At 66.1% G+C, this 110,580-nt stretch carries 114 protein-coding genes and 1 tRNA gene (1 of these 115 only partly in view); 65 read left to right on the top strand and 50 right to left on the bottom strand.

What is annotated here, in order from left to right:
* The 7 genes from HB681_RS28700 to HB681_RS28670 form a co-directional block, all read left to right on the top strand.
* Positions 1–886, top strand: the 3' portion of a protein-coding gene (locus tag HB681_RS28700) for a cystathionine gamma-synthase family protein (RefSeq protein ID WP_213958281.1). Its footprint begins 362 nt before the window's first position; 886 of the gene's 1,248 nt are visible here — the last part of the coding sequence; the start codon falls outside the window, past its left edge; its stop codon occupies positions 884–886.
* Positions 883–1,875 (top strand): TraB/GumN family protein, encoded by a 993-nt coding sequence (locus HB681_RS28695; RefSeq protein WP_213958280.1) that lies wholly within the window; start codon positions 883–885, stop codon positions 1,873–1,875. The genes HB681_RS28700 and HB681_RS28695 overlap by 4 nt, the downstream gene beginning before the upstream one ends.
* A gap of 10 nt (positions 1,876–1,885) precedes the next feature.
* Complete coding sequence (locus HB681_RS28690) at positions 1,886–2,257, top strand: DUF2946 family protein (RefSeq protein ID WP_213958279.1); 372 nt, start codon at positions 1,886–1,888, stop codon at positions 2,255–2,257.
* Positions 2,258–2,337: 80 nt separating this feature from the next.
* A complete protein-coding gene (locus tag HB681_RS28685) occupies positions 2,338–4,689 on the top strand; it encodes a TonB-dependent receptor (RefSeq protein WP_213958278.1) in 2,352 nt (783 codons plus the stop codon).
* Between the two features lie 20 nt (positions 4,690–4,709).
* Complete coding sequence (locus HB681_RS28680; RefSeq protein ID WP_213958277.1) at positions 4,710–5,612, top strand: copper chaperone PCu(A)C; 903 nt, start codon at positions 4,710–4,712, stop codon at positions 5,610–5,612.
* A gap of 71 nt (positions 5,613–5,683) precedes the next feature.
* The gene (locus HB681_RS28675; protein ID WP_213958276.1) at positions 5,684–6,469 is read left to right on the top strand and encodes a PhaM family polyhydroxyalkanoate granule multifunctional regulatory protein; all 786 of its coding nucleotides are present in this window, start codon (positions 5,684–5,686) and stop codon (positions 6,467–6,469) included.
* A gap of 174 nt (positions 6,470–6,643) precedes the next feature.
* Positions 6,644–7,924 carry an FIST C-terminal domain-containing protein gene (locus HB681_RS28670; protein WP_213958275.1) on the top strand — a complete coding sequence of 427 codons (1,281 nt, stop codon included), beginning with the start codon at positions 6,644–6,646 and terminating at the stop codon, positions 7,922–7,924.
* Positions 7,925–7,961: 37 nt separating this feature from the next.
* On the opposite strand, the gene HB681_RS28665 is transcribed toward HB681_RS28670, so the two are convergent.
* On the bottom strand, positions 7,962–8,693 hold the full coding sequence (locus tag HB681_RS28665) for a helix-turn-helix transcriptional regulator (protein WP_213958274.1): 732 nt from the start codon (positions 8,691–8,693) through the stop codon (positions 7,962–7,964).
* A gap of 132 nt (positions 8,694–8,825) precedes the next feature.
* Between HB681_RS28665 and HB681_RS28660 the strand changes: the two genes are divergently transcribed.
* From HB681_RS28660 to HB681_RS28630, 7 genes are all read left to right on the top strand, one after another.
* The gene (locus HB681_RS28660) at positions 8,826–9,650 is read left to right on the top strand and encodes a hypothetical protein (RefSeq protein WP_213958273.1); all 825 of its coding nucleotides are present in this window, start codon (positions 8,826–8,828) and stop codon (positions 9,648–9,650) included.
* A gap of 22 nt (positions 9,651–9,672) precedes the next feature.
* Positions 9,673–11,628 carry an MFS transporter gene (locus tag HB681_RS28655; protein ID WP_213958272.1) on the top strand — a complete coding sequence of 652 codons (1,956 nt, stop codon included), beginning with the start codon at positions 9,673–9,675 and terminating at the stop codon, positions 11,626–11,628.
* Positions 11,628–12,296: a phosphatase PAP2 family protein gene (locus HB681_RS28650; RefSeq protein WP_213958271.1), complete on the top strand. Its 669-nt coding sequence runs from the start codon at positions 11,628–11,630 to the stop codon at positions 12,294–12,296. Before HB681_RS28655 ends, HB681_RS28650 begins: the two co-directional genes overlap by 1 nt.
* Positions 12,297–12,607: 311 nt before the next feature.
* Positions 12,608–13,090, top strand: coding sequence for a hypothetical protein (locus HB681_RS28645; RefSeq protein ID WP_213958270.1), 483 nt, complete (start codon positions 12,608–12,610; stop codon positions 13,088–13,090).
* Positions 13,091–13,157: 67 nt separating this feature from the next.
* Complete coding sequence (locus HB681_RS28640; RefSeq protein ID WP_213958304.1) at positions 13,158–13,937, top strand: DUF2145 domain-containing protein; 780 nt, start codon at positions 13,158–13,160, stop codon at positions 13,935–13,937.
* Between the two features lie 7 nt (positions 13,938–13,944).
* Positions 13,945–15,030, top strand: coding sequence for a zinc ribbon domain-containing protein (locus HB681_RS28635; RefSeq protein ID WP_213958269.1), 1,086 nt, complete (start codon positions 13,945–13,947; stop codon positions 15,028–15,030).
* 99 nt (positions 15,031–15,129) lie between these two features.
* A complete protein-coding gene (locus HB681_RS28630; RefSeq protein ID WP_213958268.1) occupies positions 15,130–15,528 on the top strand; it encodes a DUF3597 domain-containing protein in 399 nt (132 codons plus the stop codon).
* Between the two features lie 152 nt (positions 15,529–15,680).
* Here HB681_RS28630 and tgt read toward each other — a convergent pair whose 3' ends face one another.
* The 3 genes from tgt to queA form a co-directional block, all read right to left on the bottom strand.
* Positions 15,681–16,877, bottom strand: a complete 1,197-nt coding sequence (gene tgt, locus HB681_RS28625; RefSeq protein WP_213958267.1) for a tRNA guanosine(34) transglycosylase Tgt — start codon at positions 16,875–16,877, stop codon at positions 15,681–15,683.
* The gene (locus HB681_RS28620; protein ID WP_345944772.1) at positions 16,874–18,184 is read right to left on the bottom strand and encodes a hypothetical protein; all 1,311 of its coding nucleotides are present in this window, start codon (positions 18,182–18,184) and stop codon (positions 16,874–16,876) included. The genes tgt and HB681_RS28620 overlap by 4 nt, the downstream gene beginning before the upstream one ends.
* Positions 18,185–18,261: 77 nt before the next feature.
* A complete protein-coding gene (gene queA / locus HB681_RS28615) occupies positions 18,262–19,302 on the bottom strand; it encodes a tRNA preQ1(34) S-adenosylmethionine ribosyltransferase-isomerase QueA (protein ID WP_213958302.1) in 1,041 nt (346 codons plus the stop codon).
* Between the two features lie 105 nt (positions 19,303–19,407).
* Between queA and recG the strand changes: the two genes are divergently transcribed.
* The 3 genes from recG (at position 19,408) to ubiA (ending at position 23,601) form a co-directional block, all read left to right on the top strand.
* Entirely contained in the window at positions 19,408–21,513 is a 2,106-nt protein-coding gene (gene recG, locus HB681_RS28610; RefSeq protein ID WP_213958266.1) for an ATP-dependent DNA helicase RecG, read from the top strand.
* Positions 21,514–21,669: 156 nt separating this feature from the next.
* Complete coding sequence (locus tag HB681_RS28605) at positions 21,670–22,638, top strand: LysR substrate-binding domain-containing protein (RefSeq protein WP_213958265.1); 969 nt, start codon at positions 21,670–21,672, stop codon at positions 22,636–22,638.
* Positions 22,639–22,725: 87 nt separating this feature from the next.
* Positions 22,726–23,601, top strand: coding sequence for a 4-hydroxybenzoate octaprenyltransferase (gene ubiA, locus HB681_RS28600; RefSeq protein ID WP_213958264.1), 876 nt, complete (start codon positions 22,726–22,728; stop codon positions 23,599–23,601).
* A gap of 48 nt (positions 23,602–23,649) precedes the next feature.
* On the opposite strand, the gene proC is transcribed toward ubiA, so the two are convergent.
* Together proC and HB681_RS28590 are read right to left on the bottom strand one after the other, a co-directional pair.
* Entirely contained in the window at positions 23,650–24,501 is an 852-nt protein-coding gene (proC, locus tag HB681_RS28595) for a pyrroline-5-carboxylate reductase (RefSeq protein WP_213958263.1), read from the bottom strand.
* A complete protein-coding gene (locus tag HB681_RS28590; protein ID WP_256354536.1) occupies positions 24,498–25,544 on the bottom strand; it encodes an esterase-like activity of phytase family protein in 1,047 nt (348 codons plus the stop codon). Before HB681_RS28590 ends, proC begins: the two co-directional genes overlap by 4 nt.
* Positions 25,545–25,888: 344 nt before the next feature.
* Here HB681_RS28590 and rplN point away from each other — a divergent pair, with 344 nt between their 5' ends.
* The 18 genes from rplN to HB681_RS28500 all read left to right on the top strand — a co-directional run bounded on the left by rplN (position 25,889) and on the right by HB681_RS28500 (position 34,705).
* Entirely contained in the window at positions 25,889–26,257 is a 369-nt protein-coding gene (gene rplN / locus HB681_RS28585) for a 50S ribosomal protein L14 (protein ID WP_009124801.1), read from the top strand.
* Between the two features lie 11 nt (positions 26,258–26,268).
* Entirely contained in the window at positions 26,269–26,586 is a 318-nt protein-coding gene (gene rplX, locus HB681_RS28580) for a 50S ribosomal protein L24 (protein ID WP_213958262.1), read from the top strand.
* An 11-nt stretch (positions 26,587–26,597) separates the two neighbouring features.
* A complete protein-coding gene (gene rplE / locus HB681_RS28575) occupies positions 26,598–27,137 on the top strand; it encodes a 50S ribosomal protein L5 (RefSeq protein WP_213958261.1) in 540 nt (179 codons plus the stop codon).
* A gap of 7 nt (positions 27,138–27,144) precedes the next feature.
* Positions 27,145–27,450: a 30S ribosomal protein S14 gene (gene rpsN / locus HB681_RS28570; protein WP_213958260.1), complete on the top strand. Its 306-nt coding sequence runs from the start codon at positions 27,145–27,147 to the stop codon at positions 27,448–27,450.
* Positions 27,451–27,470: 20 nt separating this feature from the next.
* Positions 27,471–27,866, top strand: coding sequence for a 30S ribosomal protein S8 (gene rpsH, locus HB681_RS28565; RefSeq protein WP_213958259.1), 396 nt, complete (start codon positions 27,471–27,473; stop codon positions 27,864–27,866).
* A gap of 16 nt (positions 27,867–27,882) precedes the next feature.
* Entirely contained in the window at positions 27,883–28,416 is a 534-nt protein-coding gene (gene rplF, locus HB681_RS28560; protein WP_213958258.1) for a 50S ribosomal protein L6, read from the top strand.
* A gap of 14 nt (positions 28,417–28,430) precedes the next feature.
* On the top strand, positions 28,431–28,796 hold the full coding sequence (gene rplR, locus HB681_RS28555) for a 50S ribosomal protein L18 (protein WP_213958300.1): 366 nt from the start codon (positions 28,431–28,433) through the stop codon (positions 28,794–28,796).
* An 11-nt stretch (positions 28,797–28,807) separates the two neighbouring features.
* Complete coding sequence (rpsE, locus tag HB681_RS28550) at positions 28,808–29,326, top strand: 30S ribosomal protein S5 (RefSeq protein ID WP_140840889.1); 519 nt, start codon at positions 28,808–28,810, stop codon at positions 29,324–29,326.
* Positions 29,327–29,337: 11 nt separating this feature from the next.
* On the top strand, positions 29,338–29,520 hold the full coding sequence (rpmD, locus tag HB681_RS28545) for a 50S ribosomal protein L30 (protein WP_213958257.1): 183 nt from the start codon (positions 29,338–29,340) through the stop codon (positions 29,518–29,520).
* Between the two features lie 11 nt (positions 29,521–29,531).
* A complete protein-coding gene (rplO, locus tag HB681_RS28540) occupies positions 29,532–29,963 on the top strand; it encodes a 50S ribosomal protein L15 (RefSeq protein WP_213958256.1) in 432 nt (143 codons plus the stop codon).
* Positions 29,964–29,987: 24 nt separating this feature from the next.
* Positions 29,988–31,301: a preprotein translocase subunit SecY gene (gene secY / locus HB681_RS28535; protein ID WP_213958255.1), complete on the top strand. Its 1,314-nt coding sequence runs from the start codon at positions 29,988–29,990 to the stop codon at positions 31,299–31,301.
* Positions 31,302–31,334: 33 nt separating this feature from the next.
* The gene (gene rpmJ / locus HB681_RS28530) at positions 31,335–31,448 is read left to right on the top strand and encodes a 50S ribosomal protein L36 (protein ID WP_038201958.1); all 114 of its coding nucleotides are present in this window, start codon (positions 31,335–31,337) and stop codon (positions 31,446–31,448) included.
* 24 nt (positions 31,449–31,472) lie between these two features.
* Complete coding sequence (gene rpsM / locus HB681_RS28525) at positions 31,473–31,838, top strand: 30S ribosomal protein S13 (protein ID WP_213958254.1); 366 nt, start codon at positions 31,473–31,475, stop codon at positions 31,836–31,838.
* A gap of 12 nt (positions 31,839–31,850) precedes the next feature.
* The gene (gene rpsK, locus HB681_RS28520; RefSeq protein WP_009124825.1) at positions 31,851–32,255 is read left to right on the top strand and encodes a 30S ribosomal protein S11; all 405 of its coding nucleotides are present in this window, start codon (positions 31,851–31,853) and stop codon (positions 32,253–32,255) included.
* A 131-nt stretch (positions 32,256–32,386) separates the two neighbouring features.
* The gene (rpsD, locus tag HB681_RS28515; protein ID WP_213958253.1) at positions 32,387–33,010 is read left to right on the top strand and encodes a 30S ribosomal protein S4; all 624 of its coding nucleotides are present in this window, start codon (positions 32,387–32,389) and stop codon (positions 33,008–33,010) included.
* Between the two features lie 133 nt (positions 33,011–33,143).
* Positions 33,144–34,133 (top strand): DNA-directed RNA polymerase subunit alpha, encoded by a 990-nt coding sequence (gene rpoA / locus HB681_RS28510; protein WP_093059385.1) that lies wholly within the window; start codon positions 33,144–33,146, stop codon positions 34,131–34,133.
* A 74-nt stretch (positions 34,134–34,207) separates the two neighbouring features.
* On the top strand, positions 34,208–34,606 hold the full coding sequence (gene rplQ, locus HB681_RS28505) for a 50S ribosomal protein L17 (protein ID WP_213958252.1): 399 nt from the start codon (positions 34,208–34,210) through the stop codon (positions 34,604–34,606).
* Positions 34,607–34,628: 22 nt separating this feature from the next.
* Positions 34,629–34,705, top strand: a tRNA-Met gene (locus tag HB681_RS28500).
* Positions 34,706–34,922: 217 nt separating this feature from the next.
* Here the strand turns inward: HB681_RS28500 and HB681_RS28495 are convergent.
* From HB681_RS28495 to HB681_RS28470, 6 genes are all read right to left on the bottom strand, one after another.
* Positions 34,923–35,318 carry a RidA family protein gene (locus HB681_RS28495; protein ID WP_213958251.1) on the bottom strand — a complete coding sequence of 132 codons (396 nt, stop codon included), beginning with the start codon at positions 35,316–35,318 and terminating at the stop codon, positions 34,923–34,925.
* 2 nt (positions 35,319–35,320) lie between these two features.
* Positions 35,321–36,931: an AMP-binding protein gene (locus HB681_RS28490; RefSeq protein ID WP_213958250.1), complete on the bottom strand. Its 1,611-nt coding sequence runs from the start codon at positions 36,929–36,931 to the stop codon at positions 35,321–35,323.
* A 153-nt stretch (positions 36,932–37,084) separates the two neighbouring features.
* Positions 37,085–38,278, bottom strand: a complete 1,194-nt coding sequence (locus HB681_RS28485; protein ID WP_213958249.1) for an acyl-CoA dehydrogenase family protein — start codon at positions 38,276–38,278, stop codon at positions 37,085–37,087.
* A 224-nt stretch (positions 38,279–38,502) separates the two neighbouring features.
* Positions 38,503–39,357, bottom strand: a complete 855-nt coding sequence (locus HB681_RS28480) for an enoyl-CoA hydratase family protein (RefSeq protein ID WP_213958248.1) — start codon at positions 39,355–39,357, stop codon at positions 38,503–38,505.
* Entirely contained in the window at positions 39,354–39,836 is a 483-nt protein-coding gene (locus tag HB681_RS28475; RefSeq protein WP_213958247.1) for a MarR family transcriptional regulator, read from the bottom strand. The genes HB681_RS28480 and HB681_RS28475 overlap by 4 nt, the downstream gene beginning before the upstream one ends.
* A gap of 1 nt (position 39,837) precedes the next feature.
* On the bottom strand, positions 39,838–42,216 hold the full coding sequence (locus HB681_RS28470) for a bifunctional salicylyl-CoA 5-hydroxylase/oxidoreductase (RefSeq protein ID WP_213958246.1): 2,379 nt from the start codon (positions 42,214–42,216) through the stop codon (positions 39,838–39,840).
* A gap of 101 nt (positions 42,217–42,317) precedes the next feature.
* On the opposite strand from HB681_RS28470, the gene HB681_RS28465 reads away from it, so the two are divergent.
* Together HB681_RS28465 and HB681_RS28460 are read left to right on the top strand one after the other, a co-directional pair.
* Positions 42,318–43,583, top strand: a complete 1,266-nt coding sequence (locus tag HB681_RS28465; protein WP_213958245.1) for a cyclopropane-fatty-acyl-phospholipid synthase family protein — start codon at positions 42,318–42,320, stop codon at positions 43,581–43,583.
* A gap of 7 nt (positions 43,584–43,590) precedes the next feature.
* Positions 43,591–43,917 carry a DUF1840 domain-containing protein gene (locus tag HB681_RS28460; RefSeq protein ID WP_213958244.1) on the top strand — a complete coding sequence of 109 codons (327 nt, stop codon included), beginning with the start codon at positions 43,591–43,593 and terminating at the stop codon, positions 43,915–43,917.
* 18 nt (positions 43,918–43,935) lie between these two features.
* Here HB681_RS28460 and HB681_RS28455 read toward each other — a convergent pair whose 3' ends face one another.
* The 3 genes from HB681_RS28455 to HB681_RS28445 all read right to left on the bottom strand — a co-directional run bounded on the left by HB681_RS28455 (position 43,936) and on the right by HB681_RS28445 (position 47,217).
* Entirely contained in the window at positions 43,936–44,859 is a 924-nt protein-coding gene (locus HB681_RS28455; RefSeq protein ID WP_213958243.1) for a hypothetical protein, read from the bottom strand.
* A 296-nt stretch (positions 44,860–45,155) separates the two neighbouring features.
* Entirely contained in the window at positions 45,156–46,172 is a 1,017-nt protein-coding gene (locus tag HB681_RS28450; RefSeq protein ID WP_213958242.1) for a tripartite tricarboxylate transporter substrate binding protein, read from the bottom strand.
* Positions 46,173–46,293: 121 nt separating this feature from the next.
* Positions 46,294–47,217, bottom strand: coding sequence for a LysR family transcriptional regulator (locus tag HB681_RS28445; protein WP_213958241.1), 924 nt, complete (start codon positions 47,215–47,217; stop codon positions 46,294–46,296).
* A 114-nt stretch (positions 47,218–47,331) separates the two neighbouring features.
* On the opposite strand from HB681_RS28445, the gene HB681_RS28440 reads away from it, so the two are divergent.
* On the top strand, positions 47,332–48,090 hold the full coding sequence (locus HB681_RS28440) for an SDR family oxidoreductase (protein WP_213958240.1): 759 nt from the start codon (positions 47,332–47,334) through the stop codon (positions 48,088–48,090).
* A gap of 12 nt (positions 48,091–48,102) precedes the next feature.
* Here the strand turns inward: HB681_RS28440 and HB681_RS28435 are convergent, their stop codons facing one another.
* Entirely contained in the window at positions 48,103–48,882 is a 780-nt protein-coding gene (locus HB681_RS28435) for a crotonase/enoyl-CoA hydratase family protein (RefSeq protein WP_213958239.1), read from the bottom strand.
* Between the two features lie 224 nt (positions 48,883–49,106).
* Here HB681_RS28435 and HB681_RS28430 point away from each other — a divergent pair, with 224 nt between their 5' ends.
* The 7 genes from HB681_RS28430 to HB681_RS28400 all read left to right on the top strand — a co-directional run bounded on the left by HB681_RS28430 (position 49,107) and on the right by HB681_RS28400 (position 55,415).
* Positions 49,107–49,547, top strand: coding sequence for an ester cyclase (locus HB681_RS28430; RefSeq protein WP_213958238.1), 441 nt, complete (start codon positions 49,107–49,109; stop codon positions 49,545–49,547).
* Positions 49,544–50,167, top strand: coding sequence for a TetR/AcrR family transcriptional regulator (locus tag HB681_RS28425; protein ID WP_213958237.1), 624 nt, complete (start codon positions 49,544–49,546; stop codon positions 50,165–50,167). The genes HB681_RS28430 and HB681_RS28425 overlap by 4 nt, the downstream gene beginning before the upstream one ends.
* A complete protein-coding gene (locus HB681_RS28420) occupies positions 50,164–50,652 on the top strand; it encodes a c-type cytochrome (protein WP_213958236.1) in 489 nt (162 codons plus the stop codon). Before HB681_RS28425 ends, HB681_RS28420 begins: the two co-directional genes overlap by 4 nt.
* 174 nt (positions 50,653–50,826) lie before the next feature.
* The gene (gene xylF, locus HB681_RS28415; RefSeq protein ID WP_213958235.1) at positions 50,827–51,849 is read left to right on the top strand and encodes a D-xylose ABC transporter substrate-binding protein; all 1,023 of its coding nucleotides are present in this window, start codon (positions 50,827–50,829) and stop codon (positions 51,847–51,849) included.
* 307 nt (positions 51,850–52,156) lie between these two features.
* A complete protein-coding gene (locus tag HB681_RS28410) occupies positions 52,157–53,344 on the top strand; it encodes an ABC transporter permease (RefSeq protein WP_213958234.1) in 1,188 nt (395 codons plus the stop codon).
* 1 nt (position 53,345) lies between these two features.
* The gene (locus HB681_RS28405) at positions 53,346–54,125 is read left to right on the top strand and encodes an ATP-binding cassette domain-containing protein (protein WP_213958233.1); all 780 of its coding nucleotides are present in this window, start codon (positions 53,346–53,348) and stop codon (positions 54,123–54,125) included.
* A gap of 132 nt (positions 54,126–54,257) precedes the next feature.
* Positions 54,258–55,415, top strand: a complete 1,158-nt coding sequence (locus HB681_RS28400) for an ROK family transcriptional regulator (RefSeq protein ID WP_213958232.1) — start codon at positions 54,258–54,260, stop codon at positions 55,413–55,415.
* Positions 55,416–55,496: 81 nt separating this feature from the next.
* On the opposite strand, the gene HB681_RS28395 is transcribed toward HB681_RS28400, so the two are convergent.
* Positions 55,497–55,928, bottom strand: coding sequence for a DUF1801 domain-containing protein (locus HB681_RS28395; RefSeq protein ID WP_213958231.1), 432 nt, complete (start codon positions 55,926–55,928; stop codon positions 55,497–55,499).
* Between the two features lie 138 nt (positions 55,929–56,066).
* On the opposite strand from HB681_RS28395, the gene HB681_RS28390 reads away from it, so the two are divergent.
* Positions 56,067–57,188, top strand: coding sequence for an MBL fold metallo-hydrolase (locus tag HB681_RS28390; protein ID WP_213958230.1), 1,122 nt, complete (start codon positions 56,067–56,069; stop codon positions 57,186–57,188).
* Positions 57,189–57,221: 33 nt separating this feature from the next.
* Here the strand turns inward: HB681_RS28390 and HB681_RS28385 are convergent, their stop codons facing one another.
* The 5 genes from HB681_RS28385 to HB681_RS28365 form a co-directional block, all read right to left on the bottom strand.
* Entirely contained in the window at positions 57,222–57,572 is a 351-nt protein-coding gene (locus HB681_RS28385) for a DUF2200 domain-containing protein (protein ID WP_213958229.1), read from the bottom strand.
* A 434-nt stretch (positions 57,573–58,006) separates the two neighbouring features.
* Positions 58,007–59,151 (bottom strand): IS3 family transposase gene (locus tag HB681_RS28380; RefSeq protein WP_213958228.1). Its coding sequence is split into 2 segments (ribosomal slippage): positions 58,007–58,878 and positions 58,878–59,151, totalling 1,146 coding nucleotides; the frame shifts between segments, so codons are not numbered across the junction.
* A 36-nt stretch (positions 59,152–59,187) separates the two neighbouring features.
* A complete protein-coding gene (locus HB681_RS28375) occupies positions 59,188–59,649 on the bottom strand; it encodes an HNH endonuclease (protein ID WP_213958227.1) in 462 nt (153 codons plus the stop codon).
* Between the two features lie 181 nt (positions 59,650–59,830).
* Positions 59,831–60,091, bottom strand: a complete 261-nt coding sequence (locus tag HB681_RS28370) for a toll/interleukin-1 receptor domain-containing protein (RefSeq protein WP_213958226.1) — start codon at positions 60,089–60,091, stop codon at positions 59,831–59,833.
* Positions 60,092–60,238: 147 nt separating this feature from the next.
* Positions 60,239–61,228, bottom strand: a complete 990-nt coding sequence (locus HB681_RS28365) for a tripartite tricarboxylate transporter substrate-binding protein (RefSeq protein ID WP_213958225.1) — start codon at positions 61,226–61,228, stop codon at positions 60,239–60,241.
* A 190-nt stretch (positions 61,229–61,418) separates the two neighbouring features.
* Here HB681_RS28365 and HB681_RS28360 point away from each other — a divergent pair, with 190 nt between their 5' ends.
* Positions 61,419–62,414, top strand: coding sequence for an SDR family oxidoreductase (locus HB681_RS28360; RefSeq protein ID WP_213958224.1), 996 nt, complete (start codon positions 61,419–61,421; stop codon positions 62,412–62,414).
* A gap of 37 nt (positions 62,415–62,451) precedes the next feature.
* Positions 62,452–63,330 (top strand): alpha/beta fold hydrolase, encoded by an 879-nt coding sequence (locus HB681_RS28355; protein WP_213958223.1) that lies wholly within the window; start codon positions 62,452–62,454, stop codon positions 63,328–63,330.
* A gap of 10 nt (positions 63,331–63,340) precedes the next feature.
* On the opposite strand, the gene HB681_RS28350 is transcribed toward HB681_RS28355, so the two are convergent.
* From HB681_RS28350 to HB681_RS28310, 9 genes are all read right to left on the bottom strand, one after another.
* On the bottom strand, positions 63,341–64,687 hold the full coding sequence (locus tag HB681_RS28350; protein ID WP_213958222.1) for a lipase family protein: 1,347 nt from the start codon (positions 64,685–64,687) through the stop codon (positions 63,341–63,343).
* 161 nt (positions 64,688–64,848) lie between these two features.
* Positions 64,849–65,799 carry an acetamidase/formamidase family protein gene (locus tag HB681_RS28345; RefSeq protein WP_213958221.1) on the bottom strand — a complete coding sequence of 317 codons (951 nt, stop codon included), beginning with the start codon at positions 65,797–65,799 and terminating at the stop codon, positions 64,849–64,851.
* A gap of 13 nt (positions 65,800–65,812) precedes the next feature.
* Positions 65,813–66,568: an SDR family oxidoreductase gene (locus HB681_RS28340; RefSeq protein ID WP_213958220.1), complete on the bottom strand. Its 756-nt coding sequence runs from the start codon at positions 66,566–66,568 to the stop codon at positions 65,813–65,815.
* 292 nt (positions 66,569–66,860) lie between these two features.
* The gene (locus HB681_RS28335) at positions 66,861–67,652 is read right to left on the bottom strand and encodes an enoyl-CoA hydratase-related protein (protein WP_213958219.1); all 792 of its coding nucleotides are present in this window, start codon (positions 67,650–67,652) and stop codon (positions 66,861–66,863) included.
* A gap of 4 nt (positions 67,653–67,656) precedes the next feature.
* On the bottom strand, positions 67,657–68,490 hold the full coding sequence (locus tag HB681_RS28330; protein WP_213958218.1) for an SDR family NAD(P)-dependent oxidoreductase: 834 nt from the start codon (positions 68,488–68,490) through the stop codon (positions 67,657–67,659).
* Positions 68,491–68,512: 22 nt separating this feature from the next.
* Positions 68,513–68,935 (bottom strand): MaoC family dehydratase, encoded by a 423-nt coding sequence (locus HB681_RS28325; RefSeq protein ID WP_213958217.1) that lies wholly within the window; start codon positions 68,933–68,935, stop codon positions 68,513–68,515.
* Between the two features lie 147 nt (positions 68,936–69,082).
* Complete coding sequence (locus HB681_RS28320; protein WP_213958216.1) at positions 69,083–69,523, bottom strand: MaoC family dehydratase N-terminal domain-containing protein; 441 nt, start codon at positions 69,521–69,523, stop codon at positions 69,083–69,085.
* A 162-nt stretch (positions 69,524–69,685) separates the two neighbouring features.
* Positions 69,686–70,870 (bottom strand): lipid-transfer protein, encoded by a 1,185-nt coding sequence (locus HB681_RS28315; protein ID WP_213958215.1) that lies wholly within the window; start codon positions 70,868–70,870, stop codon positions 69,686–69,688.
* 22 nt (positions 70,871–70,892) lie between these two features.
* Positions 70,893–72,452 carry a long-chain-fatty-acid--CoA ligase gene (locus tag HB681_RS28310; protein WP_213958214.1) on the bottom strand — a complete coding sequence of 520 codons (1,560 nt, stop codon included), beginning with the start codon at positions 72,450–72,452 and terminating at the stop codon, positions 70,893–70,895.
* A gap of 135 nt (positions 72,453–72,587) precedes the next feature.
* Here HB681_RS28310 and HB681_RS28305 point away from each other — a divergent pair, with 135 nt between their 5' ends.
* The 3 genes from HB681_RS28305 (at position 72,588) to HB681_RS28295 (ending at position 74,997) form a co-directional block, all read left to right on the top strand.
* Positions 72,588–73,595: an AraC family transcriptional regulator gene (locus tag HB681_RS28305; protein WP_213958213.1), complete on the top strand. Its 1,008-nt coding sequence runs from the start codon at positions 72,588–72,590 to the stop codon at positions 73,593–73,595.
* Between the two features lie 19 nt (positions 73,596–73,614).
* Positions 73,615–74,235 (top strand): HAD family phosphatase, encoded by a 621-nt coding sequence (locus tag HB681_RS28300; RefSeq protein ID WP_213958212.1) that lies wholly within the window; start codon positions 73,615–73,617, stop codon positions 74,233–74,235.
* Between the two features lie 213 nt (positions 74,236–74,448).
* Positions 74,449–74,997, top strand: a complete 549-nt coding sequence (locus HB681_RS28295) for a GNAT family protein (protein ID WP_213958211.1) — start codon at positions 74,449–74,451, stop codon at positions 74,995–74,997.
* 110 nt (positions 74,998–75,107) lie between these two features.
* Here the strand turns inward: HB681_RS28295 and HB681_RS28290 are convergent, their stop codons facing one another.
* The 8 genes from HB681_RS28290 to HB681_RS28255 all read right to left on the bottom strand — a co-directional run bounded on the left by HB681_RS28290 (position 75,108) and on the right by HB681_RS28255 (position 84,496).
* Positions 75,108–75,536 carry a VOC family protein gene (locus tag HB681_RS28290; RefSeq protein ID WP_213958210.1) on the bottom strand — a complete coding sequence of 143 codons (429 nt, stop codon included), beginning with the start codon at positions 75,534–75,536 and terminating at the stop codon, positions 75,108–75,110.
* A 147-nt stretch (positions 75,537–75,683) separates the two neighbouring features.
* Positions 75,684–76,928, bottom strand: coding sequence for an AMP-binding protein (locus tag HB681_RS28285; protein WP_213958209.1), 1,245 nt, complete (start codon positions 76,926–76,928; stop codon positions 75,684–75,686).
* The gene (locus HB681_RS28280) at positions 76,925–77,737 is read right to left on the bottom strand and encodes an ABC transporter ATP-binding protein (protein WP_213958208.1); all 813 of its coding nucleotides are present in this window, start codon (positions 77,735–77,737) and stop codon (positions 76,925–76,927) included. Before HB681_RS28280 ends, HB681_RS28285 begins: the two co-directional genes overlap by 4 nt.
* An 8-nt stretch (positions 77,738–77,745) precedes the next feature.
* Entirely contained in the window at positions 77,746–79,011 is a 1,266-nt protein-coding gene (locus HB681_RS28275; RefSeq protein WP_256354547.1) for an ABC transporter substrate-binding protein, read from the bottom strand.
* A 100-nt stretch (positions 79,012–79,111) separates the two neighbouring features.
* Complete coding sequence (locus HB681_RS28270) at positions 79,112–80,176, bottom strand: branched-chain amino acid ABC transporter permease (RefSeq protein ID WP_213958206.1); 1,065 nt, start codon at positions 80,174–80,176, stop codon at positions 79,112–79,114.
* 13 nt (positions 80,177–80,189) lie between these two features.
* Complete coding sequence (locus HB681_RS28265; RefSeq protein ID WP_213958205.1) at positions 80,190–81,119, bottom strand: branched-chain amino acid ABC transporter permease; 930 nt, start codon at positions 81,117–81,119, stop codon at positions 80,190–80,192.
* A 353-nt stretch (positions 81,120–81,472) separates the two neighbouring features.
* Entirely contained in the window at positions 81,473–82,255 is a 783-nt protein-coding gene (locus HB681_RS28260) for an ABC transporter ATP-binding protein (RefSeq protein WP_213958204.1), read from the bottom strand.
* A 159-nt stretch (positions 82,256–82,414) separates the two neighbouring features.
* Complete coding sequence (locus tag HB681_RS28255; protein ID WP_213958203.1) at positions 82,415–84,496, bottom strand: AMP-binding protein; 2,082 nt, start codon at positions 84,494–84,496, stop codon at positions 82,415–82,417.
* Between HB681_RS28255 and HB681_RS28250 the strand changes: the two genes are divergently transcribed.
* The 8 genes from HB681_RS28250 (at position 84,468) to HB681_RS28215 (ending at position 89,943) form a co-directional block, all read left to right on the top strand.
* Positions 84,468–85,220, top strand: a complete 753-nt coding sequence (locus HB681_RS28250; RefSeq protein ID WP_213958202.1) for a Crp/Fnr family transcriptional regulator — start codon at positions 84,468–84,470, stop codon at positions 85,218–85,220. The genes HB681_RS28255 and HB681_RS28250 overlap by 29 nt on opposite strands.
* Before the next feature lie 28 nt (positions 85,221–85,248).
* Positions 85,249–86,451: a PDDEXK nuclease domain-containing protein gene (locus HB681_RS28245; RefSeq protein WP_218628326.1), complete on the top strand. Its 1,203-nt coding sequence runs from the start codon at positions 85,249–85,251 to the stop codon at positions 86,449–86,451.
* A 2-nt stretch (positions 86,452–86,453) separates the two neighbouring features.
* A complete protein-coding gene (locus HB681_RS28240; RefSeq protein WP_213958201.1) occupies positions 86,454–87,071 on the top strand; it encodes a hypothetical protein in 618 nt (205 codons plus the stop codon).
* Between the two features lie 57 nt (positions 87,072–87,128).
* Entirely contained in the window at positions 87,129–87,341 is a 213-nt protein-coding gene (locus HB681_RS28235) for a hypothetical protein (protein ID WP_213958200.1), read from the top strand.
* A gap of 87 nt (positions 87,342–87,428) precedes the next feature.
* Positions 87,429–87,851: a hypothetical protein gene (locus HB681_RS28230; RefSeq protein ID WP_213958199.1), complete on the top strand. Its 423-nt coding sequence runs from the start codon at positions 87,429–87,431 to the stop codon at positions 87,849–87,851.
* 36 nt (positions 87,852–87,887) lie between these two features.
* The gene (locus HB681_RS28225) at positions 87,888–88,145 is read left to right on the top strand and encodes a hypothetical protein (protein WP_213958198.1); all 258 of its coding nucleotides are present in this window, start codon (positions 87,888–87,890) and stop codon (positions 88,143–88,145) included.
* Between the two features lie 228 nt (positions 88,146–88,373).
* The gene (locus HB681_RS28220; RefSeq protein WP_213958197.1) at positions 88,374–89,276 is read left to right on the top strand and encodes an SDR family oxidoreductase; all 903 of its coding nucleotides are present in this window, start codon (positions 88,374–88,376) and stop codon (positions 89,274–89,276) included.
* A 106-nt stretch (positions 89,277–89,382) separates the two neighbouring features.
* A complete protein-coding gene (locus HB681_RS28215; protein WP_213958196.1) occupies positions 89,383–89,943 on the top strand; it encodes a dihydrofolate reductase family protein in 561 nt (186 codons plus the stop codon).
* A 77-nt stretch (positions 89,944–90,020) separates the two neighbouring features.
* On the opposite strand, the gene HB681_RS28210 is transcribed toward HB681_RS28215, so the two are convergent.
* From HB681_RS28210 to HB681_RS28190, 5 genes are read right to left on the bottom strand one after another with little or no spacing between them, the layout of a single operon-like run.
* Entirely contained in the window at positions 90,021–91,235 is a 1,215-nt protein-coding gene (locus HB681_RS28210; RefSeq protein WP_213958195.1) for an ABC transporter substrate-binding protein, read from the bottom strand.
* A complete protein-coding gene (locus HB681_RS28205) occupies positions 91,232–92,263 on the bottom strand; it encodes a branched-chain amino acid ABC transporter permease (RefSeq protein WP_213958194.1) in 1,032 nt (343 codons plus the stop codon). The genes HB681_RS28210 and HB681_RS28205 overlap by 4 nt, the downstream gene beginning before the upstream one ends.
* Positions 92,260–93,132 (bottom strand): branched-chain amino acid ABC transporter permease, encoded by an 873-nt coding sequence (locus HB681_RS28200; protein WP_213958193.1) that lies wholly within the window; start codon positions 93,130–93,132, stop codon positions 92,260–92,262. The genes HB681_RS28205 and HB681_RS28200 overlap by 4 nt, the downstream gene beginning before the upstream one ends.
* Positions 93,132–93,848, bottom strand: a complete 717-nt coding sequence (locus HB681_RS28195) for an ABC transporter ATP-binding protein (protein WP_213958192.1) — start codon at positions 93,846–93,848, stop codon at positions 93,132–93,134. The genes HB681_RS28200 and HB681_RS28195 overlap by 1 nt, the downstream gene beginning before the upstream one ends.
* Complete coding sequence (locus HB681_RS28190; RefSeq protein ID WP_213958191.1) at positions 93,832–94,650, bottom strand: ABC transporter ATP-binding protein; 819 nt, start codon at positions 94,648–94,650, stop codon at positions 93,832–93,834. Before HB681_RS28190 ends, HB681_RS28195 begins: the two co-directional genes overlap by 17 nt.
* A 263-nt stretch (positions 94,651–94,913) precedes the next feature.
* Here HB681_RS28190 and HB681_RS28185 point away from each other — a divergent pair, with 263 nt between their 5' ends.
* The 5 genes from HB681_RS28185 (at position 94,914) to HB681_RS28165 (ending at position 99,873) form a co-directional block, all read left to right on the top strand.
* On the top strand, positions 94,914–95,627 hold the full coding sequence (locus tag HB681_RS28185) for a Crp/Fnr family transcriptional regulator (RefSeq protein ID WP_213958190.1): 714 nt from the start codon (positions 94,914–94,916) through the stop codon (positions 95,625–95,627).
* A 177-nt stretch (positions 95,628–95,804) separates the two neighbouring features.
* Complete coding sequence (locus HB681_RS28180; RefSeq protein ID WP_213958189.1) at positions 95,805–96,689, top strand: bile acid:sodium symporter family protein; 885 nt, start codon at positions 95,805–95,807, stop codon at positions 96,687–96,689.
* Positions 96,690–96,719: 30 nt separating this feature from the next.
* Positions 96,720–97,829, top strand: a complete 1,110-nt coding sequence (locus HB681_RS28175) for an enolase C-terminal domain-like protein (RefSeq protein WP_213958188.1) — start codon at positions 96,720–96,722, stop codon at positions 97,827–97,829.
* A 34-nt stretch (positions 97,830–97,863) separates the two neighbouring features.
* Positions 97,864–99,411, top strand: a complete 1,548-nt coding sequence (locus HB681_RS28170; RefSeq protein WP_213958298.1) for an acetolactate synthase large subunit — start codon at positions 97,864–97,866, stop codon at positions 99,409–99,411.
* Positions 99,412–99,501: 90 nt separating this feature from the next.
* Entirely contained in the window at positions 99,502–99,873 is a 372-nt protein-coding gene (locus tag HB681_RS28165; protein ID WP_213958187.1) for a hypothetical protein, read from the top strand.
* Positions 99,874–99,975: 102 nt separating this feature from the next.
* Here HB681_RS28165 and HB681_RS28160 read toward each other — a convergent pair whose 3' ends face one another.
* The 6 genes from HB681_RS28160 to HB681_RS28135 all read right to left on the bottom strand — a co-directional run bounded on the left by HB681_RS28160 (position 99,976) and on the right by HB681_RS28135 (position 109,607).
* A complete protein-coding gene (locus HB681_RS28160; protein ID WP_213958186.1) occupies positions 99,976–101,487 on the bottom strand; it encodes an arylsulfatase in 1,512 nt (503 codons plus the stop codon).
* Between the two features lie 253 nt (positions 101,488–101,740).
* Entirely contained in the window at positions 101,741–103,399 is a 1,659-nt protein-coding gene (locus HB681_RS28155; RefSeq protein ID WP_213958185.1) for an AMP-binding protein, read from the bottom strand.
* A 12-nt stretch (positions 103,400–103,411) separates the two neighbouring features.
* The gene (locus HB681_RS28150; RefSeq protein ID WP_213958184.1) at positions 103,412–104,920 is read right to left on the bottom strand and encodes a coniferyl aldehyde dehydrogenase; all 1,509 of its coding nucleotides are present in this window, start codon (positions 104,918–104,920) and stop codon (positions 103,412–103,414) included.
* 250 nt (positions 104,921–105,170) lie between these two features.
* Positions 105,171–106,889, bottom strand: a complete 1,719-nt coding sequence (locus HB681_RS28145; RefSeq protein ID WP_213958183.1) for an alkyl sulfatase dimerization domain-containing protein — start codon at positions 106,887–106,889, stop codon at positions 105,171–105,173.
* 32 nt (positions 106,890–106,921) lie between these two features.
* Positions 106,922–108,214, bottom strand: a complete 1,293-nt coding sequence (locus tag HB681_RS28140) for an MFS transporter (protein WP_345944771.1) — start codon at positions 108,212–108,214, stop codon at positions 106,922–106,924.
* Positions 108,215–108,263: 49 nt separating this feature from the next.
* Positions 108,264–109,607 (bottom strand): DUF1214 domain-containing protein, encoded by a 1,344-nt coding sequence (locus tag HB681_RS28135; RefSeq protein ID WP_213958182.1) that lies wholly within the window; start codon positions 109,605–109,607, stop codon positions 108,264–108,266.
* Between the two features lie 181 nt (positions 109,608–109,788).
* Between HB681_RS28135 and HB681_RS28130 the strand changes: the two genes are divergently transcribed.
* On the top strand, positions 109,789–110,529 hold the full coding sequence (locus HB681_RS28130) for a Crp/Fnr family transcriptional regulator (RefSeq protein ID WP_213958181.1): 741 nt from the start codon (positions 109,789–109,791) through the stop codon (positions 110,527–110,529).
* Positions 110,530–110,580: the final 51 nt, after the last annotated feature.

Below are 110,580 nucleotides of genomic sequence, written 5' to 3'. Positions count from 1 at the left end.
CCTGCTGGCCACGCTGCAGGGCCTGGGCGTCGGCGTGACGCTGGTCGACCCGACCTCGACGCAGGCGGTGGCCGACGCGGTCACGCCGGCCACGCGCATGGTGTTCGTCGAGACCATCGCCAACCCCGGCACGCAGATCCCCGACCTCGCCGGCATCGGCAAGTTGTGCAAGGAGCGCGGCCTGGTCTACGTGGTGGACAACACGATCAGCTCGCCCGCGCTGTTCCTGCCCAGGCGCGTGGACGCGAGCCTGTCGATCAACTCGCTGACCAAGACCATCGCCGGCCACGGCAACACGCTGGGCGGCGCGGTCACCGACACCGGGCTGTTCGACTGGACGCGCTACGACAACATCTTCGCCGGCTATCGTCAGGGCGACGTGAAGCAGTGGGGCCTGACGCAACTGCGCAAGAAGGCGCTGCGCGACATGGGCGGCACGCTGAGTTCGGACGCGGCGCATCGCATCTCGGTCGGCGCCGAAACGCTGTCGCTGCGCATCGCGCAGACCAGCGCGACGGCGCTGGCGCTGGCGAGCTTCCTCGAAAGCCATCCGGCCGTGGCCCGCGTCTACTACCCGATGCTGCCCTCGCATCCGCAGCATGCCTTCGCCAAGGCGTATTTCAGCGCCGGTTCCTGGCTGTTCTCCTTCGAGTTGCGTGATGCGGATGCCCTCGTTCCGGTGCTGAACAAGCTGCGATTGCCGATCAAGGCGACCGGGCTGGGCGACACGCGCACGCTGATCATTCCCGTCGCGCCGACGATCTTCTGGGAAATCGGTGCGGCCAAGCGTGCCGAAGTGGGCGTGGCCGAAGGCCTGATCCGCGTGTCGGTCGGGCTGGAGCGCGCCAGCGACCTCATCGCCGACTTCAAGGCGGCGCTGGCGTGATCCGGCAGTTCTTGCTGGTCGCGGCCTGCGCATTGTTCGCTTCGGCGCCCGCGGGGGCGGTGACGCCGGCGAAAGCACCGCCGCTCAAGGAGGCGCCCATCGTCTGCCCGCCGCCCGCGCAGGTGCCGACCTTCGTGCCCGGCGGCGCCGAACGCGCGGTGAAGCGTGCGCCCGACCGCGGCGTGCTGTGGCGCATCGAGCGCGATGGGCGCGTCTCCTGGCTCTACGGCACCTTGCACCTTGGCAAGGCTCCCTGGCTGTTCCCCGGCCCCAAGGTGACACAGGCCCTCGAGCAGAGCGACACCGTCGCGCTGGAGTTGGACCTGGGCGACCCGGAGACCTTGCGCACCTTGCTCTCTCCGCCCGATCCGGGTGCTGCCGCCCGCGTGCTAACGCCCGAACGCGTCCGCCGCATCGAGCGCCAGCGCGCCCTGGCCTGCGTGCCCAGCGAGCCGCAGCGCAAGCTGCGCCCGGTGATCCAGGTGGCGGCGCTGGGCTCGCTGTCGATGCGCGCGGATGGCCTGTACCCCGAGTTCGGCATCGAAGGGGTGCTGTCCGGCATCGCGCGCGGCGCCGGCAAGCCGGTGATCGCGCTCGAAACCGCGGGCGGCCAACTGCGGATGCTCGAAGGCGACTCCGAAGCGGAGCAGGCCGCGGACATCGACGATTCGCTGGAGGATCTGGAACGCGGCGAGGCGCGCGCCAGCACCATCGCGCTGGCCGACGCCTGGGCGCGCAGCGATGCCGCCCGGCTGGAGACCTACTTCCAGTGGTGCAAATGCGTGGACCGTCCCGACGACAAGCGCCGGATGCGGCGCTATCTCGACGACCGCAACCCCGCCCTGGCCGACGGCATCGCCACGCTGCACAAGCTCGGCCAGCGCGTGTTCGGGGCCGTTGGCGCCTTGCACATGGTCGGTCCCAATGGCCTGCCCGCCTTGATGGCGGCGCGCGGCTTCACCGTCACGCGGGTGGTGCCCGAGCCATAATCCTGCTCCCATGTTCCGCCTGCTCCGCCACACCCGCTCCCTCGCCCTTGTCGGTCGTGGCGTGCTGCTGTGGTTCATGCTGTCGATGGGCGCGGCGATCGCCTCGCCCATCGTGCATCCGCAGGCGGTGGAGCTGGTGTGTTCCAGCGCCGGCGCGATCAAGGCCGTGGTGCAGACCGACGACGGCGCGCAGGAACTCGGCGCCAGCCACATGGACTGCCCGCTGTGTGTGCTGACCGGCGCGCCGCCGCCCGCCGCGTCGCTGGCCAAGCTCCCCGTCATCCAGCCGCTGGGCCATGCAGCCCAGCCCATCCCCGCCGCGCGCCTTGCCGCGGCCACCCGTGCGCCGCTGCCGGCGCGCGGCCCTCCAGCTTCCTCCTGACTTGATCCAAGTCGCAGCCGCCCGTGCCACTGGTGCGGGCGCTGCCGGCCGTCCTGGCCATGAAGTTTCGGAGGAACACGATGAAAAGAACACGCACCGCCGTCGCAGTCGCCATGGCGTTTTCCGCGCCCGCCTGGGCGGACCACCAACTCGGAGAGGACAACACCGCCCGCATGCTCGGCACCATCACCGTGCCGGGCGGCCGGCCGACCTCGCTGCCGACGCAGATACCGACCGTCATCGAAGGTACCACGCGTGAGCAGATCGAGGCCGCGGTCAACGCCACCGACGCCGAGGACGCGCTCAAGTACCTGCCCAGCCTGGTGGTGCGCAAGCGCTACATCGGCGACTTCAACCATGCCGTGCTGGCCACGCGCGCGTCCGGCACCGGCAACAGCGCGCGCTCGATGGTCTACGCCGACGGCATCCCGCTGTCCAACCTGCTGGGAAATGGCGCCACCTTCGCGCCGCGCTGGGGCATGGTGTCGCCGGAGGAGATCGACCGCGTCGACGTGCTCTACGGACCGTTCTCGGCGGCCTATCCGGGCAACTCCGTCGGTGCGGTGGTCGACTACGTGACGCGGATGCCGACCGAGTTCGAGGCGCACATCAAGCTGGGCGGCGCCTACAGCCAATTCGACCAGTACGACAGCCACTCGTCGCCCGCGGCCGACCAGCTGGACATGTCGCTCGGCGGGCGCAATGGCGATTGGTCCTGGTGGCTCAGCGCCAGCCGCACGCACAGCAAGGGCCAGGCGCTGACCTTCGGCAACCGGCTGCTGAGCGCAGGCACCGTCGGCAACGCGGGCGTGCCCGTCACCGGCGCCGTGCTCGACCTGAACCCGAGCAACCAGCCCTGGTGGCTGGTCGGCGGCGCCACGATCTACGACACCACGCAGGAGCAGGCCAAGCTCAAGCTGGCCTATGACTTCACACCCACCGTGCGCGCCACCTACGTGCTGGGCGCCTGGAACAACAGCACCTACGGGGCGGTCGACAGCTACCTGCGCGACCGCAACGGCCTTCCGGTGTATGGGGGCAGGGTGAACATCGGCGGCCGAGTCTACAACCTCGATTCGCCGAGCCCCGCGCTGGCGCCGACGCAGAACGACCTCACGCACACGATGCAGGGGCTGTCGGTCAAGAGCCACACCGGCGGTGTGTTCGACTGGGAGGTGTCCGGCAGCCTTTACGACTATGCCAAGGACACGTTGCGGACGCCGATCGTGCCGACCAGCCCGGGTGCGGCGCAGTCGACGCCGTACTGGCTCCCGCTTGGAACACCGACCACGCTCCTGGGCGCCCCCGGCCGCACCACCGACATGGACGGCACCGGCTGGAACACCCTCAAGCTCGCCGGCACCTGGCGGCCCACCGGCAGCGCCGAAGGCGTGGGCGCGCACGTGGTCGACTTCGGCGTGCAACAGGACACGGCGAAGCTGCGCACGCAGGTGAGCAACACCGGCGACTGGTTCTCCGGCCCCGCGCTCACGCCCTTCTCGCAGTTCAACGGCAACACGCGGCTGCAGTCGCTTTACGCACAGGACACCTGGCGCTTCGCCCCCGACTGGAAAACAACGCTCGGCCTGCGCTTCGAAGACTGGAAGGCCTACGGCGGCCAGCTGGGCAATGCCACCACGCTGCTCGACTTCCGCGAGCGCAAGGACAGCGACATCTCCCCCAAGGCCGCCATCGCATGGCAAGCCACCGGCGACTGGCTGCTCAAGGCCTCCGTCGGCCGCGCCGTCCGCTACCCGACCGTGAGCGAGCTCTACCAGGGCCAGATCCTCGGCAACACCATCGTCAACACCAATCCGCTGCTGAAGCCGGAGAAGTCGTGGACCACCGAGCTGACCGCCGAGCGCGATACCCGCAACTGGGGCGTCGACGGCCTCGTGCGCGCCACGCTGTTCTTCGAGCGCACCCAGGACGCGCTCTACAGCCAGACCTCGGCCAACAACATCACCACCATCCAGAACGTCGATGCCATCCACACCAAGGGCCTGGAACTGGCGGCCAACGGCTACGACGTCGGGATCAAGGGCCTGGACCTGGGCGGCAGCCTCACGCTGGCCGATTCGGAGATCACCGCCAACACCGGCTTCCCGGCCAGCGTCGGCAAGCAGCAACCCCGGGTGCCGCGCGTACGCGCCGCGCTGCTGGCCACCTACCGGCCCGATGCCCGCTGGTCCTACAGCCTCGGCGCGCGCTACAGCGGCAAGCAATACGGCACGCTGGACAACAGCGACCCCAACGGCGCAACCTACACCGGCTTCAGCAAGTACTTCGTCGCGGACATCCGCGTGCGCTACCAAATCGACCGCCAGTGGAGCGCGGCCGTCGGCATCGACAACCTCAACGACAACAAGTACTGGGCCTTCCACCCGTACCCGCAACGCACCTTCGTGGCCGAACTGAAGTTCGACCTCTGACATTTCTCGCAAAGGCCATCATGAACACCGCTTTCACACTCAAGACATTCGCTGCCGTCGCCGTGCTCGCAGGCGCCTCGGCGTCCTTCGCGCACATCACCCTGCCGCCGGGGGGCGCCACGGCGGGCAGCGACTACGATGCCGCTTTCCGCGTCGGCCATGCCTGCGCCGGCGCCAAGGCCACGACCGGCGTGGCCGTGCGCCTGCCCAAGGGCTTCACGCTCTCCGACGCTCAGGCCCGCAAGGGCTGGAAGCTCGAGGTGCAGAAGTCGGGCGACGGCGAAGTGCGCTGGACGGCCGACAGCGCCGACACCGCGTTGCCGACCGCGGAGCGCGCCGAGTTCATCGTGCGCGGCAAGCTCGCTGCTGCGCCCGGGCCGTTGTACTTCAAGGTGCTGCAGAGCTGCGACAACGGCAGCGCCGACTGGGCCCAGTTGCCCACGGGCGCTGCTGGCGAGAAGCTCGAATACCCTGCAGCACGGCTCGACGTGCTCGCGCCCGGCGTGGCCGCCGTCGACGTCAAGGACGCGTGGGTGCGCCCGGCAGTACCCGGCCAGAGCGGCACCGGCGCCTTCATGAAGCTCAGCGCACCGTCCGGCGCGCGCCTGGTCGGCGCGCAGACACCCGTGGCCGGCGTCGCCGAAGTGCACGAGATGAAGATGGAAGGCGACACCATGAAGATGCGCGCCGTGCAGGGCGGGCTCGACCTGCCCGCACGCCAGACCGTCGAACTCAAGCCCGGCGGCTACCACCTCATGATGATGGACCTGAAGCAACCGGTGACCGCTGGCGGCGTCGTGCCGATCACGCTGCAGTTCGAGGATGCCAAGGGCGCGAAGAGCAGTCTCACGCTGCAGGTCCCGGTTGGCATGCCGCCCGGAGGCGCCGACGCGGAGTCGGGAGCGCACAACCATATGCGTTGACCCGAAGTCAATTCGTGCTTTGCTTGGAGTAAGCTGCCAGCACACAAAAACCACCCTCAGGAGACCGTCCCATGAGCGACGCAGGCAAGCCCTTCAACTTCGGCAGCTTTGTTCCCGGCTTCGACTTCCTCAAGAACCTCGCGGCCGGCAGCGCAAGCAGCGCATCCAGCGCCGTGCCGGGATTGCAGGGCCTTGCCAGTTGGGTCGCGCCCACGCTGAGCGTCGAGGAAGTCGACAAGCGCATCCGGGAACTGAAGACGGTGCAGTTCTGGCTCGAGCAGAACCTCACGGCGCTCAAGGCCACGATCCAGGCGCTGGAAGTCCAGAAGATGACGCTGTCGACTTTGCGCGGGATGAATGTGCGCATGGAGGACCTGGCCAGTTCCTTCACGCGCGCCGCGACCATGACCCCCTCGATGACGCCGGTCCCCGCGCCGCCGCCACCCGCGGCCCCCAAGGCGGCGCCGGAACCTGAACCCGAAGAGGAAGAAGAGGAAGAGGTCGAGGAGGATGTGGAGGAAGAGGCGGCAGACGCGGTGCCCGCCAAGAAGGCAAAGGCCAAGCCATCGCCTGCCGGCGTCGTCGATCCGCTGCAGTGGTGGGGCGCGCTCACGCAGCAGTTCGAGCAGATCGCCAGCAGCGCGTTGCGCGAGGCTTCCAGCATGAAGATGCCCGGCTCGCTTCAGTCGACCGTCGACCTGGCCACTGGCGCGGCGAAGAAGGCGGCCTCGGGTGTCGGCAAGACCGTCGCATCGAAGAAGGCTGCCACCAGGACGAAGGCTGCGGGCGCCAAGGCCCCGGCCTCCACCAAGCGCGCTTCGGCAAGTGCCAAGCGCGCCGCACCCAAGAGACGCTGAGGCCGCGCGCGTCGAGGATGACCCACCCCCGAATGCGCCTGCGGCGCTCCCCCTCAAGGGGGCGCACCCGGCGGGCCGGCAAAGCCGGTTCCGCGGGTGCCTGCGAATGGGGTTCATCTCACCCGCACGGGTTTCATGCGTTGCAGAAGACGCTCTGCGTCATGGAGCACTGACATGAAACTCTTTCCATCCGGTCACGCGACCCATCCCCAATGGCGCATGGCGGCCGGCCTCGTGCTGGCCCAGTTGCGCGCACAGATGGCCCTTGGCGACTATGCGCAGTCGCCCACGCTGGGCCTGCTCTACATCACCGACCACTACAGCGGCGAGGCGCAGGACATCCTCGACCACCTCGGCGCCGAACTGCCCGAGGTCACCGACTGGGCCGGCACCGTCGGGGTCGGCATCTCGGCCAACAACGCCGAATACTTCGACGAGCCCGCCCTGAGCGTCATGCTGTGCGAGTTGCCCAGCGACCAGTACCGAGTGTTCTCCGGCGTCGCGCCGCTGGCCGGCTCCGAGATGGCCGGCTTCGAGGCGCATACCGCGCTGGTGCACGCGGACCCCGAGACACCCGACCTGCCCGACCTTATCGGCGACCTTGCCGTTCGCACCGACACGGGCTACCTGTTCGGCGGCCTGTCCTCCGGGCGCGCCGGCTCGCTCCAGTTCGCCATCAGCGGCAACGGCAACATCAAGGGCCATGGCGCGGCCGGCGGCGTGTTCAGCGGCGGACTGTCCGGCGTGGTGTTCGGCGAGCGCGTGCGCGTGGTGTCGCGCGTGACCCAGGGTTGCCAGCCGCTGGGAGGCGGGGCAGGGCGCGAGCGCGAGATCACCAAGGCCGACGGCAACGTGATCTTCATGCTCGACGGCGAACCGGCGCTCGACGTGCTCCTGGCGGAACTCGCCGTCTCGCTGGACCAGCCGCAGGAGGCCATCGACGCGGTGCGCCAGACGCTGGTCGGCCTGGTGGACGCGGGCAGCGATGGCGTGCGCCGCACCGGCGACCTCGGCGCCGACGTGGTGGTGCGCCACATCATCGGCCTCGACCCGACGCGCCGCGGCATCGCCGTGGCCGACCAGGTCGAGACAGGCATGCGCATGAGCTTCTGCCGCCGCAGCGCCCAGGCCGCCCGGGCCGACCTGATGCGCATCTGCGCGGAAATCCGCGAGGAACTCGAGCCGGAGGAACGAACGCTCGAGACCGCCACCGCCATCGCCGCCGGCGAGGCGGATGCCGCACCGCATCCGGCGCGCGGCATCGCGGGCGCGATCTACGTCAGTTGCTCAGGCCGCGGCGGCCCTCACTTCGGCGCGCCCGGGGCGGAATTGCAGATCGTGCGGCATGCCCTCGGCGACGTGCCGCTGGTCGGATTCTTCGCCGCCGGTGAAATCGCGCGGCATCACCTGTATGGCTACACCGGCGTGCTGACCGTGTTCACCACGGAGTCATAGACCCACCCCCGAATGCGGCTGCGGTGGTTGCCCGGGTTCAGCGGCGTAGCCGCGTGAACCCCTCGAACTCCCAGTTGCGCATGCCCAGCACCAGGGTATAGCCCTCGAGGTCCTTTGCGGCCAGCTTCTGGTCCGTCTGGTGCTGTTGGGCAAAATCCTGCGCCACGCGCTGCAAGCGCTCGCGGAACGAGGGCGCCAGCGCACGGCTCACGGTGCCGTGCACCAGCATCAAGCCCTCGGCCGGGCCGTTGAAGCCGCCACGGAAGTAGTCGAGCACCACATGGTCGCGGAAGAACTCCATGAACGGCCCGTTCGGCCGCCAGCGGAAGGTCTTCGCGAGCTTGAGACGGTAGCGGTTCATCGACTTCAACTCGATGATGCCGATGCGGTCCAGTTGCGCAAAGCAACTGATGCATTCGGCCTCCGAGATGCGGTAGGCGGCGGTGATCTGCTCCAGCGTCCACTGGCTCAGGACGTTGATGGCCACCAGCAGCAACTTCTTGTCCCTGACCACGGCCTTTTCCTGCTCGTGCGTCAGCTCCTTGATGAGCGGCTGTGCATCGGCCACGGTGCGGGCCAGTTCGGCGAAGTCGAGTTTCAATGCGCGGCAGATCGCGTCGACCCGCGAGAGCGGCATGTCGCCCTTGGCCAGCATGCGCTTGACGCTGGATTCCGCCATGTCCAGTGACCGCGCGAGGTCGGCGTAGGTCATCTTGGCGTTCTTGAGTTCGGCCTTCAGGGCGAGGACCAGGTCGACTGTCGTGCTCATGCTGGGTTGAATGTTGGTATAGGAATCAGGTACCGAAGGGCGTGCGAAAATGCTCCGTATCAATTTTCGATGCCCCGGGGGCGGTTGCCAACCTAAATTGCGCGCCTCAGCCCACCAGCCCCGGAGCTTGCCATGCACCTGCCTACCCTCAACCGACGCGAACGCGGACTTTTTTCGGTTTTCCTGTTGCTCCTGCTGGTGGCGCTTGTCGCGCCCGCATTGACGGGCGCCGAAGCAGGCGCATCGGTGTTCGCCGACGACCGCGTCTGGCACCAGTTGCCCAATGCCATGGACGTGCTGAGCAACCTGCCCTTCCTGGCCATCGGCCTGTGGGGCCTGCGCCGCCTGCACTGGCTCGATCGCTCGCATGATCCTGCTGCTTCCGTCGCACAGGAGCCGCATGCCAACGCGCTGGATTGCGCCTGGATCTTCTTTGCCGGCCTGGTCGCCTGTGCCGCGGGCTCGACCTTCTATCACCTGCAACCCGATGTGCTTCGCCTGGCCGCCGACCGGGCTGGCATGGCGATCGCGTTCGCCGGCCTGATCGGCCTGGCCGCCTGCGAAAAGGTGAGCCCGCGCGCCGGCTGGGTGGCTGCGTGGGCGACGCTGGCATCAGGCTTGCTGGCGGTGGCGACATGGCACGAAACCGGCAACGTCACACCCTGGGCAGTGGTCCAGTTCGGCGGCATGGGCCTGGTGCTCACACTGGCGCTGGCCAAGCCGATGCCCCATGCCGTTGGCCTCAAGCTCGGCTGGGTCATCTTCTTCTATGCGCTGGCCAAGCTGTTCGAACTCGGCGACCACGTGGTCTACGAGGCCACGCACCACCTGATTTCCGGGCACACGCTGAAACATTTCACGGCGGCGCTGGCCGGCGTGCCGGTCCTGATCGCGTTGCAAACGGTGGGAATGCAAACCGTGCGGCACAATCCGGGCGCCGCCGTGTCGACGGCCTGAAGAGCCCGCAAGGGACATTCGCATGACCACATCCGTCGCCACCCCCGCCTCCCCCGGGCCTGCCGAGGCAGAACCTCACGCCAACCAGTTCGCGCTGCTGGGCCAGCGCCGCTTTGCCCCGTTCTTCTGGACGCAGTTCTCGGGCGCCGCGAACGACAACCTGTTCAAGTTCGCCTTCACGGTGATGGTGACCTACCAACTGCAACTGAGCTGGATGCCACCCGCGATGGCCGGCCTCGTCATCGGTGCGCTCTTCATCCTGCCCTTCCTGCTGTTCTCGGCCACGGCCGGGCAACTCACCGACAAGTTCGACAAGACCAGGATCATCCGCTTCGTCAAGAACCTGGAGATCGTGATCATGCTGATCGCGGCCTGGGGCTTCGTGCAGGCCGATGCGATCGTGCTGCTGGGATGCGTGTTCCTCATGGGCCTCCATTCCACGCTGTTCGGCCCGGTCAAGTTCGCCTTGCTGCCGCAGGTGCTCGATGCGCGCGAATTGACCGGCGGCAACGGCATGGTGGAGATGGGGACCTTCGTGGCCATCCTGCTCGGCCAAGTCGCGGGCGGCCTGCTGGTCGCGATACCGGGCATCGGCCACACGACGGTGGCGGTGGGTTGCGTACTGCTGGCGCTGGTCGGCCGGGGCGTCGCGCAGGCCATTCCGAGGGCGCCGGCCACCGACCCCAAACTGGTCATCAACTGGAATCCGGTCAGCGAAACCTTGCGCAACCTGAAGCTGGCCCACGGCAACGTGGTGGTGTTCCGCTCGCTGCTCGGCATTAGCTGGATGTGGTTCTTCGGAGCGGTGTTCCTGAGCCAGTTCCCGAGCTTCGCCAAGGAAGTGCTGCATGGCGACGAGCAGGTGGCGTCGCTCCTGCTGGTGGTGTTCTCGGTGGGCATCGGTGCGGGTTCGCTGTTGTGCGAGACGCTGTCGCGCCGGCAGGTGGAGATCGGCTTGGTGCCGCTGGGCGCGATCGGCATGAGCGTCTTCGCGATCGACCTGTACTTCGCCTCGCGCGCGCTGCCTCTGGTCGCCGAGATGGGGCTCGGCGCTTTCGTGCACACGCATGCGCACTGGCGCGTGATGGCCGACCTGGGGCTGCTGTCCTTGTTCGCGGGCCTGTACAGCGTGCCGATGTATGCGCTGATCCAGTTGCGCAGCCAGCCGACGCACCGGGCCCGCATCATTGCGGCCAACAACATCCTGAACGCGCTGTTCATGATCGGCAGTTCGGTCATCGCCGGTGCGCTGCTGAAGGCCGGCTTCACCATTCCGCAGATCTTCCTGTTCACGGGCATTGCCAATGCGCTGGTGGCCGGCTACATCTTCCTGCTGGTGCCGGAGTACCTGCTGCGCTTCGTGTCGTGGGTGCTGTCGCACTTCATCTACCGCTTCAAGGTGCGCGGCGATCAACACATTCCCGGCGAAGGCGCCGCGGTGCTGGTCTGCAATCACGTCAGCATGGTCGATGCGGTGCTGCTGATGGCCGCCAGCCCGCGACCCATCCGTTTCATCATGGACCACCAGATCTTCAAGGTGCCGGTGCTCGGCTGGCTGTTCAAGCTGGCCAAGGCGATTCCGATCGCGTCGCAAAAGGAGGATCCGGCCGCCTACGACAGAGCCTTCGAGCAGGCTGCGCAGGTGCTGCGCGAGGGCGACCTGCTGGCCATCTTCCCCGAGGGTGCGCTCACGCGCGACGGTGAGATGGCACCCTTCAAGGGTGGCGTCGTGAAGATCGTCGAGCGCGCGCGCTCGGAGGGCATCGAGGCGCCGGTGATCCCGATGGCGCTCAGCAATCTCTGGGGTTCCTACTTCAGCCGCGTCGAGCAGCGCGGCGGCAAGCCCATCGTGATGGCCAAGCCGTTTCGGCGTGGATTCTTCAGCAGCGTGGGCCTGCATGTTGGCCCCGCGGTGGCGGCGGCGGACGTGCAGCCCGACGTACTTCAGCAACGCGTTCGCGCGCTGCTCGCCAGCTGATGGGTTTCCTGCGCGACCTGCTCTGGGCCTTCATCGAGCGGATTCCGCAAACATACTGGCTCGCGCTGACCTGGCTGGGTGACAGCGGCTTGCTGCTGCCTGCGGCCGCTTCGATCACCCTCTGGCTGTCGCTGTCGCGCCGCACCTGGCCCACGGCACGCCTGTGGGTGCTGCTGTTCGGCACGACGGGCTTCATCGTGATGTGTACCAAGCTCGCCTTCCTGGGGTGGGGCATCGGCAGCGCGCGTTTCAACTTCACCGGCTTCAGCGGCCACACGGCGCTGTCGGGCAGCGTCTGGCCGGTGGTGTTCTGGTTGATGGCGGCGCGACGCAGCCACCGGGTGCGGGTCGCGGCGGCGTTTGCGGGCTGGGCCCTGGCGTTGGCCATCGGCGTGTCGCGCCTCGCGCTGTTCGCGCACTCGACCTCCGAGGTGGTGACAGGGTTGGTGCTGGGCATCGCGACCAGCGCGGCCTTCCTGCTGCTGCAGGAAGGCCGGCCGCACTCGCGCATACCGGCGGCCTTGGTCGCGCTGGGCTTGCTCCTGCCGCTGACGATGCTGTCGCCTGGCACGCCGGCCCCCACGCAAGACCTTCTGGAAGTCGTTGCCATGTGGATGGCCAACACCGACCAGGTGTATACGCGGGAGCATCTGCTGCAGGGACGTTGAGCCGCGTGATATGCCTGGTGCTGCCGCCCCTGTGGGCAGTCACTGCCTCACCGATCTTGCTGCTGTTCATCTTGATCGCCCGCATCATGCGCCGCCGGGCGGTATTGTTCCGCCTGGGCGGGTTCAGCGTTTGCATTGGCTTATTCGCTTCTCGTTGCGCCGGTTCCGACAGACAGGTAGACGGTCCTGGCAAATAGGTATCGAAGCGCGATACCGGCAGCGCACCGCATCGCCACCGGTGCAGTAATTCGCGGCTTCTGAAGACCATGCGGAACACCATCCGCGCACCTTCACTACGCCGCGAGGCTCTCATGACCTTTCTCCCATTCCACCGGCTCCACAGGTCCGTCGCGACCCTCGCCGCTGCTGCTTGCGTCTCCTTCGCGGCCTTGGCCGCACCGCTGCAGGCCCAGGCCCAGAGCGAGGCCTCCCTGGCGCTGTCGATGCTGCCGATTGCCTCGGTGGTCGGCACTGCTTCCGTGGCCAGCACGGCCGCCGCGGCAGTGGTCGCAGTGCCGGCAGCGCTGTCGGTCGGCGGGGCCGTGCTCACGGTCGTGGCCATGGAGGCCTCGGTGGACGGGACCGTCTACCTGCTCGAGCGCGCCGCCGATGGTGCGCGGGCCAGCGTCAAGGTGGCCAGCCGGGTGGCGGGCGGCGCGTCGCTGGTGGTGGGCAGCACGGTCGTCGTCAGCGTCATTGCCAGTGGCGTGGTGCTGTCGGCCGCGGGCGAAGTGCTTTGCTTCGTGCCCAATGCAGTCGGGCGGGCCCTGCTCTACAACGAGAGGATGAGCTGAAGTGAAGGCCATTGCCGACTTGCCCGTGCGTTCCTTTTTTGCGCGCCTCGTTCACGCGGTCGCCCTGGTGGCGATCACTATCGTCGTTGCGTTGCTGTTGTTTCCGCTGCATGCCCATGCCGGCCGCTCGTGCGAAACACGCAAGCCGACCCCGGACGTGATCACGAAGGGCATGCAACTGGCCGAGCGGACGTCCGCCGCGTTGGACGCAAGCGGCGCACGCGTGGTTTTTCTGGCCCGGGCGGGGCAGGACCTGCAAAGGTATGGCTTGCAGTATTCGCACCTCGGCCTGGCCTACAAGACGAACGACGGCGCGTGGCGCGTGGTGCACAAGCTCAACCACTGCGGCACCGCTGTCGCGGCGCTCTATCGCCAGGGCCTCGGCGAGTTCTTCCTGGACGACCTCTGGCACTACGAAGCCGCCTGGGAAATCCCGACGCCCGCGGTGCAGGCGCAACTGTTGGCGCTGCTGCAAGGGCCCACGGCCGGAATCGTGCGACTGAACACGCCGGCCTACAGCATCGTGAGCTATGCATGGGGACAGAAGTACCAGCAGTCCAACCAGTGGGCGATCGAGATGCTTGCCGCCGCGATGGAGCCGGCCACCATCCGCAACCGCTCGCAGGCGCAGGCCTGGCTGCAGTTCAAGGGCTATGAACCCACGACCTTGCGGCTTGGCGCGCTGACGCGCTTGGGCGGGCGACTCAGTTCGGCCAATGTGGCCTTCGACGACCACCCGAATGAAAAGCGATTCAGCGACCGGATCGAGACGGTCACGGTGGATTCGGTGTTCGCCTGGCTGCCACGTGCCGGGCTCGGCTCGCAGCCAGTGCGATCGAAGCTTTGAGGTGCACATGAACAAGTCATTGCGTTTGTCGGAGAAATGGTTTCACCGGGGACTATGGCTGGTGGCGCTGGTGTTCGCCGGCTTCCTGATCGGGCTCGGTGGAACGCTCGTGGGCGACCTGCCGAAGGTCGAGCGGCAACAGACGGTCGAGGACTTCGTCGACAAGGCCGCGGCCGAACCCTTGCGTACCGCGATCACGGAAGCGCAGCGTGCCGGTCGCCAGGCGCGTGGCGACCTGGACCAGGCCGAACTCAAGCTGCAAGCCGCGTCGCAAGCCAGCCAGAACGCCCGCGAGACCTTCTCCAACTGGCTCGCCACACGCCGCGCAACACAGCAGCCGGACCAGGACGCCGAGCTCATCGCGCGCACCAGGGCGCTCGATGCGCTCAAGGCGACGGTGGATGCGGAGCAACGCAGCGTGGACGCGCAGCGGCAGATCGCGCTGAATGCGCGACAGGCCCAGGAGCGCGCGCAACAAAAGCTGGTCGTGCTCGAGGACGAAGCGCGGGAGAAGCTGCGCGCCGAATACCGCCGTGTGGAGCTGCGCGTGTTCGGCTATCGACTGGCGCTCACACTGCCGCTGCTGGTGGCGGCCGGCTGGCTGTTCGCGAAGAAGCGCAAGGGCACGTACTGGCCCTTCGTGTGGGGATTCATCTTCTTTGCGCTGTTCGCGTTTTTCGTCGAGTTGGTGCCGTACCTGCCGAGCTATGGCGGCTATGTGCGCTACATCGTCGGCATTGTCATCACCGTGCTGGTGGGGCGCTATGCGATCCTGGCGCTCAACCGCTATCTCGCGCGCCAGAAGCTGGCCGAGGCGCAGCCCGACCAGGTGCGTCGCGAGGAGTTGAGCTACGACACGGCGCTGGCCCGGCTTGCCAAGAGCGTGTGCCCCGGTTGCGAGCGGCCGGTCGACCTGAAGAGCACGACGATCGACTTCTGCCCGCATTGCGGCATCGGGCTGATCGACAGTTGCCATGCCTGCGACACGCGCAAGAGTGCGTTCTCGCGCTTCTGCCATGGGTGCGGCACCGCGGCGACGCATGACCGCAAGCCGCCATCACATCCCGTCACATCCGTGCCTGCCATCGCGTGATAGAACGTTGGTCTGCTCGCAAGACGCGCGCATTCGACCCGGGGGCGTTCGACCCGCGGCGCCTCAACTGCTTGATCAACCATTTCGGGAAACCCTTCCATGAGCATTTTCGGCAGTATCTTTTCCAAGATCTTTCCCTCCGCCAAGGCCGCCGAAGCGCCGCCGCCCCCGCCTGTCGAGGCAGCGCCCACGCCGGGCGCACCACCGCCACCGGCAGTGCCTGCGCCGCCGCCCGCGATCCCGCTGGGCGACGTGGCGCCCATCCTCGATGCCATGCCGGGCGCGAGCGGGCTGAACTGGCGCACCTCCATCGTGGACCTGCTGAAGTTGCTGGGGCTGGACAGCAGCCTGGCGGCCCGCAAGCAGTTGGCCAGCGAGATCCTGTTTTCCGGCAATGACGAACCTGGATCGGCCGCCTGGAACATCGCACTGCACAAGGCGGTGATGGCCAGCATCGCGGCCAATGGCGGCACGGTGCCGGCCGATCTGAAGGATTGAGCGCGCGCCCCAGGCGGCAGGACTCTGCGGGTCGCTCTGCCCAGCCCTGACCGGGGCAACACCAGCGGCCGGGCGGAGCCGGTTCCGCGGTGTTTCACGAATGAGAAGGCCCGTCCTTGACGGGCCTTCTCATTGCTGGGATTGCGCTTTTCTCAAACGCCTCTTGCGCGATCGGACTTGAATTGGGCGCGGAAGGCGGTGTACTCGCCTGCTTCCAGCGCATCGCGAATTTCCTGCATCAGGTTCAGGTAGTAGTGGAGGTTGTGGATGGTCGTGAGCATCGGGCCGAGCATCTCGCCGCAGCGGTCGAGGTGATGCAGGTAGGCGCGGCTGAAGCCCTCGCGGCCGCCATCGTTCCACGACACGCCCGGTGCGCCGGCGCAGGCATGGCAGGTACAGCTCGGGTCGATGGGTTGCGGATCGCTCTTGTGGCGGGCGTTGCGCATCTTCAGGTCGCCAAAGCGCGTGAACAGCGTGCCGTTGCGCGCGTTGCGCGTGGGCATGACGCAGTCGAACATGTCGACGCCGTCGGTCACGCCCTGCACCAGGTCTTCCGGCGTGCCGACGCCCATCAGGTAGCGCGGCTTGTGCGCCGGCAGCTTGTGCGGCGTGTGGGCCATGATGCGCAGCATCTCGTCCTTGGGCTCGCCCACGCTTACGCCGCCGATCGCGTAACCCGGAAAGTCCATGTCGACCAACTGTGCGAGCGATTCCTCTCGCAGGTTCTCGAACATGCCGCCCTGCACGATGCCGAACAGCGCATTCGGGTTTTCAAGCCGCGCAAACTCGTGCTGGCAGCGCTTGGCCCAGCGCAGGCTGAGTTCCATCGAGGTGCGCGCTTCGCGCTCGGTAGTGACGTGGCCCTTGGTGTCGTACGGCGTGCACTCGTCGAACTGCATGACGATGTCGCTGTTCAGGATGGTCTGGATCTGCATCGAGACCTCGGGCGTGAGGAAGAGCTTGTCGCCGTTGACCGGCGACGCGAACTTCACGCCTTCCTCGCTGATCTTGCGCATCGCGCCGAGCGACCACACCTGGAATCCGCCCGAGTCGGTGAGGATGGGCTTGTTCCATTTCTCGAAACCATGCAGGCCGCCGAAGCTGGCCATCACGTCGAGGCCGGGGCGCATCCACAAGTGGAACGTGTTGCCCAGGATGATCTGCGCGCCCATCTCCTCGAGGCTGCGCGGCATCACGCCCTTGACGGTGCCGTAGGTGCCCACGGGCATGAAGATCGGCGTCTGCACCGGGCCATGGTTGAGCGTGAGCGTGCCGCGGCGCGCGTGGCTTTCGGGGTCGGTCTTGAGCAGTTCGAATTGCAGTCGCGGCAATGCGGTGTTGGCAGTCATGGTTTGGTTCCAGGCGTACGCGCCGGCGCGGCGGCGGGCGTCGAGGGTGATTGCGGCAGCAGCATGAGGATGCTGCGATTGAAGTCTTCCACCACCAGCAGCCTGCCCTGGCGGTCGACGGTGATGCCGGTGGGCTTGCCCATCGGGCGCACGCCGTCCTTGGGCGTCCAGCCGGCGAGCCAGTCGATTGGCTTGCCGGCTGGGAGGCCGCGTGCGTCGAGTCGGAACCCGACCACGCGGTGTCCAGGCGGCTGGTGGCCGCGCCATGCGACAAGCAACTGGCCGGCGAAGCGCGTGCCAGGCGGACCGACCATCATCTGCAGCGGCGCGACGTGGGCCGGCCACGTCATGAGGGGTGCGTCGGTGCTGCGGCAGTCGAAGCGCTTGGCGTCGTAGCCCAGCGCGGATTGCTGCTTGCCGACGCAATAAGGCCAGCCGTAGTCGTGGCCGGTGCGCAGCAGGTTGAGTTCCTCGGGCGGCTGGGTGGGCGATTCGTAGTCGATCGAGTTCTCGCCTTGCAGCACGGTGCCCTTGGACGGGCCATCGGGCAACACGGTCAGGGCCACCGAGTTGCGCAGCCCGACGGCAAACGGCCTGAAACCTTGCAAGCGATAGCTCGGGCCGCCCAATGTGGCCTCATAGACCGCGGCACGTGGCTGTGCGCCGCCACGCTCCGCGCAAGGCATCGGGTATTGCTTCGTACTGTCCTTGCAGGCGTCGGTTTCGGAGCCGATGTTCACATAGAGGCTGACCTGCGGCTTGCCCGGCACGACCGGACCGAAGGCCATCTCCTTGAGCGGGTGCGTGCCTTCCCTGGGCAGGCCGTCGATCACGGTTTCTGCCTGCAACGCAGCGCCCGGCGAAGGAATCGTCGTGCGCCAGATGCGGCCCGCCTCCCCGACATACACCTTGCCGTCCGGTCCCAGCGCCAGGCCCAGCGGGCGGTCGAGCTTTTCGGCCAGCACGGCCAGGCGGGCCCGCCGCGGCGCGCTGCCTTCGGCGGGCAGCGTCATCTCCAGCAAGCGACCCCGATCAGGCTCCCACGAGCCCATATCGACGACCCAATAGCGGTTCGGCGCGACCTCCAGGATGCGGCGCGGTGCGCGCAGGCCTTGCGCCTCGTCGGCGAGCAAGGCCACGCACATGCCGGACGGCGTCGCGATGTCGAGGCGGGCGTAGTCACCGCACAGCGACTGGCTGGTGTAGCCGCGGGCACACGCGGCCAGGGGTAGCAGCGCGCCGACCAGGCTCGCGGTGACTGCGCTCGCGAATTCAAGGCGAGCGCGACGAGGCCTGCTGGTGGGCACTCGCGCAGCCGTCTTTGCCCGGCCACCGCGTGCGAGCGCTTGAGGCGGAGGCGCCGCGGGCGCTTCGGGGGTGGGTCTCATTTTTCTCGTGCCAACAGCATCGCGTCGCCGTAGCTGAAGAAGCGGTATTGCTCGCGGATCGCATGCGCATACAGCGCCATCACACGCTCGTAGCCCGCGAAGGCGCTGACCAGCATCATCAGCGTGCTCTTGGGCAAGTGGAAGTTGGTGATGAGCAGGTCGACGTGCGCGAAGGCGAAACCCGGCGTGATGAAGATGCGCGTGTCGCCGGTGGCCTCGCCGCTCTTTGCCCACGATTCGAGCGTCCGAACCGTCGTGGTGCCGACGGCCACCACGCGCCCGCCGCGGGCCTTGCAATCGTCGATGGCCTGTTGCGTGGCAGCGGGAACTTCATAGCGCTCGGCGTGCATCTGGTGCTCGGCGATGTTCTCGACCTTCACCGGCTGGAACGTACCGGCGCCTACATGCAGCGTGACGTTGGCACGCTGCACGCCGCGTGAATCGAGTTCGCCGAGCAGGGCTTCGTCGAAGTGCAGGGCGGCCGTGGGTGCGGCGACCGCGCCGGGCACGCGTGCGAACACGGTCTGGTAGCGGCTTTCGTCGTCTGCCGAGTCCGAGTGCTCGATGTAGGGCGGCAAGGGCACATGGCCGCAACGGGCCATCAATGCATACGGGTCTTCGCCGGCATCGCTTTCGAAGACGAAGTGGAACAGCGCGCCATCGGCATCGGGCCAGCGCCCGATCAGCGTCGCACGGAAGCCACCGGTCATCTGCAGCACGGTGCCGATCGGCGGCTTCTTGCTGACCTTCATGTGGGCGACGACCTCATGCCCCGTCAGCACGCGCTCGACCAGCAGTTCGAGCTTGCCGCCGGTAGGCTTCTCCCCGAACAAGCGGGCCTTGACCACGCGCGTGTCGTTGAACACCAGCAGGTCGCCCGCGCGCAGCAGCGAGGGCAGGGTCTTGAAGATGCGGTCGACGGGCTCGGGCCCGGTGCCATCGAGCAACCTGGAAGACGTGCGTTCGGCGGCGGGATGTTGTGCCACCAGCTCGGGCGGCAAGTGGAAATCGAAATCGGAGAGAGTGAAGTGGCGCATGCGCTGGAGGGCTGCATGCATCGCTGTTCGCGATGCATTCATGTCGATGCCGGGTGGCTGCGCGCAGCGCGGACGCCCGTTCCAAGTGAAGGGCAGAATTGTCCCATGCCTGCCGCCGCCAAGTCCGCTCTACCGCCAAAGCCCGCCACCGCGCCGCCGGGTTCCGGCCTGAGCCAGGTGCAACGTGCATTGCGCAAGCTCGGCCTTCTGCGCGACATCGACTTCGCGCTCTACCTCCCGATGCGCTACGAGGACGAGACGCGCATCGTGCGTCTCATCGACACCCGCGAAGGCGACCTGGCGCAGGTCGAGGGCGTGGTGGTCGCGAGCGAAGTGACCTACCGGCCACGCCGCCAGTTGCTGGTCACGCTCGACGATGGCAGCGACAGCTGCATCCTGCGCTTCTTCAATTTCTATCCGTCGCAGCAGAAGCAGCTCGAAGTCGGCGTGCGCGTCCGCGTGCGCGGCGAGATGAAGGGCGGCTTCCTCGGCCGGCAGATGATGCAGCCCAACGTCAAGAGCGCGGGCACCGAGTTGCCGCAGGCGCTGACGCCGGTCTACTCCACCATCGCCGGGCTGGCCCAGCCGGTGCTGCGGCGCGAGGTGCGCTCCGGGCTCGCGCGTGCCGTGCTGGACGAAACCATCCCGCAGCAGCATCTGCCGCATCGCGCCTGGGGCCTGCGTGACGCCCTGACCTTCCTGCACTACCCGACGCCCGACGTGGCGATGGCCACGCTGGAAGACCACAGCCATCCGGCCTGGCAACGGCTCAAGGCCGAGGAGTTGCTGGCGCAGCAACTCTCGCAGTTGCAGGCCCGGCGCGAGCGCGCATCGCAGCGCGCGCCGATGCTCGACGCCGTTCAGTCACCCACGTCGCTGCATGCCCAGTTGATGGGCGTGCTGCCCTTCGCCCTGACCGGCGCACAGACCCGCGTCGGCGAGGAGATCGCCCGGGACCTGACGCGCTCCGTGCCGATGCACCGGCTGCTGCAGGGCGACGTCGGCTCCGGCAAGACCGTGGTGGCCGCGCTCGCCGCCGCGCTGTGCATCGACGCCGGCCATCAATGCGCTTTGATGGCCCCCACAGAAATCCTCGCGTCGCAACACTTCGGCAAGCTGGTCGGCTGGCTCGATCCGCTGCTGCTCGAACGCGGCCTGCGCGTGGCCTGGCTCACCGGCAGCCAGAAGAAGAAGGAGCGCGACACCATGGCCGCGGCCGTCGAGAGCGGCGAGGCCGCGCTGGTCATCGGCACGCACGCGGTCATCTCGGAGAAGGTCCGCTTCCGCAATCTCGCGCTGGCGATCATCGACGAGCAGCATCGCTTCGGCGTTGCACAGCGGCTGGCGCTGCGCGGCAAGGCGGTCGAGGGGCAGGAGCCGCACCTGCTGATGATGAGCGCGACGCCGATCCCGCGCACCCTGGCGATGAGCTATTACGCCGACCTCGACGTGTCGACGCTCGACGAACTGCCGCCCGGCCGCACGCCCATCGTCACCAGGCTCGTCGCCGATCACCGGCGCGACGAAGTCATCGCACGCATCCAGGCCCAGCTCGAGCAAGGCCGGCAGGTCTACTGGGTCTGCCCCTTGATCGAGGAGAGCGAGGCCATCGACCTGCGCAATGCCACCGAGACGCGCGACGAACTCGCCGGCACGCTGGGCGACGACGTAAGCGTCGGGCTGCTGCATTCGCGCATGCCGACTGCCGACAAGCAGGCCGTGATGGAGAGCTTCACGAAGGGCGAGATGCAAGTGCTGGTCAGCACCACGGTGATCGAGGTGGGCGTCGATGTGCCCAATGCGTCGCTGATGGTGATCGAGCACGCGGAGCGCTTCGGCTTGTCGCAACTGCACCAGTTGCGTGGCCGTGTCGGCCGTGGCGCCGCGGCGTCTGCGTGCGTGCTGCTCTATGCGCCGAACGAAGGCGGCCGCGTCGGCGAGGCGGCCCGCGCGCGGCTCAAGGCCATGGCCGAGACCGGCGACGGCTTCGAGATCGCCCGCCGCGACCTGGAGATCCGCGGCCCCGGCGAATTCCTCGGCGCCCGCCAGTCGGGCGCGCCGCTGCTGCGCTTCGCCGACCTCACGCAGGATGCGCTGCTGCTCGACTGGGCGCGCGAGCTGGCGCCGCGCATGCTCGACCAGCACCCCGAGCTGGCACAGCGGCACGTCGATCGCTGGCTGGGCAGCAAGTCGGAATACCTCAAGGCTTGAATTCGGGCGCCGAACGCAGAAGTCGCAAAGGTCTCGCAGAAGTCGCAGAAAAATTTCAGGGAAGTCCTTCCGCGACTTCTGCGCACTTTTGTATTTCTTCTGCGTTCGGCTGCCCGAATTTCGACGCTCCGGCCCCTGCGCATAATCGCAAGACCCATGACCCTGACAGAACTCAAGTACATCGTTGCCGTAGCGCGCGAGCGGCATTTCGGCAAGGCGGCAGAAGCCTGCTTCGTGTCGCAGCCGACCTTGTCGGTGGCGATCAAGAAGCTGGAGGACGAGCTGGAGGTCAAGCTTTTCGAGCGCAGCGCCGGCGAAGTGACCGTCACGCCGCTGGGCGAGCAGATCGTGCAGCAGGCGCAGAGCGTGCTCGACCAGGCCGCCAGCATCAAGGAGATCGCCAAGCGCGGCAAGGACCCGCTGGCCGGCCCGCTGACCCTGGGCGTGATCTACACCATCGGGCCTTACCTGCTGCCCGACCTGGTCCGGCAGAACATTGCACGCACGCCGCAGATGCCGCTGATGCTGCAGGAGAACTTCACCGCCAAGCTGCTGGAGATGCTGCGCGCCGGCGAGATCGATTGCGCCATCATGGCCGAGCCCTTTCCCGACACCGGCCTGGCCATGGCGCAGCTCTACGACGAGCCTTTCATGGCCGCGCTGCCGGCGAACCATCCGCTGGCCTCGCGCGCATCGATCACGTCCGAAGAGCTCAGGAACGAGACCATGTTGCTGCTGGGCACCGGCCATTGCTTCCGCGACCACGTGCTCGAGGTGTGCCCCGAGTTCGCGCGCTTCTCGAGCAACGCCGAAGGCATCCGCAAGAGCTTCGAAGGCTCCTCGCTCGAAACCATCAAGCACATGGTGGCCGCGGGCATGGGCGTGACCCTGGTGCCGCGCCTGTCCGTGCCGGCCGATGCGCTGCCGGCCAAGGGAAAGACCCGCGCGAGGGACCAGAACCCCATCGTGCGCTACCTGCCCATCGTCGATGCCCACGGCGGTGAACCACCCACGCGGCGCGTGGTGCTGGCCTGGCGACGCAGCTTTACGCGCTACGAGGCGATCGCCGCCGTGCGCAATGCGGTCTATGCCTGCGAATTGCCGGGCGTGCGGCGGCTCTCGTAGAAATGCGACCCACCCCAGAACAGGCTTTGCGCTGCTCGCCTTTGTTCCATCAGGCGCGGGTGGCGTGCAGCGTCATGGAACGTTGAAATGTCGTCGTTGCCGCCGGCGCGTGGACGCCTGACCCTCTACCTCGACCTGATCCGCTGGGACCGGCCCGCGGGCTGGCTGCTGCTGCTCTGGCCGACCTTGGGCGCGCTGTGGTTCGCCGCGGACGGTTGGCCCGGATGGCACCTGCTCGTCGTGTTCGTGCTCGGTACGATCCTCATGCGCAGTGCGGGCTGCTGCGTCAACGACGTGGCGGACCGCGACTTCGACCGTCATGTGAAGCGCACCGCGCAACGCCCGGTGACGAGCGGCGCTATCTCGGTCAAGCAGGCGCTGGTGTTTGGCGCGCTGCTCGCGCTGGCGGCGTTCGGGCTGGTGCTCACCACGAATCGCATCACCGTGCTTTGGTCGTTCGGCGCGTTGGCGATCACGCTGATGTATCCCTTTGCCAAACGCTTCGTGTCCATTCCGCAGGCGGTGCTGGGCATTGCCTTCAGCTTCGGCATCCCGATGTCCTTTGCCGCCGTTCAGGGCAACGTGCCGGTGCTGGCCTGGTGGCTGCTGGCCGGCAACCTGTTCTGGGTGCTGGCCTACGACACCGAATACGCGATGGTCGACCGCGACGACGACCTGAAGATCGGCATGAAGACCTCGGCCATCACCTTCGGTAGCTTCGATGTGGTCGCGGTCATGGTCAGCTATGCCGTGTTCATCGCGATCTGGGGGTGGATCGGCTACAGCCATCAGCTTGGCGCCGCGTTTCTCTTTGCGATCGCGGTGGCCGCAGCGCAAGCCGCTTGGCATTGGCGGCTGATCCACACCCGCACGCGCGAGGGTTGCTTCAAGGCCTTCCGACTGAACCACTGGTTGGGCTTTTCGGTGTTCGCCGGCATCGCGATCGGCTACGCGCTCCGCTGATCGACCGAGGTACCCTTCGCAGCGCCTGCGTGGGCTGCGGAGCGAAATCTACTTCCCGAACTCTTCGCCCAGCTCCCGCGCCCGCGCTTGCGCCGCGCGCATGGCCGCCTTGAACTTCTCCTTGACCTGCGCACCTTCCATCGACGTGATCGCGGCGTAGGTCGTGCCGCCCTTCGACGTCACCCGTTGGCGCAATACCGACGGCGGCTCGCTCGACCCGCTCGCCAGCGCGGACGCGCCGCTGAAGGTGCCGACCGCAAGCGTGTGCGCCTGTTCCGACGTCAGGCCCATGTCGATACCGGCCTCGGTCATGGCCTCGATGAAATAGAACACATAGGCCGGCCCGGAGCCGGACATCGCCGTCACCGCGTCGAGATCGCGCTCGGCATCGACCCAGAGCAACTGGCCCGTGGGCGCCAGCACCTGCGCCACCATCTCCCGCGCCTCGCCTGCAACAGCGTCCCGGGCGTAGAGGGCGGTCATGCCCTGGCCGATGAGCGCCGGCGTGTTGGGCATGGCGCGAACGATGCGCTCGCTGCCCAGCCACCGGGCGATGCTCTGCGAGGGAATGCCGGCCGCGACGCTCAGGTGCAGCGCGCCCGCGGCATGTTCTCGCACCGGCCTGGCGGCCTCGGCAAACATCTGCGGCTTCACGGCCCACACCAGCAACTCGCAGCGTGCCAGGGCCGCACCCGCTTGCGCCAGCGCTGCGATGCCGTAATCGCGCGCCAGCCGTTGGCGCGCTTCCTCGAAAGGCTCGACGACTTCGAAGGATGTGGCCGGGATGCCTTGACGAATCAGCCCGCCAAGGATCGCGCTGGCCATGTTGCCGCCGCCGATGAATCCGATCGGCGGCAGCGGCGCGGTATCGGCGCGGGGGAGTGAGGTGGTCAGGGTCATGGTGTGTCGTTGAACTCGAAGGCGGCGAACTGCGTGATCTGCATCGGGTTGAAATTGTCGTCGCTCACCACGACCAGCAGGCGCCGGCCGTTGGCCAGCGGAAGGCCCCAGCACATGCCTTCGGTGTTGTCGAGGCGCGACAGGCTGAGGGTCGAGAAGTCGGCGACCAGCGTCTTCGCGACCGGTCGGTGATTGCCGGGCTTCAGCGCCTCGATGAGCAGCACGTCTGCGGCGTCTCGCGTATCTATCTCGTAGAGACGTAGCGAGTTGCCAGTGCCTGCCGCATAGGCGCGTTCGAGCACCAGCATCCGGTGGGCGTCCAGCATCAGGATCTCGCTGACGCCGTTCTCGGCGTGCGTTCCAGGCACCAGCGGTCGTACCGGGACGGCATCGTTCACATAGGCGATCTGCCGAAGCACGCGGCCGCTGTCCACGTCTAGCGCCGTGAAGCGGCTAGGGCCGCCCGGCGAATCCAGTGTCGGTATCGCGCCGTCCTGGATCAGCGCGTTTTCCATGGCGAGCCAGGCGGTGCGATGGTCGGGCGTCAGCGCCAGCCCTTCGAATCCGAGATTGTCGCGCGCGCCGCGCCGGCCATCGCTGCCGGGCTCGAACATCGCGGGCAGCGCAAACTGCCGCAGCAGGCTGCCGTCGCGCCGGGATTCATAGAGTGCAGGGCCGAAGCCCCGTGCCTCGTCGCCCTCGGACGCCCAGAGGAGGGTGCCGGTGTCAGGCCGCAGGCGCAGTGCTTCGGGATCGGGCACCGGCACGCCGCTGCGGGCGTTGCGGCGGTTCGGCCAGGTCGTTCCGTCTGCCTGCAACAGCGAAGTCACCTTGGAAAACACCGGCGCCGTGCTGCTGTCAGCCGACCAGTTCGCGTCGTAATATCGTAGGGGATCGAGGTTTGACCGGTCATCCGACAGAAGCAGGTACTCACCTCGTTTGGTGTCGAAGTCGATTCCCGAGAGCCCGCCAATGGTGGTGCCATCGAAGCGCTGCCAATGCGTCAACCGCGCCTCTGCGAGCAATCGCAGCTGCGGGCTCATGGCTCCCTCGCGCGCCTGAGCAGTCTGGATGGCATCGGATTTGCACCCGACCAGCGTCCCCGCCAATGCTGCGGCCCCGCCCAGCAGGCGCCGGCGCGTGAACAAGGGAAGACGTGGTTGCGACGGCACGCCCGCAAGTCTAGGGGGTTTTTGAGCCTGCCGTAGCCGAGTGAGTTGACAGCTTGGATACGCCGTGGCACAATCGCGGGCTTCGCTTGAAAAGGCGAGGCTTTCCGCCCATACGGATGCATCTCAAGTGGTTTGAGGTGCGGACGACGGGCCCAAGACTGACTGGCGCTGACCCATCCTGGTGAAGCAACGGTACAAGTTGGGAACTACGAACAATGATCCAAACTGAATCCCGGCTCGAAGTGGCCGACAACACGGGCGCGAAATCCGTCCTGTGTATCAAGGTGCTTGGCGGCTCGAAGCGTCGCTACGCCAGCGTTGGCGATGTCATCAAGGTCAGCATCAAAGAAGCTGCACCCCGTGGCCGCGTCAAGAAGGGCGAAATCTACAGCGCCGTGGTGGTTCGCACCGCCAAGGGCATCCGTCGCGCCGACGGTTCGCTCGTCAAGTTCGACGGCAATGCCGCCGTTCTGCTCAACGCCAAGCTGGAGCCGATCGGCACCCGCATCTTCGGACCGGTGACCCGCGAACTGCGCACCGAGAAGTTCATGAAGATCGTCTCGCTGGCCCCTGAAGTTCTCTAAGGATCAACGCCATGAACAAGATTCGCACAGGCGACCAGGTCATCGTGTTGGCCGGTCGTGACAAGGGCAAGCGCGGCGTCGTGTCGCTGCGCAAGGACGATTCGCATGTGATCGTCGACGGCATCAATGTCGTCAAGAAGCACGCCAAGCCGAACCCCATGAAGGGTACGACGGGTGGCATCGTCGAGAAGACCATGCCGATTCACCAATCCAACGTGGCGATCTTCAATGCCGCGACCGGCAAGGCCGATCGCGTGGGCATCAAGGTCACGGACGGCAAGCGCGTGCGCGTTTACAAGTCCAGCGGCGAAGAAATCAAGATCGCCTAAGGGGTAATCAAATGGCACGTCTCCAACAACACTATCGCGAAAAAGTCGCGAAAGACCTGACCGAGAAGTTCGGCTACAAGTCGCCGATGCAGGTCCCGCGCCTGACCAAGATCACGCTCAACATGGGCGTGGGCGAGGCTGTCGCCGACAAGAAGGTCCTCGACAACGCCGTCGCCGACCTGACCAAGATCGCCGGCCAGAAGCCCGTCGTCACCAAGTCGAAGAAGGCCATCGCCGGCTTCAAGATCCGTGAGCAACAGCCCATCGGCTGCATGGTCACGCTGCGTGGCGTCCAGATGTATGAATTCCTGGACCGTTTCGTGACCGTGGCACTGCCGCGCGTGCGTGACTTCCGTGGTATCTCCGGTCGCGCATTCGACGGCCGTGGCAACTACAACATCGGCGTCAAGGAACAGATCATTTTCCCCGAGATCGAGTACGACAAGGTTGATGCCCTGCGCGGTCTGAATATCAGCATCACGACGACGGCCAAGACCGACGAAGAAGCCAAGGCGCTTCTCGCTGGTTTCCGTTTCCCGTTCAAGAACTGAGGCGACCATGGCAAAAGCATCCCTGATCCAGCGCGAACTCAAGCGCGACAACCTGGTCGCCAAGTACGCCGCAAAGCACGCCGAACTGAAGGCGATTGCAAACGACTTCAAGAAGAGCGACGAAGAACGCGCCGCTGCACGCCTCGGCCTGCAAAAGCTGCCGCGCAACGCGAACCCCACGCGCCAGCGCAACCGTTGCGAAATCACCGGTCGTCCCCGCGGCACCTTCCGTCAATTCGGTCTGGCCCGCGCCAAGATCCGCGAACTGGCTTTCAACGGCGACATCCCCGGTGTCACCAAGGCCAGCTGGTAAGCCAGGCAGGAGCAAACAACATGAGCATGAGTGATCCCATTGCCGACCTGCTGACGCGTATCCGTAACGCGCAGATGGTGGCGAAGCCCACCGTGTCGGTCCCGTCTTCCAAGGTGAAGGTCGCGATCGCACAAGTCCTGAAGGACGAAGGCTATATCGACGGTTTCCAGGTCAAGACCGAAGCCGGCAAGAACGAGCTTGAAATCTCGTTGAAGTACTACGCTGGCCGTCCGGTCATCGAACGTATCGAGCGCGTGAGCCGCCCCGGCCTGCGCGTCTACAAGGCCAGCGCTGCGATTCCGCAAGTGCAGAACGGCCTTGGCGTCGCCATCGTGACCACGCCCCAGGGCGTGATGACGGACCGCAAGGCCCGCGCCAACGGTGTTGGTGGCGAAGTCCTGTGCTACGTCGCCTAATCGAGGAGCTGAACAAATGTCCCGAGTAGGTAAAGCACCGGTCGTCATCCCCGCAGGCGTGGATGTGTCGATCAAGGATGATCAGATCAATGTCAAGGGCACGGGCGGCACGCTCGCGCTGACCCGCAATGCATTGGTCAACGTCACCAACGCAGAAGGCAAGCTGAGCTTCGTTCCCGCCAACGATTCGCGTGAAGCGAATGCGATGAGCGGCACGCTGCGCCAGCTGGTCAACAACATGGTTGTCGGCGTCACCAAGGGCTTCGAGAAGAAGCTGAACCTGGTTGGCGTGGGCTACAAGGCCGCCGCACAAGGCGCCAAGCTTAACCTCCAGGTCGGCTATTCGCACCCGGTCAACATCGACATGCCGCAAGGCATCACGGTGGCCACCCCGACCCCGACGGAAATCCTGATCAAGGGTGCCGACCGTCAACGTGTCGGCCAGATCGCCGCCGAGATTCGCGCTGTTCGTCCGCCCGAGCCCTACAAGGGCAAGGGCATCCGTTATTCGGACGAGAAGATCGTGATCAAAGAGACCAAGAAGAAGTAAGGGGCAGCAAAATGATGTTGACCAAAAAAGCACAACGTCTGCGCCGCTCGCGCCAGACCCGCATCCGGATCGCTACGCAAGGCGTTGCTCGCCTCACGGTGAACCGGACCAACCTGCACATCTACGCGACCGTCATCTCCGGCGACGGCGCCAAGGTGCTCGCCTCTGCGTCGACGGCCGAAGCCGAAGTCCGCAGCTCGCTCGGCGCGTCGGGCAAGGGTGGCAATGCCGCCGCCGCCACGCTGATCGGCAAGCGCATCGCTGAAAAGGCGAAGGCTGCCGGCGTCGAGAAGGTCGCTTTCGACCGTGCAGGTTTTGCATACCACGGCCGCGTCAAGGCGCTGGCTGATGCGGCCCGCGAAGCCGGTCTGCAGTTCTAAGGAATTTCAAAATGGCAAAGATTCAAGCAAGAACGCAGAACGAAGGACCCGAGGACGGTCTGCGCGAGAAGATGATCGCGATCAACCGCGTCACCAAGGTGGTGAAGGGTGGTCGTATCCTCGGTTTCGCAGCACTGACCGTGGTCGGCGACGGCGACGGCAAGGTCGGCATGGGCAAGGGCAAGTCGAAGGAAGTGCCTGCTGCCGTGCAAAAGGCGATGGAAGAAGCCCGTCGCAACCTGTTCAAGATCTCGATCAAGAACGGCACGCTGCATCACCGCGTGACGGGTCACCATGGCGCCGCTTCGGTCGTCATGATCCCCGCACCGAAGGGTACCGGCATCATCGCTGGCGGCCCGATGCGCGCTGTCTTCGAAGTCCTGGGCATCACCGACATCGTGGCCAAGAGCCATGGTTCGTCGAACCCCTACAACATGGTCCGCGCCACGCTGGACGGCCTGAAGAACTCGACCACCGCCTCTGCTGTCGCTGCCAAGCGCGGCCTGACGGTCGAAGAGCTGTTCGCCTGAGGAACATCGTCATGACGCAACAACAAACCGTCAAGGTGCAGCTGGTGAAGAGCCCGATCGGCACCAAGCAGGCTCACCGCGACACCGTGCGCGGCCTCGGCCTGCGCAAGCTCAACTCCGTGTCGGAGTTGCAGGACACGCCCGCAGTGCGCGGCATGATCAACAAGATCAGTTATCTGGTCAAGGTTCTGTAAGAGAGACTGATATGGAACTCAATGGCATCAAGCCGGCAGACGGCGCGAAGCACTACAAGCGTCGCGTCGGCCGCGGTATCGGCTCCGGCATCGGCAAGACCGCGGGTCGTGGTCACAAGGGTCAGAAGTCGCGTGCAGGCGGCTTCCACAAGGTGGGCTTCGAAGGCGGTCAAATGCCTCTGCAGCGTCGCCTGCCGAAGCGCGGCTTCAAGTCGCAGACGCTCAAGTACAACGCAGAAGTCACGTTGACCGCATTGGAAGCCCTCGGCCTGGCCGAAGTCGATCTGCTGGCACTGAAGCAAGCTGGCCTCGTCGGCCAGATCGCGAAGGTCGTCAAGATCATCAAGACGGGCGAACTCACCAAGGCCGTCAAGCTGACGGGCATCGGTGCAACCGCTGGTGCCAAGGCTGCGATCGAAGCAGCCGGCGGCAGCGTCGCTTAATACGGCATTGGAAAGAAGGCTGTAGTGGCAACCAACGCGGCAACGCTCGCAAAGACTGGCAAGTTCGGTGACCTGCGTCGCCGCCTCGTGTTTTTGCTGCTCGCACTTGTGGTCTATCGGATCGGCGCGCACATTCCGGTTCCGGGCATCAACCCGGACCAGTTGGCGCAGTTGTTCCAGGGCCAGAAGGGCGGCATCCTGAGCCTGTTCAACATGTTCTCGGGCGGGGCGCTGTCGCGCTTCACCGTGTTCGCGCTGGGCATCATGCCGTACATCTCCGCGTCGATCATCATGCAATTGATGACCTACGTGTTGCCTACCTTCGAGCAGATGAAGAAGGAAGGCGAGGCAGGTCGTCGCAAGATCACGCAGTACACGCGCTATGGCGCGTTGGGCCTGGCGCTGTTCCAGTCGTTCAGCATTGCTGTGGCGCTGGAATCGTCGGCTGGCCTGGTGATCAATCCGGGCTTCGGCTTCCGCCTCACGGCAATGTTCAGCCTCACGGCTGGCTCGATGTTCCTGATGTGGCTGGGTGAGCAGATCACCGAACGTGGCCTGGGCAACGGCATCTCGATCCTGATCTTCGCAGGTATCGCGGCTGGTCTACCGGGTGCTGTCGGCGGCCTGGCTTCGCTGGTGTCGACGGGTGCGATGAATCCGCTGGTGGCGCTGTTCATCGTGGCAGTCGTCGTGCTGGTGACCTACTTCGTCGTGTTCGTGGAACGCGGCCAGCGCAAGATCCTCGTGAACTATGCGCGGCGCCAGGTGGGCAACAAGGTGTATGGCGGTCAGTCGTCGCATCTGCCGCTGAAGCTGAACATGGCTGGCGTGATTCCGCCGATCTTCGCTTCGTCGATCATCCTGCTGCCCGCAACGGTGGTCGGCTGGTTCAGCACCGGTGAAGGCGGTTTCCGCTGGATCAAGGACGTGGCCAGTGCGCTGCGGCCGGGCGAGCCCATTTACGTGTTGCTGTACGCAGCAGCCATCGTGTTCTTCTGCTTTTTCTACACGGCGTTGGTTTTCAACAGCCGCGAAACGGCAGACAACCTGAAGAAGAGCGGTGCGTTCATTCCGGGCATCCGTCCGGGTGATCAAACAGCTCGCTATATCGACAAGATCCTGGTCCGCCTGACGCTGGCTGGCGCGGTGTATATCACCTTCGTCTGCCTGCTGCCCGAGTTCCTGATCCTCAAGTACAACGTGCCGTTCTATTTCGGCGGCACGTCGCTCTTGATCATCGTTGTGGTGACCATGGACTTCATGGCCCAGGTGCAGAACTACTTGATGTCCCAGCAGTATGAATCGCTGCTGAAGAAGGCCAACTTCAAGACGTCGTAAGCCAGGTTAACGAAAAGTTTTAGGAGAATTGATATGAGAGTTTCGGCTTCGGTCAAAACCATCTGCCGTAATTGCAAGATCATCCGCCGCAAGGGTGTGGTGCGTGTGATCTGTACCGACCCGCGCCATAAGCAGCGCCAGGGTTGATTAGAGAAACATCAGAGGACGCACATGGCACGTATTGCTGGCATCAACATTCCGCCGCACAAGCACGCTGAAATCGGCCTGACGGCCATCTTCGGCATCGGTCGCACCCGCGCTCGCAAGATCTGCGAAGCCACCGGCATCGACTATGCGAAGAAGATCAAGGATCTGACGGACAGCGATCTCGAGAAGATCCGCGACCAGATCGCTCTGTTCACCATCGAAGGCGACCTGCGTCGCGAGACGACGATGAACATCAAGCGTTTGATGGACATCGGCTGCTATCGCGGCTTCCGTCATCGCCGTGGCCTGCCGATGCGCGGCCAGCGCACGCGCACCAATGCCCGCACCCGCAAGGGACCGCGCAAGGCTGCGCAGTCCCTGAAGAAATAAGGATAGAACAGCATGGCTAAAGCACCTGCAAACAACGCTGCACAGCGCGTCCGCAAGAAGGTTCGCAAGAACGTTGCCGACGGTATCGCCCACGTGCACGCGTCGTTCAACAACACCATCATCACGATCACCGATCGCCAGGGCAACGCCCTGTCGTGGGCTTCGTCGGGTGGCCAAGGCTTCAAGGGCTCGCGCAAGTCGACGCCTTTCGCAGCCCAGGTCGCTTCGGAAGTCGCTGGCCGCGCCGCGGTCGAGCAAGGTATCAAGAACCTCGACGTCGAGATCAAGGGCCCCGGTCCTGGTCGTGAATCGTCGGTGCGCGCCCTGGCCGCACTCGGCATTCGCATCAACTCGATCGCCGACGTGACGCCAGTGCCGCACAACGGCTGCCGTCCGCAGAAGCGTCGTCGCATCTAAGCGCTGACGCCCGGCGCAGCCCGCTTCACGGCGGCTGCGCATTTTGTTTTTCAACAAGCCCACCGCCGTTGGCACGCCGCTGACGGCTCCCGCAGGAAACCACTGCGGCAGATGACACAAAGGAAGATCACGTGGCACGCTACCTCGGCCCCAAGGCCAAACTTTCCCGCCGTGAAGGCACCGACCTGTTCCTGAAGAGCGCACGTCGCTCCATCCAGGACAAGTCGAAGTTCGATTCGAAGCCCGGCCAGCATGGTCGCACCTCGGGTCAGCGCACTTCCGATTTCGGCCTGCAACTGCGCGAAAAGCAGAAGGTCAAGCGCATGTACGGCGTGCTCGAAAAGCAGTTCCGCCGCTACTTCGAAGAAGCCGACCGTCGCCGCGGCAACACCGGCGCCAACCTGCTGTTCATCCTCGAATCGCGCCTGGACAACGTCGTCTATCGCATGGGCTTCGGCTCGACCCGCGCTGAAGCACGTCAGCTGGTGTCGCACAAGGCGATCACGGTGAACGGCCAGTCGGTCAACATCCCGTCGTACCTGGTCAAGACCGGCGACGTGATCGCTGTGCGCGACAAGTCGAAGAAGCAGACGCGTATCGCCGAAGCACTGCAACTCGCAGCGCAAGTCGGCATGCCGGCCTGGGTGGAAGTGAACGCCGACAAGGGCGAAGGCACGTTCAAGAAGGTGCCGGATCGCGACGAGTTCGCCGCCGACATCAACGAATCGCTGATCGTCGAACTGTATTCGCGTTGATGAATTGCCCGCACCGTGTGGTGCGGGTTGCTGTTTTTTTGTTATCCCGTTCTCGGCGTGCCCCGCAAGTGCGCCGGGCGCTTCACCAGCCTTACCGGTGTAACGAACCGGGGGTATTGAGAGGAAGTCCTGCATGCAAACCACCCTGCTGAAACCCAAGACCATCCAGGTCGAGCAACTGGCGCCGAACAAGGCGAAGGTCACGCTCGAGCCTTTCGAGCGCGGCTACGGCCACACGCTCGGCAACGCGCTGCGTCGCGTTCTGCTCTCGTCGATGGTTGGCTATTCGGCAACCGAAGTCACCATCGCTGGCGTTCTGCACGAGTACTCGTCGATCGACGGCGTGCAGGAAGATGTCGTCAACATCCTGCTGAACCTCAAGGGCGTGGTGTTCAAGCTCCACAACCGCGATGAAGTCACGCTGAGCCTGCGCAAGGACGGCGAAGGCCCGGTGCTGGCCTCGGACATCCAGACGCCGCACGACGTCGAGATCATCAACCCCGATCACGTGATCGCGCACCTGTCGCAAGGCGGCAAGCTCGACATGCAGATCAAGGTTGAAAAGGGTCGCGGCTATGTGCCCGGCACGATGCGCCGCTATGCGGACGAGCCGACCAAGTCGATTGGCCGCATCGTCCTCGACGCGTCGTTCTCGCCCGTCAAGCGCGTGAGCTACACGGTCGAAAGCGCCCGCGTGGAACAGCGTACCGACCTGGACAAGCTGCTGGTCGAGATCGAGACCAACGGTGCGATCACCGCCGAAGACGCAGTGCGCGCCTCGGCGAAAATCCTCGTTGAACAGCTCGCCGTGTTTGCGCAGCTCGAAGGCGGCGAACTGGCTGCATTCGATGCGCCCGCACCGCGCAGCGCACAGCAGTTCGATCCGATCCTGCTGCGCCCTGTCGACGAACTCGAACTGACGGTGCGTTCGGCCAACTGCCTGAAGGCCGAGAACATCTACTACATCGGTGACCTGATCCAGCGCACCGAGAACGAACTGCTCAAGACCCCGAACCTGGGTCGCAAGTCGCTCAACGAAATCAAGGAAGTGCTTGCCTCGCGCGGTCTTACCTTGGGCATGAAGCTCGAAAGCTGGCCGCCGGCCGGCCTCGACAAGCGCTGATTCAGCGCTGAACCGCAAAGGGCAGTACCTGATACGGCTGCCTTTATTACAAACCTCGAAAAAGGAAATCAAAAATGCGTCACGGTCACGGCCTCCGCAAACTCAACCGCACCAGCTCGCACCGCCTCGCGATGCTGCAGAACATGATGAACTCGCTCATCGAGCACGAAGTCATCAAGACCACGGTCCCCAAGGCCAAGGAACTGCGCCGCGTCATCGAACCGATGATCACGCTGGCCAAGAAGCCGACGGTTGCCAATCGCCGCCTCGCGTTCGACCGCCTGCGCGATCGCGACAGCGTCGTGAAGCTCTTCAACGACCTGGGCCCGCGCTTCGCGGCGCGTCCGGGCGGCTACACCCGCATCCTGAAGATGGGCTTCCGCGTGGGCGACAACGCCCCGATGGCGCTCGTCGAACTGGTCGATCGTCCTGAAGTCAAAGAAACTTCTGACGATCAGGCAGCAGCCGAATAAATAGTATATAATTCCATCTTGCCGCGCGATGGAGCAGCCTGGTAGCTCGTTGGGCTCATAACCCAAAGGTCGCAAGTTCAAATCTTGCTCGCGCAACCAATTCAAAAGCCCCTGATTTTCGAATCAGGGGCTTTTTCTTTGGGGGGTCGGGATCGGGAGCGGGCAGCCGAACGCAGAGGTCGCAAAGGTTTCGCAGAAGTCGCAAAAGGAAATCCAAGAATATTCTTTGGATTTCTCTTGCGACCTCTGCGTAGTTTTTGTCTTCCTTCTGCGTTCGGCTGTCCGAATTCTTCGGCTTCTGCGAACGCGCAAGCCCTCAGTCCGGCACGACGGCCGTGACCTCGATCTCCACCTTCGCGCGCTTCTCGACCAGCGCAGCCACCTGCACGCAGGTCATTGCCGGAAAGTTGCGGCCCATGGCTTCGCGGTAGACCGGGCCGAGTTCGCGCAGGCGGGCGTTGTATTCGTCGCGGTCGGTGATGTACCAGGTCATGCGGACCATGTGCTCGGGGCCGGCGCCGGCTTCGCGCAGCACGGCGACGATGTTGCGCAGCGCCTGGCCTGTCTGTTCGATGAAGTCGTCGGAGACGAATTGCTGTTGCCCATCCCAGCCGATCTGGCCGCCCACGAACACTTGTGTGCCGCGGGCGGCGATGCCGTTGGCATAGCCCTTGGGTGGCAGCCAGCCGGCGGGTTGCAGGAATTGCATCATTGTCAAAGACTCCTCAGTTTGAAACGTTGCAACTTGCCGGTTTCGGTGCGCGGCAAGCTGTCGACAAAAGTGATTTCGCGCGGGTACTTGTAGGGGGCGATGGTGGCCTTGACGTGGTCCTGCAGCGCTTTCACCATCTCGGCGTCAGCATCGTTACCGGGCTTGAGCACGCAGAAGGCCTTGACGATCATGCCGCGCTCCGCGTCGGGCTTGCCGATCACGCCGCATTCGGCCACCGCAGGGTGCTGGAGCAGCGCGTCCTCGACCTCGGGGCCGCCGACGTTGTAGCCGGCGGTGACGATCATGTCGTCGGCGCGGGACTGGTAGAAGAAATAGCCATCGTCGTCTTCCACGAACGCGTCGCCGGGGTAGTTCCAGCCGTTCTTCACGTAGGCTGCTTGGCGCGGGTCGTCCAGATAGCGGCAACCCACCGGGCCGATGATCGCGAGCTTGCCGACGGTGCCGCGTGGGACTTCGTTCCCTTCCTCGTCGACCACCTTGGCTGTGAAGCCCGGCACGGCCTTGCCGATGGCGCCGCGGCGGACCTCTTCCGGCGCGGCGGAGATGTAGATGTGGAAGACCTCGGTGCCGCCGATGCCGTCCAGCATCTCGATGCCGGTGGCTTCCTTCCAGAGCTGGCGCGTGGCATCGGGCAGCGCCTCGCCGGCGCTGACGCTGATGCGCAGGCTGGGCGCGCCGATCTGCTTGGCGAAGGGCGCGACCTGGCGGTAGAAGGTGGGCGCGGTGTAGGTGATGGTGGCGCCGGATTCGTTGATCAGCTTGACCATGCCCTCGGGGCTGTAGCTGCCGTCGGGAAAGAAGACCGAGGCGCCTGCCCACATCGGGAAGATCAGCAGGCCGCCGAGGCCGAAGGTGAAGGCCAGCGGGGGCGAGCCGAGCACGATGTCCTCCGGGCGAGCGCGCAGCACATGGCGCGGCCAGGTCTCGCACATGGCGAGCACGTCGCGATGCGTGGAGATGGGCGCCTTGGGCTTGCCGGTGGTGCCGGAGGTGAATGCCAGCAAGGCGATATCGTCCGCAGCGGTCGGGCAGGCGGTGAAGCGGCCGCTCTTGGTGGCGGCGTGAGCCTCGAGCGAGGTGGCGCTATCGGGTTGGTTGAACGCGATGATCGTCTTCAGCACCGGATGGTCGGCGCGTGCGGCCTCGAGTTCGGGCAGCAGCTTGCCGTCGCAGAGTGCGGCCGCGGGCTGGGACTTCTCGATGATGTCGCCCAGTTCCTTGGCGCGCAGCAGCGGCATTGTCGCGACCGCGATCAGGCCGGCTTTGACGACGGCGAGCCAGGACAAGGCCATCTGGATCGAGTTGCCGCCGCGCAGCAGGACCCGGTTGCCCGGCACGAGACGCAGGTCTTCGGTCAGCACCTGCGCGATGCGGTTGACTTCGACGGCCGCCTGCGCATAGGTGAGGGTGCGCGTGGGGGAGCGCAGCATGGGGTTGTCGGCGAAGCCCTTCGCCGGGGCCTTGTCGAGCAGCTCCTCGACGAGGTTCAACTGGTCTGGCAACTGAAGCTCCGGCAGGTCGTACCGGAACATGGGCAGTTGCTCCGGCGGCGGCAGCCGGTCGTGGACGAAGCGGTCGACTTGTGCGGTCATTGCGTAACCTCGGTGCTGTGCGCTGCGACGCGGGCTGGCATGGGGCGGCTGGACGCAGAGGCGATCGCCTCCGCGCGTGGCACGTCGCGCCCTCGCTGCCCGTTAAGGGGGCGCGGGCTTTGCTTGGGGCGGCTCGACACTGCGCTCATGGATCTATCCCCGCAAGACGGACTTGCCGATGATGAGTTGTTGGACCTCGGTCGCGCCTTCGTAGATGCGCAGCGACCGGATGTCGCGGTACAGGCTCTCGACCTTGTTGCCGACCTGCACGCCCAGCCCGCCATGCAACTGCAGCGCCATGTCGATGACGCGCTGCGCGTTCTCGGTGGCGGTCATCTTGGCCATGGCGGCGGCGGCGGTGAGGTCGCCGGAGGGCTTCTGGCCGGCGCGCTCGGATTCGTCGCGCATCCATGCGGCGCGGTAGGTGAGCAGGGCGGCGGCATCAACCAGGGCGGCCATGTCGCCTAGCTTGGCCTGGGTGAGTTGGAAGTCGGCAAGCGCGTGGCCGAACATCTGGCGGCGCTGGGCATGCGCGACGGCTTCCGCCAACGCACGGCGCGCCATGCCGAGAGCGGCGGCTGCGACCGAGGCGCGGAAGATGTCGAGGGTCCGCATGGCCAGCTTGAAGCCGCCGTTGAGATCGCCGAGTTGCGCGTTGCGGGGCACTTCGCATGACTCGAACTTCAAGGTGGCCAGGGGGTGCGGCGCCATCACGTGGATGTGGGCCGACGTGTCGAGCCCCTGGCTCGTAGCGTCGACGATGAAGGCGGTGATGCCGCGCGTGCCGCCGGTGGGATCGGTCTTGGCGAACGTGCAGTAGAAGTCCGCGATGCCGCCGTTGCTGATCCAGGTCTTGGTGCCGTCGAGCTTCCAGCCGCTGGCGGTGGCATCGGCGCGCATGGCCATGGCGCCGACGTCGGAGCCGGCGTTGGGCTCGCTCAGCGCGAAGGCGGCGATCTTGCTGCCGTTGGCGACGGCGGGGAGGTAGGCAGCTTGTTGCGCAGGGCTGCCGGCCAGCGTGATCGCGCCGCTGCCGAGGCCCTGCATCGCGAAGGCGAAGTCAGCGAGGGGTGAGTGGTAGGCCAGGGTCTCGCGCAGCAGCACGAGGGCGCGGGAATCGAGGCGCTCCAGCGCGCCGCCGGAAGCCGCGGGCACGCAGTAGCGCAGCCAGCCGCCTTCGCCGAGGCGGCGGACCCAGTCGCGGCAGGCCGCGCGGTCGTCGCTTTCATCGACATCCTGGGCGGCGGCCCAAGGCAGCAGGCCTTGCGCTAGGGCGCGATGGGCGTCGTCGAAGAAGGGCAGCGCGAGGTGCGCGGTCGATGGGGGAGTGGGCGGTGGTGTGTTCATGTCGTCAGGAAGCGGGAACGGTCGGGAACGATGCGAGAACGGGAACGCGAGCGGGAGCGGGAGCGGGAACGCGAGCAGACAGCCGGACACAAAGGACGCGAAGGTTCCTCGAAGGACGCGAAAGAAAAACCGGGAAACCGGAACTGGCTGTTTGCATCTTTCGCGTCCTTCGCGTTCCTTCGCGACCTTTGCGTCCGGTCAAGTCCGTATTCCACGGTGCCAGATCAGTCGCCCTGGAACGCCGGCTTGCGCTTGTTCGCGAACGCTTCGTAGGCGCGCTTGAAGTCTTCGGTCTGCATGCAGATCGCCTGCGCCTGCGCTTCGGCTTCGATGGCCTGGTCGATGGTCATGGACCATTCCTGCGACAGCATGGTCTTGGTCATGCCGTGCGCGAAGCTCGGGCCCGCGGCCAGTTCGCGCGCGACGGCGGTGGCGGCGCCGAGCAACGCATCGCTTTCATGCAGCGCGTTGAAGAAGCCCCAGGCGTGGCCTTCGGTGGCGGTCATCGCGCGGCCGGTGAACAGCAGTTCCGAGGCGCGGCCCTGGCCGATCATGCGCGGCAGCAGCGCACAGGCGCCCATGTCCGCGCCGGCCAGGCCGACGCGGGTGAACAGGAAGGCGGTCTTCGTCGCCGGCGTGCCGAAGCGGATGTCGCAGGCCAGCGCGATCATGGCGCCGGCGCCGGCGCAGATGCCGTCGATGGCGCCGATGATCGGTTGCGGGCAGGCGCGGATCGCCTTGACCAGGTCGCCGGTCATGCGCGTGAATTCGAGCAGCGCGGGCATCTCCATCTTCGTGAGCGGGCCGATGATCTCGTGTACGTCGCCGCCCGAGCAGAAGTTGCCGCCGGCGCCGGTGATGACGATGACCTTCACGTCGGTCGCGTAGGTGAGGGCACGGAACAGGTCGCGCAGCTCGGCGTACGAGTCGAAGGTGAGCGGGTTCTTGCGCTCGGGCCGGTTCAGCGTGACGGTGCCGATGCCGTCCGCGAAGGACCAGGCGAAATGCTTCGCCGAATACGACGCCTTGGGTTCGAACTGCGCGTGCATGGGGTTGCCGGCGCTGATGTAGTGCTTCATGCGATTTCGGTGTTGTTCGTGGTGGTGGGGGTGGTTTGCTTGACCTTGCCGAGCAGCTTGTGCAACTGCGCGATCTCCTTCGCGTTGAGCCCGGCGAAGGCATCGACGATCCAGGCTTCGTGCTTCTGCGCCATCTCGTTGAAGAGCTTGCGGCCGCGCGGCGTGAGGCGTACGCGCCAGGCGCGGCGGTCGTTGGCGACGTCGACGCGCTCGACCAGGCCTTCGGTGACGAGCTGGTCGGTGATGCCGGTGACGTTGCCGCCGGTGACCATCATGCGGCGCGAGAGTTCGTTCATCTTCAGGCCCTCCGGCGCGCGCTCCAGTTGCGACATCAGGTCGAAGCGCGGCAGGGTGGTGGAGAACTGCTCGCGCAGGCTGTTGCGCACCTGCTTCTCGATCAACTGCGTGCAGGTCAGCAGGCGCAGCCAGAGGCGCAGTTCGTCGGGGTGTTCGCTGTGGGCGCGGGCTTCGAGGTCCATGTCACTCCACCGGAACGGCCTTGGCCGTCGTGGGTTGCAGGGCCGCAGCCATCTCCTTCTGCTTGGCGATCTCGCGGTACATCTGGTCGCGCCCGCTGAGGTACTGCTTCGGCCATTCCACCGCGCGGCTTTCGAGCTTGGCGGCTTCGTGCAATGTCCAGGCGGGGTCGGCCAGGTGCGGGCGCGCCACGGCGCAGAGGTCGGCGCGGCCGGCGGCGATGATGCTGTTGGCCTGGTCGGCGTCGGTGATGGCACCGACGGCGATGGTCGAGATGCCGACCTCGTTGCGGATGCGGTCGGCGAACGGCGTCTGGTACATGCGGCCGTAGACGGGCTTGGCGGCGCGGGTGGTCTGGCCGGAGGAGACGTCGATGAAGTCGGCGCCTGCCGCTTTGAACAGGCGCGCGACCTCGATGGCGTCGTCGCCCGTGTTGCCGCCGGGTGCCCAGTCGTGCGCGGAGATGCGCACGCTCATCGGCTTGTCGGCGGGCCACACGGCGCGCATCGCCTTGAACACTTCAAGCGGGTAGCGGCAGCGCGCATGGATGTCACCGGCGTATTCGTCGGTGCGCAGGTTGGTCAGCGGGCTGATGAAGGAGGCGAGCAGATAGCCGTGGGCGCAGTGCAGCTCGAGCCAGTCGAAGCCGGCTTCGGCGGCGCGGCGCGTGGAGTCGACGAACTGGTCGCGCATGAGGTCCATGTCGGCGCGGCTCATTTCGGCGGGCAACTGGTTCTGCTCGCCGTAGGCCAGCGCGCTCGCCGACAACAGCGGCCAGTTGCCGGACGGCAGCGGCTCGTCGGTGCCTTCCCAACCGACTTGCGTCGAACCCTTGGGGCCGCTGTGGCCGAGCTGCATGCCGATGCGCGCGCTGCTCTGCGCATGCACGAAGTCGACGATGCGCTTGAAGGCGGCTTGCTGCGTGTCGTTGTAGAGGCCGGTGCAGGCGGGCGTGATGCGGCCTTCGGGCGTGGGGCTGGTCATCTCGACCATCACCATCGCCGCGCCGCCCAGCGCGCGTGCGCCCAAGTGCACGAGGTGGAAGTCCTGCGGCACGCCGTCGACCGCGCTGTAGGTGGCCATGGGCGAGACGATGATCCGGTTCTTCAGCGTGAGGCCGCGCACGGTCAGCGGCATCAGCATCGGCGGGACGCGCTTGCCGCCGGCCAGCCATTGTTCGTAGCCGCCGAGCCACTTCGCATCGCGCAGGCGCAGGTTCTCGTGGCTGATGCGTTGCGAGCGCGTGAGAAGCGAATAGGCGAACTGCTCGACCTCCATGCCGCTGTAGCGCGTGACGTTCTCGAACCATTCGGTCGAGTTGCGCGCGGCGTTCTGGATCTTCAGCACCTCGACGCTGCGCCGGCCTTCGTAGGCTTCCAGCACCTGTTCGACATCGCCACCTTCGCTGGAGACTTGCGCAAAGGTGTTGGCCAGGTCGATCGCGTCTTCGAGCGCCAGCTTGGTGCCGGAGCCGATCGAGAAGTGCGCGGTGTGCGCCGCATCGCCCATGAGCACCACCGGCACCGACTTGCCGCCGATGTCGACGCGATGCGTCCAGTGCCCGCAGACCACGCGCGGGAAGCGAATCCAGTTGGCGGAGCCGCGCAGGTGGGTGGCGTTGCTGATGAGGGCGTTGCCGTCGAGGTAGGGCGCGAAGAGTTTTTCGCAGAAGGCGATGGCTTCGGGCTGTTCCATCTGGTCGAGGCCGTGGGCCTTCCAGACTTCTTCCGGCGTCTCGACGATGAAGGTCGAGGTGTCGGCATCGAATTGGTAGGCATGGGCCTGGAACCAGCCGTGCTCGGTTTGCTCGAAGGCGAAGGTGAAGGCGTCGAACTTCTTCTTGGTGCCGAGCCAGACGAAGCGGCATTGGCGGGTGTCGATATCGGGCTGGTACACGTCGGCGTAGCGCGTGCGGATGCGGCTGTTGAGGCCGTCGCTGGCGATGACCAGGTCGGCGTCGTATTGCGTGGCGAGGGCTTGGTCGTCGGTGGCGTCGCATTCGAACACGAGGTCGACGCCGAGCGCCAGGCAGCGCTCCTGCAGGATGTTGAGCAGGCGCTTGCGGCCGATGCCGCAGAAGCCGTGGCCGCCGGAGCGCACGCTGCGGCCCTTGAAGAAGACCTCGATGTCGTCCCAGTGGTTGAAGGCGTCGCCGATGAGGGCCGCGGTGGGCGCATCGGCGGCGGCCAGGTTGGCCAGCGTCTGGTCGCTGAGCACCACGCCCCAGCCGAAGGTGTCGAAGGGGCGGTTGCGCTCGACGACGGTGACGGTCAGGTCAGGCCAGCGCGCTTTCATCAACAGCGCGAAGTAGAGACCGGCGGGGCCACCCCCGATGCACAACACACGGCGGAGGGCGGGAGAGGGCAACTTTGGGCAATTCATGGTCGAATAGTTTAGGCTTAAACAATCATATGTCAATGGACTACAGCGTGAATGGGCCAAGCCGGTTGACGATTGAGTAACAGATCGCAAGAATCTTTCGCATGCAAAGCTTGATACCGAAGATCGAGTCGCGCCTGGACACGCTTGCCGTGCCTATTGCGCTGGAGCTGCCCGACGGGCGGCGCGTTGCGAAGCCTGGCTCGCGCGTGACGCTGGCCTTCTCGGACTGGTCGGGGCTGGCCAAGCTCGCGGCCAGTCAGATCGGTGCGCTCGGGGAGTTGTACGTCGAGGGCAGGGTGCAGATCGAAGGCGCGATGCGCGATCTGACCGATGTGGCCGTTGGCCTGCTGCCGGGCAATCCGGCTGAAACCAACACGGGCTGGTGGGGTCGGCTGCTGCGGCGGGCCAAGTCCCGCGGCGCGCATTCGCTCAACAAGGATGCTGCGCAGATCGAATTCCACTACGACGTGTCGGACGATTTCTATGCCCTGTGGCTGGACCCGCGGCGCGTCTATTCCTGCGCGTACTTCAAGACGCCCGAGCTGACGCTGGCTCAGGCGCAGGAGGCCAAGCTGGACCACATCTGCCGCAAGCTGCTGCTGCAGCCAGGGCAGCGCTTCCTGGACATCGGCTCGGGCTGGGGCGCCTTGCTGATGTGGGCGGCCGAGCACTACGGCGTGGATGCAACCGGAATCACATTGTCGAAGAACCAGCACGCCTACGTGCAGCAGCTCATCGACGCCAGGGGACTGGGCGGGCGCGTGCGCGTGGAGCTGCGCGATTATCGGGAGCTGGCGGCCGACAAGCCCTTCGACCGCATCGCGTCCGTGGGGATGTTCGAGCACGTGGGGGCGGCCAACATGCGTGCCTATTTCGCCCGGATCGACGAACTGCTGGTGCCCGGCGGCATGGTCATGAACCACGGCATCACATCGGGTCGGCTCGACCAGCACCAACTGGGCAACGGCATGGGCGACTTCATCGAGAAGTACATCTTCCCGGGTGGCGAATTGCTGCACGTCACGCATGTGCTGCGCGAGATGGCGGCGGCGGGCCTGGAGATGGTCGATACCGAGAACCTGCGGCCGCATTACGCGCGCACGCTATGGAATTGGTCGGACGCCCTCGAAGGCAGGCTGGACGCCGCGCTGGCGGTGCTGCAGCGCTCCACCGGCAGCCGCGAGCGGGCGGAGCGCATCCTGCGCGCCTATCGTCTTTACCTGGCCGGATCGGCCATGAGTTTCGAGCAGGGCTGGATCTCGCTGCACCAGATGCTTGCCATCAAGCCGGACGGCAACAAGGACACGGGCTTGATGCGTGGCGCACATTCGGCGTACCCTTTCGTCCGCGACCACATTTACCGGTAAGAACCACATGCTCTACAGATTCAAATCGCAAGCGACCCAGGATGTCGTGATGCTCGAAGCCAACGCCCGGCAATTGCTCGAGATCATGGGCAAATCCGGAGGAGGCAGCGGCATCATCACGGTCGAGCAGATCCCCTCGGCGCTCGCGGCGCTGGAGGCCGCCGTGCGCACGGAAGGCACGAACAGGCACAACCATGATGCGCTCGCGGTGGAAGGGCATGCGGAAGAGGCGGAGCGGCAGCATATCGGGCTGCATCAGCGGGCGGCGCCGATCATCCACATGCTCAAGGATGCGCAGGCCGATGGCAAGGATGTGATCTGGGGCGCCAAATAAAGTCCGCCCTGCGTTGATCTACCTCGGGATCGCGCCCGGGCTCGAATAGTCGTAGCGCGGGCCGGGTCCGGGAACGATCGGCGGTCCTGCGTCCGGACCACGGCTCGGAGCGACGCCTTCATAGGCGGGCGGGGCCTCCACGGGCGATGGAATCGACGAGGCATAGCGCGGGCCGGGGCCGGGGACCACGGGTGGCCCTGGATCGGCGTAGCCTGGATTCAAGGTGTTCGCCGGTTCGCGCAAAGGCGCGACCCAGCCGAAGTTTGGCGCCAAGCCGCTGGTGTCGGTGTCCGGCGACTCCTGACGGCGGCTGCGCTCGCGGGCGTAGCTGCGTGGCGCGGTCGTGAGGCGGCTGCGCGCCGCGTCAGCGCCGCGACCGGCGGTCGAAGGAGAAGTCGCGGCGATGGATGCATCGGCTTCCGTACCGGTGGCCGGCGGGGGCCTTGCGGCGGGGGCGAGGGGCGGGAGGGTGGCGACGCGGCTCGACGCTCCCGGTGCTGGTGACTCCGCTAATGTTGGTGTTGCTACCGGCGCGAAGGGCGAAGCAACGGTCGGCGCCGATTCCGCCTGAGGTCGGGATTCGCTGGACGGAACCGACGCGTTCGTACTGGCCTGCAGCGGCACCACCGCCGCCTTGTGGGAGGTCAGCACATACATGCACCAACCCACGAAGCCGATCAGCAGCACCAGGCCGGCCAGCCCGGCGCGCAGCCAAAACATTGCTGGCTCGCGCGCGGGCGCCGCAGCGCGCAAGGGCGTCGGCCGGGAATGATCGGTGGCGGTGCGCGTAGAGTCGAAGCCCACGTCGCGGCGCGAGTCCGCAAACGTCGGCCCCGGGATGGAAGTAACCACCGGCTCGACGCCAAGCCGCGCAGCGCAGCCGACGCAGAACCTGGCATTCTTCCGATTGAGCTTTCCGCAGATACCGCAAGCGGTCGTCATGAACCCACTCCTGACTGGATGAGCCTTGGACTGTGTGCCAAGGCCGGGGTTCACGTTGTCGGCAATTGACTACTTTGCAATTAAGTTCCGGTGCCGTTTCTGGCCAGGCGGGCCGTCCAGATGGCTCCAGTGCAGTCAGCTATGGTCTTGATCAAAGCCAGCGCAGAAGGTGTGAAGATTTCGTAGCGAGGGCGCCAGCCGGGAGGCCGGCTCGCGCACCGCAGCCGTACTTCTGTACGGCGAGGAGCGCAGGCCCGAGATCGGCGTCCGCAGTAGAAATATTCACACCTTCGGGGTCAGTCGACTTTGGCGCCGGAGTCCTTCACCACCTTCGCCCACTTGATGTGCTCGCTCGCGATCAGCTTCGTGAATTCCGCCGGGGTGTTGCCGCTCGGGATGGCGCCCTGGGCCAGCATCTTTTCCTTGATGGCCGGCGTGTTCAGCGACTTGGCGACTTCCTGCTGGATGCGGTTGACGATCTCGGGCGGCGTGCCGGCGGGCGCGAGCAGGCCGAACCACGAACTGGCCTCGAAGCCCTTGAGCGCAGGGCCGCCGGCTTCCTCGACCGTGGGCACGTCGGGCAGCGCGGCAGAACGCTTCGAACTCGTCACGGCCAGCGCTATCAGCTTGCCGCCCTTGATCTGCTGCATCGACGAGGGCAGGTTGTCGAACATCACGTCGGCATTGCCGGCCACCATGTCCATCAACGCCGGGCCGGAGCCCTTGTACGGGATGTGCGTCATGAAGCTGCCGGACATGCTCTTGAACAGCTCGCCGGACAGATGGATCGAGGTGCCGCTGCCGCTCGACGCCATGTTGAGCTTGCCCGGATGGCTCCTGGCGTACTTGATGAAGTCGGCCACGTTCTTGATGCCCATCTCCCGGGCCTTGTCGGCGTTCATCTCCATCACGTTCGGCACGGCGGCGACGAGCGTGATGGGTTCGAAGTCCTTGATCGGGTCGTAAGGCAGCTTGTTGTACAGCGCGCGGTTGATGCCGTGCGTGCCCACCGTGCCCATGAGCAGCGTGTAGCCGTCGGGCGGCGCATGGGCCACCACCTCGGCGCCGATGTTGCCGCCGGCGCCCCCGCGGTTGTCGACGATGAACTGCTGGCCGAAGGCCTTCGACAGCTCCGGCGCCACGGCGCGCGCCAGGATGTCGGTGGTGCCGCCGGCCGCGAAGGGCACGACGATGCGCACAGGCTTGGTGGGCCATTTGTCCTGGGCGGTGGCGGGACCTGCGAGCAGCAGCAGCGTGGCCGCTGCGCTTGCGGCCAGGGCGACGCGCCGATTCGGCTTGGAGAGGAGGGTCATGCCGGCTTTCGGGGAGGTGGGTTGCGGGGAGGTCATCGCGCTCGTTGTAAGCGCGAAGCGGGCGATCCGTTGCCCGTAGTTACCCAAGCCGCGCCGCTGTAGTCAACGGCAATTTCAATGCTCAATGGCCCTTCATCCTCGGCGCGAAGCCGGCCTCGCGGAAGCGCTCGACCACGAAGTCGACGAACACGCGTGTCTTGGCCGGCAGCAGCTTCTTGCTCGGGTAGTACAGCGACAACTGGCCCATGTCGGCGGCCCAGCCGGGCAGCAGTCGCACGAACTCCCCGCTGGCCAGCCCGGCTGCGGCGAAGGGCATCGGCAGCAGCGCCACGCCGAGGTCCATCCGCACGGCCTGGGCGATGGCCTCCGGGTCGCTGAACACGATGCGGGCGCGCAGGTCGGCCGCGCCTTCATCGCCGGTTGCGTTGCGCAGCGTCCAACTGCGCATGCGCCCGGTCGGCGACGAGCGCCGCACGATGCCGTCGAAGGTCGCGAGGTCGGAGGGATGCCGGGGCGCAACCCGGCCCGCCATGTAGCGCGGCGAAGCCACCGCCACCACGTCGACGCGCGCCAGCTCCCGCGCCACCAGCCCCGGCGACAGCTCGATGCCGCCGCCGATGGCCGCGTCGAAGCCTTCGCCGATCAGGTCGACCTGGCGGTTGTCGAAATGCCAGTCGGGCACGACGGCCGGGTAGCGCGCGAGGAAGTCGCCGAGCAGCGGCACCACGTAGGCGCGGCCGAAGGCTTGGCCCATGCTGACCTTGAGCGTGCCGGCCGGCTCGCCGCCGACGGTGGCCACGCTGGCCAGCGCATCCTGCAGCGTGGCCAGGCCGCCGCTCACCTGGCGCAGGAAGCCCTCGCCGGTCTCGGTGAGGGCGAGCCGCCGCGTACTGCGCTGGAACAGCCGCACGCCCAGGCTGGCCTCCAGGCGCGCGACGTTCTTGCTGACGGCGGCTGGCGTCAGGCCCAGGCGCCGCGCGGCGGCGGAGAAGCTGCCGGCCTCGGCGCTCTGGACGAAGGATTCGAGATGGGTGAGGGGTTCCATCGTTGCCATTTTCAACCAGTGGTTGCAAGTCATTGAGGTTTTTGATGGCTACCGGGAACAGATGGGAATCCCCAAACTGGAGGCCTGTTCAACACATTCCCTCGAAAGATCATCATGACCACCTCTGCAAACTCCCTCTCGCTCGCTGGCAAGGTTGCCTTCGTCACCGGCGGCTCCCGCGGCATCGGCGCCGCGATCGTGCGCCGCCTGGCCGCCGATGGCGCGAACGTCGTCTTCAGCTATGCGGCCTCGCAAGCGCCTGCGGATGAACTGGTGCGCAGCGTCGAAGCCGCGGGCGGCCGCGCCCAGGCCGTGCGCATCGACAGCGCCGACGCCGCGGCGCTCTCCGCCGGAATCGACAAGGCCGCGGCCGAACACGGCCGCCTCGACATCCTGGTCAACAGCGCGGGCGTGCTGCTGCTTGGCACGGTGGACCAGCTCTCGGTGGAAGACTTCGACCGCACGCTGGCGGTCAACGTGCGCGCCGTTTTCGTCGCCACCAAGGCCGCGACCGCGCACATGGCGCAGGGCGGCAGGGTCATCAACATCGGCAGCACGAATGCCGAGCGCATGCCCTTTGCCGGCGGCAGCGCCTATGCGATGAGCAAGGCGGCGCTGGTCGGGTTGGTCAAGGGCCTGGCGCGCGACCTCGGCCCGCGCGGCATCACGATCAACAACGTGCAGCCCGGCCCGGTCGACACCGACATGAACCCGGCCGACGGGCCGAACGCGGACGGCCTGCGCTCACTGATGGCGATCCCGCACTTCGGCACGGGGGAGGACATTGCCGGCATGGTGGCGTACCTGGCGGGGCCGGACGGGGGCTATGTGACGGGAGCGAGCCTGACGATCGACGGGGGGTTTGGCGCGTGATCCATGCGCCGGTCAATTGCCGGTGAAATTGCCGTGTCGCCCCGCACCCTCGGCGAAGCGCTCGGCGCCGGCCTTCCCTTCTGCCGCGACGATCGGCACGCCGCGCATGCCTTCCTGCCGAAGCGCGTCGGCCAGCGGCAGGTCCCACTGCGCGTAGGCCGAGTGGCGGTCGTTCAGCATGCATTGCTGCGGGAAGGCGGCGATATCGCGGGCCAGTGACCTGGCTTCGGCCAGCGCGTTGCCGGCTGCGGTGACGCGGTTGAGCAAGCCCATCGCCAACGCTTCCGGCGCAGCCACCGGACGGCCGGTCAGGATCAGGTCGAGCGCACGGGCCATGCCGACGATGCGCGGCAGGCGCACCGTGCCGCCATCGATCAGCGGGACGCCCCAGCGCCGGCAAAACACGCCAAGTACGGCGTCGGGATCCGCTACGCGCAGATCGGCCAGCAAGGCGAGTTCCAGGCCGCCGGCCACCGCGTAGCCGCTGATGGCCGCGATCAACGGCTTCGACAGCGCCATGCGCGTCGGGCCCATGGGCGCGTTGCGGCCGCCTTCCGGATCCAGTTCGTTGCGAAGCGCTGGATCGCCCACCGCCGAGAGATCGGCGCCGGCGCAGAAGTTGTCGCCCGCGCCGGTCAGGATCGCCACGCGCAGGGCGGGGTCGGCTTCGAAGCGCTCGAACGCAGTGCGAAGTTCCAGCGCCGTGGGGCCGTCGACGGCGTTGCGTTTTTCCGGACGGTTGATGGTGATGACGCAGATCTCCGCATCGACTTCGAAGCTGACAAGTGACATGGCGGCGCCTTTCAGGTGCGCCTGGACCGGCGCGTTTGAGCTGAGGTATGGACCTGCCGTCGAATCGTAGCCTCGCGCTGGTTCGCGAAGACGCCAGGTTGAATTTGCCGCATGCCGGGAGTGACGCAGTTCACTTGCAAACGCACGCTCGCGATCTAACATTCTTGTCATGAGATTTCTATCTCATGAGCAGGGAGTCTCTTTCCAGCCTGAAAGGAATTCCCATGCCGCTCACCCACGAAGAAATGGACCGCAAGCTCGACGAGCATTTCGGTTTCGAGGCGCATGACGACGTGGCCGGCGTCCTGGCCACGCTGTCGCCGACGGTCGAGCACGACATCGTCGGCTGGCCCACCGGGCCGACTCGCGGGCGTGACGCCGCGCGGCCCTTCTACGAAGCCCTGTTCGCGGATCTCACCGACGGCAAGGTGAAGTCGCTGCGCCGTCTCTACGGCCACAACTTCATGGTCGACGATTCGCTCTGGAGCGGCAGGGCGTCCGGGCGCCCGTTCGGCCTGGACGGGCATGGCCGTCCCTTGCGCTTCCGGCTGCTGCACGTGGTCGAATTTTCCGACGCGGGCCAGATCAACCGGGAGAACGTGTGGATCGACCTTGCCGCCGTCCTGCAGCAGTTGCCGCAGGCCGAGACCACCGCCGCCGCATGACGCCGCTGGACCTGCGGCACCAGCAGAAGCAGCGCACGCGACAGGCCTTGCTCCAGGCCGCATCGGAACTCATGCGCCTGGGCGGCCGGCCCACGCTGGAGGCCGTCGCTGTGCAGGCGATGGTTTCGCGTGCCACGGCCTACCGCTACTTTCCGAAGGTCGAGACGCTGTACCTGGAGGCCTCGATCGACGTCGACACGCCGCAGGCTGAGCAGATCCTGGCTGGCGTGCCGGCGAGCAATCCGATCGCGCGGCTGGAACGCATCGACGATGCGCTGCAGGCCATGATGCAGGCCAACGAAGTGACCTTGCGCATGATGCTGGCGCAGTCGCTGGCGCGCAGCGCACGCGGCGAGGTCGACCCGCAGTTGCCCGCACGCCAGAACCGGCGTTCGCCGCTGATCGAGGCGGCGCTGGGCCCGACGCGTGCCCGCTTCAGCCCCGCGGGGCTGCGCAACCTCCAGCACGCGCTCGCGCTGGTCATGGGCACCGAATCCATGCTCGTCTTCAAGGACGTGCTGCGCCTGGACGATGCCGAGGCGCGCAAGGTCCGCCGCTGGGCCATCCGCGCCCTGGTCAACGCCGCATTGCCAACCCCCAAGCAGGAGAAGTCCCCATGATGACGAAGAAGCACTTGCCCTCCGTTGCCGCGCTGCTGCTCGCGAGCGCCTGCACGGTCGCCCTGGCCGAAAGCGCCGCGTCGGCCAAGGCGCCCACAAGCCAGCTGCAGCGTGGCCGCTACCTGGTGCAGACCGCCGGCTGCAACGACTGCCACACACCCGGCTACGCGCCGCAGAACGGCAAGGTCGACGAGAAGCTCTGGCTCACCGGCGATGCGCTGGGTTGGGCCGGCCCATGGGGGACGACTTATCCGACCAACCTGCGCTTGCTGCTGGCCGGCATGAGCGAGCAGCAATGGCTGCAGCACGCCCGCCGCATGGAGCCGCGCCCGCCCATGCCGTGGTTCAACGTGCGCGCGATGACCGATACCGATCTCAAGGCCATCTACGCCTACACGCGGTCGCTGGGTTCGGCCGGCGTGGCGGCGCCGGCGTATCTGCCGCCGGGCACGAAGGCGAACGGGCCGGTGGTGCAGTTTCCTTAGCCACGGCGCGACCCGCGCCGGGCCGTGATGCGGCAGGCGCTGCGTCTCCACAAGGGACGCATGCCCCGGGCTTACCCTGATGTGCAAAAAGTCCCGACGATGGGATAGTTAGTTTGTCAGCCGAACTAATCACTGAGCGGTGACTTACCAACTTCCCTAGCCGGAGACTTCCACATGCAATTCAAGAGCACTCTCACAGCCGTGGCCCTGGGCCTCGCTGCTTTCGGCGCCTGCGCCCAGACCGTGGTCGGCGTGAGCTGGTCCAACTTCCAGGAGGAGCGCTGGAAGACCGACGAGGCCGCGATCAAGGCGGAGCTTGAAAAGCATGGCGCCAAGTACATCAGCGCCGACGCCGGCGGTTCGCCCGAGAAGCAGCTCGGCGACATCGAAGGCCTGATGGCCAAGGGCGCCAAGGCGCTGATCGTCCTGGCGATGGACAAGGACGCGATCCTGCCGGCCGTCACCAAGGCCGTGCGCCAGAAGGTGCCTGTCATTGCCTATGACCGCCTGATCGAAGCGCCCGGCGTGTTCTACATCACCTTCGACAACACCGAGGTCGGCCGCATGCAGGCGCGCGAGGTGTTCAAGCTCGCGCCCAAGGGCAACTACGTGTTCATCAAGGGCTCGCCGACCGACCCGAACGCCAACTTCCTGCGCGCGGGCCAGCAGGAAGTCGTCGCGGAAGCGGTGAAGAAGGGCGACATCAAGATCGTCGGCGACGAGTACACCGACGGCTGGAAGCCCGAGGTCGCCCAGAAGAACATGGAACAGATCCTGACCAAGGCCGGCGGCAAGGTCGATGCCGTGGTGGCCTCCAACGACGGCACGGCCGGCGGGGCGGTGGCGGCGCTGACTTCCAAGGGCGTCAAGGGCATTCCCGTGTCGGGACAGGACGCCGACTTCGCCGCGCTGAACCGCGTGGCGCAGGGCACGCAGACCGTGTCGGTGTGGAAGGACTCTCGCGAACTCGGCAAGGAAGCCGCCGATGCCGCGCTGGCGCTCGCTGCCGGCAAGCCCGTGGACAAGGCCACCAGCTGGGACAAGGGCGAAAAGAAGATCGCCCTGCAATCGCGCTTCCTGACGCCGGTGCCGATCACCAAGGCCAACCTCGACGTGGTGGTGAAGGCCGGCTGGATCAAGAAGGACGAACTGTGCAAGGGCGTGAGCGGGGACAAGGCTCCCGCGGCCTGCAAGTAAGGCCCACCCCCGCGGCGCCTGCGGCGCCCGGGCGGCCGCCAGAGGCGGCTGCTCCTGCGGGCCGTCCAAGCCTGCGCAGGCAGGCTTGGAGCCGCGGCCCTCGGCCCCTCGAGGGGGCAACACCAGCGGCCCGGCAAAGCCGGTTCCGCGGTGTTTCACGCGATCTCGCTCTGCAGAGGCTGCTCGCGTGCAACTCCCTCTCCCCTCGGGGAGAGGGTTGGGGTGAGGGCCGCGGTGCATCGCTCGCGCCCGCCTTGAATCCCGCTCGCTGGAACGCGTACCTGCAAATCGTCGATGGGAGTTTTTTATGAACAAGCCTTTGCCAATCTGGCGCCGCAGCGGCGTCGACCTTCGCCTGTTGTTGATGAGCGTGCTGCTCATCGTGATGGGTGTGGTGTTCAACATCTTCTCGGGCGGCGTGTTCCTGTCGCCGGAGAATCTCTACAACGTCGCGCAGCAGACGGCCGTGGTCGGCATCGTGGCGACGGTGATGGTGCTGGTGATCGTCGCGCGGCACATCGACCTGTCGGTGGGCTCGGTGATGGGTTTCGTCGGCGTGCTGATCGCCTACCTGCAATACACCTCGGGCTGGTCCTGGCCGACGGCTTGCCTCGCGGGCCTCGCGGTGGCCTTGCTGGTGTCGATCTATCAGGGATGGCTCACGGCGGTGCTGGGGGTGCCTTCGTTCGTCGTGACGCTGGGCGGCCTGATGTCGTTCCGCGGCGCGGCCTTCCTGGTCGCGGACGGCAAGACGCAGCCGGTCAGCGACGAGTTCTTCCAGCGCCTGGGCGGTGGCTATGACGGCGCCATCGGCGTGACGGCGACATGGGTGCTGACGGGCATCGTGGCGCTGGTGCTGTTGTTCCGCATGATGCAGAAGCGCAGGGCGCTGCAACGCTATGAGATGCCGACGGAGTCGCTGGCGGTGGACCTGATGTTCACGGCAGTGCCGATCGCGGTGCTGGTGGTCTTTGCCTGGGCCATGAACCACTACCAGATCTCCGGCAAGGACGCGCCGCAGGGCATTCCGATCCCTGTGCTGATCTGGGCCGTGGTGGGCATCGTGCTGTCTTTCATCGTGCACCGCACCCGCTTCGGGCGCTACGTGTTCGCGATGGGCGGCAACCCGGATGCGGCGGAGCTGGTGGGCATTCCGGTCAAGCGCGTCACGCTGATGCTGTTCGCATTGCTGGCGGTGCTGGTCACCATCGCCGCGATCGTGTCGATCGCGCGCCTCAACGCGGGCACCAACTCGCTGGGCACGGGCATGGAGTTGTATGTGATCGCGGCGGCCGTCATCGGCGGCACGGCGCTCGCGGGCGGCAGCGGCTCGATCTTCGGCTCGGTGCTGGGCGCGCTGATCATGCAGTCGCTCGACAGCGGCATGCTGCTGCTGGACGTGGCCATCGGCAAGCGCATGGTGATCGTCGGGCAGGTGCTGATCATCGCCGTCGTGTTCGATGTGCTGTATCGCAAGAAATTCGGAGATCGCTGAAATGGCCACGATCGACAAATCGAAGCCGCTGGTCGAGCTGCGCAACATCCGCAAGGCTTTCGGCGGCGTGCACGCGGTGGAAGACGTCAGCGTCAACCTCTACCCGGGCGAAGTGGTGGCGCTGCTGGGCCACAACGGCGCCGGCAAGTCCACGCTGATGAAGATGCTGGCGGGTGCCTACCCGATCGACTCGGGCGACACGATCATCGCGGGCGAAAAGGTCCACATCCGCACGCCTTCGGAGGCGCAGGCGCAGGGCATCGAGACCATCTACCAGACGCTGGCGCTGGCCGACAACCTGGACTCGGTGTCGAACCTGTTCCTCGGGCGCGAGAAGCTCACGCCGTGGCGCACGCTCGACGACCATTTCATGGAAGGCGCCGCGCGCAAGGTGTTCAACCGGCTGAACAAGAACTTCACCAACATCCGCGTGCCGGTGCGTGGCTTGTCAGGCGGGCAGCGGCAGGTGGTGGCGATCTCGCGGGCGCTGTACTTCAATGCGCGCATCCTGATCATGGACGAGCCCTGCGCGGCGCTCGGGCCGGAAGAGACGGCGATGGTCGGCGGGCTTGTGAAGCAGCTCAAGTCCGACGGCGTTGGCATCTTCCTGATCACGCACGACATGCCCGATGTGTTCTCGCTGAGCGATCGCCTCGCGGTGATGAAGAACGGCAAGCTGGTGGGAACGTATCGCACCGCCGACGTGACCGAGGACGAGGTGCTGGGGATGATCATCGCGGGCAAGCGGCCAGAGGGCAAGCCGCAGGCCGAGCACGCATGAACTGTTGCTCCTCCCCAGGTCGTGGCGGCACTTCGTGTCGCCACTCTCACCCCCCGCCGGGGGCAGCACCAGCGGCCCGGCAAAGCCGGTTCCGCGGTGTTTCTGGAATGGGACAGCTTGATCAATCTGGATATGAAAACGATCGGTGACCAGCAACTGCTCAAGCGCATCAACCGCAGCGTTCTGCTGCGGCTGTTGCGTGCGCAGCCGGGCCTGTCGCGGGCGCGCTTGGCGAGCGAGAGCGGGCTGACCAAGTCGACGGTGAGCGGGCTGGTGCGCGAACTGATCGAGGACCGCTGGCTCACCGAATCCGATGCGGCCGTCACCGATGGGCTGGGGCGGCCATCGACGCCGTTGTCCATCAACGACCGTGTGCGTGCGCTGGTGGGCATCGAGGTGGGGGTCGAGACAATGCGCGTGGTGTGCGTGTCGCTGCTGGGCGAAGTGCTGCGGTTGGATGCGCAGCCGTTGCACAGCGCGGAGCCCGCCGCAGTCTGCGCGCAGGCTGGTGCGATGTGTGCGCAAGCCTGGGACGAGATCGCTGAACGCGGGCTCGAACTCACCGGCATCGGCGTGGGCGTGCCCGGCGCGGTGGACGACGCCACCGGCATCGTGCTGTTCGCACCCAACCTCGGCTGGCGCCGGCTCGACCTGCTGCCCCGGCTCATCGAGGCGTTCGCCGCGGCCGGCCTGCCACGCGTGCCGGTGCAGTTGCAGAACGAAGCCGATGTGGCCGCGCTCGGCGAATACGAGTTCTGCGACGGCGAGGGCGAGGATCCGCTGATCTTTGTCGATTGCGATGTGGGCGTGGGCGCCGGCATCGTGTTGAACGACCGCCTCTTCACCGGCGCGCAGGGCATGGCCGGCGAGATCGGCCACAGCATCCTGCAGGCCGACGGGCCGTTGTGCTCCTGCGGCAGGCGCGGCTGCGCCGAAGCGTTCTTCGGCTCGCGCATGCTCGGCAAGAAGCGAGGCGACGTGCGCCGCGCGGGCGAGATGCTGGGCGTGCTGCTGCAGAACCTGTGGATCACTTTCGACCCGCGCGCCATCGTCGTCGGTGGCTCGACGTGCGTGAACCATCCCGAGTTTTTGCAAAGCGCCATCGAGACGGTGCAGCGCTACGCGGAAGCAGCAGGCATGCCGCCGCCGGTGGTGCGCGGCGCGCGCCACGGATTGTTGGCGCCTGCGGTGGGGGCGGCGGCATTGGCGCTGCATGACTACTTGCGGCCGATGCATCCGAACACGGTCGAGCGGCGCGAGCGGGCCAGTCCGCAATTGCTGGCGCGCTGAACCGCCTCGGCGAGCAGTTGGGCTTGCCATGGGCCTACAACCAGGACTCGACGCGAGACGTCGAATCCGCGCCGCCGGTGGTCATCCAGGAAACGGCCGACGCGATCCGGCCGAAGTGATCTTGGCTGGCACCGCAGTCGGGTCGCCGTGACGCTCGTTGAGGGCAACGGCTTCCTGGACCAACCTGACCACGGTGGCCTGCTCAAGGGACGTTTCCTTCACGAGATGCAACGTTGCCATCTCGTACTTTCCGCCCGGCTTCAAGCGCGGCTCGATATGCCACAGACGCTGGCCGCGCCAGAAACCCAGGAGGATGCGCTCTTCCTCGGCGCGGATGAGAAGGACGGGACCCTTCGAAAAGTACACCAGGTGGCCCCACTTGATGGCTTCTTGCAGCGGTGCGGAACTGACGACAGTTGATCGCAGTGCTTGCGCACAGCGCCGTTGCCAATCGGCGAGCGAGGCAATGTATGCGTCGGGATTTTCTGCAGGGACGGACTTCTTCATTGGCATGGGGCAGCCTCCGTGCGGCCTCGGCCAGCCCACCCTCGCCAGAAGCGGATGTCGCTGTCGAAATGAGGCTGAGTAGCTACACTTTCATTCACAACACCAGTCACTATGCCGGCCTTGACCGGCGAAGGGGAGCGCAACATGAAATCCTTCGGCAAGAAGCCACAAGGCGCGCGGCTTGAACGCATCAAGGCGTCACCGCGCTGGGATGGCAAAGGCTTCCGCAACCTGCATCCGATCAGTCCCGGCTTGCGCGACCCGCAGGCAAAGATGCCTTCCATCAGCGAGTTGCTATGTGGCGCCGAAGGCACCGTGCCACGGGGCCTGCTGCCGTCGATGGACCCGTTGCCAGCCTGGGCGAATGCACCCGCAAGCGGCCTGCGCGCCACGTGGCTTGGGCATTCGACGGTGTTGCTCGAGATAGAAGGATTGCGTGTGTTGACCGATCCGGTGTGGGGGCCGCGCGCGTCGCCATCACGGCTGTTCGGCCCCAAGCGCTTCCAGCCGGCACCGGTACCCTTGCGTGCGCTGCCCCCCATCGACCTGGTCGTGGTATCGCACGACCACTACGATCATCTGGACTATCCGACCATCCGCGAACTGGCCAGGCTCGACGTGCCTTTCGTGACCTCGCTGGGTGTCGGCGCACACCTCGAAGCGTGGGGCGTGCCTCCCGAGCGCATCGTCGAACTCGACTGGTGGGAAACGTACCAGTTGCCCGACAGCGAGGTCACGGTCACGGCCGCGCCCTCGCAGCATTTCTCGGGCCGTTCACTGGATGATCGCAACGCCACCCTGTGGTCTTCGCTCGCCATACGTTCGCCACGGCATGCGGTGTTCTTCAGCGGCGACACAGGGCTCACGGACGAGTACCGCGAGATCGCCCAACGTCTGGGAAAGTTTGACCTGGTGATGCTGGAGGTCGGTGCCTACCACCCAGCCTGGGGTGACATGCATCTTGGCCCGGAGAACGCGCTCAAGGCCCTCGAGTTGCTCGGCGGTGGCGCCCTGCTGCCAGTGCACTGGGGCACTTTCAGCCTCGCCACGCATGCGTGGCACCAGCCAGCCGACGTCTTGCTGGACCTGGGCGCCAAGATGGGCGCGCGACTCGTCATGCCCCGGCTGGGCGAAGCGGTCGAGCCAGCGCACGCGAACGACGTCGAGCCGTGGTGGCGCGGTGTGGATACGTCGGCACGCGCATCCAAGCGCCGTGCGCCAGCGCCGCAGGTGTTGCCAGACGCCATGTCGTGGCCGCTGGACTAGCCTGGCGCAGCGATACGTCTTGCCTAGAAGGACTCATTGTCGAAGGACCTTCTCCATGGCCTTGCCCTTCGCTAGTTCGTCGACAAGTTTGTCCAACTGACGAATCCTTTTCATCAGCGGGTCTTCAACTTCCTCCACACGTACGCCACAGACCACACCTTTGATGAGAGCACTATTTGGATGCATCGCTGGCGCTTGAGAAAAGAAGCTCTCGAAGTCAGCCTTCTGTTGGATCTGATGCTTCAACCCGGCACGGTCATAGCCTGTGAGCCAGCAAATGACGTGATCAACCTCCTCTTGCGTGCGCCCCTTGCGTTTGGCCTTCTCCACGTACAGGGGATACACCGCCGCGAAGGGAGTGGAGAAGATTCGATGTCCTGCCATCTTCGTATTTCCTTGTGACGCAAGAGTGAGCGCGTGGGCGTAAGGTTGAGGCTGATTCGCGGACCGAGGTATGCCGAAGGACGTCGGCCCGCTGTAGCGAGTCGGGTGCAACGATGGGTTAGCCGGCACTCTTTGCCGCCTTGTACCACTGGCGCAGCGATGGCTCGTGACGTAGCTTCTCGTTCTGCTCATACTCGCGACAAAACCAAGCAAGCAGGCCATCCCAAGTGGCAACCGAGGGCGCCGCCCTCGCTGTGGGCCACCCGAGCTCCGAGAGTAGAGAAGTGGCCCCGCTTGTCTGAACAGCATTCCCCGATTCTTAAGTGGATTCCGGGCGGTTTGCCAACGGTGCAGAGTTGTCCACGGCGGCGGGCGTCGCTTGCGACGAACGCACGACGCGGTGGGCAACTCGGGGCGCACCAGCGATCTTCATCTTACGCGGCCAGTTTCACTGGCGGCAGGCCGGCGAAGTACGCTTCGTCCGGCGTAGAGCGATCCAGGCTCGAATGAGCGCGATGCGCGTTGTACCAGGCCAGGTAGTCAGCAATGTCGGCGCGCGCGGCGCTGACGCTGTCGTAGGCCTTCAGGTACACGCGCTCGTACTTCACGCTGCGCCACAGGCGCTCGACGAACACGTTGTCCCTCCAGGCTCCGCGCCCGTCCATCGACAGCCTGCTACCGGCGGCCAGCACTGCGCCGGTGAACTCCTCGGCGCTGAACTGGCTGCCCTGGTCGGTGTTGACGATCTCGGGTGCACCGTACAGGGCCAGGGCCCGCTCGATCACTTCCTTGGCGTGGATCGCCTCCAGCGTGATGGCCACACGATGCGCCAGCACGCGGCGGCTGAACACGTCCACCACGGCAGTGAGGTAGACGAAGCCGCGCGCCATCGGGATGTAGGTCGTGTCCAGCGCCCACACCTGATTGGCCCGCGTGATCGCCAGCTTGCGCAGCAAGTACGGGTAGATCTTGTGGCCCGGTGCGCGCTTGCTCGTTCCCGGTTGCGGCGCAAGCGCTGCGATGCCCATGCGCTGCATCAATGTGCCCACATGCCTGCGGCCAACCTGGATACCCTCGCGATGCAGCTGGTCGCGCAGCATGCGCGCTCCCATGAATGGGTGCTCCAAGTGCAGTTCGTCCAGACGGCGCATGAGCGCCAGGTCGGCATCGCTCACTGGCCGTGGCAGGTAGTACACCGAGCCACGGCTGATGCCCAGCAGCTGCGCTTGGCGCGTGACGGACAGTTGCTCTTTCCGGTCGATCATCGCTTTGCGCTCAGCAATCCCGCCTTGGTGAGCGCGCGTTCTAAAAAATCATTCTCCAGCGTCAGCTGCCCGATCTTGGCGTGCAGCGGATTCAGGTCGACCGGTTCGGCTGGTGCCGCTGCGCCGCCACCGAAGGCCTCGGCCGCGTGCTCCAGCAACTGCCGCTTCCACTCCGTGATCTGGTTGGGGTGCAGCTCGAACTGCGTGGCCAGTTCGGCCAGAGTCTTGTCTTCACGCAAAGCGGCCACCGCCACCTGGGCCTTGAACACCGGCGTGTACGTGCGGCGGGTGCGCCGCGCTGATTTCTTGACCATCGAAACTCCTGTCGCCAGACCTTCCTCGGCCCGGCATCAAGCCCGGAGTTTCCACTTAAAGCGCTGTTCAGATTTGCGGCGCCACTTCTGTAGCCAGTTTGACTTTGCAGCATTGCGGAGCATTGAGGTGGTAACGACGTTCGATTCATCGTCCGCGCCGCCACGCGCGACAGGGACAACATGATCGATAGTCGGGTAGTGGGACCAGTATGCGGGGTGCGTGAGAGATTGCTTCCAGTTGCGGTGGTACGGAAAGAGTGACGGCGAAAGTACTGATAGCGCGCGCAGCGCTCCCGGAAACACGAGGGGCTCGCCGAAATACCGATCGCTGAAGCCGTCGCGAACGAAAACCTTGGTTAAGCGCGCAAGCGGCCATGGTGAACGAGGAGTAGATGCTGGAGGCGGCGGGAATACAGCGCTCAGTATCTCTGCGGCTGATGCGGAGTTACCTGAAGACAACATCTCGCAGACTTGACGGAGCGCTTCGGCGATGCTCATACGTGCAGGCTAACGAACGAGGTGAGCCGACGCCGTAGACGGTCGGCTCGACCGGTGGTTGAGCCCAAGGCTGGCGAAACGAACGGTACTCTCATCGCAGAGGGCGCGGCGTGATGAATGCGCGCCAGCGGCAAAGAAGGACGCGAACGAGGCGGGTTAGAGGACATCATGCTTACGAAACTCACTTCCTGCCAATCGAGAGCGCAAAGTGCAACGACGCCGCAGCCCCGACAAGAAGAGGCAAGCGTTCGAGAGGTAACTCCTTCGCTGAAACGATGAAGACCACCAGGTGGTCGACCTGGTCGATGGCTGCCTCGATCTTCTCGAACAGCGAATCGCCTACCATCAGTTCCGCCTCGTCCAGCCAGACGTGCGCCCCGAGTGCGCCCAGATCGACCGACAGCCGCCGGACAAACGCCTTGTCTGCATGGCTGTGACTCATGAAGACGCCAGGGACGGAGTGCATGGATGCAACTTACCAGAAGGCGTCGCCTTCGCGTTCCACGAACGTATTCGGCGATCGTGGTCGGACGCTTGTTCGCCATGTCTTTCCGTGGCCCGTGGCGAAGCGTCCGGTAGGCGCAGCGCCTCAGTCCGCGTACTGCCCAGCCGCCTTGATCACCGGCCCAAAGCGCGCCACCTCCGCCTGCACGAACTTCTTGTGCTCCGCCGGTTCCACGCGCTTGTCGTGCACCACCACCGCACCCAGCCCTTCTTCCTTCTTGATGAACTCCGGGTCCTTCAGGGCGATCTTGAGCGCGTCGTTGATCTTCTTGAGCACCGGCGCCGGCGTGCCCTTGGGGGCATACAGGCCGTGCCAGATGGTGACCTGGAAGCCCTTGAGGCCGGACTCGTCCAGCGTGGGGATGTCCTTGAGGGCCGGCGTGGTCAGGCGCTTGACCGTGGTCACGCCGTAGGGGATGACTTTTTTCCCCTCGATCTGGCTGGTGGTGTTGGTGGTCTGGTCGCAGAGGATGTCGATCTGCCCGCCGATCAGGTCGGCGATGGCCGGCGCCGTGCCCTTGTACGGCACCGCGGTCATGTCGGCCTTCAGCTCGCTCTGGAACAGCAGGCCGCACAGGTGCGATGCGGAGCCGATGCCCGCGTTGCCCAGGTTCACCTTGCCGCCGCTCTTGCCGATCCAATCGCGCAACTCCTTGAAGTTCTTCGCTTCCAGCTGCGGCTTGCCGATGACGGTCATGGGCACATCGTTGATCATGCCCAGGTACTCGAAGTCGGTCTCGTAGTTGTAGGGCAGCTTGCGGTACAGAACCGGCGTGGTGGCCATGGCCACGTGCGTGAGCAGCAGCGTGTAGCCGTCGGCCTTGGCGCGGGCGGCCTTGGCATTGCCGATGGTGCTGCCGGCGCCGGCCGCGTTGTCCACGATGATGCTGACGTCGCCCAGGGGCTTGCGCATCGACTCGGCCAGGTCGCGCGCGACGCGGTCGGTCGGGCCGCCGGCCGCGAAGGGCACGATGATGGTGATGGGCTTGCCGGCCGGGAAGTCCTGGGCTTGCGCCGGCAGGGTGGCGGCGACCGCCGCTGCGGCGACGGCGGTGAATGCGAGCAGTTTCTTCATGGATGTGCCTTGGGCCAAAAAAGCGGAATCTTATCGACTGACCCGCGCCTGACGCCTCGCGAATTTCCCTTGTAAGACTGTGTATCGACGGGCAAATGTCGCAGCAATTCCGTCGGTGTCGGACGACAGGCGGGGCGCACCCCTGTCCCGACCATCGGGCCCATCTGCACTGACATGAAGGAGATGGGCCATGGCAAGTTCAAACCCGGGCGGCGGTGGCGCGAGGGCCGCGCTGGTGCGCAAGCACGCCGCGATCCAGCGCCGGCAGGACGCGCGTGACCGCGCCGCGCCCGCCGCGAAGAAAAGCAGCAAGGCCGTGCAGGCCGGGCCACGGGTGCAACCCAGCCGCCTGCCGCCGGACAAGCTCAGGAAGCCCGGCGGCGAGGCCGGCATGAAGCTGCAGCCGCGCTACCTGGCGCCGGACTACCAGGGTAGCGGCAAGCTCGAAGGCATGGCGGCGCTGGTGACCGGCGGCGATTCGGGCATCGGCCGCGCCGTCGCCGTGCTGTTCGCGCGTGAGGGCGCGGATGTGGCAGTCGTCTATCTCAGCGAGAAGGCCGATGCCGAGCAGACCCGCGCCGCCGTCGAGGCGGAAGGAAAGCGCTGCGTGCTGATTGCGGGCGACGTGCGGCGCAGCGCCTTCTGCGAGCGCGCGGTGCAGAAGGCGCTGAAGGCCTTCGGCAAGCTCGACGTGCTGGTCAACAACGCAGCCTTCCAGATGCATGCCAGCAGCATCGAGGACCTTTCCGACGAGCGGATCGACCTCACGCTGCAGACCAACATCGGCGGCTACATGCGCATGGCGCGGGCGGCCGTGCCGCACCTGAAGAACGGCAGTTCGATCATCAATACCGGCTCGGTCACCGGCCTGGCCGGCAGCGCCAAGCTGCTCGACTATTCCGCCACCAAGGGCGCGATACATGCCTTCACCAAGGCGCTGGCGCAGAACCTCATCGACAAGGGCATCCGCGTCAACGCCGTGGCGCCGGGGCCGGTGTGGACGCCGCTGAACCCGGCCGACAAGGAGGCCGGCGATGTGAAGAAGTTCGGCCACGACACGGTGTTCAAGCGCGTGGCGCAGCCGGAGGAGTTGTCGCCGGCCTATGTGTTCCTCGCCTCGCCGGTGTGCGCGAGCTACATCACGGGGATCGTTTTGCCGGTGACGGGGGAGGTGGGCGGCATTTAGGATGACCGTCCACTTTCTTCAAACGGAGACCGAGCGCATGACGAGCAGCACCGAGACGCACTTCGACCTCACCGCCAACGACGGCCACGCCATCGAGGCACATCGCTGGCAGGGCAGCGGCGCGCCGCGCGCCGTGGTGCAGCTGGCCCATGGCATGGGCGAGCATTCGCTGCGCTATCGCGCGCTGGCCGATGCGCTCACGCAGGCCGGCTGCGTGGTCTATGCGAACGAGCATCGCGGCCATGGCAAGTCGGCGCAGGCGCTCGGCGAACTGGGCGAGTTCGGCCCGCGCGGCTTCGACGGCCTGGTGGACGACATGGCGCAGCTCAGCCGCCATGCCCGCGCCGCGCATGCGGGCCTGCCGCTGATCCTCATCGGCCACAGCATGGGCTCCTTCGCCACGCAGTACTACCTGGTGAAGCACAGCGACCTGCTCGCGGGCGCGGTGCTCTCCGGCACGGCCGCGCTGGACCTGCTGGGCGCCGCGCTGCAAAGCGGCTTCAGGCTGGAGGACATGAACGCCGCCCTGCCCGACGTGCGCACGCCCTTCGACTGGCTGAGCCGCGACCCGGCCCAGGTCGATGCCTACATCGCCGATCCGCTGTGCGGCTTCACGGTCACGGCCGAGGGCATGGGCTCGATGTTCGCGGGCCTGGCCGAGCTGGCGCCGGCGGCGATGCAGTCGCGCATCCCGGCGGACCTGCCGGTGTACCTGTTCACCGGCGACCAGGACCCGGTCAGCAACAAGGCGCAATGGTTCTATCCGCTGGTCGAGCGCTATCGCGAAGCGGGCCTGCGTGACGTGTCCTGTCACGTGTTCGGCGGCGCGCGCCACGAGACGCTCAACGAAACCAATCGCGAGGAGGTGTTTGCCGTCCTCCTCGCCTGGATCGCGCGCGTGGTCGGCGCGCGCTGACCTTCGTCGACTACTTCAGCGCGTCGAAGAGACGGCGCGCGGCGGCATGGCAGAACGGCGGCTCGTAGGTCCCGTGGTAGGAGCCGTAGTAGGTCGCGAAGGCGGCGGAGGTCGGGTCCTGGGGGGCGGCGCCGTTGGTGCCGTAGGTCGCCTGGATCTGTGCATCGACGTCGACCGAAGTCACCGTCGTCACGCCGCGTGCGTCGAAGTCGGCCTTCATCGGGATCTGGTGCACGGCTGGCGGCACGGTCGGGTCGCCGGCGCCGCCGCAGAGCAGGGTGCGCGCGCGCGGGCTCCAGCCGAACAGGTCGTTCCTCTTCGCAGCGAGGTAGTACGTGTTGTTCGAATTGGTTTGCGCGTCCGCCAGGAAGGCCGGCTGGAACATCAGGTCACGCACTTGCGCAGGCGATTCGCCATTGGCGCCGGGCAGCGCGCCGGAGGTCACCAGGGTGGTGTAGTTGAGCGTCGCGCTCGGCAGCAGGCCCTCGATGTAGCTGTCGTAGGGCGCCTTGAAGGCATCGCTCGGCTTGGCATAGAGGTCGCCGTAGATCTTCTGGTAGGCCGTGACCTGGAAGGGCACGAAGAACTGGTAGCCCAGCGGAGCGATGCCGAGCTTGGTCGCGCCCGAGAGGTTGTACGGGCCGGCCAGGTGCGCGCCGGCGACCACGTTGAATTCGAACGGGTAGTCGCGCTCGGCCGAGCGGTGCGCCGCCATGGACGAATGGCCGCCCTGCGAATAGCCGGTGAACATGATCTTGCCGGACAGGGCGCCCTGCAGGTTGGTGACGGCGGTGCGCGCCGCGCGGATGGAGTCGAGCACCGAGCGCGCTTCGGAGTCGGCATGCAGGTAGGGATGGAACGGGTACTGCGACTTCGCAAAGCCGAGGTAGTCGGTGGCCACGACCGCATAGCCTTGCGCGGCGTACATGGCGGTGAGGAGTTGGGTCTCCGGGTCGGCGGGGTTGGCCAGCGTGCGCGGCTTCTGCACGTCGGTGCCCTTGGCATAGGCCACCAGCGGCACGATGTTGCCGGCGCAGCTGCCCGCGGGCATCAGCAGCACGCCCGATGCGTTGGTGGCTTCGCCCTTCGCGCCGAGCGTGGTGTAGTTGAGCGCGACCACGCTGACATCGCACAGCGCCGGGCCGCTCAGGGCCTGCAGGCCGCTGGCCTTGGTGCCGGCGTCGATCTGGGCCTTGGTGAGCGTCGTCACGGGGGCCTGCGGCTCCACCAGCTTGCCGGTGCTGACCGTCGTAATGCCGACCGGCGGGATCGCGAGGCTGGGGCCGCTGTCGCCGCCGCCACAAGCCGTCAACAGGGTCGCCGCGGCGGCCACGCTCCACACATGCAAATACTTCATCGATTTCTCCGACGTGATGTTGTAGTGAGGGAGACGCTGACGTGATCAGAGTCTCCTTTGCGGCCGGACTGCGAGCCTCCCGGCGCGCATGCGAACCCTACCTCAGCCTGGGGAAATCGCTTCGCGGGATTGCCCTCAGGTCCGCTGAACGGTGGTCACGGCTACTCCAGGACGATCCGGGGGAAATAGAAGGAGACCACCCAGTTGGGCACGTCGACGATCGAGCTGATGCGCAGGTCGGCGCACACGCTGCAGAGCATGTAGGCGTCGATGGGTTCGTAGCCGTAGCGCTTGCTGAGCAGCTCGACCATCTCGGACACCGCCATGCGCGCGCCGGCCATGAGGTCGGGCCCGATGCCGGTCGTGACCTCGTAGCCCTTCTTGTCGAAATGGTCGGTGACCGGGCCGCGCGTGACGTAGCGCGGCATGCGCAGGTTGGCGCCCTTGACCAGCTCGAACTTGAGCGCCACGTCGATCGGACTCTCGATGGCGGTGCCGCAGACCTCGCCGTCGCCCTGCGCCGCGTGCGTGTCGCCGACCGAGAAGATCGCGCCTTCGACCTCGATGGGCAGGTACAGCTCGCAGCCTTCCGCGATGTCGCGCGCGTCCATGTTGCCGCCGACGTTGCGCGGCGGAATGATGCTGTGCAGGCCGGGCTCCGCGGGCGCGACGCCGATGGTGCCCGTGAAGGGCCGCAGCGGCACGCGGCCGCCGGGGCCGTACATCGCGGGCGTCAGTGCGGGGTCGTAGTGCCAGTGGTGCAGGCGCGCGTTCGGGAACTGGTCGGTGAGCAGGCCGAAGCCGGGGATGTTGCCGGTCCAGCCCCACCCGGAAGGCCTCAATGAAAGCACCGTGACCTTGAGCGCATCGCCCGGCTGGGCGCCATCGATGCAGACCGGGCCGGTGACCGGGTTGACGCGGCCGAGATCGAGTTTTTCCAGATCGGCAGCGGTCGATGTCTTGATCAACTGGCCCGAGGATGCGTCGAGCGTCTCGAATTCGATGCTGTCGCCCGGTGCGATCGTCAGGGCTGGCTTGAAAGCGTTGTTCCAGCCGTGGTGGATGTGGTCCTTGTGGATCGAATGGAGCGTGTGGCCGGCGTGTGCGCTCATGGTGTCGCTCTCGTCAGACGGCGACGGTGAGCGCACCGTCGATCACGAGGTTGGTGCCGGAGATGCGGCTCGCGGCCGGGCTGGAAATGAAGACCACGCCCTTGGCCACTTCGTCCGGCCTGCCGAACTTGCCGGTGGGGTTGACCTTGAGCGTGGACGCGTAGAGATCGGGCATGTTCTTCTCGATGGTCTGCCAGATGCCGCCGTCGAAATAGGTGTTGCCCGGCGACACGCAGTTGACGCGGATGCCCTTGGCGACGAGCTGGCGGCTGAGGCCCTTGGCATAGTGGATCAGCGCCGCCTTCATCGCGCCGTAGGAGCCGGCGGCGAAGTCCACCTCGAAACCGGAGACGCTGGAGATCAGCACGATCGATGCGCTGTCGGACTTTTCGAGGAAGGGCACCGCGGCGGTCACGGCGTTGACCGTGTGCATCATGTCGGTCCGGAAGGACTTCTCCCAGGTCTCCGCGCTGTCGCCCACGGCCAGTGCGCTGACGTTGCAGACCAGCGCATCGATTCCGCCCAGCTCCCCGCCGGCGGCGGTGATCCATGCGCTCAGGGCCGTCGCATCGGCCACGTCGAGCGCCTTGCCGAAAGCGTCGACCCCCTTGGCCTTGAGGCTGGCAACTGTTGCCTGCACCTCCTCCGCCTTGCGCGCGCACACCGACACATGCGACCCCTCGTCCGCGAAGCATTCGGCGATGGCCCGACCGATGCCCCGGCTGCCGCCGGTGATGACGGCGCGCTTGCCCTTGAGTCCGAGATCCATGAGCGCTCTCCTGTTGAGGAGAGCGAATTCTGAGGGCGCGACGATGGGAAGTAAACGCCGCAGGTCAGGGTGTCACGGACTCGTGGCACTTCGACGGCTGTGTTGTCGATCGACGCTCGTCGGCATGCGGACTTGACCGTACGCGAAGGACGCGAAGAAGCGCGAAGGACGCGAAAAATTCAAAAGAAAATTTCTGGTTTTCTTTCGCGTCCTTCGCGGAACCTTCGCGTCCTTCGCGTACGGCCAAGTCCGATCCCGCATTCATCCAGCCGCATCAACGACGAGCCTTCAATCAGCCGTGAGCGGTGCGCGCCAGGAAGCGCGTGCAAGCCGCATGGAAGAAGTCGGCGCCCACATGCGCGCGCTGGGCATCGCGTTCCGCGTCGAGCTGGCGAGCGAGCGTGTGGGATGGCGCGTCGTCGATGAGCCGGCGCGTGTCGCGCACGGCGGCGGCCGACGCGCTGCCCAGGCGTTGCGCGACGGCCTGCGCCTGCTCGGCAAGGGCTGTGTCGTCCACGCACCGCCAGATCAGGCCCCACTGCTCGGCTTGCGCGGCCTCGATGCGGTCGCCCAGCAGCGCAATGCCGAGTGCGCGGCTGCGGCCGAGCAGGCGGGACAGCATCCAGGTGGCGCCGAGGTCCGGCACCGCGCCGAGTTGCGGCACCTGCGGCACGAGGAAGTAGGCCGAGCGTGCCGCGATCACGATGTCGGCCGCGAGTGCGATGCCGACCGCGCCGCCGACGCACGGCCCGTTCACCGCGCAGACCACGGGCACGCGGCAGCCGGCGATGGCCAGCGTCAGCGGATTGCCTTCACGCTCCATGTAGCCCGCGATCTCCGACTGCGCATGTTCGCGCCCGCCCGCAAGCACTTCGCCGAACCAGCCGATGTCGCCGCCCGCGGAGAACGCGCGACCCGTGCCGGTCAGCACGATGGCGCGCGTGGCTTCGTCCTCGGCGCTCGCCCGCAAGGCGGCTGCCAGGTCGATGATGAGCTCCGGGCTCAAGGCATTGAGTGCCTGCGGCCGGTCAAGCGTGAGCGTGGCGACGCCGTCTTGCAGCGTGGTGTGGACCTGGGCAGCCATGCGCCTAGAACCCGGTCAAGCCGCCGCTGCACACCAGCGTGTGGCCGCTCACGTAGTCCGACTCGGGGATGCACAGCATGTACACCGCGCCCGCCGCTTCCTCGGGCGTGCCGCCGCGGCCCAGTGGAATGGTCTGCTCCATCATCGCCATGAGGCCCGGGTTCACGCCGACCTTGATCTCGCGCCCGTCGATGTTGGCCGTGCCCGCTTCCGCCGCATTGCCGGTGAGCCGCGTCTTGATCAGCCCGTAGGCCACGCTGTTGACGGTGACGTTCATGCGGCCCCATTCCTTGGCCAGCGTCTGCGTCATGCCGACCACCCCGGCCTTGGCGGCCGAATAGTTGGCTTGCCCCGCGTTGCCGAACAGCCCCGCCATCGACGAGATGTTGACCACCTTGCGCACCACGCGCCGGCCGGCTTCGGTGTCGGCCTTGCTCAGTGCGCGGATCACCGGCTGCACCGCGCGCAGGATGCGGAAGGGCGCGGTGAGATGGCAGTCGATCATCGCGTACCACTGCTCGTCGGTCATCTTCTGGACCACGTTGTCCCAGGTGTAGCCGGCGTTGTTGATGACGATGTCCAGGCCCTTGAACTCGCTGACGGCCGTGCCGACGAAGCGTTCGGCGAAGTCGGATGCGGTGACGTTGCCGGCGCAGGCCACGGCCTCGCCCCCGATGTCCTTGATCGCCTGCACCGCCTCATTGGCCGGTTCCGCGTCGAGGTCGTTGACGACGATGCGCGCGCCCTCGCCGGCGAGCTTGAGCGCGATCGCGCGGCCGATGCCGCGGCCCGAGCCAGTGATGAGGGCGACCTTGCCTTCGAGCTTGCGTGTGGTCATGTGTTGTGTTTCGTTGTGGGGTTCAGGGGAGAGCGACGATGGCCTCGCCCGCGATCCTGGTCTGGCCGAACTGGTTGGCGCTGTGCACCTCGATGCGCACGCAGCGCTCGCCGTGGTAGTCGTCGAGCTTCTCGACCACGCGCCCGCTGCATCGCATCGCATTGCCCAGGTGCGTGATGCCCTGGAAGCGCGCCTCGAACTTGCGCAGCCGGCTTTGCGGCGCCCAGCCCGTGACGACGCGGCCCAGCCAGGCCATGCCCAGCATCCCTTGCGCGAACACGTCGGGCATGCCCGAGCGACGCGCGAAGTCGGTGTCGATGTGAATCGGGTTGTGGTCGCCGGAGGCGCCGGCGAAGAGGGCCAGCGCGGTGCGGTTGACGGGTGGCAGTTGCACGACGGGAAGTTCATCGCCGACTTGCACGGTGTCGAAGGTGAGTGAGGTCATGGGAGTCCTTGTGGAAATCGGGAGCGGACAGCCGAACGCAAAGGTCGCGAAGGTTTCGCAAAGGTCGCAAAAGGACTTCCAAGATCTTTTGGTTTTCTTTCGCGTCCTTCGCGGAACCTTCGCGTCCTCTGCGTACGGTTCCCGCATTCAGTTCCTGCAAACGATCACGGTGCGCAGCTCCGCCACCAGTTCATCGCGTTGATTGGTGGCGCGCGAAGTCTTCACGACGAATTCAAGCGCGCCGTTCTTCTTGTCGTAGATGTCGTCGATGGTCGAGCGCACGGTGACCACGTCGCCGACGCAGGCCGCCCGGTGGTAGCTGAAGCCCTGCTCGCCATGCAGCAGCTTGGCCAGCGGGATCTGCAGGTCGGCGAGCAACTGGTTGGAGGCGCCGGAGTCGAGTTCGGCCGCGAAGAGGAAGGTGGGTGGCGCGGGCAGATCCGGGTAGCCCGCTGCGCGCGCGGCATCGGCATCGGTGTAGACGGGGTCGGTCTCGCCGATGGCCTTGGCGAAGAACTGCAGGCGGCTGCGTTCGATCGGCAGCACCGATGCGCCGAGTTGGTGGCCGATCCATTTCTTGTCGATCATGTCAGTTGCTCCTCTGTGTTACGTGGACTTGGAACGAGGATGGTGGGCGTGGGCCGAGGACACCGGGCACGCCGCGTCGTGCGACCCGATCCACCACTGGCCACAAAAGCTTCGGTCAGCAAACGTCGAAAGCATTGGCGCTCGTGCATGTCGGCTCGACTTTCAAACGCGTTCATAGAGGGTGACAACACAGGCGCCGCCGAGACCGAGGTTGTGTTGCAGCGCGAGCCGCGCGCCTTCCACCTGGCGCTTGTCTGCGGTGCCGCGCAGTTGCTGGACCAGCTCGGTGCACTGCGCGAGACCGGTGGCGCCCAGCGGATGGCCCTTGCTCAACAGGCCGCCGGAAGGATTCGTGACCACCTTGCCGCCATAGCTGTTGTCGCCGTCGCAGATGAACTGTTCTGCGCCGCCGACAGGGCACAGGCCCAGCGCCTCGTAGCTCAGCAGTTCGTTGTGCGCGAAGCAGTCGTGCAGCTCCACCACGTCGACATCGGCGGGGCCGATACCCGCGGCTTCATAGACCTGCTGCGCCGCGGCCTGCGCCATGCCGAAGCCGACCACCTCGCGCATGTCGCGCGCCTCGAAGCTGATCGGCTTGTCGGTCGTCATGGCCTGCGCCTTGATGCGCACGCTGCGATTCAGGCCATGGCGCTGCGCGAAGTCGGCCGAGCAGACGATGGCCGCAGCCGCGCCGCAGGTGGGCGGGCAGGCCATGAGCCGCGTCATCACGCCCGGCCACATCACCGGCGTGTTCAGCACCTCTTCTTCCGTCACCACGTTGCGGAACAGCGCGAGCGGGTTGTTGGCCGCATGGCGGCTGGCCTTGGCGCGCACCTTCGCGAAGGTGGAAAGCTTCGTTCCGTACTGCTTCATGTGTGCCAGGCCGGCGCCGCCGAAGTAGCGCAGCGCCAGCGGCACCTCGCGCTCGTCGACGAGTTCGTCGGTCGCCTTGTCGAAGCGCTCGAAGGGCGTGGGACGGTCCTTGAAGACGGCGCCCAATGCGCCCGGCATCATTTGCTCGAAGCCCAGCGCCAGCACGCACTCGGCCGCGCCGCTGGCCACCGCCTGCCGCGCGAGGAACAGCGCGGTCGAGCCGGTGGAGCAGTTGTTGTTGACGTTGACGATCGGGATGCCGCTCATGCCGACTTCGTAGAGCGCGGCCTGTCCTGCAGTCGAGTCTGCATACACATAACCGACATAGGCCTGCTGCACCAGCTCATAGCCGATGCCGGCGTCGGCCAGCGCCAGCCGCGTGGCCTTGGCCGCCATCTGCGGATAGGGCTCGCTCGCGCCCGGCTTGGTGAAGGGGATCATGCCGACACCGGCGACAAATACATCCTGGGTCATGGATAGCTCCTGAAAAATGGGTTCATGCCACGGCGCGTTCGCGTCCTGCCCAGAAGGGTTCTCGCAGCTTGACTTTCAACACCTTGCCCGCCCCCGACAGCGGCAGCGCCTCGGCGAAGTCCACGCTGCGCGGGCACTTGTAGCCGGCGATCAGCGCCTTGCAATGCGCGATCAACGCCTCGCATTCCACTTCCTGTTGCGGCTTGCGCACCACCACCGCATGCACCGCCTCGCCCCATTCCTCGCTCGGGATGCCGATCACCGCGCAGGCCGCGACGGCGGGATGCTGCGCGATCGCGTTCTCGACCTCGGCCGAGTAGACGTTCTCGCCGCCGCTGATGATCATGTCCTTGAGCCGGTCGGCGATGAAGATGAAACCGTCCGCGTCCATCCGGGCGCCGTCGCCGGTGTGCATCCAGCCGTCGCGCAGCGCGGCTGCGGTGAGCTCCGGTTTGTTCCAGTAGCCCTGCATCACGTTGGGCCCGCGCACCACCACTTCGCCGACCGTGCCGAGCGGCACTTCCTCGCCGAACGGGTCGACGATGCGCACCTCCGTGCAGTGGCTGGCGCGCCCGGCAGAGCGCAGCTTGCCGAGATGGCGCGCCTCGGGTGTGTGGTACCAGGCCGGGTTGACCGTGGCCACCGGCGACAGCTCGGTCATGCCATAGGCCTGCGTGAATTCCACGCCCGGCAGCGCGGCCATCGCGCGTTCCAGCACCGCCTCGGAAATCGGCGAGGCGCCATAGGCGATGCCCTTTAACGACGACAGGTCACGCGGCTTCTGCATCGCCGGGTGGTCGACCAGCATCTGGATCATCGTCGGCACCATCAGCGTGTGCGTGACGCGGTCGCGCTCGATGGTGTCGAGCACCTGCTCGGGGTTGAACATCGGGATGATCGTGTGCGTGTTGCCCTCGATCCAGTGCGGCGTCGCGATGCCCATGTCGGCCAGGTGGAACATCGGCGCGGCGTGCAGGTAGGTGCCGCCGGGCGAGGCCAGGCCTTCCGCGCGCAGGGCCAGCCCGGAGCTGCACAGGTTGGTGTGGCTCAGCATCACGCCCTTGGGGAAGCCGGTGGTGCCGCCGGTGTAGAAGATGCCGGCCAGGTCTTCGCCGCGGCGCACTGCGTCGGGCACCGGCGTGGCTTCGCGCAGCAGGTCTTCATAGCCGAGCATGCCGGCGGGCGCCTCGCCGTCGCCGCAATGGATCACCGCGCGCAGCGTGGCGGCATCGCGGCGGAAGGGCTCGACCAGCGGCGCGAAGGTCGCGTCGACCAGCAGGATGATCGAGCCCGAGTCGTTCAGCGAATAGAGGATCTCGGGCGCCGACCAGCGGATGTTGCAGGGGTTGAGCACGCCGCCGCCCCAAGGCACGGCCATCTGGTATTCGAGGTAGCGGTCGGAGTTGAGCGACAGCATCGCCACGCGATCGCCGGGCTGCATGCCCAGTTGCTGCAATGCGCCCGCGAGCCGCGCGACACGGTCGGCGAATTCGCGGAAGGTGCGCTGACGGCCGGCGAAGCGAACGGCGACGCGGTCGGGGTGCTGCTGCACGGCGCGGTGCAGTCCCTGGGTGAAGTACATGGTGCTTGTCTCCTCGGGCCTTCGGGAAATCCGCGGCCTGCTTGTTGGTGCCCCATGGTAGAAATCTGCGGCCTCGCGGACGATTGCGGTTTGCGTCGATCCGATGGCAAAAGGCCCCAATCCGACTGACCTCCGATGCTGCGCCCGCCCGTCACGATCCCGATCGCTTTCGTACAAGGCATGGTGTCCGGCGTGCAGGCGCGCGGCCTGGCGAGCGACCCCTTGCTGGCGGAGGCGGGCATTGCGCCGGCGCTGCTGCAGGAGCCCGGCGCGCGCGTGACGGCCGACCAGTACCTCACGCTGTTCCAGTTGCTGATGGAGCGCTTGGACGACGAGTGTCTGGGCTTCCTGTCGCGACCGCTGCGGCGTGGCAGCCTGGCGCTGATGTCGCGTTCGGCGATCAGTGCGACCACGCTGGATGTGGCGATCCGCCGCGTCGCGCGCACCTTCCGGCTGCTGCAGGATGACGTGCGGGTGGAACTGGTGCGCGATGGCGAACTGGCCGGCCTGTCGCTTCGCTTCGACAACCCCGCCGTCGCGCAACCGACCTTCGTGCACGAGCTGCTGCTGCGCATCTTCTGGCGCGTGCTGGCCTGGCTGGTGGGCGGTCAATTGCCCGCCGCGCGCTTCGACTTCGCCTTTCAGAGCCCGCCCTACGCCGGCAGCTACGGCAAGGTGTTTCCGGCGCCGCTGCAGTTCGGCTGCCAGCACTCAGCCTTGTGGTTCGAGGAGCGCTACCTGCGCAGCCCGGTGCGGCGCGACGAGGCCGCGCTGCGCGCCTTCCTGGCCGATGCGCGCACGCAGGTGATCGTGCCCCGGCGCGGCGACGACCCGCTCGCCGCGCGCGTGCGAAGCCACCTGCAACAGGCGCAACCCGGCTGGCCCGACCTGCTGGCCACGGCCGAGGCGCTGCACATGTCGGGCTCCACGCTGCAGCGGCGCCTGGCGGGCGAAGGGACGACCTTCCAGTCGCTGAAGGACGAGCTGCGGCGCGACACCGCCATCGTGCGGCTGAACACCAGCGCGGTGCCGCTGGCGACGCTCGCCTTCGAGCTGGGCTTCGCCGACAGCGCGGCCTTCCAGCGCGCGTTCAAGGGATGGACCGGCAGCGCGCCGGGGGCGTATCGGCGCGGCGGGGCGTGATCCTTGCTATGGGCTCGACATGCACACGCGAACCCGTCCGCACCTGGTCCTGTTCGACATCGACGGCGTGCTGTGCCGGTACGACCGTGCGGTGTTCCAGGCTGCGCTGGGCGCATTGACCGGCCACACCGCCGAGTTCGTGCGCGAGGCAGTCTGGGGCTCGGGGCTGGAGACACGTTCTGATCGCGGTGAAGTCGATGCGCAGGCGTATCTGCGGGAGATGTCCGAGCGCCTGGGGCACCTCGTGACGCGCGACGATTGGCTGGCTGCGCGCCGCGCGGGCATGGCGCCCGATGCGCGCGTTCTGGCGTTGGTCGGACGCGTGAAGCAGCACTGCGCGATCGCGGGGCTCACGAACAATTCGGCGATGCTGGCGGAGCACATGGGAACGCTGTGCCCGGAGATCGGGCAGCAGCTCCAGGGGCGCATCGTCACGTCGGCGATGGTGGGTGCCACCAAGCCGGATGCCGCGGCCTACCTGCGCAGCATCGAGCGCTTCGATGTGCAGCCCGGCAGCGTGCTCTTCATCGACGATGTCGCGGCCAATGTCGAAGGCGCGGTCAGGGCCGGCCTGCAGGCCTTCCTGTTCGTGGATGCGGAGCGGCTGGAGCAGGAACTGGAGGGCCATGGGTTGCTGTGACGGGCCGAATGCCCGGCGGAGGACTCGCGATGCACCGATGAATGGAGATCCAGGTATTGGCGATCGTTGGTCATGACGAAGTACCGCTGGCGGCGTGATCGCGGCCGCGAGACAATCGAAGCGGTCACGAGTTGAGGGCAGTGTCTGGCCACCCGGAACGATCGCTGCGGCGGCCGTGGTCCATGCCTGCATGACTTTGGAGCGAACTGAAAAATGAGCGACAAGGACCTGGACTTCCATCAACCGATCACGCTGCGCGACGGCCGGCCGGCACTGATTCGTGTCATGCACCCGGGCGACAAGGAGCGGCTGCAGACTGCGTTCGCGAAACTGGACCCGCAGTCGATCTATACCCGCTTCTTCGCGATGCGCAGTGAACTGCCGGAGCGGGCCTTCGAACGCATTGCCGCGATCGACTTCGTGAACCTGGCCGGCTTGGTCGTGACGATCGGAAGCGATGCTGACGAGACCGTCATCGGCAGTGCCTCGTACGTCGGCCACACCGACAGCGATGGTGCGAAGGTGGCCGAGGTGGCGTTCACGATCGAGGAGGACTTCCAGGGCCAGGGCCTGGCGAGTCAACTGCTGGCCGCGCTGGTCACGCTGGCGCGGCGCCATGGCCTGATGCGCCTCGAAGCCGAAGTGCTGGGAAGCAATGCGCCGATGCTGGCGGTGTTCCAGCGAAGCGGGTTGCCGCTGCGCCGGCGCAGGGACGGCGGTGTGATCCATCTCGATCTCGATCTCGCGGCGCCGGCGGGCTGAACGCGCACCGGAGGCGGATCTGCACTTCGATATCCGGGGTGCAGACTCAAGGAACGCCGAATGCGCTTATTGGTTTCGCAAGCCGGTGAGACGCATAGTTGCGTGCGCGATCAAAACATGATGTGCACCGATCGCGCACTCCGCTTCGCCTCGCCATGAAAGACGGCCTCGATGTTGTTGCCATCCGGGTCAAGCACGAAGGCCGCGTAGTAGCCCGGATGGTAGGCACGCTCGCCGGGCGCGCCGTTGTCCTTGCCGCCATGGGCGAGTGCCGCTTTGTAGAACGCGTCCACCATGGCCCGGTCCTGAGCCTGAAAGGCCAGGTGATGGCGTCCGGTCAGGGCGCCTTGCGCTGCCTGGCTTTCACTCGTCGAGACGAACAGCTCGTCGGCCCAGAAGAAGCCTTCGCCCGTGCCGCCGATGGGAATGTCCAGGACCGCGAGGATCGCCGTGTAGAAGGCCTGCGAAGCGGGGAGGTCCCGCACGACCAGCTGGATGTGATCGATCAGACGGCCGCGATGAAGTTCTTGCGTTTCCATGGGTGCAACTCCTTCTGAAAACACGGCTTCGCCCGTTGCAAGTTCCGGGCGTCGCCGAGGGACTCGACTGCGCCGGCACATGCGACGCGGCCGGGGATCCTGACCGTCCGACGCGCCGATGTCATCCGGCAAGCGCGGCCCCCCATTTCATCGATAGCTGCGCGCGTCCTCGATCACCTTGCCATCGTTCGGCAGGCTGCCCGCCGGCACGCAGACCACTTCGCTGCGCAACTTGGTCACATCGCGCACCGCGTCGGCAATGCGCTCGCACAGGCCCGCGGTTTCAGGCGCCTCGACCTTCAGCGTCATGCGGTCCTGCGCCATCTCGCCTTCTACGACGAGGCGTGCGCGGACGATTTCGGCAAAACGCTTTGTCACCTCGGCCACCTGCCCGGGGTGTACGAACATGCCGCGCACTTTTGTAGTCTGGTCGGCCCGGCCGAGCCAGCCCTTGATGCGGGTGTTCGTCCGGCCGGTCGGGCATGGCCCGGCCAACACCGCCGACAGGTCGCCGGTGCCGAAGCGCACCAGCGGATAGTCGCGATTGAAAGTGGTCACCACGACTTCGCCCACCTCGCCGTCCGGCACCGGGTCACCCGTGCCGGGCCGCACGATCTCCAGCAGCACGCCTTCATCGAGCACCAGGCCTTCATGCGCGCGGGTCTCGTAGGCGATGAGACCCAAGTCCGCGGTCGCGTAGCTTTGCACGGCGCCGATGCCGCGCTCGGCCAGCCAGTCGCGCAGGCTGGGCGGGAAGGCTTCGCCGGAGACCATCGCCTTGGTCACGCTGGGCAGCTTGATGTCGAGCGACTCGGCCTTCTCGACCAGGATCTTCAGGAAGCTCGGCGTGCCGACATAGCCGTCGGGCTTCAGCTCGATCATCGCTTCGAGCTGCTGCTCAGTCTGGCCAGTGCCGCCGGGGAACACGGTGCAACCCAATGCATGCGCGCCGTTCTCGAGGATCGCGCCGGCCGGGGTCATGTGGTAGCTGAAGCTGTTGTGGATCAGCTCGCCGCTACGAAAGCCCGCCGCGTACAACGAGCGCGCGGTGCGCCAGTAGTCGATGGCCGTGCCCTCGGGCTCGTAGATGGTGCCGGGGCTTGCGAACACGCGCCGCATGGCCGGGCCGCGCACGATGGCGCTGAAGCCGCCAAGCGGGTCTGTCGCGCGCTGCGCCTTCTGGCGTTCCAGCAACTCCGACTTGCGCGTGACCGGCAGCTTGGCCAATGCCTCGCGGCTGCGCACCGCGTTCGCATCCACGTCCTTCAGGATCTGCGCGAAGGCCGGCGCCGCGGACTGCGCATGCGCCACCTGCCGGGGCAGGGCCATGAGCAGGTCGGCCTCGCGTTGCGCGGGGTCGCGCAGTTCCAGTGCGTCGTAGAAATCCGTCATGCCAGCCACCGTTTCCTGCGCTTGTAGCTCTTCACGTCGCGGAAGCTCTTGCGCTCCGCGCCGCCGACGCCGAGGTAGAACTCCTTGACATCCTCATTGTTCGCCAGGTCGCCGGCCTTGCCGTCCATCACGATGCGGCCGCTTTCCAGGATGTAGCCGTAGTCGGCGTAGCGCAGAGCCATGTTGGTGTTCTGCTCGGCGAGCAGGAAGGTCACGCGCTCCTTGTCGTTCAGGTCCTTCACGATGCCGAAGACCTCGTCGACGATCTGCGGCGCGAGGCCCATCGACGGCTCGTCGAGCAGCACCATGCTCGGGTTGGCCATCAGTGCGCGGCCGATGGCGCACATCTGCTGCTCGCCACCGGAGGTGTACGCGGCCTGCGACGTGCGCCGCGTCTTCAGCCGCGGGAAGTAGGCGTAGACCTTCTCCAGCGTCGCCGCGATCGCGGCCTTGCCGTCGCTGCGCGTGTAGGCGCCGGTCATGAGGTTCTCCTCGATGGTGAGGTGCGCGAAGCAGTGCCGCCCCTCCATCACCTGCACCAGCCCGCGCCGCACCAGCTCGGCCGGCGTGAGCGCCTCGATGCGCTCGCCGCGCAGCTCGATCGTGCCCTTGGTCACCGCGCCACGCTCGCCGGCGAGCAGGTTGCTCACGGCGCGCAGCGTGGTCGTCTTGCCCGCGCCGTTGCCGCCGAGCAGCGCCACGATGCCGCCCTCGGGCACCGTGAGCGACACGCCCTTGAGCACGAGGATCACGTGGTTGTAGATGACCTCGATGCCGTTGACATCGAGCAGGGGCTTGGCCGGCTGCATGGAGGACTTCAGCTGCAGCTGCGCGGCTTGACGTTCTTGTCCTTGGCGTACTTGGCGGCGTATTCCTTGATCATGGGATCGATATGCGTCTTGTCCGACTGGTACCAGTCCGACTTGATCTCCCACTTGGAGCCGTTCCACTGCGCGATGCGCGCCCAGTCGTTGCCCATGTGGTTGGTGCAGGAGGTCTTCACCGGCCGCATGATCTCGCCGAAGCCCAGCGCCTTGAGCTTGTCCGTCGTGAGGTCGAGGTTCTCGAAGCCCCAGCGGACCTGTTCCGGCGTGAGCGACTTGCCCTTGCCGAACTTGTCTTGCGCGGCGCGAATGGCCTCCACCTGCAGCATCGAGATCATCAACCCGCGCGTGTACGCAATCGACGCGGCGTCCGACGCCGAGCCGGTGCCCTGGCCCTTGTCGTAGACGTACTTCTTCAGCTCGTCCTGAACCTTGTCCTTGGCCGCGCTGTTGTGCAGCGTGATGGCGTTGTAGCCCTTGGCGCCATCGCCGATGTCCTTCACATCGCTCTCGGAGCCGGCCCACCAGATCGCATAGATCTTGTCGCGCGGAAAGCCGCTGGCCTGCGCCTCGCGAATGCCGGCAGGCACCATGACGCCGGCCGCCCAGAAGAGCACGTAGTCAGGCTTGGCCTGGCGGATCTGAAGCCAGGTCGACTTCTGCTCGACACCGGGTGGCGTCACGGGCAGCAGCGACAACTCGAAGCCTTCCGCCTCCGCGCGCTTCTGCAGCAGCGGGATCGGCTCCTTGCCATACGGCGAGTCGTGGTACACGAGCGCGATCTTCTTGCCCTTCAGGCTGCCTTTTTCCTTCTTCGCGATGTCTTGCAGCATCACGTCGGCGGCCGTCCAGTAGGTGCCGAGCAGCGGGAAGTTCCACTCGAACACCGTGCCGTCGACAGACTGCGACAAGCCATAGCCCGGCGTCTCCACCGTCACCTTGTCGACGAAGGCCTTGTCAGTCACCGCGAAGGTGATGCCGGTCGATTGCGTGTCGAAGCCGGAGGCGCCCGTGCCCTTGCCCTTGAGGCGCTCGTAGCACTCCACGCCCTTGGCCGCGTCGTAGGCTGTCTCGCATTCCTCGTACGTGAGCTTCACGCCGTTGACGCCGCCGTCGCGCGCGTTGACGAGCTTCAGGTAGTCCTGCTTGCCATCCGCCCATGGGATGCCCAGCGGCGCGAACTGGCCGGTGCGGTAGACCAGCAGCGGGATGAACTGCTCGGCCGCCTGCGCCTGCGCGAGCGTGCTGGCCGTGACCATCGACAGCCCGGCAACGGTGAGCGCTGCGGCGCGGGCGAGAGTGCTGAAATGCATGTCTTGTCTCCTTGGATTGAACGCTGAACTTTTTGCGGGTGAAAAACTAGTGCGGGAAGGGCCAGAGGCGCAGCTTCTGCCGTGCGGTCGACCACAGGCGCGCGAGGCCATGCGGCTCGACGATCAGGAAGAACACGATCAGGGCGCCGAAGATCATGTGCTCCAGGTGCGACGCGGTGCCCGTGGAAATCGACAGCCCCAGCCAGTGCGGCACGTAGTTGAGAAACAGCGGCAGCAGCACGACGAAGCCCGCGCCGAAGAAGCTGCCGGCAATGGAGCCCAGCCCGCCGATGATGATCATGAACAGCAGCTGCAGCGACTTGTCGATGCTGAAGGCCGACGGCTCCCACGCACCGAGATGCACGAAGCCCCACAGCGCACCGGCCACGCCCACGATGAAGCTGCTCACCGCGAAGGCCGAGAGCTTGGCGTACACCGGCCGGATGCCGATGACGGCCGCCGCCACGTCCATGTCGCGCATCGCCATCCACTCGCGGCCGATCGCGCCGCGCACCAGGTTCTTGGCCAGCAGTCCGAAGACGACTACCAGCGTGAGGCACAGCAGGTACTTGTGCATCGGCGTGCTGAACTCGAAGCCGAGCATCTGCAGCGTGCGCACGCTGACCGAGCCGGAGGACGAATCGTTGGTGACCCACTTCACGCGGTTGGTGAACCAGTCGACGAAGAACTGCGCGGCCAGCGTTGCCACCGCAAGGTAGAGCCCTCGAATGCGCAGGCTCGGAATGCCGAACAACACGCCGAACACCGTCGCGCACAAGCCACCGCCGACGAGCGCGACCAGCAATGGCATGCCATCGAAGCGCACCTGCAGGTTGTAGGCCGCGTACGCGCCCACCGCCATGAAGGCGCCGGTACCCAGCGAGATCTGCCCGCAATAGCCGACCAGGATGTTGAGCCCGATGGCGGCCAGCGAGAGGATCAGGAACGGAATGAAGATCGCGCGGAAGGCGTAGTCGCTCGCGACCATCGGCAGCGCGATGAAGGCGATGGCCGCGAGCACCAGCATCGCCCAGCGATCCTGCGCGACCGGGAACAGCGCGAGGTCGGCGCGGTAGCTGCTCTTGAATTGGCCGTTTTCCCGATAGAACATCGCGTGGTTTCCTTCAGACCCGGTCGATGATCTTGTCACCGAACAAACCCTGCGGTCGCACCAGCAAGACGGCCAGCGCGAGCACGTAGGCAAACCAGTTCTCGATGCCGCCGCCAAGGTAGGGGCCGAGGTAGATCTCCGACAGTTTCTCGCCCACGCCGATGATCAGTCCGCCCAGAATCGCGCCCGGCACCGAGGTCAGCCCACCGAGGATCACCACCGGAAAGGCCTTCAGCGCCACCAGCGAGATGGAGTACTGCACGCCCAGCTTGCTGCCCCAGATCACGCCCGCGACAAGTGCGACAAAGCCGCCGATCGACCAGACGATGACCCAGATGCGCGCCAGCGGAATGCCGATCGATTGCGCGGCCTGGTGGTCATCGGCCACTGCTCGCAAAGCACGGCCGGTGGCGGTCTTCTGGAAGAACAGCGTGAGCATCGTCACCAGCGCCGCCGCGAGCACCGCAGCATAGAGGTCTTCCTTGCTCAGCAGCAGGCCGCCTTCGAACACGTTCTCCAGCACGAGCATCGGGTCCTTCGGCATGCCGATGTCGATCTTGTAGGTGGCGCTGCCGAAGAGAAGCTGGCCGGCGCTGTCGAGGATGTTCGCGATGCCCAGCGTGGCCATGAGCAACGTGATGCCCTCCTGGTTGACGAGGTGCCGCAGCGCGAGCCGTTCGATCAACCAGGCCACGACGACCATGCACAGCGCCGCGACGATGAAGGCCAGCAGGTTCGCGAGCAACGCGCTCTGGAACCCGAACCATTGCGGAAGCCACTCGGCAAAGCGTGCCATCGCCAGCGCCGCGAAGAGCACCATCGCGCCCTGCGCGAAGTTGAAGACGCCCGAGGCCTTGAAGATCAGCACGAAGCCCAGTGCGACCAGCGCATAAAGCATCCCGGCCATGAGGCCGCCGAACAGGGTTTCGAGGAAGAAGCCCACGTCAGTGGCCGCCTGCCGGATGGGACTTGGATGGGGGCGTGTGCCGAGGACACCGGGTATCTCCCTCCGCGAATGTCCCCCGGCCTGCGGCCTCCTCCTTTATTTCGCTGCGGGAGACACCCGATGCCCTCGGCACAGGGCAAGCCGCGTCGTGCCGGCCGATCGACCGCTGCGCGTCTGGATCACGTCGATGGTGTGCTCTGCGCAGCGAAATAAAGGAGGAGGCCGAAGGCCGGGGGACATTCGCGGAGCAGAGTACGCCGTCGGCGTGATCCCGCCCCAGCCCCTGCGTCGGCACCCGATCCGCTGTCCGGGACAGCAACGAACGTCGCGCGCGTGAAGGTCGTTTCATGTCAGTGTTCCGTCCCGAGGTAGGCCCGGATCACTTCCGGATTGGCCCGCACTTCATCCGGCGTGCCGTCGCCGATCTTCTTGCCGTAGTCCAGCACTACCACGCGGTCCGAGATGTCCATCACCACGCCCATGTCGTGCTCGATCAGCACGATGGTCGCGCCGAACTCGTCGTTCACGTCGAGGATGAAGCGGCTCATGTCCTGCTTCTCTTCCACGTTCATGCCGGCCATCGGCTCGTCCAGCAGCAGCACCTGCGGCTCCATCGCCAGCGCGCGGCCGAGGTCGACGCGCTTCTGCAGGCCGTAGGGCAGGCGGCCGACGGGCGTCTTGCGGTGCGCCTGGATTTCCAGGAAGTCGATGATGTGCTCGACGAACTCGCGATGCTGCAGTTCCTCGCGCTCCGCCGGCCCCCAACGCAAAGCCTGCGCGAGCAGCCCGCATTTCATCTTGAGGTTGCGCCCGGACATGATGTTGTCGAGCACGCTCATGCCCTTGAACAGCGCCAGGTTCTGGAAGGTCCGCGCCACGCCCATCTCGGCCACCTGGCGCGAGTTCATGTGCTTGAAGGTCTTGCCGCGAAAGGTGATGCTGCCGTGCTGCGGCTGGTACACGCCGTTGATGCAGTTGAGCATCGAGCTCTTGCCCGCGCCGTTCGGCCCGATGATGGCCCGCACCTCGTGCTCGCGCACGTCGAAGCTGATGTCCGTCAGCGCCTTCACGCCGCCGAAGCCGAGGCTGATGTTCTGGACGTCGAGGATGACGTCGCCGGTCTTCCTAGCCATGGACGGGCTCCAGGAATGCGGACTTGACCGTACGCGAAGGACGCGAAGATACGCGAAGGACGCGAAAGAAAACCAAAGAAGCTTCGAAGAAATTTCCCTGGAAGTTCTTTCGCGTCCTTCGCGAAACCTTCGCGTCCTCTGCGTCCGGAAGTTCGTGTTTCATGCAGCCTCCCTCACAGCCGCATACCGCTTCGCCTCGACGATCTTCAACGTCGCGTTGACAACGCCCGTGCGTCCATCCTCGAACTTCACTTGCGTCTCGATGAACTGCTCCGTCCTGCCGCCATACAGCGCGTCGACCAGCACCGCGTACTTCTCCGCCACGAAGCCGCGCCGCACCTTGCGTGTGCGGGTCATCTCGTCGTCGTCCGGGTCCAGTTCCTTGTGCAGCACCATGAAGCGCGCGACCTGCGTGTCGGCCATGCCTTCCTCGGCGGCGAGGTCGGCGTTGACCTTGGCGATGCAGTCGGCCACCAGCGCCAGCACCTCGGGCTTGCAGGCCAAGTCGACGTAGCCGCCATACGGCAGCCCGCGCCGTTCGGCCCAGTTGCCCACCGCTTCGAAGTCGATGTTGATGAAGGCACAGACCTCGTCGCGCCCGTTGCCGAAGCACACGGCTTCCTTGATCTGCGGGAAGAACTTCAGCTTGTTCTCGATGTAGTTGGGCGCAAAGATCGCGCCGGCCTTCATGCGTCCGACATCCTTCGCGCGGTCGATGATGCGCAGGTGGCCCTCGGCATCCAGCACGCCCGCATCGCCGGTGTGGAAGTAGCCGTCGGCGTCCAGCACCTCGGCCGTCGCGTCGGGCCGCTTGTAGTACTCCTTGAGCACCGACACGCCGCGCACCAGCACCTCGCCGTTGTCGGCGATGCGCAGTTCCATGCCCGGCGCGGCGGTGCCCACGGTCTGCAGCTTCACCTTTCCGTCCTGCTGCAGGCAGACATAGGCGCAGGTCTCGGTCTGGCCGTAGAACTGCTTCAGGTTCACGCCGATCGAGCGATAGAAGCGAAACAGGTCCGGCCCGATCGCCGCGCCGGCCGTGTAGGCCACGCGGATGCGGCTCATGCCCAGCACGTTGCGCAGCGGCCCGTAGACCACCGCGTTGCCGATGCCGTACATGAAGCGGTCACCGAACCCGACCGGCGCGCCGTTGAGGATGTCGGCGCCCACGCGCTGCGCCAGCGCCATGAACTTCGCATACAGCCAGCGCTTGGGCGCGGCCGCGTCTTCCATGCGGATCGACACGGCCGTGAGCAGACCTTCGAAGGTGCGTGGCGGGCCGAAGTAGTAGCTCGGCCCGATCTCGCGCATGTCGTTCATCACCGTCTCGGCCGACTCGGGGCAGTTGAGCGTGAAGCCGCCCACCAGCCACTGCGCGACGGAGAAGAGATGGTCGCCGACCCAGGCCATCGGCAGGTAGCTCATGATGTTGTCGCCGGGGCCGAGCCTGTCGGTGACCACGCCGCCATGGCCCGCCGCGATGAAGCTCGCGTGCGTCTGGCACACGCCCTTGGGCCGGCCGGTGGTGCCGGAGGTGTAGAGGATCACCGCCACGTCGGTGGCCACGCCGCTTGCCACGGCCGCATCGAAGTAGCCGCCGTTCGCGGCGTCGAAGGCGCGGCCCAGTTCGCGCAGCCGCTCGTAGCCGATCACGCCCGGCTGGTCGTAGTGGCGCAGGCCCTTGGGGTCGTCGTAGACGATGTGGCGCAGGCCCTGGTAGCCGCCTGCACCCTGCAGCTCGCGGCACTCCAGCAGCTTGTCGACCTGCTCCTGGTCTTCCGCGATGACGAAGTCGATGGCCGCGTCCTGCAGCATGAACACCATCTCGCCGGCCACGGCGTCCTGGTAGAGCGGCACCGGCACGCCGCGCAGGCTTTGCGCCGCCACCACGGCCATGTAGAGATGCGGCCGGTTGGCGCCGACGATGGCCAGGTTGTCGAAGGGCCGGAAGCCCAGGCTCGCCAGCCCGCAGGCGATCTCGCGCACCTCCGTGGCCACGCCGGCCCAGGTCCAGGTCTGCCAGATCCCGAGGTCCTTCTCGCGCACGGCGGGCGCGTCCGACTGCCTTGCCGCATGCGCGGCCAGCAGGCGCGGAAAGGTGTCGGCGGGGAGGGGAGGCAGGGTCACGTTGCGCCGGATCGTAGGCCGCACTTTGACGCCAACTTGTCGTTCGAACGACAATCCTAGGGACACTACTCCCCGGAGTTTCCCGATGAGCGCAGCGCCGACTGCCGGTTCCATCCGCGACCGCGCGCGGCCGGCCACCGCCGACGAACTGGCCAACATCCCCTGGCTGCACACGCTCTCCACCACCGAGCGCAAGCGCGCCGAGGCGGCCATCGCCGTCGCCGAAGCCGATCCCGGCGACCTGGTCTGCCGCATCGGCCGCGCGCCGACCTTCTGGTTCGGCGTGGTCGAGGGCCTGCTCAAGATGAGCAACGACAACGCCGACGGCACCTCCATGACCTACAGCGGCCTGCCGCCGGGCGGCTGGTTCGGCGAGGGCACGGCGCTCAAGCGCGAGCCCTATCGCTACAACATCCAGGCGCTGCGCCGCAGCCTCGTCGCCGGCCTGCCGATCGACGACTTCCACTGGTTGCTGGACCATTCGATCGGCTTCAACCGCTTCGTCATGAATCAGTTGAACGAGCGACTCGGGCAGTTCATCGCGGCGCGCGAGGCCGACCGGCTCAACAACCCCGATACGCGCGTGGCCCGCAACCTGGCGGCGCTGTTCAATCCGGTGCTGTTCCCCGGCGTGGGCGAGCTGCTGCGCATCACGCAGCAGGAACTGGCCTACCTCATCGGCCTGTCGCGCCAGCGCGTGAACCAGGCCCTGCGCACGCTGGAGGCGCAAGGCGCGCTGCGGGTGGAGTACGGAGGTATTCGTGTGCTGGACATGCCGGCATTGCGGGGTGGGAAGGCGGCGAACGGGCGCAGTTCGGTCCAGCCTCTGACCCGATAATCGCGCGCAGCTCACCGAGAGAACAAGATTGGCTACCCGCCTTAGTCGTATCCCGCCCGGAAAGAAATCCATCGCAACCGTCGCCCCGTTGTACGCGCGGGTGCGCGAGATCCTTGACGTCGCGCGTGCCACCGTGGCACGGACGGTCAATACCTCGCAAGTCGCCGCAAACTGGCTGATAGGGAGGGAGATAGTCGAAGAGGAGCAAAGTGGGAAGCACCGCGCCGGTTATGGTGCGAAGGTTCTTTCGGACCTGTCGACGAGATTGAACCTGGAGTTTGGGCGCGGCTATTCGGTTGACAACCTGGAAGCGTTCCGGCAGTTCTATATCGACTACCCGCGGCTGATTTCCGTGACGCTGTCTCGGAATTCGTTCGTTGCGCCGGCTTTGCTCGCAGGCTCGATTTCCGAGACGCCGTCGCGGAATTCGAAAGAGGAGGGCGAATGGCAGCCCGGGTTGCTGCATCCCGCGCTGTCCTGGAGCCACTACCGACAACTCCTGCGCGCGGGACGTCAAGAGGCGCGCGCCTTCTACGAGATCGAGACCATCCGCAATTCATGGTCGGTCCGTGAACTGTCGCGGCAGATGGCTACCCTGCTCTACGACCGCTTGGGCAAGAGCAAGGACAAGAAGGGGCTGATGCGCCTCGCAACGCATGGGCACGAGGTGATCCAACCGCTCGATGCCCTGAAAGACCCGCTCGTGATCGAATTCCTCGGGCTGCCGGAATCTCCACGTTTGGCGGAGTCCACGCTGGAGCAAGCGCTTATCGACAACTTGCAGACCTTCCTGATGGAACTCGGCAAAGGCTTTGCGTTTGTCTCGCGGCAAGAGCGCATCACCGTCGACGGCGATCACTTCTACATCGACCTGGTTTTCTATCACACGGTCTTGAAGTGCTATGTGTTGATCGACCTGAAAGTGGGAAAGCTCACCCATGGAGACCTCGGCCAAATCCAGTTCTATGTCAACTTCTACGACCAGGAGCGCAGAACCGAAGGGGACAATCCGACATTGGGCTTGATACTTTGCCCCGACAAGAACGATGCAGTCGTGAGATATACCCTGGGTGAGCAGCAGGAGCGCAACATCTTCACGAGCCGGTACCAGTTGCACCTGCCAACGGAGCAGGAACTGGAAAGGGAACTACGTCGCGAACTCCGGCAATTGAGCGTGAGCGTTCCACCATCGGCGCCTCCAGACAAGCGCGCGAAGAGAGCTGCGTCCTGAGCATGGAAACCCTCATCCTCATCGTCTTCCTCGGCGGCGTCGCATTCGTGCTCAAGTCGCGCGACCAGCGCCGCCGCATCGCACTGCTGGGCAGCCACCTCGGCAACTACGAGATCGAGAAGCTCATGGAGAAGCTGACCGACGGCTACATGCGCTGCCTCGGCGAGCCCAATGCCGAGCGCCAGGCGCAGATCTGGAGCATGTTGAGCACCACCGAGCTGGACCTCTCCGCGCAGTTCAACCGCTTTGCCACCGGCTTCTCGCGCGTCGGCGAGGTGGACGCGCGCGTCAGCAAGATCCCGTTGGCCTTGCCGCTCGCCAACACGCTGTTCCCCACCGCCACCTTCGACGTGCGCAAGGCCTTTGCCATCCACGCGAAAGGCATCGCCGACGCCGCGGCCAACACGCTCGACCAACCGCCCAAGGCCAAGGCGTTCATGATGTCGGCCGAGTTGTTCCTCATGCAGCACACCTGCCACTGGTTCTGCAAGTCGAAGATCGTGGCCTCCGCGCGGATGATGGCCAGGCACCAGACCTCCTACCAGCTCGCGCTCGAGTCGGTGGCACCGGCCACACGCGAGGCTTACCGTCGACTTGTAGGTGAAAACCCACATGGTTAACATTTTGTATTGTTTGTAACGGATAATACTTTCGACATAGACAACACCAAAAAGCCCATGCTGAGAACCTTCGCCCTCCTGCTCGCGCCCTTGTTGACAGTCGGCCTGATCTACTCGTTTGGCTGGTGGACGTTGCTCGTCACCGTCACGCTGGTGGCCTGCACCTTTGTCTTCTCGATGCGCAAGGGCACGGACGAGGACCTCGCCCGGTCTGGCGCCGGCCAGACTTCCTTCGGCACGCCCACCACGTTCATGGCCCAGCTCAAGTAGGCCGGGCTTTCGCGAAAGCGGCGCGCCACTGCGGCGCCGCGCCACAATTGCTGATCGGCCGACCTCCATCCCGGCCTCTTCAGCACCATGCCTCCACCCGACAAGCCATCCACGGCCGGCGCCTCCATCGCGGACGCCGGCGACGCCCTGCTCGCCGCGCAAGCGCAGCACGAGGCCATGGCCGGGCAACTCGCCGACCTGAACGAACTGCTCGCCAAGCCGCTCAACGAAATCCTCGCCGAGCGCGACAAGTTCAAGGAAGCGGCCGCCGCGTGGGATGCCTTTGGCGCCATGTGGCTGCTCTCGCAACGCGCCATGAAGCGCGTCGCGCTCGACCTGGCGGCACAGCAGGGCGTGAGCGAGGCGGAAGTCGTGAACCGCGCCATGGCCTATGCCAACGAGGTGCTCAACGGCGACGGCGTCGACCTCGGCGGAACCATCGCGGAGCCGCAGATGGCGCACATCGCCCGCCATCGCTCGCTCTTGCGCAAGCAGTTCCGCCAAGGCTGAGCCGCAACCGAACAGACGAATTACAGGGAACCCGCCATGGCCATTGCCAGATCCTTCGACACCGCCGACTACAAGCTCTTTCCGTCGCCGCGCAACGTGCACCGCACCGTGTTCGCGCACCAGGTCTTCGTGCCGCACCCGTACGCGCTGATCGACCTGCCGAGCTACTACCTGAAGGGCAAGTACAGCCTGTTTGCCGCGTGCCGCTTGTCGGACGGCAAGATGGGGCAACTCGTCACGCTGGAACTGCCGGAGGACGAGCTCAAGTTCAAGGCGAATTTCGTCCCCGATTGAAGAAGGTGCGAATCTTTCTACTGCGGCCACCGATCTCGGGCCTGCGGCGTTGGCTCCGGCATAACAAGCGCTTCGCGCAATTGTTAGCCTATGCCGCAACTAGCGTTGTCACCGTACTGGAGTACGGTTCCGCTCCGCGAACCGGCCTCCCGGCAGGCGCCCTCGCTACGAAATCTTCACACCTTCTGACCGTTTCATCGACCTCAACCAATGCAAGGAGATAGCACCATGTTCCAACCCACCCTCATGTCCGGCCAGCGCATCCTCGTGACCGGCGGCGGCACCGGGCTCGGCAAGTCGATGTCGGAGCAATTCCTGAGCCTCGGCGCCGACGTCGCCATCTGCGGCCGACGCCAGTCGGTGGTGGAGGAGACGGCGGCCGAATGGCGCCAGCAGTTCCCGGGGCGGCGCGTCGATGCCTTCGGCGTCGACATCCGCAATGCGCAGGCGGTGGACGAGATGGTCGAGTCGCTGTTCGCCAGCGGCGGCCTCACGGGGCTGATCAACAACGCGGCCGGCAACTTCGTTTCGCCGACAGAGGCGCTCTCGCCGCGCGCCTTCGATGCCATCGCCAACATCGTCTTCCACGGCAGCTTCTACGTGACGCAGGCCGTCGGCAAGCGCTGGGTGGCGCAGGCCAAGTCGGGCGAGTGGAAGGCCGGCAGCCCGTTCCGCAGCGTGATGAGCATCATCGTGACCTGGGTCGACAACGGCAGCCCGTACGTCGTGCCGTCGGCCATGAGCAAGGCCGGCATCGAGGTCATGACCAAGTCGCTGGCGCTGGAGTGGGCGCGCTACGGCATCCGCCTCAACGCGGTGGGCCCCGGCGAGATCCCGACCGAGGGCATGAGCAAGCGCCTGAACCCAGGCGAGGAGCCCGGCGCGCGCAGCAAGAAGACCAACCCGATGGGGCGCGTCGGCGAGATGAGCGAGCTGCAGAACCTGGCGGCCTTCCTCATGGCGCCGGGCCAATGCGACTGGCTCACCGGCCAGTCGATCATGATGGACGGCGGACACGCCGCGGCCACGGGCGGCAATTTCTACGAGCTGCGGCAGTGGAGCGATGCGGACTGGATGGCGGCGCGGGAACGGATCGAGGCGCAGAACGCGAAGGACAAGACCCAGCGGTGAGGGGCGGGGCCGCGCCGCGCTCCGAAAGCGGCCGGTTCAGCAGACCGAGCAGGTATTCGTCGACAAGCGACAGTCCAGCGGACCGCGCAACCCGGAGGAGATTCGCATGGGACTTCTGACCTTCAGCCTCAACGTCACCCTGGACGGCTGCGTCGACCACCAGGAGGGAATCGCCGACGACGAGACGCACGCCTTCTTCACGCGCCTCATGGACGAGGGTGGGGCGATGCTGTGGGGCCGCGCCACTTACGAGATGATGGAGACCTACTGGCCGGCGGTCGCCCGTGGCGACGTGGAGGCGCCGCCGAAGGTGCGCGAATGGGCGGTCAAGCTGGAGGTCAAGCCGAAGTACGTCGTGTCGTCGACGCGAACGGACTTCCCGTGGACCAACAGCCACCCCATCGCCAGCGACTTGCGCTCCGGCGTGCAAAAGCTCAAGGACGCGACCCCCGCCGGCGTGCTCCTCGGTAGCGGCAAGCTCGCGACCGAGCTGGACCGGCTGGATTTGATCGACGAGTACAAGTTCCTCGTGCACCCCAGGATCGCCGGCCACGGCCCGACCCTGTACCAGAGCGGGCTGCCCAACACGCGACGGCTCAAGCTGGTCTCGGCGAAGCCGCTCGGCAATGGCGCGGTCGCCATGCACTACCGGCGCGAGCGCGGCTGACAATCGCATGCAGCGGAGTGTCCGCTGCGCGGCCCGCCGCTGAACCGGAGCGTTGAACGACTGCTTCCGGGGGGCGCTCAGCGCCCGTAGACCTTCCCGAACAACACCCAGGTCTTCCCATCAAACTTCGCCAGCTGCTCACGCTCGATCGGATAGAAGTCATCCGGCCCGGTCTTGATGTTGATGCCCGGCAGCGACATCGGCAGCGTCATCTCCAGGCTGGCCGCCTGCTTCATCACGTTCTCGTGCGTGAGGTTGTCGCCGCATTGCTTGAGCACCTGCACCAGCGTCTGGGCCACGCCGTAGCCGTAGACGCTGTTGGCGTCGGTCAGGCTGCCGGCCGGGTAGAACTTCTTCATGAAGGCGAGCCAGTCCTTCATGCCCGCGTCATTGGCCCATTGCGGATCGGTCGGATCCTTGCCGTACAGCGCGGTCAGGATGCCAGCGCTGTTCTGCAGCCCCGCAGGCTCCATCACCGAGCTGACCGAGATCGACACGTTGGTCAGGTAATGGACCGGCTTCCAGCCGATCTCGGCGGCCTTCTTGATCGACATGGCCGCGAACTTCGGTGTCGTGACGTTGAAGAACACGGTCGCGCCTGAGGACTTCATGCTCAGCATCTGGCTGTCGATGGTCGGGTCGGTCACCTCGTAGGTCTGCTTGGAGACGATCATGGTCTTGGCCTTGTCGCCAAGTCCTTCCTCGAAGCCCTGCAGGTAGTCCTTGCCGAAGTCGTCGTTCTGGTAGAGCACCGCGATCTTCGCGCCCGGCTGGGTCTCGAGGATGTGCTGCGCGTAGATGCGCGCCTCGGCCGCGTAGGGCGGCTGCCAGCCCATCGTGTAGGGGAAGCTCTTCGGGTCGCCGAACTTGGTCGCGCCGGTTGCGACGAAAAGCTGCGGCACCTTCTTGTCGTTCAGGTACTTGCGAATCGCGGTGTTGGTCGCGGTGCCGAGCGGGTTGAAGACCAGCAGCACCTCCTCTTCCTCGACCAGCTTGCGCGCCATCTCGACCGTCTTGGCCGGGTTGTAGCCATCGTCGAGCGGCAGGTACTTGATCTTGCGGCCGTTGATGCCACCCTCGGCGTTGACCTTGTCGAAGTACGCGCCGATCGTCTTGCCGATCGCGCCGTAGGCGGACGCGGGCCCGGAGTACGGACCGATCTGGCCGATCTTGATTTCCTTGTCGTCGGCGCCGGGGTCGTACTTCTTCTGCGCCATCGCCGTCGAGCCAAGCATCGCAGCCGCGAGGCCGCAGGCGATGGAAAGGGTCCACGCTTTCTTCATGAGCTTCATGTCGGATGTCTCCTGGGGGTCAAAGCCGGTTTGGGGGATTTCGCGTCGGGCGCGGCTGCCGGCCGCAAGCGTGCCCACGCACCCTTGAGCAAGCCCATCGCGCCGGTGGGCATGAGGTACATCATTCCGATCAGCAGCACGCCATAGATCGCCCAGGGCGCCGACTTCGACAGCTCGTCGGCCACGTTCGGCACGAACTGGATGAACAGCGCGCCGAAGATCGCGCCCGGGATCGATGCCAGCCCGCCGACGACGAGTCCGACCAGCAGCGTGATGGACAGCAGCACGGAGAAGCTGTCGGGCGCCACGAAGGCCACGCAGATCGCGCCGAGCGCGCCGGCCACGCCCGTGTAGGCGGCCGAGATGCCGAAGGCCGTCGACTTGACGATCGGCAGGTTGATGCCCATCGCCGTCGCCGCGATCGGATGGTCACGAATCGCGATCAGCGCGCGACCCGTCCGCCCGCGCAGGAGGTTGTACGCGAGCAGGAACATGATCGCCGTCACCGCGCAGGTGAAGAAGAACAGCCAGCGGTCGGCGTTCAATGGCTGTCCGAGAAAGCGGAAGGTGAAGGGCGGCTCGGGCTTGCTGAGCACGATGCCCTGCACGCCGCCGGTCCACTGCTCGATGAGCTTCCACTTCAGCAACTGCGGCACCGCCAGTGCGAGCGCATAGGTGGCCAGTGCAAGGTAATGCCCGCCCAGGCGCAGCGCAGGAAAGCCCATCAGGAACCCCAGCCCGAAGCACACCACGCCAGCCACCGGCAGCGTGGACCAGTAGGGCAGGCCGAAGCGGTCCATCATGATGGCGGCCGTGTAGCCGCCCATCGCGAAGAAGGCGCCGTGGCCGAGCGAGATCTGTCCGTTGAAGCCGGTCAGGATGTTCAGTCCGAGGATCGCGATCGCATACACCAGCACCAGGTTGAACTGGAACACCCGGTAGTTCTTGACCATGAACGGCAGCACGCAGATCGCGACCAGCAGCAGCGCCCCGAGCAACCACGCGAGTTTTCTCTGCCGGGTGTTCATACGCGCGTCACCACACTGCGGCCGAACAGGCCATTGGGAAACAGCGTCAGCGTGCCGACGATCAGCAGCAGCGCGACGGTGAGCTTGAGTTCCGTGCCGATCACGTAGGCGCCGAGCAGGTTCTCCAGCACGCCGACGATGAAGCCGCCGGCCACCGCGCCCGCGGGGTTGTCGATGCCGCCGAGCAGCGCCGCCGCGAAGCCGTAGATCAGGATGCCGGTCATCATGTTCGGGTCCAGGAACACGGTGGGCGCGATCATCATGCCGGCCACCGAACCGATGGCCGATGCCAGGCCCCAGCCCATCGCCAGCATCCATGACACGCGGATGCCGACGAGCCGGGCCGACTCCGGGTTGTGCGCCGCCGCGCGCATCGCGAGGCCGATCGGCGTGAAGCGGAAGAAGGCCCACAGGGCCAGCAGCACGCACAGCATCACGCCCACCGTGCCGAGTTCGTGGGCCGAGAAGAAGCGCGTGGCGACCGCGGAGTCCTGCGCGAAAGGGCTCGGAAAGGCCTTGATCGTGTGGTCAAAGATCCAGCCCGAGAGTGAGTTGAAGATCACCAGCAGGCCGATGAAGACGATCACATTGGTCAGCACCGGCGCGCGTTCGACCGGGCGCAGGATCAGCCGCTGGATCGCCACGCCGCCCGCGAACGAAATAGCGACGGTGGCGACGAAGGCGGCCCAGTAAGGCCAGCCCTTCTGCAGCAGCGCCCACGCGATGAAGGTCGAGAAGGTCGCGATCTCGCCCTGCGCGAAATTGATGTGGTGCGTGGCCTGGTAGATCATCACCAGCGCCAGCCCGATCGAGCCATAGATGCAGCCGGTGGCGAGGCCCGAGAAGATCTGGTGCAGCAGTGCGTCCATCAGTACCCCAGGTAGGCGCGGCGCAGCGCCTCGTCACGCCGGATGTCGTCGGCGCGCCCGGCGATGGCGACGCGGCCGGTTTCAAGCAGCACCACCGCGTCGGCCAGTTCCAGCGCCTGCGTCGCGTTCTGCTCGACCAGCAGGATGCTGACGCCGTCCTCGGCGTTGATGCGTCGCATGATCGAGAAGATCTCGCGCACGATCAGCGGGGCCAGCCCGAACGACGGTTCGTCGAGCAGCAGCAGCTTCGGGTTCAGCATCAGTGCGCGCGAGATCGCGAGCATCTGCTGCTCGCCGCCGGACAGCGTGCCGGCCTGCTGCTGACGCCGCTCGCGCAGGCGCGGAAAGCGCGCGTAGGTTCGCTCGATGTCCTGCGCCACCGCGGCCTTGTCGCGTCGGAGGTAGGCGCCAAGGCGCAGGTTCTCCTCGACCGTGAGCGCGGTGAAGGTGCCGCGGCCATCGGGGACGTGCGCCACGCCGAGGCGCACGATGTCCTCGGTGCCCACGCCCGCCAGCGTGCGCCCTTCGAACGTCAGCGTGCCGCCGGTGCGCACCATCATCTGGCAGATTGCGCGCAAGGTGGTGGTCTTGCCGGCGCCGTTGGCACCGAGCAGGGCGGTGATGCGGCCGTGCTCGACGGTGAAGTCGATGCCGTGCAGCACCTGCGTCGCGCCATAGGTCGCGGTCAGGCCGCGCGCTTCAAGCAGGCTGGGCATGTTGTTCTCGCCTTTCCGCCGGGGCGCCGAGGTAGGCCTCGATGACGGCCGGGTCGTCGCGGACCTGGGCCGGGGTGCCGTCCGCGATCTTGCGGCCGAAGTTCAGCGCGACGATGCGGTCCGACACGCCCATCACCAGGCCCATGTGATGCTCGACGAGCAGCACCGTGACGCCCAGGCGGTCGCGGATTTCGCGGATCAGCCGCGCCAGGTCACCGAGCTCCTCATGGTTGAGGCCGGCCGCCGGCTCGTCGAGCAGCAGCAGCTTGGGCTTGGCGGCGAGCGCGCGGCCCAGTTCGACGCGCTTCTGGATCGCGAAGGGCAAGGTGCCCACCGGCCGCGCGGCCATCGGCGTCAGCGAGAGGAAAGCCATGATTTCCTCAGCGCGCTCGCGCAGCTGGCGCTCCTCGGCCTTCACCTGCGGCAGTTGCAGCGCACTGGCCAGGAAGCCCGCCGACGAGCGCGAGTGCGCGCCCACCATGACGTTTTCGCGCACCGACAGCGTGCGGAACATCGCGAGGTTCTGGAACGTGCGGCCGATGCCCAGGCCCGCGATGCCGTGCGTCGGCAGCGCGGTGATCGATTGGCCCTCGAAGACGATGTCGCCTTCCTGGTAGCGGTACAGGCGGCTGAGGCAGTTGAAGAGCGTGGTCTTGCCGGCGCCGTTGGGGCCGATCAAGCCGCAGACATGGCCGCGGGCGACATCGAAGCTGACCGCGTCGAGGGCAACGATGCCGCCGAAGCGCACAAGCAAGCCACGCACGCTGAGCAGGCGCTCGGCGCTCGATGCCACATCGTCCATCGGGTCTCCGCGAGGGAAGTGAATTGTTAGCGATTGTTATAAGTAAGAACAGTGATGACCGCAATGCTCGGTTGCCCGCGGCTTGCGGGCAGCGAACTCTGCAACCATTGCCACGGCAGATCGACGGCAAGGGAATGACGAACGGGCTGGCGGCTGCCGAGACGGATTGCTGTCGAGCCAGCGTCGCGTCATGATCGACGCGCAAGCACGCATCGGTTCGCTTCCTGTCAGGTCACGGGGTCAATCACGCGTATGGCTTCGTCATGAAAGTATTCGCCGGGAACCCATGGTTCCAACGCCTGCCGCCGGCCGAGGCCGACGCGCTGCTGTGCGCCGCGACGCCGAAGCAACTGTCCCAGGGGGAACTGCTCTATCGCCAGGGCGACATGATCGGGCCCTCGCAGGCGGCGTTCTTCGGTGTCGTGCGCGGCATGCTCAAGCTGTGCATCCTGCATCCCGACGGCAGCGAGGCGATCCTCACGATCACGGAACCCGGCAACTGGGTCGGCGAGGTGGCGTTGCTCGACGGCATGCGCCGGGCCAACACGGCCATCGCGCCGGTGGAAACCGAACTGCTGGCCGTCAGCGCCCGCAAGTTCGATGAACTGATGCAACGCGCTTCCTTTGCGCATGCCATCGCCAGGCTGGTGGCGGGCCGCTTGCGCATGACCTATGGGCTGATGAGCGACTCGGCCCTGCACAGCACACAGGAGCGCGTCGCGCGTCGCCTGCTCCTGCTGGCACGCGGCGACATGACCGAGAGTGGCGACCCGCGCAACATCATCACCACGTCGCAGGAAACGCTGGCCATGATGCTGAGCATCAGCCGTCCGACCCTCAACAGGGAGCTGCAGGCACTGGTGAAACTCGGCGCCATTGCCTTGCGCTACGGGCACATCGAGATCCGGAACCCGGCGCTGCTGCAACAAGAGGGCGAGGGAGCGGCCCACCTGCCGCAACGCTCACGCCCCGCCTGACCACGGAAATTTCCTCGGATCGTAAATTTCGGACAGTCAGGACCGGGCACCGATTCCTACAGTTCGGTACCGCGCGCCGCAGCCTGTTCCTTGAATCGCCTGCCCGACGGCCCCGGGCTGCCGCGCCCACCCCCACCCACCGAAACATACGAGCCTCCGAGGCTCGAGGAGAGAGACATGCAAGCCAACGCGTTATCCACCATCGGCCTTCCGCTGGCCTTGGCCGTCATCATGCTGGGCCTGGGCCTGCACCTTCGCATCGAGGACTTCAAGCGGATCCTGGTGCAACCCAAGGCCATCCTGATCGGGCTGCTGTGCCAGACGGTGCTGCTGCCCGCCCTGTGCTTCTTCCTGTGCAAGTCGCTGGGCCTGTCCGCCGAACTGGCGGTGGGCATGATGCTGCTGGCCGCATCGCCGGGCGGCATCACCGCCAACCTGTATTCGCACCTGTTCAAGGGCGACGTGGCGCTGAACATCTCGCTCACGGCCATCAACAGCGTGCTGTCCATCGCGAGCATTCCGTTCATCGTCAACTTTGCGCTGGAGAGCTTCATGGGCAGCCAGGCGTACATCCCGCTGCAATTCCAAAAGACCCTCGAAGTCATCGTGATGGTGCTCACGCCGGTGGCCATCGGGATGGTCATCCACGCGAAGTTCCCGCGCTTCTCCGCCCGGATGGACAAGCCGGTGAAGATCGCCTCTTCGGTGATCCTTGCGCTGCTCATCGTGCTGGTCGTCATCAGCCAGTGGACCGTGCTCATGAGCAACATCCAGGTCGTGGGCACGGCCACCCTGGCGTTCAACGTCCTCAGCATGCTGGTGGGTTACTTCGCCGGCAAGTTCAGCCGCTTGACCGAAGGCCAGAACCGCGCCATCGCCTTCGAGATCGGCCTGCACAACAGCACGCTGGGGATCTACCTCGCGCTGGTCGTGCTCAAGGACGGTGCCATGTCGATTGCGCCTGCCATCTACGGCCTGCTGATGTTCTTCACCGCGGCGGTCTTCGGTTGGTGGGTGTCGCGCCGCGCGGCGGCGGCCCCGGCGCTGGCCGTGGCGCGATAAGCCCCAACCATCACACAAGAAAAGACAACCATGACAGCAATCCAATCCACGACCCTCACCTTCGACCGCATCGAGGCGCGCCCGGTCATGCTCAAGCTCAAGCGGCCCATCCAGGCCCGCATCGGCGGCGTGAGCGACTGGCCGGTGATCCTCATCGACCTGCACACCAGGGAAGGCATCGTCGGCAAGAGCTACCTCGAGCCCTACCTGCCCAACTCGATGAAGTACCTGATGTCGATGCTCAAGGACCTCAGCGACGCGCTCAAGGGTCGCCAGGTGGCGCCGGCCGACATCTACAACATCGCGCGCAAGTCGCTGCACCTGGTGGGCTACCCCGGCCTGTCGATGATTGCCGTATCTGGCCTCGACATGGCGGCGTGGGACGCGCTGGCCAAGTCGGCCAACCTGCCGCTTTGCACCTTCCTCGGCGGCTCGGTGGGCCCGGTCAACGCCTACCAGAGCAGCGGCCTGTGGCTCATTCCGCCGGAGTCCGCCGAAGAGGAAGCCATCCAGCTGCGTGACGAAGGCAACTTCACCGCGATGAAGATGCGCATGGGCCGCGAGCACCTGCGCGACGACCTGGCCACGCTCAAGGCCGTGCGCAAGGGCGTGGGCGACGACATGCGCCTGATGGTCGACTTCAACCAGTCGCTGCACATCGGCGATGCGCTGCTGCGCTGCCGCGCCATCGACGACCTGGGCTTCGAGTGGATCGAGGAGCCGCTGCTCTACGACAACTTCGACGGCTACGCCAAGCTCCGCGAGGCCATCAAGACGCCCTTGCAGATGGGCGAAAACTTCTACGGCCCGCTGGACGTGCACCGCGCCATCCAGATGAACACTTGCGATCTCATGATGCCCGACTTCATGCGCATCGGCGGCGTCACCGGCTGGATGCGGGCCGCAGCCATTGCCGGCGTTGCCGGCGTGCCGATGTCGACGCACTTCTACCCGGAGGTCGGCGCGCATGTCCTGCGCGTGACCGAGACCGCGCATCTGGTGGAGTGGATCGACTGGGTCAACCCGGTGTTGCAGAAGCCGTACGAGATCAGGAATGGCCAGGTGATCATTCCCGACGCGCCGGGCCTCGGCATGGAGTGGGACGAGGACTTCGTCCGCGGCGCATTGATCCAACTTTGAACATCAAGACGGAGACAAGAACATGAGCACCGAAATGAATGGCGCGCAATCGCTGGTCCAGACCCTGGTCAATTGCGGCGTCGACATCTGCTTCGCCAACCCCGGCACGTCCGAGATGCACTTCGTGGCAGCGCTCGATTCCATCGAGGGCATCCGGCCGGTGCTCTGCCTGTTCGAGGGCGTCGTCACCGGCGCGGCCGACGGCTACGGCCGCATCGCCGGCAAGCCCGCCGCGACGCTGCTGCACCTGGGCCCCGGCCTTGCCAACGGCCTGGCCAACCTGCACAACGCGCGCCGCGCCGCCACGCCCATCGTCAACGTCGTGGGCGACCACGCGACCTACCACCTGCAATACGACGCGCTGCTGACCTCGGACATCGTCGGCTTCGCCCGGCCGGTGTCTTCGTGGATCCATGAATCGAAGCGCGCCCAGTCCGTGGCCACTGACGCGGCACGCGCCGTGCAGGCCGCGCGTTCTGCGCCCGGCGGCATTGCCACGCTGATCCTGCCTGCCGACACCGCCTGGAACCCTGCGGAGCGGGCCGCGTCCCCGCTGCCCGACATCCTGCCCGCAGTCGTCGGCAGCGACGCCATCGACGACGTGGCGAAGTTGCTCTCCAACGGCAAGAAGACCGCCTTCATCCTGCGCGGCGCATCGCTTCACGGCGCCGGGCTCGAAGCCGCTGGACGCGTTCAGGCCAGGACCGGCGCACGCCTTTTCTGCGACACCTTCGCGCCGATGATCGAACTGGGCGCAGGCCGCGTGCCCGTCGAGCGCATCCCGTATTTCGCCGAGCAGATCGTGGCCTTCCTGACCGGCATCGAACAGATCATCCTGGTCGGCAGCAAGCCGCCGGTGTCGTTCTTTGCCTACCCCGGCAAGCCCAGCTGGTGCGCGCCGGACGCGTGCCAGTTCAGCACGCTGGCCCATCCGCACGAAGACGGCCCTGGCGCGCTCGCGGCATTGGCCGACGCGCTCGGCGCACCGGCCAGTTCGCCGATCCGCGTGCCTTTCCTGCTGCCAGACGTCCCCGCGAGCGGCACGCTGAACGCCGAGACCATCGCGCAGGTCATCGCTGCGATGACGCCCGACAACGCCATCTACGCCGACGAAGCGGCAACCTCCGTCTTCCCATTGCTGACGCGCCTGGGCCGCGCGCGGCCGCATACCCACTTGCCACTCACCGGTGGCTCGATCGGCCAGGGCTTGCCAGTGGCCGTCGGCGCCGCGCTCGCGGCACCTGATCGCAAGGTGATCTGCCCGCACGGCGACGGCGGCGCGGCATACACCATGCAGGCCCTGTGGACCATGGCGCGCGAAGACCTCGACATCACGGTCGTGATCTACGCCAACCGTTCCTATGCCATTCTCAACATCGAGTTGCAGCGTGTGGGCGCGTTGAATGCCGGGCCGAAGGCACTCTCGATGCTCGACCTGCACAACCCCGAGATGAACTGGACGAAGATTGCCCAAGGCCTGGGCGTCGAAGCCAGCCGCGCGACCACCGTTGAAGAGTTCGCCGACCAGTACGCGTCGGCCATGAAGCAGCGCGGACCGCGACTGATCGAAGCAATGATCTGAGCGCGGAGCGCCTTCAACGATGTTCCTTCCTGCCGCCGCAAGCGCCGGCCCGCGCGGCAATCAACGATAACCCTGAACCCAGGCTCCCACATGATTACCGCCCATATCGAAATGATCCTCCTCGTCACCGGCTTGCTGACTGCCAGCATGATCGTGACGTCACTCGCGCCGTCGACGGTGCTGCGACTGGTCTATGGCGACAAGACCCGACTCGACGACGTCGGCCTGCTGGTCGCCCGCCACTGGGGTGTGCTGGTGTTCTGCAACGGCGCGTTGATCGTCGCCGCGGCCTGGATGCCCGAACTGCGCACGCCCGTGCTGATCGCCTCGGTCCTGCAGAAGCTCACGTTCGTGACGCTGCAGGTGGCGATCATGCGTGGACGTGGCATGACGTGGCTGCTCGCCGGCGGCGACCTGGTCTTCTCGATCCTGTACCTGCTGTATCTGACCCAGCTCGCCTGATCATCTGCTGGAACGCGACGCTCGCGAAGGTCACCGACACTTCGCGAGAGTCCGGGGGCCGCTGCGATGGCCGGGACGCGGCCGCAACCCCCGGGGTTCGCCTCAATGGCCTGCGCCGCCAGATGCCTCGGTCATCTTCTCGATGACCTGGTCCAGGCTGAAGCTCGCAGACTTCTGCCGCGGCGGGAACTCCTTGAAGGTCTCCAGGAACTCGGAGACGATCACCTGCGCCGGCACGCACAGGTAGATGTGGCGGAAATGCCAGTCGTAGTAGGTGTTCGAGGTCTGTATCGCCCGCTCGTACGGGTCCATGCGCAGATTGAAGATGTACGGTGCGCGCAGTACCACGAAGGGCTCCAGCCAGATCTTCAGCGTGCCCGAGACGCGCTGCTCCATGAACATCAACTTCCAGTTGTCGTAGCGCAGCGCCGCGACATCGCCCTCGTCGGTGAAGTAGATGAAGCCGGGGCGCGGGCTCTTCTTCTCCTTGCCCGTGAGGTAGGGCACCAGGTTGTAGCCGTCGAGATGAACCTTGAAGGTCTTGGCGCCGATCTTGAGGCCCTTCTTCAGCTTCTCCTTGATGTCGGGATCGCCGGCGGCGGCGAGGATGGTCGGGAACCAGTCCAGGTGACTGACGATCTCGTTCGACTCCGAGCCGGGCTCGATGTAGCCGGGGAAGCGCACCACCAGCGGAATCCGATAGGCGCCTTCCCAGCTCGAGTTCTTCTCGTTGCGGAACGGCGTGGTGCCCGCGTCCGGCCAGGTGTTCATGTGCGGGCCGTTGTCGGTGCTGTACTTGACGAAGGTGTTGTCGGCGATGCCGAGTTCGTCCAGGAAGTCGAGCATCTCGCCGATGCACTTGTCGTGGTCGATCATCACGTCGTGGTATTCCGACTGCCAGCGGCCCGACTGGCCACGGCTCTCGGGCTTGACGTGCGTCCATGCGTGCATGTGCGAGGTGTTGAACCAGACGAAGAAGGGCTCGTCCGCATCGTGCGCGGCCTGGATGAATTTCTTGGCCGCGGCCAGGAATTCGTCGTCGCAGGTTTCCATGCGCTTGATGGTCAGCGGACCGGTGTTCTCGATCTTCTGGCCGCCCTTGCCGTCGGCCCAGCAGTGCAGCACGCCGCGCGGGCCGTACTTCTTCTTGAAGTCCGGGAAGTCCTTTTCAGGCGGGTAGTCGACGTGCTCGGGCTCTTCTTCTGCGTTCAGGTGGTAGAGGTTGCCGAAGAACTCGTCGAAGCCGTGCATCGTGGGCAAATGCTCGTCGCGGTCACCCAAGTGGTTCTTGCCGAACTGGCCGGTGCGGTAGCCCAACGGCTTGAGCGCCTCGGCGATGGTGATGTCCTCTGCCTTGAGGCCCAGGTCCGCACCGGGCAGACCGACCTTGGTGAGGCCGGTGCGCAGGCCGCACTGGCCGGTGATGAACGATGCCCGCCCGGCCGTGCAGCTTTGCTCGGCGTAGGCATCCGTGAAGATCATCCCTTCCTTCGCGATCCGATCGATGTTGGGCGTTCGGTAGCCCATCATCCCCTTCGTGTAACAACTCAAGTTGGACTGGCCGATGTCGTCCCCCCACATCACGAGAATGTTGGGCTTCTTGCTCTTCGCCATGCTTTCGCTCCTTCTGTTGCCGATGGTTGCCCCTGGGAGGGCGGATTTGCCGACATGAACTGCATTGGATGTGCGAGACGCCGAGTCGAGACGCTGCTCGGCACAGGCACGAGATCAATGTCGGCGGGAATGGTGCACGCGCTGTGGCACGCGCAAATGGCCGTAGCTGCAGGTGCGGCCCGCCTTGATTAGAGGCCGGCTCTCGCGCTCAAGTAAAGGCCGCATGTCAGAAGACACCACGTCTGCGCTGTCTTCAGGCAAGCGCGGCAACGGCAGGCGCGATGTCGCGCAGTTCGCGACGCAGGATCTTGCCCACGGTGGACTTGGGCAACGCCTCGATGATGCGCACGACCTTCGGCACCTTGTAGCCCGTGAGCGCCTTGCGGCAGTGGTCGATGACGGCCTGCCCGGTCAACTCCGCGCCCGGCGCCTTCACGACGAACAGGCGGATGGCCTCGCCGGTCTTCTCGTCGGGCACGCCGATGCAGGCGCACTCGGCCACGCCGGGGCAGGCCGTGGCCACAGCCTCGATCTCGTTCGGATACACGTTGAAGCCAGAGACGATGATCATGTCCTTGATGCGGTCCACGATCTTCAGGTAGCCGCGCTCGTCGAACACGCCGACGTCGCCTGTGCGGAAGTAGCCGTCGGCTGTGAACGCCGCCGCGTTGGCTTCCGGCTTCTGCCAGTAGCCGCTCATGACCTGCGGACCCTTGGCGCAGATTTCGCCCGCCTGGCCCAGCGGCACTTCGTTGCCGGCGTCGTCGATCAGCTTGATGTCCGTCGATGGCCATGGCAGGCCCGTGGTGCCGGAGAACGCCTCGATGAAGGGCGGGTTCAGCGACAGCACCGGGCTGGTCTCCGACAGGCCATAGCCTTCCAGGATCAGCTTGCCGGTGATCTCCTGCCAGCGCGCGGACACGGCCGGGAACACGGCAGCGCCACCGCCCACGGACAGGCGCAGGTGCGACCAGTCCACTTCGCTGAGCTTGGGGTTCGCGGCCAGGCCGGCATACAGCGTGTTCACGCCGGCGAAGACCGTCATCTTCGAATCCTTGAAGGTCTGGATCAGGCCGTCCATGTCGCGCGGGTTGGCCACCAGCCAGTTCTCCGCACCCAGCGCGAAGTAGCTGATCAGGTTCACCATCAAGGCGAAGATGTGATACAGCGGCAGCGCCGTGACGATGACGTCCTGGCCCGGGACCATCGAGTCCCCCATGAAGGCCTTGTACTGCTCGGTATTGGCGACCAGGTTGCGGTGCGAGAGGCACGCACCCTTCGACAAGCCGGTGGTGCCGCCGGTGTATTGAAGGAACAGCAGGTCGTCGCCGGTGATCCTTGGCGCGGCATAGTCGGTTGGCTTGTCTTCGGCCAGGATGCTGGCCAGCGCGACGGTGTGGGTCAGGCGTGGGTCCACCGCGGGTGCCGGTAGCGTGGCTGGCAGGCCATCGCCGGGCACCGCGGTGATGACGGTGGTGACGCCGGTGTCCTTGACGATCTCGGCCAGGGTCGGCGTGGAGCCGTTGAACAGGACGATGGTCTTGACGCCCGCATCGTTGAGCTGGTGTGCCAGTTCGCGCGGCGTGTACAGCGGGTTCACGTTGACCTGCACGGCACCGACGCGCGCAATGCCGATGAACACGATCGGGAAGGCGGCGAGGTTGGGCATCATGACCGCGACGCGATCGCCCTTGGTCACGCCGAGTTCACGCTGCAGATAGCTTGCGAAGCGCGCCGACAGGCGGTCGACGTCTGCGTAGCTCAGGCGCTGGCCGAAGGACACGAAGGCCGTCTCGTCGGCGTACTTCTGCATCGCCTGTTCGAGTATGTCGACGACGGAGCGATAGGCGTCCGGATTGATGTGGGCGGGGACTTTGCCGTAGGAGGCCAGCCAGGGACGGGGGGTGGTCATGGTCGATGTCTTTCAGTGATGTTGGGGCACTGCGCGCGCGGGCGCGGCCGTGACGGCGGCGGTGCCGCCGGCCAGCACGGGATCGCCGCTGCCCAGGTAGAAGTTGAGGGCAAGGCGTTGGACAAAGGTGCCGTACGGCGGGTAGAACAGGTCGATCGGGAAGAAGCGATGGCGCTTGAACACCGTCTTGCCGTGCGACAGCTCGCGGAAGCCTTCCTCGCCGTGGTAGTTGCCCATCCCCGAATTGCCGATGCCGCCGAAGGGCGCATCGTGGTTGACCACATGCCAGCCCCAGTCGTTGACCGCCACGCCACCCGAGTGCGTGCGGGTGAGCAGCTTGTCGCGCTCGGCGCTGTCGTGGCTGAAGCAGTACAGCGCCAGCGGCCGCTCGCGTTCGTTGATGTAGTGGATGGCGTCTTCCATCGTGTCGTAGGGCACGACGGGCAGGAGCGGGCCGAACAGCTCTTCCGTCATCACCAGCATGTCGGGCCGCAGGTTCGTGATGATCTGCAGCGGCAGTGCGCGGCTCTTGCCGACCGGCGCCGGTCCGCAGGATTCGATGTGCGCGCCCTTGGCCCGTGCATCTTCGAGCAGCCGCTGGATGCGCTGGAACTGGCGGTCGTCGACGATCTCGGTGTAGTCCGCGTTGCCCGCGGTCTTGCCCTTGAAAAAGCCCTGGAAAGTCTTGCGCACGCCGGCGATGAATTCGTCGACGCGCTCGCGCGGCACGAGTGCGTAGTCGGGCGAAACGCAGATCTGCCCGGCATTGGTGGCCTTGCCGTGCGTGATGCGCTTGGCGGCATCGGCGACGGGGTAGTTGCGCGTCACGACGGCGGGGGACTTGCCGCCCAGTTCGAGCGTGACCGGCGTCAGGTTCGCGGCGGCGGTGCGCATCACGATCTTGCCCACGGCCGGCGAGCCGGTGAAGACGATGTGGTTGAAGGGCTGCGACGTGAAGACGTTGGGGTCGAGCAGTTCTTCGCCTACCACCGCCACCAGGTCTTCCTCGAAGACTTCGGCGAGCAGGGTCTTGAGCACCGCGTTGGTGGCCGGCGTGGCCTCGGGCATCTTGATCATCACGCGGTTGCCGGCGGCCAGCGCCGCGATGGCCGGCCCCACCGACAGGTAGATCGGGAAGTTCCACGGCGTGATCACGCCGACGACGCCCTTGGGCTGGTACACGACCTTCACGCTGTTGCTCAGGAACAGCAATTCGGTCGAGCGGCGGCTGGGCTTCATCCAGCGCCGCAGGTGCGAGATGGCGTGGTTGAGTTCCAGCATCACGCCCAGCAGATCGAGCATCTTCGACTCGGCGTGCGAGCGATGGCCAAAGTCCCGGCTCATGGCCTCTGCGAGCACGTCCTGGTAGCGCTGCAGTTGGCGCTTGAGCGTCTTGAGGCGGTCCAGGCGCTCGTTCGCGCTCGGCGAGGGGGCGGCGAGGAATGCCGCTTGCTGCAAGGTGAAGATCCGGGCGACGCGCTCGTTGGCTTCAGTCGCGGAGGGTGGATGTGCGATGTTCATGGGAATCGAATAGGTTTGGATGGGTGGTGGAAGTGCGCTGGCGCCGGTGGGTCGTGGTCACCGGTGCGTCGGGCAAGCCGCGTCGATGGTGGGAAGCCGACTGGCCGGTCCAATTCCTGAATGCCTTCCGGAAGTTGGATACATCGGAGAAGCCGACGCTGCGCAGGCATGCTTCCTCGATCGCGCCGATGAGGGCGGACTTGTCATGCCGCCCGCGGCTTGCGTTTGAAGACATGCCTGTGCCTCGCGCTCAACGGGAAGTGGTGCCGAGCACGGCGCCGATGACCGCCTCGTCGCCGGTTGCCTTGACGTCGCCCTTGGCCAGCAGTTCGCTGCCGGCGGCTTCGCGCCCGATCAGCCTGGCCCATGCGTCGAAGCTCATGCTGATGGTTGCATCGACCTTGACGCCGTTGGACGGCGCGGCGTCGGTGATGACGACCACGCCGTTGCGCAGCACCAGCGTGTAGTCGTTGTCGGGCTGCGTAAAGTTCACGTGCAGCACCTTCTGGCCGTTGGCGCTGAGCGAGGCCGGCAGGCTGAAGCGCAGGCCATTCACATAGGTGCGCGGCGGCATCTGCTTGACCATGCCGGCGTTGATGATCTTGAACGGCGTGACCGTGGTGTCGCAATGGCCTTCCAGTTCACGTGCCTGGGTCAGGTACCAGCTGCGCGTGTTGGCGGCCGTGGTGGCTTGCGCCATGGCCCGCAGGGCATCAGCCTTCAGTTGGCGGAATTCCGCGGCGCGGGGGCCGTCGACCTTCAGGCCCCAGGTCGCCATCTGCGCGACCCAGGCGAATTCGCGCTTGTCCATGGCGGCCTTCGCAGAGGTCATGAAGGAATCTTCGCCACCGGCCAGCGCGACGATGCGGCGCGCTTCCTCGGCCTCCGCGACAGGATGCAGGTCGACCGTGTCCTTGCCGAACCAGCCGACCATGCCGGCATACACCTGGCGCACGTGGTAGGGCAGTTCGCCGTAGTGCTGGCCGGTGAGGCGGCCGTTGGCGAGCGACTCGGGCATGCGGATGGTCTGCACCAGTTCGTCCGGCGACAGGCCGCGGTTGATGCCGCCGATGGTCTGGTCGTAGATGTACTGGATGGTGTCGCGGTACTCGGTGATGGCCTTGGCGATTTCCTCGCGCCCGCTGATCGGGATGCCATGCACGCCGATGAGGTGCTCGGGTTGCAGCTCCAGGATCTTGTCCAGGCCGCGCAGCAGTTCGATCGGGTTGCGGAACACCTCGCCGCGCAGCGTGTAGATGTTGAACATGGCCGGCCAGGCGATGTTGTTGATCACGGTGCGCGTCTCGGGCAGCCAGATCAGCAGCGTGTCGTCGGTGTCGCCCCAGGTGTGGAAGAACTCGAACTTCACGCCGTCGATCTCGGTGGCCATGCCGTCGGTGGTCGTGTGCGTCGGGCGCACGAAGCCGGTGGTGGGCTTGTACTTGTCCAGCTCGTAGAAGAAGGGGCCCAGGCCCATGTGTGGCATCGAGTCGGCGCCGTCCACCGGCAGGTGCAGGCCGAACTGGATGGCCACGCGGCGCATCATGAAGGGCGACAGGTCGCCGACCAGGCGACCCATGTTGCGCATCAGGTCGGGGTGGGCCCACACGGGCAGCTTGCCGTCGTCCTCGACCGGCGACCAGGCGCGCGAGCCGAAGATGTAGTGGGCGTGGGTGTAGACCAGGGCGCTGAGCGGCTTGTCGCAGACGGCCATCAGGTCATCACGCTGCATCACGGCCTGCTCGATGCAGTCGGCGGTGTCGACCACGATCATGCCGGTCTTGCCTTCGATCATCGTGCTGTTGCCCAGGCACGCGCCGACGTGGCACCAGACGCCCTTGGCGACCTCGTGGGCCTTGCGCTCGAACTGCTCGGCGTGCTTGGCGAAGCTGGCGTTGACGATTGCGCCGCGCGGGTTGGTGACGACGTCGACCGGGGCGCCCATGTAGGGGGAGAGAGTTGCGTTCATGATGTTGTGTCCTTTGTGTTTGTTCAGTTTGTTCAGTGGGCGAATGCCGGGGCGGGCGCAGGGGCGGGGCGAAGCAGCCTGGCGGCCGAGCCCTCGGGGTTCACGATGAAGAATCCGATGACGCCGCCGGCGATCATCAAGATGCCGGTGAGGGCGAAGCCGAGTTCGAACCCGGCGGCGCCGGCAGCGGACTGGATCAACTTGCCCGACACGGCGGGTGCCAGCACACCGGCCAGCGAAGCGATGGAGTTGTCGATGGCCAGCACGGCGCCGCGGCGCGATGTCGGGGTGACCTGAGCCAGCATGGCCGGGCCGAGCGAGTAGATGGCGGTGGTGAGACCGAAGGCCACGGCGAAGAAGCCGATGCGCATGGCGTTGCTTGGTCCCTCGAGCATCATCATGGCCATCAGGACGCCGGCCACGATCAAGGTGATGCTGGCGAATCGGCCGCGGGCATCGCGTGAACTCCAGCCCTTGTTCAAGAGGCGTTGCGACCAGATCGAGATCGCGAGCACCAGCGGAATGCTCACGGCCACCACGACGCCGTAGAGGCGGCCGGACGCGATGTTGTCGTAGCCCAGTCCCTTCTGGAAGTAGGCAGGCAACCAGGTCAGCGACGCGGACAGGCCCCAGTAGCCGACGAAGTGCAGCAGGAAGTTGCCGTACACCGTGGGGTCCTTCAGCACGCGGCCGAGCGGCGCTTCGGTGGCCTTGGCCCTGGCCTCGGCGGCCGGGTCCTTCACGTCGAGCTTGCCCTCGGCGCCCACGACCAGCCAGACCAGCGCCCAGGCCACGCCCACGGCGGCGAGCACATAGAAGCTCATGCGCCAGCCGTATTTGGCGGTGATCAGCGGCACGGTCATGCCGGCGACCAGCAGGCCGATGGCGCCGCCCTGCGAGAACAGGGCGACCGGCAGGTTGCGCTTGTTGTCGGGGAACCACTTGTAGGCGGCATGGATGGCGACTGGCCAGGCCGGGCCCTCGCCGGCGCCCAGCATCACGCGGGCGAAGATGATGATGCCCATCGACGAGCTCAGCGCGATCGGCAACTGGAACGCCGACCATGACAACGCCATGACGAGCAGCATCCACTTGGTGGAGAGCCGGTCGGCCAGGAAGCCGCCGACGATGCCCGAGATGGCGAACAGCCAGAAGAAGCTGCTGCCGATGAGGCCGAACTCGCTGGGCGAGAGCTTCAGGTCCTCCATCATCGGCACGGCCACCAGGCCCAGCACGATCTTGTCGGCGAAGTTCACCAGGATGAACACGGTCAGCATGGTCGCGATGCTCCATGCGCGCGCCGGGCGGTAGTTTTGAGTGATCACTTTCTTGTCTCTCTTTGTGTGTTTGTCGTGAGGGTCGGGCGGTGGCGCGTCAGAGGCGCTTGATCGCCGGCGGCACGTAGCTCTGGTCCAGCATGTCAGGGCCGGGCAAGTAGGTGCGCAGGAACAGGTTGAACTCGCCCTTGGGCGTCGGCAGCCAGTTGGCGTTGCCTTCGTCTTGCGGTTGCTCGTTCTGCATCAGGATTTCCAGCGAGCCGTCGGCGCCGTACTTGAGGCCGTCCGTGTTGCTGGCCAGCGAGTAGCGGCCGATGGGGTTGTCGACCAGGCAGAAGCGACCGTCGTACAGCGTGATCGACCAGAAGGCCTTCGCCTTGGGGATCTGGTCGCGCTCGAAGCGCAGCAGGTAGCGGTGCTCGCCGCTCAGCTCCTGGCCGTCCGCATCGGTGAAGGTGCGCAGCTTGGTCGATTGCTCGATCCAGTGCTCGACGATGCCCGAGAAAGCCTGCGGCGAGGCGCGGCCCACGTAGTCGCCCACGCTGGCCATGCGGCCCCAGTTCTTGTCGCCCCAGAACCAGGTGTTGACCACGGGGGTGTCGCCACCGGCCTTGGCGACCTTGGCCAGCAGTGCCGGGCCGTCCTGGAGAACGCGGGCCAGGCCGCGCCGGGTGGCTTCGTCGAGCTCGTTCAGCGGCGCACGGGCGTAGGGACCCAGGCCGATGCGGCCGAACTGGCGCATCAGCACCTCGTGGCTGGCCGGCGGCGGGTTCTCGCACATGGCGGCATGCATCGTGTGGAAGTCGCCGAGCGGAAGATTCGGCGCCGTGGGCACGAGCACCTCGCGCCGGGCTTCCGGTTCGGTGCCGGCCAGCCAGTTCGACAGCGGCGTCAGCTTGCACTTCGCCTGGATGGCGCGCGCGGCGGCAAGGTCTTCGCCGCCGGGCGTCGACACCCGGGCGATGGTGAAGACGCCCGGCGTGGTCGAGCGCATGACGGTGTCGATGCCGGCGGGCAACGCTTCGTCCCGGCCCTCCCAGCCCGGCGGCACGATCAGGCAGGTCTGGGCCTTGCCGTCGTTGACGTTGCCGCCCACATAGCCGAGCAGGTCCGAATAGAACTCCGCCAGCTGGATCGTCACATAGCGATCGCCGCAGGCCGGCGCCTCAAGCACCACGGGCCCCCGGGACAAGTCGACCCAGGCGAGGGAATAGAGGCCGTCGCGGTAGGGCGAGCCGCCGTACTGCATGGTGTGATCCGCCAGCACCGGGATGTGGAAGAAGGTGTTGAGCGGCGTGTCGATTGCACCCTGCGGTCGCATGACCATGCCGAATCGCAGCTTGGCATAGTGGAGTGCCGGAAAGCCGTAGGCGTAGGCCTGCATTCCGAGAAGATAGGCGTGGTCTTCACGCCAATCGGTGGCGCAGTCTGTCGTGTTCATGGGGTCTCTTGTCTCCTGTTGATCGGGGGCGCCGGCTGCTTGCTGGCACCGCTTTTTCGGGGGTGAGGTGATGCTAGGTTTCCCTCTGCCCAAGCGGACACAGTCCCGATACAGTTCTGTCGGCATGACGACAGTTCGCAAAGGTCTGGATTCGTACTGGCCGCTGGCGCGGTCGCTGCTGATGCGCGAGCCGGGTTTCGACCGCTGTCCCGCGGATTCCATCGACGCCTTGCTGGAGCGCGCGAGACTCGTGAACGTCGCACGTGGCGCGACGGTGCATCGCTATGGCGAACAGCTCGAAGATCTGGTGATGGTCGTCGACGGCGTGCTGGAAGCAGGCCGGCAGGTGGGCGAGGGCCGGCGCCACCTGGTGGCTTTCACCTATCCGGGAATGGTCCTGGGCTTTCTTCCCTGTGTCGACGGCGGCCCGATCCCGCACGACACGGTCGCCCACGTGGCCAGCGTCCTGATGCTGATGCCGGTCGATGCGGTTCGCAAGCGGCGGCAAATCGACACATCGGTTCGCCAGGCTTTCGAGATCCAGTTTGCGGACCGGATCCGGCGCCTCTACGACGGTTTGGCCGAAAGCAACGTACTGCCATTGCGCCAGCGCCTTGCCAAGCTGTTGCACACACTGGTCGGCAGCCATGGCCGCGAGACTGGACAGGAATGGCACATTGAACTGGACACGCCGCAATCCGACCTGGCCGACCTCCTCGGTGCCACGCGCCAGAGCGTCAACGTGGAGTTGCGGGAATTCGAACGCGAAGGGCTGATCCGGGTGGCCCGTTCGCGCATCACGGTGCTCGATCTGGACGCCTTGCGCGCCCACGGACCACGCGGCGCGATCGTGTCGGTTGAGCGGGCTGCGGGGGCCGAGCAAGCAGCCGGTTCAGTGGGCGCAGGTCACGCTACCGGCTGAAGCAAGACCGGCTCCTGACACCAGGCCTCTGCGGCATGGAGCGACCGGGAT

Origin of the sequence: Variovorax sp. dw_954 (assembly GCF_018449755.1) — a bacterium.
GTDB lineage: Bacteria > Pseudomonadota > Gammaproteobacteria > Burkholderiales > Burkholderiaceae_C > Variovorax.
The sequence above is the reverse complement of the archived record's forward strand: the minus strand, read 5'-3'. Positions and strand labels throughout refer to the sequence as shown.

Coding starts and splice junctions, on each gene's coding strand:
- HB681_RS28290 (WP_213958210.1), bottom strand. CDS start 75,536: ATGGAAACGCAAGAACTTCATCGCGGCCGTCTGATCGATCACATCCAG.
- HB681_RS28665 (WP_213958274.1), bottom strand. CDS start 8,693: ATGAGCACGACAGTCGACCTGGTCCTCGCCCTGAAGGCCGAACTCAAG.
- HB681_RS28315 (WP_213958215.1), bottom strand. CDS start 70,870: ATGACCCAGGATGTATTTGTCGCCGGTGTCGGCATGATCCCCTTCACC.
- HB681_RS28160 (WP_213958186.1), bottom strand. CDS start 101,487: ATGGCGAAGAGCAAGAAGCCCAACATTCTCGTGATGTGGGGGGACGAC.
- HB681_RS28690 (WP_213958279.1), top strand. CDS start 1,886: ATGTTCCGCCTGCTCCGCCACACCCGCTCCCTCGCCCTTGTCGGTCGT.
- HB681_RS28445 (WP_213958241.1), bottom strand. CDS start 47,217: ATGGAACCCCTCACCCATCTCGAATCCTTCGTCCAGAGCGCCGAGGCC.
- HB681_RS28410 (WP_213958234.1), top strand. CDS start 52,157: ATGAACAAGCCTTTGCCAATCTGGCGCCGCAGCGGCGTCGACCTTCGC.
- HB681_RS28335 (WP_213958219.1), bottom strand. CDS start 67,652: ATGGCTGCCCAGGTCCACACCACGCTGCAAGACGGCGTCGCCACGCTC.
- HB681_RS28185 (WP_213958190.1), top strand. CDS start 94,914: ATGAAAGTATTCGCCGGGAACCCATGGTTCCAACGCCTGCCGCCGGCC.
- HB681_RS28200 (WP_213958193.1), bottom strand. CDS start 93,132: ATGGACGCACTGCTGCACCAGATCTTCTCGGGCCTCGCCACCGGCTGC.
- HB681_RS28655 (WP_213958272.1), top strand. CDS start 9,673: ATGACCACATCCGTCGCCACCCCCGCCTCCCCCGGGCCTGCCGAGGCA.
- HB681_RS28680 (WP_213958277.1), top strand. CDS start 4,710: ATGAACACCGCTTTCACACTCAAGACATTCGCTGCCGTCGCCGTGCTC.
- HB681_RS28135 (WP_213958182.1), bottom strand. CDS start 109,607: ATGAACACGACAGACTGCGCCACCGATTGGCGTGAAGACCACGCCTAT.
- HB681_RS28685 (WP_213958278.1), top strand. CDS start 2,338: ATGAAAAGAACACGCACCGCCGTCGCAGTCGCCATGGCGTTTTCCGCG.
- HB681_RS28325 (WP_213958217.1), bottom strand. CDS start 68,935: ATGACCTCACTCACCTTCGACACCGTGCAAGTCGGCGATGAACTTCCC.
- HB681_RS28370 (WP_213958226.1), bottom strand. CDS start 60,091: ATGAGTCACAGCCATGCAGACAAGGCGTTTGTCCGGCGGCTGTCGGTC.
- HB681_RS28205 (WP_213958194.1), bottom strand. CDS start 92,263: ATGAACACCCGGCAGAGAAAACTCGCGTGGTTGCTCGGGGCGCTGCTG.
- HB681_RS28225 (WP_213958198.1), top strand. CDS start 87,888: ATGGCCATTGCCAGATCCTTCGACACCGCCGACTACAAGCTCTTTCCG.
- HB681_RS28270 (WP_213958206.1), bottom strand. CDS start 80,176: ATGTTCTATCGGGAAAACGGCCAATTCAAGAGCAGCTACCGCGCCGAC.
- HB681_RS28645 (WP_213958270.1), top strand. CDS start 12,608: ATGACCTTTCTCCCATTCCACCGGCTCCACAGGTCCGTCGCGACCCTC.
- HB681_RS28300 (WP_213958212.1), top strand. CDS start 73,615: ATGCACACGCGAACCCGTCCGCACCTGGTCCTGTTCGACATCGACGGC.
- HB681_RS28490 (WP_213958250.1), bottom strand. CDS start 36,931: ATGACCGCACAAGTCGACCGCTTCGTCCACGACCGGCTGCCGCCGCCG.
- HB681_RS28145 (WP_213958183.1), bottom strand. CDS start 106,889: ATGAACGCAACTCTCTCCCCCTACATGGGCGCCCCGGTCGACGTCGTC.
- HB681_RS28165 (WP_213958187.1), top strand. CDS start 99,502: ATGATTACCGCCCATATCGAAATGATCCTCCTCGTCACCGGCTTGCTG.
- rplF (WP_213958258.1), top strand. CDS start 27,883: ATGTCCCGAGTAGGTAAAGCACCGGTCGTCATCCCCGCAGGCGTGGAT.
- HB681_RS28170 (WP_213958298.1), top strand. CDS start 97,864: ATGAATGGCGCGCAATCGCTGGTCCAGACCCTGGTCAATTGCGGCGTC.
- tgt (WP_213958267.1), bottom strand. CDS start 16,877: ATGACTGCCAACACCGCATTGCCGCGACTGCAATTCGAACTGCTCAAG.
- HB681_RS28180 (WP_213958189.1), top strand. CDS start 95,805: ATGCAAGCCAACGCGTTATCCACCATCGGCCTTCCGCTGGCCTTGGCC.
- rplR (WP_213958300.1), top strand. CDS start 28,431: ATGTTGACCAAAAAAGCACAACGTCTGCGCCGCTCGCGCCAGACCCGC.
- rpsM (WP_213958254.1), top strand. CDS start 31,473: ATGGCACGTATTGCTGGCATCAACATTCCGCCGCACAAGCACGCTGAA.
- HB681_RS28330 (WP_213958218.1), bottom strand. CDS start 68,490: ATGACCACACGCAAGCTCGAAGGCAAGGTCGCCCTCATCACTGGCTCG.
- HB681_RS28285 (WP_213958209.1), bottom strand. CDS start 76,928: ATGACGGATTTCTACGACGCACTGGAACTGCGCGACCCCGCGCAACGC.
- HB681_RS28255 (WP_213958203.1), bottom strand. CDS start 84,496: ATGGAACCGGCAGTCGGCGCTGCGCTCATCGGGAAACTCCGGGGAGTA.
- HB681_RS28295 (WP_213958211.1), top strand. CDS start 74,449: ATGAGCGACAAGGACCTGGACTTCCATCAACCGATCACGCTGCGCGAC.
- rplX (WP_213958262.1), top strand. CDS start 26,269: ATGAACAAGATTCGCACAGGCGACCAGGTCATCGTGTTGGCCGGTCGT.
- HB681_RS28440 (WP_213958240.1), top strand. CDS start 47,332: ATGACCACCTCTGCAAACTCCCTCTCGCTCGCTGGCAAGGTTGCCTTC.
- HB681_RS28485 (WP_213958249.1), bottom strand. CDS start 38,278: ATGAACACACCACCGCCCACTCCCCCATCGACCGCGCACCTCGCGCTG.
- HB681_RS28455 (WP_213958243.1), bottom strand. CDS start 44,859: ATGACGACCGCTTGCGGTATCTGCGGAAAGCTCAATCGGAAGAATGCC.
- HB681_RS28460 (WP_213958244.1), top strand. CDS start 43,591: ATGCTCTACAGATTCAAATCGCAAGCGACCCAGGATGTCGTGATGCTC.
- HB681_RS28425 (WP_213958237.1), top strand. CDS start 49,544: ATGACGCCGCTGGACCTGCGGCACCAGCAGAAGCAGCGCACGCGACAG.
- HB681_RS28375 (WP_213958227.1), bottom strand. CDS start 59,649: ATGAGCATCGCCGAAGCGCTCCGTCAAGTCTGCGAGATGTTGTCTTCA.
- rplO (WP_213958256.1), top strand. CDS start 29,532: ATGGAACTCAATGGCATCAAGCCGGCAGACGGCGCGAAGCACTACAAG.
- HB681_RS28350 (WP_213958222.1), bottom strand. CDS start 64,687: ATGAAGTATTTGCATGTGTGGAGCGTGGCCGCCGCGGCGACCCTGTTG.
- HB681_RS28310 (WP_213958214.1), bottom strand. CDS start 72,452: ATGTACTTCACCCAGGGACTGCACCGCGCCGTGCAGCAGCACCCCGAC.
- HB681_RS28230 (WP_213958199.1), top strand. CDS start 87,429: ATGCCTCCACCCGACAAGCCATCCACGGCCGGCGCCTCCATCGCGGAC.
- HB681_RS28390 (WP_213958230.1), top strand. CDS start 56,067: ATGAAATCCTTCGGCAAGAAGCCACAAGGCGCGCGGCTTGAACGCATC.
- HB681_RS28660 (WP_213958273.1), top strand. CDS start 8,826: ATGCACCTGCCTACCCTCAACCGACGCGAACGCGGACTTTTTTCGGTT.
- rpsK (WP_009124825.1), top strand. CDS start 31,851: ATGGCTAAAGCACCTGCAAACAACGCTGCACAGCGCGTCCGCAAGAAG.
- rpmJ (WP_038201958.1), top strand. CDS start 31,335: ATGAGAGTTTCGGCTTCGGTCAAAACCATCTGCCGTAATTGCAAGATC.
- HB681_RS28385 (WP_213958229.1), bottom strand. CDS start 57,572: ATGGCAGGACATCGAATCTTCTCCACTCCCTTCGCGGCGGTGTATCCC.
- HB681_RS28305 (WP_213958213.1), top strand. CDS start 72,588: ATGCTGCGCCCGCCCGTCACGATCCCGATCGCTTTCGTACAAGGCATG.
- rpoA (WP_093059385.1), top strand. CDS start 33,144: ATGCAAACCACCCTGCTGAAACCCAAGACCATCCAGGTCGAGCAACTG.
- HB681_RS28360 (WP_213958224.1), top strand. CDS start 61,419: ATGGCAAGTTCAAACCCGGGCGGCGGTGGCGCGAGGGCCGCGCTGGTG.
- HB681_RS28235 (WP_213958200.1), top strand. CDS start 87,129: ATGCTGAGAACCTTCGCCCTCCTGCTCGCGCCCTTGTTGACAGTCGGC.
- HB681_RS28405 (WP_213958233.1), top strand. CDS start 53,346: ATGGCCACGATCGACAAATCGAAGCCGCTGGTCGAGCTGCGCAACATC.
- HB681_RS28260 (WP_213958204.1), bottom strand. CDS start 82,255: ATGGCTAGGAAGACCGGCGACGTCATCCTCGACGTCCAGAACATCAGC.
- rpsH (WP_213958259.1), top strand. CDS start 27,471: ATGAGCATGAGTGATCCCATTGCCGACCTGCTGACGCGTATCCGTAAC.
- recG (WP_213958266.1), top strand. CDS start 19,408: ATGCCTGCCGCCGCCAAGTCCGCTCTACCGCCAAAGCCCGCCACCGCG.
- HB681_RS28590 (WP_256354536.1), bottom strand. CDS start 25,544: ATGAGCCCGCAGCTGCGATTGCTCGCAGAGGCGCGGTTGACGCATTGG.
- HB681_RS28470 (WP_213958246.1), bottom strand. CDS start 42,216: ATGAATTGCCCAAAGTTGCCCTCTCCCGCCCTCCGCCGTGTGTTGTGC.
- HB681_RS28215 (WP_213958196.1), top strand. CDS start 89,383: ATGGGACTTCTGACCTTCAGCCTCAACGTCACCCTGGACGGCTGCGTC.
- HB681_RS28150 (WP_213958184.1), bottom strand. CDS start 104,920: ATGAACATCGCACATCCACCCTCCGCGACTGAAGCCAACGAGCGCGTC.
- rpsE (WP_140840889.1), top strand. CDS start 28,808: ATGGCAAAGATTCAAGCAAGAACGCAGAACGAAGGACCCGAGGACGGT.
- HB681_RS28395 (WP_213958231.1), bottom strand. CDS start 55,928: ATGCCAATGAAGAAGTCCGTCCCTGCAGAAAATCCCGACGCATACATT.
- rplN (WP_009124801.1), top strand. CDS start 25,889: ATGATCCAAACTGAATCCCGGCTCGAAGTGGCCGACAACACGGGCGCG.
- rpmD (WP_213958257.1), top strand. CDS start 29,338: ATGACGCAACAACAAACCGTCAAGGTGCAGCTGGTGAAGAGCCCGATC.
- rplQ (WP_213958252.1), top strand. CDS start 34,208: ATGCGTCACGGTCACGGCCTCCGCAAACTCAACCGCACCAGCTCGCAC.
- HB681_RS28130 (WP_213958181.1), top strand. CDS start 109,789: ATGCGCGAGCCGGGTTTCGACCGCTGTCCCGCGGATTCCATCGACGCC.
- HB681_RS28275 (WP_256354547.1), bottom strand. CDS start 79,011: ATGGTCACGGCCAGCACGCTCGCGCAGGCGCAGGCGGCCGAGCAGTTC.
- HB681_RS28250 (WP_213958202.1), top strand. CDS start 84,468: ATGAGCGCAGCGCCGACTGCCGGTTCCATCCGCGACCGCGCGCGGCCG.
- HB681_RS28280 (WP_213958208.1), bottom strand. CDS start 77,737: ATGCAGCCGGCCAAGCCCCTGCTCGATGTCAACGGCATCGAGGTCATC.
- HB681_RS28355 (WP_213958223.1), top strand. CDS start 62,452: ATGACGAGCAGCACCGAGACGCACTTCGACCTCACCGCCAACGACGGC.
- HB681_RS28210 (WP_213958195.1), bottom strand. CDS start 91,235: ATGAAGCTCATGAAGAAAGCGTGGACCCTTTCCATCGCCTGCGGCCTC.
- HB681_RS28420 (WP_213958236.1), top strand. CDS start 50,164: ATGATGACGAAGAAGCACTTGCCCTCCGTTGCCGCGCTGCTGCTCGCG.
- HB681_RS28670 (WP_213958275.1), top strand. CDS start 6,644: ATGAAACTCTTTCCATCCGGTCACGCGACCCATCCCCAATGGCGCATG.
- HB681_RS28465 (WP_213958245.1), top strand. CDS start 42,318: ATGCAAAGCTTGATACCGAAGATCGAGTCGCGCCTGGACACGCTTGCC.
- HB681_RS28430 (WP_213958238.1), top strand. CDS start 49,107: ATGCCGCTCACCCACGAAGAAATGGACCGCAAGCTCGACGAGCATTTC.
- HB681_RS28240 (WP_213958201.1), top strand. CDS start 86,454: ATGGAAACCCTCATCCTCATCGTCTTCCTCGGCGGCGTCGCATTCGTG.
- HB681_RS28475 (WP_213958247.1), bottom strand. CDS start 39,836: ATGGACCTCGAAGCCCGCGCCCACAGCGAACACCCCGACGAACTGCGC.
- rplE (WP_213958261.1), top strand. CDS start 26,598: ATGGCACGTCTCCAACAACACTATCGCGAAAAAGTCGCGAAAGACCTG.
- HB681_RS28605 (WP_213958265.1), top strand. CDS start 21,670: ATGACCCTGACAGAACTCAAGTACATCGTTGCCGTAGCGCGCGAGCGG.
- HB681_RS28320 (WP_213958216.1), bottom strand. CDS start 69,523: ATGATCGACAAGAAATGGATCGGCCACCAACTCGGCGCATCGGTGCTG.
- HB681_RS28675 (WP_213958276.1), top strand. CDS start 5,684: ATGAGCGACGCAGGCAAGCCCTTCAACTTCGGCAGCTTTGTTCCCGGC.
- HB681_RS28635 (WP_213958269.1), top strand. CDS start 13,945: ATGAACAAGTCATTGCGTTTGTCGGAGAAATGGTTTCACCGGGGACTA.
- HB681_RS28175 (WP_213958188.1), top strand. CDS start 96,720: ATGACAGCAATCCAATCCACGACCCTCACCTTCGACCGCATCGAGGCG.
- HB681_RS28190 (WP_213958191.1), bottom strand. CDS start 94,650: ATGGACGATGTGGCATCGAGCGCCGAGCGCCTGCTCAGCGTGCGTGGC.
- queA (WP_213958302.1), bottom strand. CDS start 19,302: ATGCGCCACTTCACTCTCTCCGATTTCGATTTCCACTTGCCGCCCGAG.
- ubiA (WP_213958264.1), top strand. CDS start 22,726: ATGTCGTCGTTGCCGCCGGCGCGTGGACGCCTGACCCTCTACCTCGAC.
- HB681_RS28480 (WP_213958248.1), bottom strand. CDS start 39,357: ATGAAGCACTACATCAGCGCCGGCAACCCCATGCACGCGCAGTTCGAA.
- xylF (WP_213958235.1), top strand. CDS start 50,827: ATGCAATTCAAGAGCACTCTCACAGCCGTGGCCCTGGGCCTCGCTGCT.
- HB681_RS28630 (WP_213958268.1), top strand. CDS start 15,130: ATGAGCATTTTCGGCAGTATCTTTTCCAAGATCTTTCCCTCCGCCAAG.
- HB681_RS28650 (WP_213958271.1), top strand. CDS start 11,628: ATGGGTTTCCTGCGCGACCTGCTCTGGGCCTTCATCGAGCGGATTCCG.
- HB681_RS28195 (WP_213958192.1), bottom strand. CDS start 93,848: ATGCCCAGCCTGCTTGAAGCGCGCGGCCTGACCGCGACCTATGGCGCG.
- proC (WP_213958263.1), bottom strand. CDS start 24,501: ATGACCCTGACCACCTCACTCCCCCGCGCCGATACCGCGCCGCTGCCG.
- HB681_RS28435 (WP_213958239.1), bottom strand. CDS start 48,882: ATGTCACTTGTCAGCTTCGAAGTCGATGCGGAGATCTGCGTCATCACC.
- rpsN (WP_213958260.1), top strand. CDS start 27,145: ATGGCAAAAGCATCCCTGATCCAGCGCGAACTCAAGCGCGACAACCTG.
- HB681_RS28155 (WP_213958185.1), bottom strand. CDS start 103,399: ATGACCACCCCCCGTCCCTGGCTGGCCTCCTACGGCAAAGTCCCCGCC.
- HB681_RS28365 (WP_213958225.1), bottom strand. CDS start 61,228: ATGAAGAAACTGCTCGCATTCACCGCCGTCGCCGCAGCGGCGGTCGCC.
- HB681_RS28340 (WP_213958220.1), bottom strand. CDS start 66,568: ATGGATCTCGGACTCAAGGGCAAGCGCGCCGTCATCACCGGCGGCAGC.
- HB681_RS28450 (WP_213958242.1), bottom strand. CDS start 46,172: ATGACCCTCCTCTCCAAGCCGAATCGGCGCGTCGCCCTGGCCGCAAGC.
- HB681_RS28495 (WP_213958251.1), bottom strand. CDS start 35,318: ATGATGCAATTCCTGCAACCCGCCGGCTGGCTGCCACCCAAGGGCTAT.
- HB681_RS28400 (WP_213958232.1), top strand. CDS start 54,258: ATGAAAACGATCGGTGACCAGCAACTGCTCAAGCGCATCAACCGCAGC.
- HB681_RS28220 (WP_213958197.1), top strand. CDS start 88,374: ATGTTCCAACCCACCCTCATGTCCGGCCAGCGCATCCTCGTGACCGGC.
- HB681_RS28345 (WP_213958221.1), bottom strand. CDS start 65,799: ATGAGCGCACACGCCGGCCACACGCTCCATTCGATCCACAAGGACCAC.